Consider the following 115,343-nt stretch of genomic DNA (forward strand, 5'->3'; position numbering starts at 1 on the left):
CCGCGCCGAGGTGGCGCGACGGGTAGACGCACTGACCGACGATGCCGGCCGCCGGCAGTCGCCTTATGCGCAGCGCCGCCAGGCGCAGCAGGCCGCGTTGCGGCTGCCGCTGTATCCGACCACCACGATCGGCTCGTTCCCGCAGACCGAGCAGGTGCGGCAGGCGCGCGCGCAGCACAAGGCCGGCAAGCTCGACGATGCCGCGTACGACGCGTTCCTGGCTGCCGAGACCGAACGCTGCGTGCGCGCGCAGGAGCAACTGGGCCTGGATGTGCTGGTGCACGGCGAGTTCGAGCGCAACGACATGGTCGAGTACTTCGGCGAGCAACTCGACGGCTTCGCCTTCACCCGGCACGGCTGGGTGCAGAGCTACGGCTCGCGCTGCGTGAAGCCGCCGATCATCTACGGCGACGTGCAGCGTCCGGCGCCGATGACGCTGCGCTGGACCCAGTACGCGCAGTCGCTGACCGAGCGGCCGATGAAGGGCATGCTGACCGGGCCGGTGACGGTGCTGCAGTGGTCGTTCGTGCGCGACGACCAGGAGCGCGCGCAGACCTGCCGGCAGATCGCGCTGGCGCTGCGCGATGAGGTGCGCGACCTGGAGGCGGCCGGCATCGGCGTGATCCAGATCGACGAGCCGGCGATCCGCGAAGGCCTGCCGCTGCGCCGCGCCGACTGGCAGGCGTACCTGGACTGGGCGGTGCAGTGCTTCCGCATCGCCGCGGCCGGCGTGCGCGACGCCACGCAGATCCACACCCACATGTGCTACTCGGAGTTCAACGACATCATCGAGGCGGTGGCGGCGATGGACGCGGACGTGATCTCGATCGAGACCTCGCGCTCGCGCATGGAACTGCTCGATGCCTTCGTGCGCTTCCGCTATCCGAACGCGATCGGGCCCGGCGTGTACGACATCCATTCGCCACGCGTGCCGAGCACGCAGGAGATGGTGGAGTTGCTGGAGAAGGCGCGGGCGGTGCTGGATCCGCAGCAACTGTGGGTCAACCCGGATTGCGGGCTGAAGACCCGTGGCTGGGCGGAAACGCGTAGCGCCCTGGAAGCGATGGTCGCCGCGGCGCGGCAATTGCGCAGTCAGCAGGCGCAGGCAGCGTGACCGGCGATGCCCGGCGCCACGTGCGCCGGGCATCGTTGTGCTCCAGGCATGTCCGGCATCCCAGTTCGGTGCGCATTGCTGCATTGCGTCTTTGTCCGGCAATGTGCGCTGGCTATAACCGGAGGCGAACGCGTGGCGAGGGGGCGCTGCGTCCTCGCCGACGTGCTGCCGGCGGCGCACCGCGCCGCGAGGTCCGGCAGGTGCGTCTGCTACTCAGCACCGCCAGGGAGAGCGCGTCATGCCGAAGCTGTCGAAACTGTCCGCCGTCTGCGTCCTGTATCTCATCATCCCCACCGCCGCGCTGCACGCGGCCGAACTGATTCCCAAACAACTGGCCGGCCCGCCGGAGGAGTTCGCGCAGATGCGCGCGCCCGCCCCGGCGGAAGCGGCGATCCTGTCCAAGAGCGCGTTGCTGCCGGTGGAGTTCTCCGCCGCACGCAGCAGTGGGCCGGCGCAATGGCACACCACACTGCCGGTGGAGAACGGCAAGCTGCGCTTCGTGGTGCTGTCCGGCGAACACGATTGGCAGCCGCGCCTGAGCGCGCCGGCCACGGCCAGTGCGCGCGCCGGCACCGCCGCCGCGACGCCGATGCTCGCGCCCAGCGCCAAGGCCACCCAACTGGGCGCCGGCGGCGCCGCACTGCCAGCCCGCGAGTACCGCGTGGACACAGCCGCTAACGGTGAGTGGACCCTGACCCTGCAGGCCGACAGCAACAGCACGGCGCAGCGCGGTTATGTGCTGATGGAAGGCGATGCGCGCACGCAACTGGCGTCCTATCCCAGCGACCGCGCGCAACTGCAGCGCGGGCAGCGCATCGGCCTGACCGCCCTGCTCGGCGGCATCGATGCGCAGGGCAGCGTGTCGCTGGCGCGCAGCGCCGGCAGCGGCCGCATCGACACCGCCCAGTTGCGGGTGATCGCGCCGGACGGCTCCGTCAGCCAATGGCCGATGGCCGACGACGGCCGCCACGGCGACGGCGCCGCGGGCGACGGCGTGTATGCCGGCGACTTCCCGGCGACCGCCACCGGCACCTATATCGCGCAGGTGGTGGTGCACGGCCACGACGCCGGCGGCCAGCCCTTCGTGCGCACCAGCGAGCACGTGCTGCCGGTGCTGGACACCACCTTGCGCATCAACGCCGATGCGGTCGCCGCCAGCGCCCAGCCCGGCACCCGCCTCACCCTGCCGATCCCGGTACGCATCGGCGGCGGCCAGGCGCCGGCGCACTACCGCGTGCTCGGCGAACTGTGGGGCACCGGCCGCGACGGCAGCGCGGTGCCGGTGGCCTGGCTCGGCGGCATGATCGCGCCGCAGGATGGACGCCTGCCGCTGAGCGTGGACGAACGCTGGATCGCCCGCGCCGGCGCGCGTGCACCGTTCACCCTGCGCAACCTGCGCGTGGAGGATCCGGACAACTTCGTGCCGCTGGCCACGCGCGCGACGTTGCCACTGACCCTGCCGGCGTTGCGCCGCAGCAGCGTGGCGCGCAGCACCGGCGCGATCGACGAGAGCATGCGCATGGGCGAGCGCCCGGCGCAGTTGAGCGCCGCCACCACCGACATGCAGGCGCAGGCCACCGGCAAGCGCCTGGTGCTGGTGCACGGCTACTGCTCGGGCGGCGTGTGGCCGGTGGCGCAGTTCACCAACGCCTCCGCGTTCCTGGACGTCAACCAGAACCGCAGCAACGACCAGTTCGCGCAGCGCCTGGCGCAGTTCGGCAGCCAGTGGAACTCGTTCGGCACGGTGGCGCACAGCCAGGGCGGCATGGCCGCGCTGCATCTGTACGTGTACTACTGGAGCGGGCTGGACAACGCCAGCGGCGGGCGGGTGATGCAGTCGGTGGGAACCCCGTACCAGGGCACCAACCTGGCCGGCATCCTGGCCACGGTGGGCTCGTGGTTCGGTGTGGGCTGCGGCACCAACAACGACCTGACCTATGACGGCGCCAAGGCCTGGCTGGCCGGCATCCCCAACTCGGCGCGGGCGCTGGTGAACTACTACACCACCTCCTTCGCCAAGACCAACTGGTACACCAACGACTACTGCAATGCGGCCTCGGACCTGGTGCTGAGCGATCCGGAGGACGGCACCGTGGAACAGGTCAACGGCCAGCTGCCCGGCGGCGTCAATCGCGGCCACACCACCGGCGAATGCCACACCACCGGCATGCGCGATCCGGCGCAGTACCTGGACGCCAGCCGCAACGCGACCATGAACGCCAACGCGGCGCGTTGAGGGGCCGGGATTAGGGAGTCGGGATTGGGGATTGGTAAAGCGCTGCCCGGGCATGTCAGCCTGGTGCAGCGCCGATCTTTCCCCAGTGCCGAAGCCGCCGCTGGTGCAATTCGCTCGGCGTGCGGCTTTTTGTAGGAGCGGCTTCAGCCGCGACGGGCGTTGTAGGTCATGCCTTCGCGGCTGGAGCCGCTCCTACGGTGGTGCGGGGAATACGCTAACGCGCCGCATCCGCCACGGCCTCGCGGCTCTGCGCATCGGCGCCGCCGCCGAGCACCTTGTACAGGGTGACACGGTTGCCGGCCTCGGTCAGCCGCAGCGTGATCAGGTCCTGCTGCGCCGCGTACAGCGAGCGCTGCGCGTCCAGGGCATCCAGATAGCTGTCCACGCCGTTGCGATAGCGGGCCTCGGCCAGGTCGTCACTGCGCTGGGTGACCGCGACCAGGGCGCGCTGCGCATCCATGCGTTCGTCCAGCTGCGCGCGCGTGGCCAGCGCATCGGCCACTTCGCTGAAGGCGCTCTGGATGGCCTTCTCGTAGCTGGCGACGTTGACGTCGCGGGTGATGCGGGCCACGTCCAGTTCGGCCTTGAGCGCGCCGGCGCGGAAGATCGGCACGCTGATGCTCGGCACGAACGACCAGGTGCGATTGCCGGCGTCGAACAGGCTGGACAGCGCGCTGCTGCTGCGCCCGGTGGAGGCGGTCAGCGAGATGATCGGGAAGAACGCCGCGCGTGCCGCACCGATGTCGGCGTTGGCCGACTTCAGCGTGTGCTCGGCGTACAGCACGTCCGGGCGCTGCAACAGCACGCGCGATTCCAGTGGCGCCGGCAGCGGCGCCAGCGCCACGCCGCCCTCCAGCGCGCCGGCCTGCGGCAGGGCATCGGCCGACACCGGTGCGCCGACCACCAGGTCCAGGGCATTGCGCGAGGTGGCCAGCTGCGTGGTGTAGCTGGCCACGTCGGCACGCGCGCTTTCCACGCTGGTCTGCACCTGCGCCAGGTCCAGTCCGGAGGCGATGCCTTCGCGGTGCCGCGCCTCGGTGAGCGCCAGGGTCCGCCGCTGGCTGTCCAGGGTCTGCTGCGCCAACGCCAGGCGCTGCTGGTCGGCGGCCACGGCCAGCCAGTCGGCGGCGACCTCGGCGACCAGGCTCATGCGCGTGCTGCGCTGGGTCTGCGCGGTGGCCAGGTAGGTTTCCAGGGCTTCGTCCTTGAGGCTGCGGATGCGTCCGAACAGGTCCAGCTCCCAACTGCTGATGCCCACGTCGGCCGCATAGGTTCGCGCGACGTCGGAGCGCCCGCTGCTGCTGGTCGACGCGCTGCTGCGCGAGGCGCTTTGGCTGCCGCTCAGGCTCACCGACGGGAACAGGTCCGCGCGCTGGATGCGGTACTGCGCACGCGCCTTGTCGATGTTGAGCACCGCCACGCGCAGGTCGCGGTTGTTGTCCAGCGCCTGCGCGATCACCTGCTGCAGGCGCGGATCGAGGAACACCTGGCGCCAGTCCAGGGTCGCGACGTTGGCGCTGTCGCCAGCGGCGCCGCTGCCGCTGTCGGCGAAGGTGGCCGGCACCGGCGCGTCGGGACGCGCGTAGCTCGGCGCCAGGCTCGCGCAGCCGGCGAGCAGGCCGGCGCAGGCCAGCGCCAGCGCCGAGCGGGCCAGGGTCACGGGGGTCACGGGTTCGCCTCCTGCAGTTGCGCCGGTTCCGGTTCGGCACGCTTGCCGGGGAACAGACTGCGCACGATCACGTAGAACAGCGGCACGAAGAAGATGCCGAGCATGGTCGAGATCAGGGTGCCGCCGAGCACGCCGGTGCCCAGCGAATGGCGGCCGCCGGAGCCGGCGCCGCTGCTGACCACCATCGGCAGTACGCCGAGCATGAACGCCAGCGAGGTCATCAGGATCGGACGCAGGCGCATGCGCGCCGCGTGCAGGGTGGCGTCGATCAGCGGCTGGCCCTTCTCTTCCAGCTCCTTGGCGAACTCCACGATCAGGATGCCGTTCTTGGCTGCCAGGCCCATCGTCGCCAACAGGCCGACCTGGAAGTAGATGTCGTTGGACAACCCACGCAGCCACGTCGCCAGCAGCGCGCCGACGATGCCCACCGGCACCGCCAGCATCACCGAGATCGGGATCGACCAGCTCTCGTACAGCGCGGCCAGGCACAGGAACACGAATACCAGCGACACTGCGTACAGCATCCAGGTCTGCGTGCCGGCGGCCTGCTCCTGGTAGGACATGCCCGACCAGGCATAGCCGACGTCCTTGCCGAGCTTGCCCACCAGCGCGGCGATGCCATTCATCGCCTCGCCAGAACTGATGCCGCTGGCGGCACTGCCGGTGATTTCCATCGACTCCACGCCATTGAACCGGCTCAGCACCTGCGGCGCATACGCCCACTGGCTGCCGGAGAAGGCCGAGAACGGCACCATCTCCGCGCTGCTGTTGCGCACGTACCAGCGGCCGATGTCGGCGGGCAGCATGCGGGCGGCCGGCTCGCCCTGCACGTACACGCGCTTGACCCGGTTGTTGTTGAGGAAGTCGTTGACGTAGCTGCCGCCCATCACCGTGGCCAGCGTGGCGTTGATATCCGAAGCGCTCAGGCCCAGCGCGCCGGCCTTGGCGTCGTCGATCTGCACCCGGTAGGTCGGTGCGTCTTCCAATCCGTTGAAGCGCACCGCGCTCAGCTCCTTGTCGGCCTTGGCCAACTGCAGCAGCTGCTGGCGCGCAGTGACCAGCGCGTCATGGCCCTTGCCGGCCACGTCCTGCAGTTCCAGGGTGAAGCCGGACGTGGTGCCCAGGCCGTTGATCGCCGGCGGCGACAGCGCGAACACCTGCGCATCCGGCAGCGTGCCCATCATCGCGCCGGTGATGCGATTGGCGATCTCCTGCGCCGAGGCGCCGCGCTCGGCCCAATCCTTGAGCTTGATGAAGCCCATGCCCGAATTCTGGCTGCTGCCGGCGAAGCTGAAGCCGGTGATGGTCATCATGCCGGCCACCTCCGGCTGCTTGAGGATGAAGCCGGTGGCCTGGTCGATCGACTGCTGGGTGCGTTGCTGGGTGGCGCCGGCCGGCGTGGTGAACATCACCATCAGCATGCCCTGGTCCTCATCGGGCAGGAACGAGCTGGGCAGGCGCCAGAACAGCAGCGCCATCACCGCGAGCAGCACCAGATAGACCAGTCCGCCCAGTTTGCGGTGGCCGATCAGCTTGCCCACGCCGCGGCCGTAGCCGTCGGCGCCCCGGTCGAAACGGGTGTTGAACCAGCCGAAGAAACGCCCGAGCCAACCCTTGCGCGACACGTGCCCGCCGCGCGCGATCGGCTTGAGCAGGCTGGCGCACAGCGCCGGACTCAGGGTCAGCGCCACCAGCAACGACAACAGCATCGCCGCGGCGATGGTCACCGAGAACTGCCGATAGATCTCGCCGGTGGCGCCGCCGAAGAACGCCATCGGCAGGAACACCGCGGTCAACACCAGGGCGATACCGACCAGCGCGCCGGAAATCTGCCCCATCGAGGTGTAGGTCGCCTGCCGCGGCGACATGCCGTCCTCGCTCATCAGGCGCTCGACGTTCTCCACCACCACGATGGCGTCGTCGACCAGCAGGCCGATCGCCAGCACCATCGCGAACATGGTCAGCGTATTGATCGAATAGCCGAGCAACGCCAGCACACCGAAGGTGCCCAGCAGCACCACCGGCACCGCGATCACCGGCACCAGCGTGGCCCGCCAGTTCTGCAGGAACAGGTACATCACCAGCACCACCAGCACGATCGCCTCGAGCAGGGTCTTGACCACTTCCTCGATGGAAATGCGCACGAATGGCGTGGTGTCGTAGGCGATCTCGTATTTGAGCCCGGTGGGGAAGTAGGGCTTGAGCTGTTCGAGCTTGGCTTCCACCGCCTTGGCCGCATCCAGTGCGTTGGCGCCGGTCGCCAGTTCCAGGCCCATGCCGGAGGCGGGCTTGCCGTTGTACTTGGAACTGGACGCGTAGGACCTGGAGCCCAACTCGATCCGCGCCACGTCGCGCAGGTAGACGGTGGCGCCGCCGGGCTGCGATTTCAGCACGATCGCCTCGAACTGCGCCGGCGTCTTGAGCTTGCTGCGCGAGGTGACCGTGGCGTTGAGCTGCTGGCCCTGCACCGCCGGCAACGCCCCCAGCGCCCCGGAAGAGACGTCGGCATTCTGTGCCGAGATCGCGTTGCTGACGTCCGACGGCATCAACGCGTAGGTCCGCAGCTTTTCCGGATCCAGCCATACCCGCATCGAATACTCGGAGCCGAACACGTTGACCCCGCCGACGCCGTTGAGCCGGCTGATCGGATCCTGCAGCGTGGACACCATGTAGTCGCCGATGTCGGTGCTGTCCATGCTGCCGTCTTCGGAGGTGAAGGCCAGCACCATGAACATGCTGCTGCCCATGGACTTGGTGACGGTCACGCCATTGCTCTGCACCGCCTCCGGCAGCATCGCCTCGCCTTGCGAGACCTTGTTCTGCACCTGTACCTGGGCGGTGTCCGGGTCGGTGCCGGAGTCGAAGGTCAGGGTGATCGAGGCGGTGCCGGCGGAGCTGCTGCTGGAGGACATGTACAGCAGGTGGTCCAGGCCGGTCATCTGCTGCTCGAGGATCTGCGTCACCGAGTTCTGCACGGTTTCCGCCGAAGCGCCGGTATAGGTGGCGCTGACGTTGATCGATGGCGGCGCGATGTCCGGGTACTGCTCCAGCGGCAGCGACAGGATCGAAAGCGCGCCGGCCAGGGTGATCACGATCGCGATGACCCAGGCGAAGATGGGACGGTCGATGAAGAAGCGGGCCATGGCGGTTCCTCAGTCGGCCTTCGGCGCCGCAGCAGCGCCCTGCGTGGCCACCTTGGCGGTCGTGGCGCTGCTGCCGGCCGTCGCGGTCTCGGTCACTTCCACCGCCTTGACCTCGGCGCCGACCGATACCTTCTGCAGGCCCTGCACGACGACCCGGTCGCCAGCCTTCAGTCCGTCGCGCACCACCCACTTGTCGCCGATCGCATCGCCGGTGGTCAGCACGCGCTGGGCGACCTTGTTGTCGCGGCCGACCACCATCGCCACCGCCTCGCCCTTGCTGTTGCGGCTGATCGCCTGCTGCGGCACGAGGATGGCCTGCTCGTCCACGGCCATCGACAGCATCGCCTTGACGTACATGCCCGGCAGCAGCAGGCGATCGGGATTGGGCACCACCGCGCGCAGCTTGACCGTGCCGGTGGCGGTATCGACCGCGGCATCCACCACCTCCAGCGTGCCGCCGCGCGCATAGGTGCTGCCGTCCTCCAGTTGCAGCGTCACTTCGGCCTTGCCGTCCACCGCCTTGAGCTGGCCGGCGTCGAGCTGGCGGCGCAACTGCAGCAGTTGCGCGCTGGACTGGGTCACGTCCACGTACATCGGGTCGAGCTGGTTGATGGTGGCCAGCACCTCGCTCTGGCCGGCGCTGACCAGCGCGCCCGGCGTGTAGCTGGAGGTGCCGATGCGGCCGGAAATCGGCGCGGTGATGCGGGTGTAGTCGAGATTGATGCGCGCAGTCTGCAAGGCGGCCTTGGCCGCGACCACTGCCGCCTCGTTCGCGCGCAACGTGGCCACCGCATCGTCTCCGTCCTGCTTGCTGACCGCATCCAGCCCGACCAGGGTCTGGTAGCGCTGCGCCTTGGGCCTGGCCGACAACACCGCCGCCTCGGCCTGCGCAAGGTCGCCCTTGGCGGTGTCGTACGCGGCCTGGTACGTGGCCGGATCGATCTCGTACAGCACTTGCCCGGCGTGGACGTCCTGCCCCTCGGCGAACAGCCGCTTGCGCAGGATGCCGCCGACCTGCGGGCGCACGTCCGAGCTCATGTAGGCCACGGTACGGCCGGACAGGGTCTGATCCACAGCCAGGCGCTGCACCTTCACCGTCTGCACGCCGACCTGCGTCTGCGGCATCTGCGGCGGCGGCTTGGAGGAACACGCGGCCACGACCGTGGCGACGACGGCGAGCAGCAGCCAGCGCGAGGACGAAATGGAGAAACGACGGGCGACCGACGACATACGGCGAACTCACGGAAGATCCGAAGGTCGCCACGCTAGGACCCGAATGTGCAGCAAATTTGGAGATTGCCGGCGACAGCGTGGATTGGCTTGCTTTCCCCTGCCGCGGCGCGGCTAATACGCAGCATCAGCCGTTCCTGCGCCGCGCCGCGCCTCGCCGATGAAACTGGGCCTCACCGCCAAGCTGTTCCTCGCCATCCTCGCCGCCTGCGTGACGGTGCTGCTGATCAATGGCCTGGCCGTGCAGGCCTTCGTCAAACGCCAGTTCCTGGACTACCTCAACGAACAGGGCGTGGAGCGCATGCTGGAGGCCATGCCGCGGGTCAGGGCCGAGTATGCGCGGCACGGCAACTGGGAGTTCGTGCGCGACAACCCCGACGCCTGGTTCGGCATGATGCGCCCGGAGCCCCGCCCCAGCCTGCCGCTGCGGCCGCCGATTTCAGACCAGACCGGCGCGGTATTCCGCTTCGCCGTGCTCGACCAGGACTACAAGCCGGTGATCGGCAATCCCGATGTCGGGCGCGACGACATCCTGCGCCCCGTGGTGGTCGACGGCCGCACTGTCGGCTGGATGGCGATGCTGCCTTTCCAGAAGGCGCTGGCGGCGGCCGACGCGCGGTTCTACGCCGCGCAACAGCGCGCATGGTGGGCGATCGGTGGCGCCTCGCTGCTGGTCGCCGCGCTGCTCGGCTGGCTGTTGTCGCGCACCATGCTGCGGCGCCTGCGCGGCCTGACCCGCGCCACCCACCTGCTGGCGGCCGGCGACTACGCCACCCGCATCGACGCGGCCGCGCGCGACGAACTCGGCCAACTCGCGCGCGACTTCAACCTGCTGGCGCAGGCGCTGGAGCACAACGAACGCGCGCGGCGCGCGTTCATGGCCGACATCTCGCACGAGCTGCGCACGCCGCTGGCGGTGCTGCGCGCCGAACTGGAAGCGCTGCAGGACGGCATCCGGCCGATGACGTCGGACTCGCTGGGTTCGCTGCATCAGCAGATCGGCCAACTCGGCAAGCTGATCGAGGATCTGTACGACGTGTCGCTGACCGACGTCGGTGCGCTCGCCTATCGGCGCGCGCCGGTCGACCTGGCGGTGATCCTGGCCACCGTGCTGAACGGTATGCGCGCGCGCTTCGCCACCGCGCGGCTGCAGCTGCAGGAGCAGATCCAGGCCGGCCCGCTGCCGGTGGACGGCGACGAACGCCGTCTGCAGCAACTGCTCGGCAACCTGCTGGAGAACACGCTGCGCTACACCGACGCTGGCGGCGTCGTGCAGGTGCGCTGCGCGCGCCGCGACGCGGTGCTGGAACTGGTGGTGGAGGACAGCGCGCCGGGCGTGGAGGCGGACAAGCGCGCGCGCCTGTTCGAACGCTTCTACCGCGCCGAGGCGTCACGCAACCGCGCCAGCGGCGGCAGCGGCCTGGGCCTGGCGATCTGCCGCAACATCGCCGAGGCGCATGGCGGTGCGATCGACGCCGAGGCCTCCGCGCTTGGCGGATTGCGCGTGGTGTTGCGTTTGCCGGCGCTGGCGGCATGAGCGGCCTGGACCCGATCGGGCACGTGCTGATCGTCGAGGACGAACCGCGGCTGGCGGCGGTGATGGGCGAGTACCTGCACGCGGCCGGCTATTCGCACGACTGGATCGCCGATGGCGCGCAGGCGCTGGGCGCATTCCGCGCGCAAAAGCCGGACCTGGTGTTGCTGGACCTGATGCTACCCAATCGGGATGGGCTGGAACTCTGCCGCGACCTGCGCAGTGAAAGCACGGTGCCGGTGATCATGGTCACCGCGCGGGTGGAGGAGATCGACCGCCTGCTGGGCCTGGAGATCGGCGCCGACGACTACATCTGCAAACCGTTCAGTCCGCGCGAGGTGGTGGCGCGGGTGCAGGCGGTGCTGCGCCGCCATCGCCACGATCCCAATGGCGCGCCGGCGCCGGGCCTGCAGATCGACGAGGACGCCTGCCGCGCCAGCGTGCACGGCCGCGACCTGGACCTGACCCAGGTCGAGTTCCGCCTGCTGCGCACCCTCGCCGCCGCCCCGGGACGCGTGTACTCGCGCGAGCAGCTGATGGACCGGCTCTACGTCGACCACCGCATCGTCACCGACCGCACCGTCGACAGCCACGTCAAGAACCTGCGCCGCAAGCTCGCCGACGCCGGAGTCGCGGATTGGGTGCGGTCGGTGTATGGGGCCGGTTATCGCTTCGAGCCGTGATTGGGGATTCGGGATTGGAGATTCGCAAAAGCGGCTTGGCTGATCACCGTTGCGGTTGCAGCGCTGCCGGCTTTGGCGAATCCCGAATCCCCACTCCCGGCCTCACCGAAACACGACCGTCCGATGCCCGTTGAGCAGGATGCGATGCTCGACGTGGCGGCGCACGGCGCGGGCCAGCACCTGCGACTCGGTATCGCTGCCCAGGCGCACCAGTTCGCGCGGGGTCATGGCGTGGTCCACGCGGGCCACGTCCTGTTCGATGATCGGGCCTTCGTCCAGGTCACCGGTGACGTAGTGCGCGGTGGCACCGATGATCTTGACCCCCCGTGCGTGCGCCTGGTGGTACGGCTGCGCGCCCTTGAAGCTGGGCAGGAAGCTGTGGTGGATGTTGATCGCGCGTCCGGCCAATGCCGCGCACAGCGTCGGCGACAGGATCTGCATGTAGCGGGCCAGCACCACCAGGTCGATGCGTTCGCGTTCGACCAGCGCCAGCAGCTGCGCTTCCTGTTCGGCACGGTTGGCAGCGCTCACCGGCAGGTGATGGAACGGCACGCCGTAGGAACCGGCCAACGCGGCGAAATCGGGATGGTTGGAAGCCACCGCGGCGATGTCGACCCGCAACTGCCGGCTATGCGCGCGGAACAGCAGGTCGTTGAGGCAGTGGCCCTGCTTGCTGACCAGCACCAGCAGGCGCGCGCGCCGGCGGGCGTCGTGCAGTTGCCAGTCCATCGCGTAGTCGGCGGCCAGGGGCTCCAGTTGCAGCTTCACCGCGGCGGCGACGCCGTCGGCGGGTACATCGAAATGCACGCGCAGGAAGAAGCGGCCGCTCTCCTCGTCACCGAACTGCTGCGCATCGAGGATGTTGCAGCCGTGTTCGAACAGCAGGCCGCTGACGCGGAAGACGATGCCGGTACGGTCCGGGCAGGACAGGGTCAGGATGTAGTCGGGGCGCATTTGCAGATGATAGGGGACCCGTACCCTCACCCCAACCCCTCTCCCGAGGGGAGAGGGGCTAAAAGCAATCCAGCCGAAGCCGGCTTTTCCTTCTCCCCTCGGGAGAAGGTGCCCCGAAGGGGCGGATGAGGGTCCGGGCGAAGCCTCGTGCAGTCGAAACACACCGCGTGCGCTACGCGCTCGTACCCTCACCCCAACCCCTCTCCCGGAGGGAGAGGGGCTCAGCCATGCCTGCACTGAAATCAGGTCGCGGCTAACGCCGCGCCGAGAACATTACTCACGTGCCTGCGCTCACTCCGGGCGCAGGCGCAGCGCCAGGCGGCGGTTGACCTTCTCTAGGCGCGCCAGCGAATCTTCCACCGACATGCCCACCGCTTCGTGGGTGGTGATGTGCGCGCGCAGGTGCGCCGGATCGTCCAGGTCGCCGCGCACCAAGAACACGTTCTCGCCATCCTCCACGTCGCCGATCTCGCGGCTAAGTACCACGTGGTCGACCTGGTCGAAACCGTACTCCTTGGCCAGCGGCAGCAGCCGCGCCACCATGCGCTCGCTGATCGCGTCCGGCGCGCGGCCGCAGGCGGCGTCCAGCGCGTGCACGCCCTCGCGGATCTGCGCGTACAGGAGGTGATCAGGATGGTCCGGATGATCGGGGCCGGGCACGGCCTCGCGCACCACCGCGCGCGGTGGCTGGATCGGGGCTCTGTCGCCGGGATCGGACGAATTCGGACTCATGGCATCCTCCTGTGATGCGCCAGCAAATCGCCGCACCTTAGCGGCAAGCGTGCGCCAGGCTCAAGCGGGCACGCAGTGTGCGGCATGCCCCGCCAAGGTCCGCTGAAGATCCGTTGGCCTCGCTCAGCCCTGCCCGGCGCGGCGCGCGGCGACCTTGGCCAGCGCCGCCCAGTCCAGATCGCCGTCGCCGTGCGCGATCGCCTCGATGAAGGCATCGCGCAGCACCGCCGCCAGCGGCATCGGCACGTTTCTGGTCTCGCCGGCGTTCAGCGCCAGGCGTACGTCCTTCAAGCCCAGCGTGGCCTTGAAGCCGGCCGGGCTGTAGCGCTGCTCGGCGATCATGCCGCCGTAGGTCTGGTAGGCCGGCGCGGCGAACACGGTGCTGGTGAGCATGTCGAGGAAGTCGGCCGCTTCCACGCCGTGCCCGCGTACCAGTGCCGATGCCTCGGCCATGGTGCCGATGGCGCTGGCCAGGCACAGGTTGGCGGCGAGCTTGACCGCGCTGGCCTGTTCCGGCGCGGTGCCGAAGTACCAGGTCTTGCGCCCGATGACATCGAGCAAGGGCTGCACCCGCGCCAGCGCCGCGGCGTCGCCGGCGGCGAGCAGGTTGAGCTGGCCGGCCGCGGCCACCTCGACCCGGCCCAGCACCGGCATCGCCAGGTAGGCGACGCCGCGCTCGGCATGCAGCGCGTGCAGTTCGCGCGCCAGTGCCACCGAGATGGTGGCCATGTTGACGTGCACGCTGCCGGCGGTGAGCGCGTCCAGCGCGCCGCGTTCGAGCAGGGTCTCGCGCACCGCGGTGTCGTCGGCCAGCATCGAGAACAGCACCGGCCCACGCACCGCATCGGCCGGTTGCGCGGCCAGTTGCGCGCCGGCCTCGAGCAGGGGCTGCGCCGCCGCGGCGCTGCGGTTCCAGACCGTCAACGCATGGCCGGCGCGCAGCAGGTTGAGCGCGATCGGCTGGCCCATCGTGCCCAGGCCGAGAAATCCAATCGTCGTCATTGCATGCTCCCTAGAGGAATCGAAATGGAGGCCGCCACCAGCGCGCGCGGCGCGCCGGTCAGGCGTCGAACACGCCGCGCGCCGCATGCGGCTCGCAACGCAGGTACTGCGGCGACGGCCGCAGCCGCGCGCCCAGCGCGGCGGCCGCATGCCATGGCCATCGCGGATCGTAGAGGATGCCGCGAGCCAGCGCGATGGCGTCGGCGCGGTCCTCGGCGAGGATGGCCTCGGCCTGCTGCGGCTCGGTGATCAGGCCCACCGCGATCACCGGCATGCGCACCGCGCGGTGCAGGGCCTCGGCCAGCGGCACCTGGTAGCCGGGCGCCACCGGAATGCGCTGGCGCCGGTCCAGCCCGCCGCTGGACACGTGCAGATAGTCGCAACCCTGCGCCTGCAGCGCCTGCGCCAGCACCTCGCTCTGCGCCAGGTCCCAACCGCCGCCGACCCAGTCAGTGGCGGAAATGCGCACGCCCACCGCGATGCCGGGCGCCACGGCGTCGCGCACCGCCGCATGCACGCGCAGCAGCAGGCGCATGCGGTTCTCCAGACTGCCGCCGTAGGCATCGGTGCGCTGGTTGCTCAGCGGCGACAGGAACTGGTGCAGCAGGTAGCCGTGTGCCGCATGCAGTTCGATCAGCTCGAAGCCCAGGCGTTCGGCGCGCCGGGCCGACGCCACGAACGCGTCGACGATGGCGTCGATACCGGCCAGGTCCAGCGCCTGCGGCGGTGGGCCGTCGGCGGCGAACGCCTGCGCCGACGGCGCCACGGTCTGCCAGCCGTTCGGCTGGTCAGGGGCGATCGCGCCGCCGCCGTCCCAGGGCTTGCGCGTGGACGCCTTGCGCCCGGCATGCGCGAGCTGGATGCCCAGCGGCATCGGCGACCAGCGCCGCACCGAACGCAACACCGTGGCCAGCGCGGCCTCGGTGGCGTCGTCCCACAGGCCCAGGTCGGCGTAGCTGATGCGCCCACGCGGCTCCACCGCCGTCGCTTCCAGGATCAACAGACCGGCGCCGGACTGCGCCAGCTGGCCCAGGTGCTGCACGTGCCAGTCGCTGGCACGGCCGTCCTCGGCGGAGTACTGGCACATCGGCGCGATCACGATGCGGTTGGACAACGACAGCGGCCCCAATGCGAGGGGCGAGAACAACTGACTCACGATAGGGATCCATAAAGGCGCCGCGCGCGGCGCAGAAGACGGCCATTGCACTCCTGCCGCGCAGCGCGATCAACCACTGCCGGTGGATCAGTTCGTGCCGGGATTGGGAACGCGCGCCCGCAGCAGGAAGGCCAGCGCCTGCGCGCACGGCTGTTCCACCTTCAGGCGCAGCAGGTCGTCGCCGCGGGTGCGGCCCAGGTTGACCGCGGCAATCGGCAGCCCGGCCTTGGCCGCGGCCTGCACGAAGCGGAAGCCGGAATAGACCATCAGCGACGAGCCCACCACCAGCACCGCGTCGGCGCGCTGCAGATGCGCGAAGGCGCTGGCCACGCGCTCGCGCGGCACGTTCTCGCCGAAGAACACCACGTCCGGCTTCAGCACGCCGCCGCAGCGCGTGCAGGCCGGCACCACGAAGCTGGCGAAGTCCTCGCCCTCCAGGTCGGCATCGCCGTCGGGTGCCGGTGCGGCCTGCAGCGTCGCCCACTGCGGGTTGTGCTGCAGCAGATGCTGCTGGAACGCCTCGCGCGGCATGCGCCGCTCGCAGCCCATGCAACGCACCACGTCCAGGCGCCCATGCAGGTCGATGGTGGCGCGGCTGCCGGCGGCCTGGTGCAGGCCGTCCACGTTCTGGGTCAGCAGCACTTCCACCTGGCCGCGCGCTTCCAGTTGCGCCAGCGCGGCATGGGTGGGATTGGGTCGCGCATGGCCGAAGCGCGGCCAGCCGAGCAGGCTGCGCGCCCAGTAGCGCTGCCGCGTCGCCAGCTCGCCCATGAAGGCCTGATAGGTCACCGGCTGCGCCCGCTTCCAGTCGCCGGCGGCATCGCGGTAGTCGGGAATGCCCGAGTCGGTGCTGCAGCCGGCGCCGGTCAGCACGAACAGGCGCCGATGGCGGTCGACGAACGCTTCCAGCGCGGAAGACGCGGCCTGCGCGGACGCGGCGTGATCCTGCAGCAACTGCGACATCGTGGCGGTCCCGGACGTGGTGGAGGTGCGCGCCGATGGCGCGACGCCTTCCTATCTTGGGCGCGCACCGCGGTAACGCAAGTCCGAGCCGCCACGGCCGCTGAAGCGTTGCCCGCGCATTGAAAGCCCGTTGGAAACTGGCTACTGTCCGGGACGCGGCAGGATGCTCAGCGGTCACGGCGTCCTCGACGCCGTACGCTGCTGTGTGAGGAATGCCGTCCCTTCGCCGATTCCGCCTCGTGAGCCGCGCTTCCGATCCCAGCCCGTCCCCGCTCGCCGCCACTGCCAACGCCCTGCTGCGGGTGGCGTTGCTGGAGGACGACGATGTGCTGCGCGACCGCGTGCTGTTGCCGGGATTGCTGCGCCACGGCTTCGAGGCCACCCCGCTGCGCACCGCGCAGGCGCTGTGGGCAGCGCTGGAGGCGCAGCGTTTCGACCTGATCGTGCTCGACATCGGCCTGCCCGACAGCGACGGCTTCACCCTGACCCAGCAACTGCAGGAACGCCGCCCCGGCATGGGCATCGTCATCCTCAGCGGCCGCGGCGAGCAGCCGGATCTGGTGCGCGGGCTGGTGCAAGGCGCGGATGCGTACCTGATCAAGCCGGTGCAGATCGAGATCCTCGCCGCCACCTTGTTCAGCGTGGCCCGGCGCATGCTGCGGCCGAGCGCGCCGGCCAGCGAGGAATGGCAGCTGCAGGACGATGGCTGGTGCCTGTTCGCGCCGGACGGGCAGGCGGTGCCGTTGACCGCGTCCGAACGCAAGGTGCTGCAGAGCCTGTGGCAGGCGCGCGGGCGGCTGGTCAGCCGCGAGGCGTTGATCGGCATGCTCGGCGGCAACGCCGGGCTGGAGATCGACCCGCACCGGCTCGACGCGTTGCTGCATCGCTTGCGGCAAAAAGTGCAGGAGCGCACCGGTAGCGCGTTGCCATTGCGCGCGGTGCGCGGCGAAGGCTATCTGCTCATGCCGCAGGAACGCTGAGCCCGGCCAGCGGCAGGCGCAGCACGAAACAGCTGCCGGCGCCGGGCGCGCTGCGCACCTGCAGGCTGCCATGCGCCTGTTGCGCCATCTCGAACGCCACCGCCAGGCCGAGGCCGGTGCCCTGCCCCGCCGGCTTGGTGGTGAAAAACGGCTCGAAGATCTGCCGTTGCACGGCCTCGCTCATGCCCACGCCGGTATCGGCAATGGCGATGGCGACGGCCTCGCCATCGCGGCGCAGCTGCAGCGAAAAGTAGCCGCCGCTGGGCATCGCGTCGCGCGCGTTGGCGGCGAGGTTGAGCAATGCCAGGTCGAAACGGCTGCGGTCCAGGAACACCGGTGCCGGCTCGGCGGCCAGGTCCAGCCGCACCTGCACCGTGGGGCCGAACAGTTGCCGCAGCATCGGCTGCAAACTGCGCAGCGCTTCGCCGGCGTCGAAGCGCTCGGGCACGCTGGCCTCGCGGCGACTGAAGCTGAGCAGCTTGCGGCTGACCGCCACGCCGCGCTGCGCGGCCAGGGCCACGCCTTCCAGCGCCTCGGCCAGCAGCAGCGCATCGCGCGGCGGGTGATAGTCCAGCTCGTGCACGCAATGGCGCTGCTCGGTGTAGCCGAGGATCGCGCTGAGGATGTTGTTGAAGTCGTGCGACACGCCGCTGGCCAGTTGTTCGACCAGCTCGATCTTCTGCAGATGCAGCAGCCGCTGCTGGGCCTGCGTGCGTTCGCGCATCTCCACGCGCAGGCGCGCGGCGCTGCGGCGCGCACGCCACAGGCTCTCGCGCAGCGCGGCGACGGTGCGGTCCAGCACCAGAGTGATCATCAGGTAGCTCAGCGCCAGCGACGGCAGGTTCTGGAACGGGCTGCGGTTGCCGTGCGGGTCCTGGCCCCAGGGGCTCTCCATGCCCAGCCAGAAGATCAGCGGGATGCACAGGTACACCAGCCACAGCGCGCGGCGCCCGATCACCAGCGCGGCCAGGGTCAGCATCATCATCGGATACGGATCGAAGGCCTGCAGTTGGTAGCCGAAGGCCAGGTTGGCGGCGACCGCCGAGCACAGCACCACCGCGATGAACGCAGCGGCGGCCTGTTTGAGCAGGCCGCGACGGATCATCCAGACCCCGCCCCAGGCTGCGGCGGCGATCGCCGCATCGGTGCCGACATCCACCGCCAACTGCACCGCACTCATCTCGATGCGCGGCGCGGTCAGCAGGTGATACAGCTTGTTGAGCGGAATCTCGCTGCCCAGGAACACGAACAGCACCTGCAGTGCGGGCGCGTTGCGCCGGTCCAGCGGGTCGGTGATCGGCACCCGGCGCAGCCACAGCGAGAGGCGCCGCCACAGCCGCGCAGCCAGCGCGACCGGCGGAGAGTGCGCACCCCATCTCACCCAGACTCCCATGTCGGTGAGTCTACCGTGAGGAAGGCGTGAATCTGCGTGCATTGAAGGGGTGGCGCCCTTGCGGCCTTAATCGGGCCTGACTCGTTGTCGGGACGACGCTCCCGACCCAGCCCGGAGCCGACCATGCCTCTTCTGCTTACCGCTTTGCGCACCGGTGTGCGCCCGCTGTCGCCAACTTCGTCCATCCTGCCGCAGGCGTCTGACGGTCTGTTGACCGCCGCGTTGCTGCTCGCGCTGAGCCTGCCCGCGAGCGCCTTCGCCGCCACGGCGCCGGCTGCGACCACGCAGCCGCAGCCACACGCACAGGCGACGTACAGCGGTACTGCCGCCGCGGCCGCCAGCACCGAGACCGACAGCGCCGAGGCCGCGCCCCAGGATGCCACCACCCAGGACGTGCAGCCGGGCAGCCAGAACACCGCCCGTTATTTCCTGGCCGAAGGCTTGAACGACGGCAGCGACTACGCCAGCGCCGCTGGCCTGCGCGCGGTGGCGATGGGCGCCCGCGCCGATGCCTCCGGCGCCTTCGCCGTCGCCATCGGCCACCACACCGTCGCCTCCGAGAGTGCCGCCATCGCCATGGGCGACGGCGCGGTCGCCAGCGGCACCTCGGCGATCGCGATCGGCGGCAGTTTCTTCGGCAGCACCTATGGCGACTCGGCCGGAGCGCAGAGCACCGGCTTCGGCTCGCTGGCCCTGGGCACCGCCGCCACCGCGACCGCCGACTCCGCCAGCGCGCTGGGCTGGAACGCCAGCGCCACCAGCGGCGGCGCCACGGCGGTGGGCTCGACCTCCGCGGCCACCGGCGAGTACGCCACCGCCAGCGGTTCCTCCACCACCGCCAGCGGCGTGCAGTCCAGCGCGTTCGGCTACGCGGCCAATGCCGGCGGTACCGGCGCCATCGCCACTGGCGGCTACAGCGTCGCTTCCGGCTTCTTCGGCGTGGCGATGGGCTATTCCGCCACTGCCAGCGGCGATGGCGGCATCGCAATCGGCGACAACGCCGCGGCGGCCGGCCAGCAGAGCGTGGCGATCGGCGCCAGCAATGCCGGCGTGCCGGCGCAGTCCAACGGGCTGGGCGCGGTCACCGTCGGCGCTGGTGCCTGGGCGCTGTCCGACTACGGCACCGCGCTAGGCTTCGACAGCCATGCCGATGCCGACTACAGCATGGCGCTGGGCGCCTCGGCGGTGGCCACCAGCAGCCATGCGCTCGCCGTGGGCGCGACCTCCTTCGCCGACGGGCAGGACGCCAGCGCCTTCGGGTCCGTCGCCAGCGCCAATGCCGCCGGCGCCACCGCGCTCGGCAGCGGCGCCACCGCGCTCACCGCGGGCAGCGTCGCGCTGGGCTACAACAGTGCCGCCACCGGCATCAACAGCGTGGCCATCGGCGCCGGTTCGATGGCCGACCGCGACAACGTGGTGGCGTTCGGCAACGACGGCGCGCTGCGCCAGCTCACCTACGTCGCCGCCGGCACCGCCGACACCGATGCGGTCAACGTGCTGCAGTTGCGCAGCATCGCCAGCGCGCTCGGCGCCGGCAGCGCGGTCGGCGGCGATGGCAGCTTCAACGGCGGCAGCTATCTGATCCAGGGCCGCAGCTACGGCACGGTCGGCTCGGCGCTGTCGGCGCTGGACGGTGCGCTGTCGTCGCTGGACACCCGTGTCGGCAGCGGTGCCGGCGGCGTGGCGGTGGGCGGCGGTGCCGAGGGCGGCCCCAGCGTCGGCGCCGGCACCAACGCGGTGGCAGTGGGCGCGCAGGCCACCGCCAACGGCCAGAACGGCACGGCGATCGGTTCCAATGCGCTGGCCTATGGCCCCAACGACACCGCGCTAGGCGGCAACGCGCAGGTCAATGCCGACGGCAGCACCGCGGTCGGCGCCAACGCCAGCATCAGTGCCAGCGCCACGAATGCGGTGGCGGTGGGCGAAAGCGCCACGGTCACTGCGGCCTCCGGCACCGCCATCGGCCAGGGCGCCTCGGTCTCGGCGACCAACGCCGTGGCCATCGGCCGCGGTTCCTCCGCCACCCGTGCCAACACCGTCTCGGTGGGCAGCGCCGGCAACGAACGGCAGATCAGCAACGTCGCGGCCGGCAGCGCCGCCACCGATGCGGTCAACCTCGCGCAGATGCAGGCCGGCGACAGCGCCACCCTCAGCAGCGCCAACGCCTACACCGACAGCCGCATGGCGGGGTGGGACGACAACCTGACCAAGCTGCGCAACGACACCGACCAGCGCTTCCAGCACCTGGACCGGCGCATCGACCGGATGGGCGCGGTCAGCGCCGCCTATGCCGGCATGGCGGTCAACACCTCCGGCCTGGCCGGAGCCAATCGCGTCGGCGTCGGCGTCGGTTCGCAGGGCGGCGAAAGCGCACTGGCCGTCGGCTACCAGCGCGCGATCGGCAACCGCGCCAGCGTCTCGCTCGGCGGCGCCTTCTCCGGCAGCGAGAAGAGCGTGTCCGCCGGTGCCGGCTTCAGTTGGTGACGCGCGCAGCGCATCCCGTCACGCCTCCCACTCCGCCTCCCCGCTCTTCTGCAGAGACACCGCCATGACGTCCACCGCACCGTTCTCCCGCAACCTGCTCGCCCTGTCGCTGGGCCTGGCGCTCGCCGGCACCGCGCAGGCGCAGTCCGCCCCGCGCTTCTCGACCCTGGCCCAGGCCACGCCCGGGCAATCCACGGTCTACGATGGCCTGATCGTGACCTACCGCGACGGCAGCAGCGCACGCCGCGATGCCAACGCTGCAGCCAGCACGCTCAACCAGGCCGCGCGCAGCAGCGCCGGCACCTGGGCCAGCACCTATCGGCAGAGCGTGCCAGCGCTGAGCCGGGTGCGGCGGCTGGCCACCGGCGCCGACCTGGTGCGGCCCAACCGCGCGCTGAGTCCTTCGCAGCTGGAGACGCTGATGACCAGCCTGCGCGCCGACCCCGCGGTGGCGCACGTCGAGCCGAACCTGATCCTCAAGCCGGTGCGCAGCACCGCGCAGGCCACGGCCAGTGCCGTCGCCGCGCCCAACGACCCGGGTTACGAGGTGCAATGGCACCTGCGCACGCCCGACGGCCACCTGGAAACGCTGGCGCCGGAGACCACCGGCTACGCCAACCGCGGCGGCATCGACCTGCTGCCGGCCTGGCAGTACGGCACCGGCCAGGGCGTGGTGGTGGCGGTGATCGACACCGGCATCACCGCGCATCCGGATCTGGACACGTCGCTGGCCAACGCCGGCTACGACTTCATCAGCGATGCGCTGATGTCCGGCCGCGCCAGCAACGGCCGCGCGGCCGGCGGCTGGGATACCGGCGACTGGACCACCGACGACAAATACCTGGTCGCCAACGGCGGCTGCGCGCAGCCGAACGAACAGAGCGACAGCTCCTGGCACGGCACCCACGTCGCCGGCACCATCGCCATGCGCACCAACAACGGCATCGGCATGGCCGGGATCGCGCCGGACGCGAAGATCCTGCCGATCCGCGCGCTCGGTCACTGCGGCGGCACCACCGCCGACATCGCCGATGCCATCGTGTGGGCGTCCGGCGGCCATGTCGACGGCGTGCCCGACAACACCAACCCGGCCGAAGTGATCAACATGAGCCTGGGCGGCGGCGGCAGCTGCGCGCAGGATTCGGTGACCGCCAACGCCATCTCCAGCGCCATCGCGCGCGGCAGCGTGGTGGTGGTGGCCGCTGGCAACGACAACGCCGACGCCGCGGCCTATTCGCCGGCCAGTTGCCCGGGCGTCATCAACATCGCGGCCACCGGCATCACCGGCGGCCGCGCGTACTACTCCAACTACGGCAACACCATCACCCTGTCGGCGCCCGGCGGCGGCGTCTACGCCAACGATGCGTCCAGCGGCTCGGGATCGGTACGTACCGGTCTGGTCTGGTCCACCCTCAACAAAGGCACCCATGGTCCGGACCAGCCTACCTACGCCGGCTATGCCGGCACCTCGATGGCCTCGCCGCACGTGGCCGGCGTGGTCGCGCTGGCGATCAGCGCTGCGATCAGCGCCGGCCGGCCGGTGCCGACGAGCGCGCAGATGCGCGACATCCTGACCCAGACCTCCAACGTGTTCCCGGTCAAGCCGACGCTGCGCATCGGTGCCGGCATCCTCAATGCCGGCAAGGCGGTGGCGCGCGCGGCCGGCGCCAGCGGCGGCGGCGAGGAAGCCACCGCCACTCCGATCGCACGCGGCACGCAGAGCAAGCTGTCCGCCGCGGCCGGCCAGGGCACACTGTACCGCCTGGACGTGCCCACCAACGCGCGCAACCTGCAGATCCGCACCCTCGGCGGCAGCGGCCAATTGCGGCTGTACGTGCGCGCGGTGCGCGCGCCCAGCGCCGACGGCAGCGACGCCGACTACAGCTCGGTGCGCAACGGCACCACGCAGAATGTGCAGATGGCGGTGCCGGCCACCGGCAGCTACTTCTTCCGCCTGGTCGGCGGCAGCGGCGGCTACGCCAACGTGACCCTGTCGGTGAGCTACTCGGAGTGAGCGCACGACGCGGGCGCTGCCACGGCGGCGCCCGCGGTCACGACGGGTTGGCGACCTCGATCAGGTTGCCGTCCGGGTCGCGGAAATACAGCGACAGGATCGGGCCGGTGGCGCCGGTGCGTTGCACCGGCCCGTCCTCGATCGGCACGGCGGCGGCCTGCAGTTCCTCGGCCACCTGCGCCAGTGGCGTGGTGGTGAGGAAGCACAGGTCGCCGGAACCGAGCGTGGGCACGCGCGCCTTCGGCTCGAATTCGCGGCCGGCGGCATGCAGGTTGATCTTCTGCCGGCCGAACGCCAGCGCGGTGCGGCCTTCGCCGAAGCGCTGCACCTGCATGCCGAGAACGCGCGTGTAGAACGCGCAGCTGGCCTCGATGTCGGCGACGGTGAGAACCAGATGGTCGAGGTGGTCGATCTGCATTGCGGATCCTCGTTGGCTGATGGCGGCGCGGCTCACTCGCCGCGCGGCGGATGCGGCCCGAAGCGGCCGTAAGGGCGGCTGTCGTCGGCGCCGCGGTGCAGCACCTGCGCGGCGACCAGGCCGATGCCCAGCAGGACCAGACAACAGGCGACCAGCGCATTCCAGCCGCCGTGCTGCCAGGCCGCACCGCTGAGCGAGCCGATCACGCTGGCGCCGGCGTAGTAGGCCAGCAGGTACAGCGAGGCGGCATGGCTCTTGTGCTGGCCGCCCAGGCGTCCGACCCAGGCGCTGGCCGCCGAATGCGCGACGAAAAAGCCGATGGTCAGCAGCACGATGCCGGCGATGATCGGCACCAGCGCATGCGCCAGGGTCAGCGCCACGCCCAGCGCCGCGGTGGTGATGCCGGCCAGCACCACCGGGCCGCGGCCGAAGCGGTCCGACGCCGCACCGGCGACCGACGAGGACACGATGCCGAACACGTAGGCGCTGAAGATCAGGCCGAGCTGGCTCTGGCTCAGCCCGAACTCCGGCCCGCCCAGGCGGAAGCCGGCGTAGTTGTAGACGCTGACGAACACGCCCATCGCCAGGAATGGAATCGCAAACAGCCACGGCAGATGGCGATCGCGCAGGTGCCCGCCCCAGGCGCGCAGGTGGAAGCGCAGGTTCACGCCCTGGCGGCGAACGAAGTGCCGCGACGGCGGCAGCAGCAGGACGAAACCGATCGCGACCAGCAGATCCACCACGCTCAGCGTACCCAGCGCGATGCGCCAGTCGAAATGGTCGGTGAGCATGCTCATGCCGATACGGCCGACCATGCCGCCGAAGGCATTGCCGGCCACGTACAGCCCGGTCGCCGCGCCGAGCCGGTTCGCCGGCAGTTCCTCGGCCAGGTACACCATTGCCACCGCCGGCACGCCGCCCAGGGCGATGCCGGACAGCGCGCGCACCACCACCAGGGAACCCCAGTGCGGCAGGCACGACGCCAACAGGTTGAGCAGCGCCGCCAACGCGATCGACACGAACATCAGGCCGCGCCGGCCCAGCGTTTCCGACACCGCGCCGGCGCAGAAGATCGCGATCGCCAGGCCGCCGGTGGCCAGCGACAGCGGCAGCGAACTGGTCGCGGCGCTGAGCCCGAACTCGTGCGCGAACTCGGGCAGCAACGGCTGCACGCTGTACAGCAGCGAAAAGGTGGCGAAGCCGGCAAGGAACAGGGCCAGGCGGATGCGCAGCAGCGGCGCATCGTCCACCGCCTGCACGGGCGGGCATTGGCTGGAAGCGTTCACGACGGACATCGTAGGAGTGGATGGAGGTGCAGTATTCGCCTGCGCCGACCCCACGTCCAATATATGATGCACCCACTCTCCATACGTGATGGATATGACGTGGAACTGCGCCATCTGCGCTATTTCCTGGCCGTGGCCGAGGTCGGCCATTTCACCCGCGCCGCGGCGCAACTGGGCATCCAGCAACCGCCACTGAGCCAGCAGATCCGCGCGCTCGAAGAGGAACTGGGCACGCCGCTGTTCGTGCGCACGCCGCGCGGCGCCGAGCTCACCGAAGCGGGGCACGCCTTCCGCACCGAGGCACGGCGCGTGCTGGCCGACCTGGAACGCGCCAGCGAGGCGGCCCGGCGCGCCGCGCGCGGCGAAAGCGGCGTGCTGCGGCTCGGCTTCACCGCGTCGGCCGCATTCAATCCGGTCGTGCCCACGCTGGTGCGCGGCTTTCGCCGCGGCTGGCCGGCGGTGGCGTTGTCGTTGGAGGAAACCAATACCGCCGGCCTGCTCGCCGCGCTGCTGCAGGGCCGTCTGGATGCGGCCTTCATCCGCTACAGCGTGGTCACGCCGCCGGAACTGCAGTTGCTGAAGTTCCCCAACGAGCCGATGAAGATCGCGGTGCCGGCCGGGCACCGGCTGGCCAAGCGCAAGCGCGCGCCGCTGTCGGCGTTGGCTGGCGAACCCTTCATTCTGTTCCCGCGCAGCTTCGGCACCAGCCTGTACGACGAAATCCTCGACGCCTGCCGCCAGGCCGGCTTCGACCTGCGCATCGACCAGGAGGCGCCGCAGATGTCCTCCATCGTCAACCTGGTCGCCGCCGAACTGGGCGTGTCGGTGGTACCGGCCTCCACCACCCAGGTGCAGTTGCCCGGCGTGCGCTACCTGGACATCGAAGGCCGCGTGCCGATGGCGCGGCTGGCACTGGCCGCGCTACCGGCCACCGTGCAGACGATGCCGATCGTGCGCCACCTGTGGCAGTTGGCGCAGGGGCATGCGGCGGGCAGGCGTGGATAGGGGAGTGCTTCGCTCCCCTAGAGGGAATGTAGAAGTGACTTTAGCCGCGAGCTCTCCCCGTAGACGAGAGCAAAGGCTTTCGCCCTTTCGGGCGAGTTACTTTTCTTTGCTCGCGCAAAGAAAAGGTAACCAAAAGAAAGCGCGCCCTGCCTCGCGCCCTCCGCGCTCCGGGTCCGCGGATGCACCGGGGATTCGCGGAAGGGGCATCCTGCCCCTGCCGCGAACGGCGTACATCCATGTACGCCGCCCTTCGGGTTTTTCCCCGGTCCATCCGCCGCTGCGGAAGGGAACCCGGTAAGTCAAAAGCCAAAGCAACATCAACATCAACAGCAAAAGCAAAAGCAAAAGCAGAAGCAGAAGCTATTGCGGATACAGCGCATGCATACGTCATTGCACTGGTGATGCGCCTGCCTAGGCGCACGCCGGCACAGCCGCCTATACGCCACGCACAACCGCGCCTGCAGCTTCTTCCGGAACCAGGGTGATTGCGTGTCCACCACGATCAACAGCCGACATGGGCCGCCACGTGCAGCGCATTCGCTGGCGGACACTGCAATGACGCAGGTGTGCGCAGCAGTCGCAGTCGCCTCGGCCTTTGCTGTTGATGTTGCTTCGGCTTTTGACTCACCGGGTTCCCTTCCGCAGCGGCGGCCAGCCCGGGGGAAAACCCCGAAGGGGCGGCGCACAGGGACGTGCGCCGTTCGCGGCAGGGGCAGGATGCCCCTTCCGCGAATCCCCGGGATGGACGCGGACCCGGAGCGCGTTAGCGCGGAGGGCGCGAGGCAGGGTGTGCTTTCTTTTGGTTACTTTTCTTTGCACAAGCAAAGAAAAGTAACTCGCCCGAAAGGGCGAAAGCCTTTGCCTTTGCCTTTGCTGCTTGAGATTTGCGCTTCGGACAAGCACAACCGCAAGAGTCGGCTTAGCAGCGACAGGCTCTATCGGTGAAGCCCGTCGCGGCTGAAGCCGGTCCTACGAGAGCATGAGCGCGCTCAGCCCAAGTGCGTGCGCACCACTTCGTCGATCTTGGCCGGCGGCACGAAGCCGGGCACGCGCGCCACTTCCTCGCCCTGGCGGAACAGCATCAGGGTCGGGGTCTGGCGCAGGCCCTGGGCGCGGAAGAAGTCCTCGCCCACGTCTTCCATCTTCACCTTGAGCAAGGTCACGCCCTGCGCACTCTCACCCTCGGCGAAGCGCTCCAGCGACTTGTCGAGCATGCGGCAGCCGGGGCAGTTGTCCTTGTTGAAATCGGCCAGCACGCGCGGGTGGGCGGCGAGCGCATCGGCGAACTGTTCGGCGCTGGAGACGGTGATGGTGGTAAGCATGCAACGGAACCTTGTGTGATGTCGGAGGAAGCCCGGCGTGCGATGAGGACGCCGGCGATGCCAGGAAAACGGATGGACGACGACGGCGTCAGCCACTGCCGCGCAGCGGCAACGCCATCGCAGCGAACCCGGCCGCGGCCGCGGAGGTGGGCTCGACAGCGGCCACCGGCACGTCGCCAGCCGACGACGCCCGCGCCGCGCGCAACGCCAGCACCTGCGCGCACCAGGCGTCGATCGCCGTGTTGTCACGGTCGCCATGCGGCATCTGTTCGATCTCAAGCAACGGATAGGCGCTGTCGAAGAACCGCGCAATGCGCTTGACCGCACCGCAGTAATACTCCAGCCCCCACTGCGTCTCGCCAGTGCCGAACGCCGCGACCTCGATCGCCTTGCCGGTCGCCTCGACCAGCTCGGCGATGTAGCGCTTCATCTCCGCCGGCGTGCGCCCGGCGTTGTCGCTCCAGCTGCCGAGCAGGTGCAGGTCGAAGTCCGCCGCGCGCGCGGCATCGCCGAGCGCGCCCTGCAGCGTCTGCAGGTCGGTATGGATCCAGGTCACCGCGTGCCCAGCCGCCTCGCACTGCGCATGCACGCGGCGGGCGACGTCGCGGGTGTTGCCGCTGAGCGAAGCGTAGGCGAGCAGGATACGCATGGAGCCGGGATTGGGGAGTCGGGATTGGGGATTCGAAAGAGCGGGTCGACGTGGTTTCCACCCGTCGCGCAGAACAAATTCCTGCGCACGGGATCAGGGACTGGGAAAAGCGGGTTCCACGTTGCTGCTACGAATCCCGAATGCCAAATCCCAAATCCCGGCCCCTCAAAGATCGTCGAAACCGTTGTCCGAGTTGGTCTTCTTGTAGCTGGCGTTGCGCATCTCGAAGAAGTCGGTCTTGGTCTCGGTGAAGTTGTCGGCGTAGGCCTTGATCCACGGCATCACGTTGTCGCTGGCGCCGCTGTACAGCTTCTCGATGCCGAGCATGCCGGACATCTTGTTGGCGCGGTACTTCACGTATTGGATCATTTCGTCCACGTCGATACCCTCGATGCCGTCGAGCACTTCCGAGGACCACTCGGTCTCCAGGCGGATCGCGTGTTCGAAGGCCTGGTGCACGTAGTCGGTCAGCTCGTTGGTCTGCAGCTCGGCGTTCTCGCCGATGATGGCGCGGATCAGCTCGCTGATGAACTTGGTGTGGGCCAGTTCGTCGCGGTTGATGAAGCTGATGATCTTGCCGGTGCCGGTCATGCGGTTCTGCCGCACCAGGTTGTAGAAATACGCGAAGCCGGAATAGAAGTTGATGCCTTCCAGGATCGAGGACTGGATCAGCGAGCGCAGCAGGGTCTCGGCGGTCTTCTCGCGCATGAAGTCGTCGTAGGCCTGCATGATCGGCTGGTTGCGCGCGATGATGGTCGGGTGCGTCCGCGCGATCTCGAACACGCGGTTCTGGTCGGCCAGGCCGGCGATCGACGCCAGCACGTACGAGTAGCTCTCGTTGTGGATCACTTCCTGCTGGCCGATGATCGCGGCATTGGCGTGCGCGGCCGGGTCGGTGATGTATTCGGCGACGTTGTAGATGAAGCGCGTCTGCGGCGAATCCAGCGTGGCCAGCAGGCCGATGATCGAGTCGTAGGCGTTCTTCTCGCGCGCCGACAACTCCCCGTACTGCTTGGCATCGCCCTTCATGTCCACTTCGTCGGGGATCCAGAAGTTGGTCGACAGTTCCTTGTACGCCCGGTAGAAGGACGGGTACGGGATGTCGTTCCAGTTGAGGATGCCGCTGGTGGTGCCGTTGATGATGCCGGTGGAGCGGTTGGGGTGCAGCGGTTCGAGGATCTTGATGCGGTCGAGCGCGATGGCCATGGATTTGCTTCGTCAAGTCGGGTGAACGGCGCCGGCGGGAGGCGCGGGAATGCGAAACGCACGGCGGCCATGGGCCGCCGCGCGCCGGTGGCGTCAGACGCCGGCGATCAGCTCGAGCACCACTCGCACTCGCTGATGTCGATGTCGTTGGAACGCACGTAGTAGGTGGTCTTCAGGCCTTCCTTCCACGCGGTCATGTGCAGGTCCAGCAGGGTGCTGGCGCGGATGCCGCTGGGCACGTAGAAGTTGAAGCTGATCGACTGGTCGACGTGGCGCTGGCGGCGCGCGTTTTGGCGCACGCTGGCGAACTGGTCGACCTTGTAGGCGCCCTTCTCGTAGTACGGATAGGTGTCCACGGTCAGCCCCGGCGCCACCACCGGACGGCGGAAGTCCTTCTTCTCTTCGTAGTAGAACGCGCTGTAGATCGGGTCGATCGACGCGGTGGAGCCGGCGATCTGCGCGGTGCTCATGTTCGGCGCCACCGCCACCATCCAGGCGTTGCGCACGCCATGCACGCTCACCTGCGCGGCCAGTTCCTGCCACTCGGCGCTGTCGTAGCCGCGCTTGCTGAAGTACTCGCCGTTCTGCCAGTCGCTGCCCTTGAACACCTTGTACGCGCCCTTCTCCTTGGCCAGCGCCAGGCTCGCCTGGATGGTCAGGTAGTTGATGCGCTCGTACAGCTCGTCGCTGTAGTCTTCGGCCGCACGCGAGTTCCAGTCGATGCCCTTCTGCGCCAGCAGGTGGTGCCAGCCGAAGGTGCCCAGGCCGATCGCGCGGTACTTCTGGTTGGTGATGGTGGCCTGCGGCACCGGCAGCTCGTTGAGGTCGATGACGTTGTCGAGCATGCGCACCTGCACGCGGATCAGCCGCTCCAGGATATCCGGCGACAGCAGGTCCGGCTGCGCGGTGACCGCGCGGCCCAGGTTCACCGAGGACAGGTTGCACACGACGAAGTCGCCGGCCTGCTTGGTGGTGACGATCTGGTCGCCGCTGATCATCTCCTGGATGACCCGCGTCGGGCTCATGTTCTGCAGGATCTCGGTGCACAGGTTGCTGGAATAGACCATGCCCTGGTGCTTGTTCGGGTTCATGCGATTGACTTCGTCGCGATAGAACATGAACGGGTTGCCGGTCTCCAGCTGGCTGACCATGATCCGCTTGAACATGTCGATGGCCTTGACCACCTTGCGGCCGATGCGCTCGTCGGCCACCACTTCCTCGTAACGCGCGCGGAAGCTGCCTTCACCGCGCTTCTCGTCGAAGAAGTCCTGCAGGTACCAGCCCTTGACCTCCTTCACCTCGTGCGGGTCGAACAGGTACCACTCGCCGCGGCGCTCGACCGCTTCCATGAAGATGTCCGGCACGCACACCGCGGTGAACACGTCGTGCGCGCGCAGGCGCTGGTCGCCGTTGTTCAGGCGCAGGTCCAGGAACGCCTCGATGTCGCGGTGCCAGATGTCCAGGTACACGGCGATGGCGCCCTTGCGCTGGCCGAGCTGGTCCACCGACACGGCGGTGTTGTTGAGCTGCTTGATCCACGGCACCACGCCGCCGCTGGAGTTCTTGACCCCGCGGATCGCCGAGCCGGAGGAACGCACGTAGCCCAGGTAGGCGCCGACGCCGCCGCCGTGCTTGGACACGCGCGCCACGTCGGTGTTGGAGTCGTAGATGCCCTGCAGGCTGTCGTCGACGGTGTCGATGAAGCAGCTCGACAGCTGCCCGCCGATCTTGCCGGCGTTGGCCAGGGTCGGGGTGGCCACGGTCATGTACAGGTTGGACAGCGCCCAGTAGGCCTCGCCGACCAGCTGCATGCGGCGCTCGCGCGGCTTCTCGTCCTGCATCAGGTACAGGGCGATGGTCAGCCAGCGCTCCTGCGGCAGTTCGTAGACCTTGCGCGAGTTGTCGGTGGCCAGGTAACGCGTGGCCAGCAGGTACAGGCCGTTGTACGCGAACAGCTTGTCGCGCTCCGGATCGATCATGCGGCCGGCTTCGGCCAGTTCGTCCTTGGAGTAGTTCTTGAGGATGTCGATGGAGTACACGCCGCGGTCGGCCAGGCTTTCCTGCAGACCGACATAGGAGCCGTACTTCTCGCCGGCATCGTAGAAACGGTTCTTGCTGGCGCGCTTGTACAGGCGGTCCAGGTACAGGCGCGCGGCGAAGTACTCCCACTCCGGCGTGGCGATGTCCACGCGCGACTCGGCCTCGCGGATCAGGTAGTCGACCATGTCGTCGGCCGACAGGCTTTCCCTCTTCTCGATGAAGGCGAAGGCCTTGCGCTCGTAGTCGCTCACGTCCAGCTGCGGGAACTCGGCGTGGATCCGGTCCAGGGTGCGCTGCAGGCGCGAGCGGTCGAAGGCCATGCGGCGGTTGCCGCCGTCCTTGACGATCCAGGTCACGGCGCGCTGGTCGTTGCTCGGCTCGCTGCTGGCCGGCTCCGGCTGGGCGGTGGCGGCAGTGGCGGCGGCGGTCGTGGGGTCGACGGCGGCGTCGACGGACGCGGTGGCCGGCAGGCTGTGGGTCTGGCTCATGAAGGTCTCCAAGCGTGGTGCACGCGGCCGCCCGACCCTCGCAGGCAGCGGTCCGACCGGGTCCGAAGGGGGCAGGCGGTGTCGCGAAGACTGCAAACGGCGCAGGCACCGGGCCTGCGGGCGGTCATCGCTGCACCGACCATCTCCCCCCGGAGATCGCGCGGTCGGCGCCGCGCGGTGTGCTTCGCGCGGCTGTCGGCAGGTCTTCGGGCTGATGGGCAACGGCCGTGGCCGGTTCCTAGCCCGTCGCTTCCCAAGGCGGGCGCCTCAGTGCGGATGACGGGTTCGTTCCCAATTACCGCTGCGGGGCAGCGCCGGAATTGGCGTTGGCACGCCGCACCGGCTTCCCTTTTGATCCCGCGGCTTGGGGCCGCCGGAACCGACCACCCCAAGATAGTGTGGTCGGTCGACGACGTCAACGCTAAATATGGGTCAAATTACGAAAACCTAAGCCTGGCAACGGTTTGCCGTCGGCAGCCGGTTTCGGCCCCGCCGCGGAGAACGTTCGCGACCATAACGGGGCCGTGAAGCCGGGCCCCGGAGAGGGGCAAGATGCCATCGAAACGGCCCGCCGGCCGCCCGGCGCGCGCCCTCCCCGGCCATCCGCGCCGCCGGTCGGCTCAGTCGCCTTTCTTGTGCTTGTGCGGCTTGAGGGATTTCGTGTTTCCCGGAATGTCCTTGTTGTCCCGCTGACGCCGATCCGGCTTGCCGGTGCTCTTTGCGATGCGCTTGGGGCCAGGTTTGATGCCCATCATCACACTCCACGGGTGGTCGACCGAAGCAATCGAAGCCACATCTTCAACGTGCAGCGGCCTCAGGCCACCATGCACTGCTGCAACAGCAACGGCAGCGCCACCGCCGCGCTGTCGCGCCAGTGCAGATCGGCGCGCGCCGACAGCGCGCTGGGTTCGGGGTTGATCTCGACCACGCAGGCGCCGCGCTCCTTGGCCTGCAGCGGCAGGCTGGCGGCCGGATAGACCAGGCCGGAACTGCCGATCACCAGCACCAGGTCGGCGGCGTCCGCCGCGGTCTGCGCGCGCGTCCACTCCGCCGCCGGCAGCGCTTCGCCGAACCACACCACGCCCGGGCGCACCGTGCCGCCGCAGGCCGCGCACACCGGCGGCGCCAGGCGCTGGCTCGGCGTGTGCACGTCCACCGGCGGCAGCAGCCCACGCCAGGGCTGGCCGCAGTCGCTGCAGCGCAGCGCCGACAGGCGGCCGTGCACGTGCGCGGCGACCTCGCTACCGGCGCGCTGGTGCAGGTCGTCCACATTCTGGGTCACCAGCGTGGTGTGGCGGACCTCGGCCAGGCGCGCCAGCGCAAGATGCCCGGCATGCGGCTGCGCCAGCGCCACGATCGCCATGCGCCAGCGGTACCAGCCCCAGACCAGGGCCGGGTCCGCGCGCCAGGCGTCCTCGGTGGCCAGTTGCTCGGGATCGAAGCGCGACCACAGGCTGTCGTCCTGGCCGCGAAAGGTCGGCACCCCGCTCTCGGCGGACATGCCGGCACCGGTCAGCACCAGCACACGACGCGCGCCCTGCAGGAAGGCGGCGACGGTCTCGGCGTTGTAGGCGGAACTGAGCATGGCGCGCCCGATTTGATGAAGCTCACACTATTGCATCGCCGCGGGACGGCCTCAATGTGCGCGGCAACACGCGCGGCACCCGCAACGCGAACGGGCGGCCACTGGCCGCCCGTCGCTTACCGCCATGGACCGGCGCACGCGCCGGCCAAGACATCCCGCTGGCTCAGCCGAGCACAACCAGCTTGACGTCGATGTTGCCGCGGGTGGCGTTGGAGTACGGGCACACCTGGTGCGCCTTCTCCACCAGCGATTCCAGCGTCGCACGCTCCACGCCCGGCGCCGCGATGCGCAGTTCCACCGCGATACCGAAGCCGCCCGGGATCTGGCCGATGCCGACATGGCCCTCGATGTTCGTCTCGGCCGGCAGCGTCACCTTCTCCTGCCCGGCGACGAACTTCAGCGCGCCGATGAAGCAGGCCGAGTAGCCGGCCGCGAACAGCTGCTCCGGGTTGGTGCCGTCGCCGCCGGCGCCGCCCAGCTCGCGCGGGGTCGACAGCTTGACGTCCAACGCCTTGTCGGGGGTGGCGGCGCGGCCGTCGCGGCCCCCGGTGGCGGTGGCAGTGGCGGTGTAGACGATGGTGGTCGGTGAAGCCATGGTGGTTCTCCTTGGAGGGTGGCGCCGCGGCGCCATGGGTGTAGAGGGGATGGGGTGATCGGAGCCGGAATCGCTCAGGGCGCGGCCAGCAACTTGCCGCGGACCTCTTCCAGGTCGTGCTTGAGCCGGGTCAGTTGCTGCAGGTCGCAGGCGACCGCGCACAGCACGCCTTCCGGCACTGCCTGCGCACGCGCACGCAGGGCCTGGCCCTCGGCGGTCAGCGCGATCAGCACGCGGCGCTCGTCCTCGGCGGCGCGGCGGCGGGTCAGCAGGCCGACCGCCTCCAGGCGCTTGAGCAGCGGGGTCAGCGTGGCCGAATCCAGGAACAGCTTCTCGCCGATGTCCGAGACACTGCAGCCGTCCTGTTCCCACAGCACCAGCATCACCAGGTACTGCGGATAGGTCAGGCCGAGCTCGCCCAGCGGCCCGCGGTAGAGCTTGTGCATCGCCAGGTTGGCCGAATACAGCGCGAAGCACAGCTGGGTGTCCAGCTTCAGCAGCGCGGTGGCGTCGGGGGGAGAGGTACGGTCCACGGGAGGAGATATTACATAGTGTGCGATTCAATCGCAAGCGATATTTTTGCCGGTGCTAACTTCCGGCTGAAGCGCTCGGCGTCCTGCCCCTGTGCCGCCGCTGGCGCAGGATTACGCTGCCGCGCAGCCCGAGGAGTCTCCGCATGCGCGCATCGTTCCTGCTGCTGGCCGCGCTTGGCGGTGCGCCCGCCGCCGTCGTGCCGAACACCCTGCCCGCCGGCCCGGTGCTGGTCGGCGCCGGCGCCGACGCGCTGGCGCGTGAAACCCATCGCCAATGCCCAACGGTGCCGACCGACCGGCTCACCCCGGCCGACCTTCTCGATGCCGAGGACACGTTTCGCGACGGGCTGTCGGTGGCGCAGCGCCAGGCCATGGACCGGCAGTTGCCGCAGGACGGCGCGTTCGGCCCGGCCCGCTGCGCACGCAGCGAAGGCGGCGCCAGTTGCCCGGCGGCCGCCTATCTGCAAGAGATTGCGGGCGCGGGCCTGATGCCGCGCTTCGTCGCCGGGCTGTGCGCGCCCGGCGCAGTGCGCTGAGCGCGCGCCGGCGCTCCTGCGTTCAGACCCGGTGCGCGGCCGACAGGTACTCGGCGCTCTGCATCTCGATCAGCCGCGAGGCGGTGCGCTCGAAGGCGCCGGCCAGGCGCTCGCCGGTGTACAGCAGCGGCGGCGGATCCTGCGCGGTGCAGACCAGGTTGACGTGGCGGTCGTACAGCTCGTCGATCAGGTTGACGAAGCGCCGCGCCGCATCCTCGTTCATGCGGTCGAAGTGCGGGATGCCGCCGAGCAGCACGGTGGTGAACTCGTGCGCGATCTCGATGTAGTCGCTGGGACCGCGCGGGCCTTCGCACAAGGCGACGAAATCGAACCAGACGATGCTCTTGCCGCGCGCGCGCACCGGGATCTTGCGCCCTTCGATCTCGATGTTGCCGCGGCGCGCCTCGGCCTTGCCGGTCAGCGCGCTCCAGCGTTGCTCCAGCCAGGCGTCGCTGTCCTCGACCAGCGGCGCGCGGTACACCGGCGAGCGGGTCAGCGCGCGCATGCGGTAGTCCTCGGCGCCCTCGGCGTACAGCTCCACGCAGTAGGTCTGCAGCAGCGCGATCGCCGGCAGGAAGCTGTCGCGCTGCAGGCCGTTGAGGTACAGGTTCTGCGGCGCGGTATTGGAGGTGGTGACCAGGGTCACACCCTCGGCGAACAGGCGCTCGAGCAGGCGCGACAGCAGCATCGCATCGCCGATGTCGGTGACGAAGAACTCGTCCAGCACCAGCACGCGCAGCCGGCTGCGCCACTCCTGTGCGATCTTGGCCAGCGGATCGCTCTGCCCGGCATGCGCGCGCAGGCGCTCGTGCACGCCGCGCATGAAGCGGTGGAAATGGGTGCGGTACTTCCGCGTGATCGGCAGGCCGTCGTAGAACAGATCGACCAGGAAGGTCTTGCCGCGGCCGACCCCGCCCCAGAAGTACAGGCCGCGCACCGGCTCGGGCTTCTTCCAGAACGCCGACAGGCGGTCCAGCCAGCCGTCCTGGTCGCCATCCACGATCGCGACGTGGATGCGGTCCAGTTCGGCCAGCGCCGCATGCTGGGCCGGATCGTCGCGCCAGTCGCCGCGCGCCACGCCCTCGGCGTAGCGCTGCGACGGCAATGCCGCCGCGCTCACGCCTGTGCCGCCGGCAGCCAGCCCTTGACCGCGTGCTGCAGCGCGCCGCGCAGGTCGATCAGCTTGCGATGGAAGAAGTGGCTGGTGTCGGGCATGCGCACCAGCTCCGGCTGCGCTTCCAGGGTCTCCAGCCAGTCGTACACGGCCTGCGGATCGACGATCTCGTCGGCCTCGCCCTGGATCACCAGCCACTGCGGCGGCGGCACCATCTCGGAAAAATCCCAGCGCCCGGCCGGCGGCGCGATCGAGATCAGCACCTGCGGCTGCAGCGCGGCGCTGGCGCGCAGCGAGACATAGGCGCCGAAGCTGAAACCGGCCAGCCACAGCGCGTCGTGCGGGCGCTGCGCGCGCACCCAGGCGGCCACCGCGGCCAGGTCCTGCTGCTCGCCCTCGCCGTGGTCGAAGCTGCCGGCGGAAGCGCCGACGCTGCGGAAGTTGAAGCGCACCACGTGCACGCCCAGTTCGCGCAGCGCGCGCGCGACCATCGTCACCACCTTGTTGTGCATGCTGCCGCCCTCGGTGGACAGCGGATGGCAGACGATGGCGGTGACCGGCAGCGCGGCGACGTCGGTGTCGGGCAGATCGACCGCGGCCTCGATCGGGCCGGCGGGGCCTTGCAGCGTCACTGGGCCGGAGGCGGTGGGGAAAGCGGGAGAGGTCATGCGGTCATAATACCGGGGCTGGGTCGTGGCCACATGCGGATGCGGTGCACGCAGCGTTCTTTTTCCCTTCCCGATCCGGATCCCGCGTGGCGTTCGTCCTGTTGAGTGTTGTGTGCAGCGTGCTGGTCTCGGCACTGCTGAAGCTGGCGTCGCAACGGCGCATCGACCTGGCCCAGGCGGTGACCTGGAACTACCTGGCGGCGCTGCTGCTGTGCGCGGCCCTGCTGCAGCCGCCGCTGGCCGCGCTGGACGGCGCGCATACGCCGTGGGCGTCGCTGCTGGCCCTGGGCGTGCTGCTGCCGGGCATCTTCCTGGTGCTGGGCCGCGCGGTGGCCAGCGCCGGCATCGTGCGCACCGACGCGGCGCAGCGGCTGTCGCTGCTGCTGTCGCTGGCCGCGGCCTTCCTTTGGTTCGGCGAACACGCCAACGGCGCCAAGCTGGCCGGCCTGGCGCTGGGCCTGCTGGCCATCGCCGGCATCGTGCAGCGGCCGGATACGACGCCGCGCAGCGCCGCAGGCACCGCGCCGTGGCTGCTGCTGGTATGGGTCGGCTTCGCCGCGATCGACGTGCTGCTCAAGCGCATCGCCCAGGCCGGCACGCCGTTCGCCGCCTCGCTGCTGGTCGCCTTCGCGCTGGCCTTCGTGCTGCTGCTGGGCGTGCAGCTGTGGCGCCACCTGCGCGGCACCGCCCCGCTGGCCTGGCGCAACCTCGGCGCCGGCCTGCTGCTGGGCGCGCTCAACTTCGGCAACATCCTGTTCTACGTGCGCGCGCACCAGGCCCTGCCGGACAGCCCCGCCAGCGTGTTCGCGGCGATGAACCTGGGCGTGATCGGCCTGGGCACCCTGCTCGGCGTCGCCGTGTTCGGCGAGCGCACCAATCGCTGGAACCGCCTCGGCCTGCTGCTGGCGGTGCCGGCGATCGTGCTGATCGCGGTGGGTGCGGGTAGCTAGTTCTCAGCGCGCGCCTGCAACTCCCGCTGCCGATTCTCGAATCGCAAGCGCATCAGTGTCATCACGCTGGAAATGGATCGCCACGAATCTGGCCTGATCGTGCCGGCAGGCAATCAACCCTCAGCACCCGCACCCCGCTCTTACGATTCCCCAATCCCGATTCCCGATTCCCGGCCCCTCAACGCCTCCACGCCGGAAACGGATCCTCCAACCCCTGCCACGCCACCGGCCCCTGCCGCAGTTCGGCGTCGTCGAGCAGGCAGGCATCGAGTTCGGCGCGCACCCGCGCCTCGTCCAGGCCGACGCCGATCACTGCCAGTTCCTGGCGGCGGTCGCCCCATAGCGGATGCCACATCGCCCGCAGCGCCGCGTACTCGCGCGCATCGCCGACCTCCTCGGCCTGCGGCGGCGGCGCGTTCCAGCACGCGGTCTGCTGGCGCTGCCAGCCCAGCTCGGTATACGGCAGCGGCGACGGCGGCAGCACCAGCGGCGTCTCCAGCAGGCCGCGGTCCACGCGCTCGCGCGCCGCGTACCAGAACCCGGCGGCCTGGGTCTGGGTGGCGGCGCCGACGATGGACAGTTCGCCGACCCAGTCCATGCGGCTGGCCAGCCAGAAGAAGCCCTTGCTGCGGATCACGTCGCGCAGGCCGCGCTGCGCCAGCCGTGCGAAGCGCAGCGGATGGAACGGCCGGCGCGCGCGATAGACGAAGCTTTCGATGCCGAACTGCTCGGTCTCCGGTGCGTGCTCGCCGCGCAGCGCCTGCATCCAGCCCGGCGCCAGCTGCGCGCGCACGAAGTCGAAGCTGCCGGTGTCCAACACCAGCTCCAGCGGTACGTCCCCGCGGCTGGCCTCGACGATGCGCGCATCGCGGTTGAGCGCACGCAGCACCGCGCGGGTGCGGTCGAGGGTGGCCGCATCGGCCAGGTCGGCCTTGCTGATCACGACCACGTCGGCGAACTCGATCTGTTCCACCAGCAGGTTGACCAGCCCGCGGTCGTCGTCGGCCCCGGCCTGCAGCCCGCGGTCGGCCAGCCGCTCTGCCGAACCGAAGTCGCGCAGGAAGCTGACCCCGTCGACCACGGTGAGCATGGTGTCCAGGCGCGCGACATCGGCCAGACCGCGGCCGTCGGCATCGCGCACGGCGAAGGTGGCCGCCACCGGCATCGGCTCGGAGATGCCGGTGGATTCGATCAACAGGTAGTCGTAGCGCCCGCTCTCGGCCAGGCGCTGCACCTCCTGGCGCAGGTCGTCGCGCAACGTACAGCAGATGCAGCCGTTGCTGAACTCGACCAGGGTTTCCTCGGTGCGGCTGAGCGCGGCGCCGCCGTCGCGGATCAGCGCCGCGTCGATGTTGACCTCGCTCATGTCGTTGACGATCACCGCCACGCGGCGGCCGTCGCGGTTGTGCAGCACGCGGTTGAGCAGGGTGGTCTTGCCGGCGCCCAGGAAGCCGGACAGCACGGTGACGGGAAGGCGGCGATCGGAAACGGTGGAGATGGACATGGCGGGCATCGGCGCGAAGGCGTGGCGGGCTGGAAATGTTACTATATAACACTTAATGCACTGGAGTGGACGTCGATGAAATCCCTGCCGCAATCCTTCTTCGATGCCTCGGCGATGGTGTTGTCCGGGCTGTGCTTGCTGCACTGCCTGGCGTTGCCGTTGCTGGCCGCGGCGCTGCCGCTGTTCGGGGTCTGGGCCGAGGCCGAATGGGTGCACGTGCTGTTCGTGGCGATCGCCGCGCCGTTGGCGGGGCTGGCGCTGTGGCGCGGGCATCGGCGCGACGCGCTGCCCTGGCCGCTGTGGACGCTGGCGGCGCTGGGGCTGCTCGGTCTGCTGGCCGGCGCCTTCGGCATTCCCGACGAGGCCAGCGAGACCGCGATGACGGTGAGCGGCAGCCTGGCGCTAGCCAGTGCGCACCTTTGGAATTGGCGCCGACACCTGCGGCGTTGCCGGCATTGAGCGCAGACGCGAGCGCGGGACATGCGGCATAGCGTGCGGCCGCCGAGCGGCAATCAGGGCCGAGGCGCAGTTTGCTGTCGCTGTCGCCTTGGCAGTTGCCGTCGCCTCTGCTGTTGCTGACGCTTTGGCAGTTGCCGCTGTTTCTGCCGTTGCTGTTGCCGTTGCCGTTGCTCTGGCTTTTGACTTACCGGGTTCCCTTCCGCAGCGGCGGATGGACCGGGGAAAAACCCGAAGGGCGGCGTACATGGATGTACGCCGTTCGCGGCAGGGGCAGGATGCCCCTTCCGCGAATCCCCGGTGCATCCGCGGACCCGGAGCGCGTAGCGCGGAGGGCGCGAGGCAGGGCGCGCTTTCTTTTGGTTACCTTTTCTTTGCGCGAGCAAAGAAAAGTAACTCGCCCGCAAGGGCGAAAGCCGTTGCTGTTGCTCGAAGTTTGTGTGTCAGGCGAGAAGGTCTGTAGGAGCGGCTTTAGCCGCGACAGGCAGAATGGACTCGCGCTGTCGCGGCTAAAGCCGCTCCTACAATTCAGCGGCCGCCGCCGTAGCAGCAAGTGCAAGAGCAAAGCTTTCGCCTTGCGGCGAGTTACTTTTCTTTGCTTGTGCAAAGAAAAGTAACCAAAAGAAAACACACCCTGCCTCGCGCCCTCCGCGCTGGCGCGCTCCGGGTCCGCGTCCAGCACGGGGATCCGCGGAAGGGGCATCCTGCCCCTGCCGCGGACGGCGCACGTCCATGTGCGCCGCCCCTTCGGGGTTTTTCCCCGCGTTGGCCGCCGCTTCGGAAGGGAACCCGGTAAGTCAAAAACAAGAGCCAAAGCTAAGCAACAACAACAGCAACTGCCAAGGCGAAAGCAACTGCCAAGGCGAAAGCAACTGCCAAGGCGAAAGCAACTGCCAAGGCGAAAGCAACTGCCAAGGCGAAAGCAACAGACGATGCTGTCGCTCTATCGCGCAAAGCACCGCATCTACCGACTTCGATTGGCACAACGGCAAAACGCGCAGCCAACGCCGTGAAAGACACCAGCACTCCTTCAGAATCGCTGGTGACACGCAAGGCAGGACGCGCAGCGGCAGTCCTCCCGAAACGCAACGCAGCGCAACTCCGCATGACGGCAGTCGTACGCTTTGCAAACAACAGGAGCCCAGATAGGGACGTCCCGCAAGTCGAGGATGGGGAAAAGGAGGCCGACGATCGGCTTTTTCCGATTCCCCATTCCCGTTTCCCCATTCCCAGCCTACAGATCAAACCCCAGCAACAACGGATCGTGGTCCGAACTGCGCCACGGGCCGGGCAGATCGCGCTCGCGATAACCATCGCTGTCGGGCAGGTCCGCGTTGACGTGCCATTCGGCGGCGCCGCGCAACCGCGCCGCCAGCGCCGGGCTCAGCAAGGCGTGGTCGAGGCGGCCGCTGAGGCCGCGGTAGACGAAGCTGTAGGGATGCGCGACATGCGCCTCCTGCAGCGCGTCGCGCCAGCCGGCGTCGCGCAGCAGGCGCAGGGGGTCTTCCATCGCGTAGGCGTTGAAATCGCCGAGCAGCACGCTGGACGTGCTGCCGGTACCAGTGGGGTCGCTGCGCAGCCAGGCGTCCAGGCGCCGCGCCGACTCGGTGCGGGTCGCGTTCCAGCAGCCCTGGCCGTCGCCGCGGTCGGCATCCGCACCGCTGGCTTCGCCGCAACCCTTGGACTTGAAGTGGTTGGCCACCACCACGAACGGCGCACCGCTGCCGTGGCGGAAAGCCTGCGCCAGCGGCACCCGGCTGTGCTCGGCGAACGGGCCGCCTTCCAGCATCGCCGGCTTGCCGACCGGGCTCACCCGCGAGACGCGGTAGATCAGGCCGACCCGGATCGGGTTGTTGCCGGGGCCGTGCCCGGCATCGACGAAGCGCCAGTCGCCGCCGCCGGCGTTGAGCGCGTCGACCAGGCTGGCAATCGCCGAGGTCGGGCCGTAGCCGTCGTTCTCCAGTTCCATCAGCGCGGCGACGTCGGCCTGCAGCGGACGGATCGTCGCCACCAGCTTGCGCAGCTGCGCCTGGAACTCGGCCGCCGTGCGTGCACCACGCAGGGTCGGGAAGCCGCCGCCGCGGCCATCGCCGTTGAAGAAGTTCTCCAGGTTGAACGCGGCGATGCGCAAGGTACCGTCGACCTGCGGCGGCGCCGGTTCCGGCGGCGGCGTCAGCTGCAGCGCAGCGGTCGGGTACAGCCGCGCGACGCCGTCGATCACCCCGCCGACGATGCCCTCCACGTCCTGCACTGCGCTGCCTGCGCGTGGTGGTGCGGCGGCGCTACCCAGATAGTCCGGGAGTTTTGCCGTTGCCGTTGCCGTTGCCGTTGCCGTTGCCGATGTTGATGTTGATGTCGGAGTCGGAGCCGGCGCATCGAGCGTGCCCAGCCGCAGCCCGCGCCGCGCATTGTCGGCGACCACTGCCGCCTGCTCGGCGCTGCCGGGCGCGGCCACTTCGCTGGGCTGCCACAGGCGCCCGCCGAAGGCCACGCCGAGTTCGCCGGTCTTGCCCAGCGCATCGTTGTCGACCACGGTCAGCGGCGCGGCGATGCGCACGCGCATGCCGGCCAATGCCGACCAGTCGGCCGGCGCCGCGTCGAGCACTTGCAGCGGCAAGGGCTGCGCCCGCGCCAGTACGGTGTGTCCCTGCTCCAGCACGCTGCGCCCGACGAATGCGGTGCCGGCCTTGGCCGAGGCAGCGGCCTGCGGTGCCAGTTCGCCCCACACCCGCACGCGGTCGCCCGGGGCCAGGCTGCGCTCGGCATCACCGCGCACCAGCAGCGCGTCGGCGGTCAGCGGATCGTCGTCGCCGGCATCCTGCACCAGGTAGCCGCTGCCGCCGGCCTCCACCCGTGCGGTGACCACGCCCTCGAACACCACGCCCTGCGCCTGCGGGCCCGGGCGCAACTGCCCGATCGGCAGCAATGGCGGCGGCGTCAGCGCCTGCGCGGCGGGGGCTGCGACCAGCAGCAACAACGACAACAACGATGGCGGCGGCATGCGCATGTGATCACTCTCCTTGTTTGCGCCGGCACGCGACGGGCGCGGAAACGAATGCGCCGCCCGAAGGCGGCGCAGTGGCGTGCGGGAGGCGCAAGGTTACTTCAGGTTGGCCAGCATCCAGTCCACGGTGGCGTGGATCTGCTCCTCGGTCAGCCCGGGATTGCCGCCCTTCGGCGGCATGATGCCCCCATCGGGGCCGGTATAGCCCTCGATGGCATGCTTGTAGAGCGTCTCCTTGCCCTGCGCGATGCGCTTGTCCCAGTGCGCATGATCCAACGTCGGCGCCTTGCCCACGCCCGTGGTGTGGCAGGCGGTACACAGGTTGTTGAAGATGGTCTTGCCGTCGGTGGTGCCGCCGTAGGCCGCCTGCGCCGAGGCCTTGGCCAGCGCCGCCGCCTGGGCGGCGGCCTGCGCCGCGGCGCCGGTGCTGCCGGCATAGACCGCGCCGACCGGCGCGATGCGTTCCTCGGTGCGCTTTTGCGCGATCGGCGACACCTCCGGCGGGATGGCCCGCTGCAGGTAATGCGCGAACACGATCAGGCCGATAGTGATCAGCACCAGCAGGCCGATCACCATCGAGAAGCGCTTGAGAAATTCGAGGTCGTAATTCCGCACATCACACCCCTTTGGCACGTGGTAATCCGGACCACCGCTACGCGACCGAGTATAGCCAGCGTTTGCGCCGCGCGGCACGCCGCAATGGCACGGAATCGCAGGCGATGCGTGCTGCATCGCAGCAGTTCGGCGCAGGCGGCATGACGTCGGCTCAGGCGCTGCCCACCGCGCGCAGGCAGAACCCGCACACAGCCTCGACCAGGCGATCGCTGTCGCGCGGGCCGTCGCGGCTGGGCGCGGTCGGGCCGACCAGGGCCTCGGTATAGGCGCCGACCAGGCATGCGGCCGCCGCATCCAGGTCCTGCGCGGGGAACTCGCCCGCGGCCACGCCGTCGGCCAGGATGCCCTTGAACACGTCGCCGAGCAGGCGCCGGCAGCGGATGCGCTCGGCGTCCACCTCCGGCTCCACCGGCTCGGCGATGAAGGCGTAGGCCAGGCCGGGGCCGGCCAGGGCGCGGCGCACGAACGAGGCGATGGCGTCGCGCAGGCGCTGCGCCGCCGGCGCCGGCGTGGCGGCGATGGCGCGCAGGATGGTCAGCTCGTGCTCCACCGCCGCGGTCAGCACCTCCACGAACAGTTCGGCCTTGGACGGGAAATGCCGGTAGATCAGCCCGGTCGAGACCCCGGCCTCGGCCGCCACCGCGGTCACCGGGGCGCCGCGGAAGCCGTCGGCGGCGATCAGCCGGCGCGCCGCCAGCAGGATCCGCTGGCGGTTGCCGGCGAGGCGTTCTTCCATCAGGGCGGAGCGTTTGTAGGCCATGGCGTGATTCTAAGTTCAATTAATGAATTTCTGTTCACTTCTTTGCCGTTCCCGGCTACGCTGGGCGCTCTTGCCCGGCGCGGGTCCGATTCTAGGCGCCGCCGGCCACCCGCCATTCCCGGAGTTGCCGCCATGCTGATGCCGTCGTTGAATTTCGAGTTGGGCGAGGAGGTCGACCTGCTGCGCGACAGCGTCGCCGCCTTCGCCGCGCGCGAGATCGCGCCGCTGGCCGAGCAGGCCGACCGCGACAACGCCTTCCCTGCGCCGCTGTGGCGCAAGCTCGGCGAGCAGGGCCTGCTCGGCCTCACCGTCGAGGAGGAATACGGCGGCAGTGCGATGGGCTACCTGGCGCACGTGGTGGCGATGGAGGAGATCTCGCGGGCCTGCGGCGCGATCGGCCTGTCCTACGGCGCGCATTCGAACCTGTGCGTGAACCAGTTGCGCAAGAATGCCAGCCCGGCGCAGAAGGCGCGCTACCTGCCCAAGCTGTGCAGCGGCGAGCACGTCGGCGCGCTGGCGATGAGCGAGCCGGGCGCCGGCTCGGACGTGGTGTCGATGAAGCTGCGCGCCGAGGCCCGCGGCGACCGCTACGTGCTCAACGGCAACAAGATGTGGATCACCAACGGCCCCGACGCCGACGTACTGGTGGTCTACGCCAAGACCGACCCGAGCGGCGGCGCGCGCGGCATCACCGCATTCATCGTCGAGAAGGGCATGTCCGGCTTCAGCACCGCGCAGAAGCTGGACAAGCTCGGCATGCGCGGCTCCAACACCTGCGAGCTGGTGTTCCAGGACTGCGAGGTGCCGGCGGAGAACGTACTCGGCGAAGTGGGCGGCGGCGTGCGCGTGCTGATGTCCGGCCTGGACTACGAGCGCGTGGTGCTGTCCGGCGGTCCGCTGGGGCTGATGGCGGCGGCGCTGGATGTGGTGCTGCCCTACGTGCACGAGCGCCGCCAGTTCGGCGAGCCGATCGGCAGCTTCCAGCTGATGCAGGGCAAGCTGGCCGACATGTACGTGGGCCTCAACGCCTGCCGCGCCTATGTGTACGCGGTGGCGCGCGCCTGCGACGCCGGCCGCACCACCCGCCAGGACGCCGCCGGCGCGATCCTCTACGCCGCCGAGAAGGCGACCTGGCTGACCGGCCAGGCGATCCAGGTGCTGGGCGGCAACGGCTACATCAACGACTATCCGACCGGGCGCCTGTGGCGCGATGCCAAGCTCTACGAGATCGGCGCGGGCACCTCGGAGATCCGCCGCATGCTGATCGGCCGCGAGCTGTTCGAGCGGACCAAGTGATGCGCTGCGAAAGAGGTATGGGCCGAAAGGCCGTTCCGACGTCACCGCGGCGGGGCTGAAGCCCCTCCCACATTCGCCGCCCAACCTTCCCTCCTCCCTCCACGGCCCAGCCATGAGCGCGATCCAGACCCAGTTGCAACCCGGCAGCGACGCCTTCGCCGCCAATGCCGCCGCGCTGCGCGCGGTGGTCGACGACCTGCACGCCACCCAGGCGCGCATCGCCCTGGGCGGCAGCGAAGCCGCCCGCGCCAAGCACCAGGCGCGCGGCAAGCTGCTGGTGCGCGAGCGCATCGATGCCCTGCTCGACCCGGGTAGCGCGTTCCTGGAGATCGCGCCGCTGGCGGCGCTGGGCCTGTACGACGACGAGGTGCCGTGCGCCGGCGTGGTCGCCGGCATCGGCCGCGTCTCCGGCGTGGAATGCGTGATCGTCGCCAACGACGCCACGGTCAAAGGCGGCACCTACTACCCGATCACGGTGAAAAAGCACCTGCGCGCGCAGGAGATCGCCCAGCAGAACCGCCTGCCGTGCATCTACCTGGTCGATTCCGGCGGCGCGTTCCTGCCGCTGCAGGACGAGGTGTTTCCCGACCGCGACCACTTCGGCCGGATCTTCTACAACCAGGCCAACCTCTCGGCACAAGGCATCGCCCAGATCGCCTGCGTGATGGGGTCGTGCACCGCCGGCGGCGCCTACGTGCCGGCGATGAGCGACGAGACGGTGATCGTGCGCGGGCAGGGCACCATCTTCCTCGGCGGCCCGCCGCTGGTGAAGGCCGCCACCGGCGAGGACGTCAGCGCCGAGGACCTGGGTGGCGCCGACGTGCACACCCGCATCTCCGGCGTCGCCGACCACTTCGCCGACAACGACCTGCAGGCGCTGGCGCGGGTGCGCGCGATCGTCGCCCAGCTCAACTGGCGCAAGCCGGCCCCGGCGCTGGCGCTGCGCACGCCGGAGCCGCCGCTGTATCCGGCCGAGGAACTGTATGGGGTGATCCCGGCCGACCCGCGCAAGCCGTTCGACGTGCGCGAGGTGATCGCGCGGGTGGTGGACGGCTCGCGCTTGGACGAGTTCAAGGCACGCTACGGCACGACGTTGGTCACCGGCTTCGCGCACGTGCACGGCTATCCGGTCGGCATCGTCGCCAACAACGGCATCCTGTTCTCCGAGTCGGCGCTCAAGGGCGCGCACTTCATCGAGCTGTGCGCGCAGCGCGGCATCCCGCTGGTGTTCCTGCAGAACATCACCGGCTTCATGGTCGGCCGCAAGTACGAGCACGGCGGCATCGCCAAGGACGGCGCCAAGCTGGTGATGGCGGTGGCCTGCGCCAAGGTGCCCAAGTTCACGGTGGTGATCGGCGGCTCGTTCGGTGCCGGCAATTACGGCATGTGCGGGCGCGCGTATTCGCCGAATTTCCTGTGGATGTGGCCGAACGCGCGCATCGGAGTGATGGGCGGCGAGCAGGCGGCGAGCGTGCTGGCGACGGTACGCCGCGACGGCATCGCGGCCAAGGGCGGGCAGTGGTCGGACGAGGAAGAGGCGGCGTTCAAGGCGCCGATCCGCGATCAGTTCGAGCGCCAGGGTCATCCGTACTACGCCAGTGCGCGGCTATGGGACGACGGGGTGATCGATCCGGCGCAGACGCGGCGGGTGTTGGGGCTGGGGCTGTCGGCGGCGTTGAACGCGCCGGCGGAGCCGAGCCGATTCGGGGTGTTCCGGATGTGAGTGGGCGCATGCGCTCGGGGTGGCAGGCGCGTGCGCGCCGGGAGCGGCGGTGGCCATGCAGGTGGTCGCTGACGATTCCGGCAGCAGCGTGTCCGGCAATGGACTCCACGATCGGCTCTGCGGCGGTCGACGCGATTGCCTCCGCTTTTGCTCCTGCTTTTGCTCCTGCTTTTGCTCCTGCTTTTGCTCCTGCTTTTGCTCTTGCTCCTGCTTTTGCTCTTGCTCCTGCGTTTGCTCTTGCTCCTGCGTTTGCTCTTGCTCCTGCGTTTGCTCTTGCTTTGCCTTTGACTTACCGGGCCCCCTCGGCGCGGCAGTCGCGGCGGGCGAATACCCGAAGGGCGACGCGCAGGATGCGCGTCGTTTTTCGCCGGCACATGGATGTGCCGGCGAAAAATGCCCGTCGTGGCTGCGAACCCGGAGCGCGTAGCGCGGAGGGCGCGCTGCGGGGTGTGCTTTCTTTTGGTTACTTTTCTTTGCACAAGCAAAGAAAAGTAACTCGCCGCAAGGCGAAAGCTTTGCTCTTGCACTTGCTGCTACGGCGGCGGCCGCTGAATTGTAGGAGCGGCTTTAGCCGCGACAGCGCGAGTCCATTCTGCCTGTCGCGGCTAAAGCCGCTCCTACAGACCTTCTCGCCTGACACACAAACTTCGAGCAACAGCAAAGGCTTTCGCCCTTGCGGGCGAGTTACTTTTCTTTGCTCGCGCAAAGAAAAGGTAACCAAAAGAAAGCGCGCCCTGCCTCGCGCCCTCCGCGCTGCGCGCTCCGGGTCCGCGTCCAGCCCGGGGATCCGCGGAAGGGGCTTGTCTGCTTCGCAGCCAAGTCCGGGGCAGTCGCCTCACGGCGCCAGCCCGCCCGCCGGGGCGAAGCAGTGCTTCGCCTTTTTCCGGCGAGCCCTGCCCCTGCCGCGGACGGCGCACGTCCCTGTGCGCCGCCCCTTCGGGGTTTTTCCCCGCGCTGGCCGCCGCTTCGGAAGGGAACCCGGTAAATCAAAAGCTGGGGCAGCAGCCAAAGCACAGCAACAGCAACAGCAAAGGCAAGTGCAACGGCGGCCGCAACCGCTATCGCTACGGCTGCTCCGGTTGAGCACCTCCAACGCAACTCTTGCGCGCGTCTGCGCACCGCAAGCGCAACACCTCTAACCCTTTTCCAGGCACCCGACCATGGCCACCCCCGACCTGCCGACCTTCGACAAGATCCTCATCGCCAATCGCGGCGAGATCGCCTGCCGGGTGATCGCCACCTGCCGCAAGCTCGGCATCGCCACCGTGGCCGTGTACTCCGATGCCGACCACGATGCCCGCCACGTGCGCCTGGCCGACGAGGCCGTGCACATCGGCGCCGCGCCAGCACGCGAGAGCTACCTGCGCGGCGAGCGCATCCTCGAGGCCGCGCAGCGCAGTGGCGCGCAGGCCATCCATCCCGGCTACGGCTTCCTGTCCGAGAACGCCGAGTTCGCCGAGGCCTGCGCCGCGCGCGGGCTGGTGTTCATCGGGCCGCCGCCGGCGGCGATCCGCGCCATGGGCGACAAGAGCGCGGCCAAGGCGCTGATGCAGGCGGCCGGGGTGCCGCTGACGCCCGGTTATCACGGCGAGCAGCAGGATCCGGAGTTCCTGCGCGAACAGGCCGCGGCCATCGGCTACCCGGTGCTGATCAAGGCCAGCGCCGGCGGCGGCGGCAAGGGTATGCGCCGGGTCGATCGCGACGAAGACTTCGCCGCCGCGCTCGCCGCCTGCCAGCGCGAGGCGCAGGCCGCGTTCGGCAATGCGCACGTGCTGGTGGAGAAGTACGTGCTGCGGCCGCGGCACATCGAGATCCAGGTGTTCGGCGACAGCCACGGCGAGCTGGTGTATCTGTTCGAGCGCGACTGCTCGGTGCAGCGCCGCCACCAGAAGGTGCTGGAGGAAGCGCCTGCGCCAGGCATGGACGAAACGCGGCGTGCGGCGATGGGCCAGGCCGCGGTGGAGGCCGCGCGCGCGGTCGGCTATGTCGGTGCCGGCACGGTGGAGTTCATCGTCGCGCCCGATGGTGCGTTCTACTTCATGGAAATGAACACCCGCCTGCAGGTGGAGCATCCCGTCACCGAGTGCATCACCGGCACCGATCTGGTCGAGTGGCAGTTGCGCGTGGCCGCCGGCCAGCCGCTGCCGCAGCGCCAGCACGAACTGGCGATCCGCGGCCATGCGCTGGAAGCGCGGCTGTACGCCGAAGACCCGGCGCGCGGCTTCCTGCCCTCGATCGGCACGCTGCAGCACCTGCGCCTGCCCGCCGCCGATGCGCATACCCGCGTCGATGCCGGCGTCGAGCAGGGCGACACGATCGGCCCGCACTACGATCCGATGATCGCCAAGCTGATCGTCTGGGATGCGACCCGCGAGCGCGCGCTGCGGCGCATGCAGGCGGCGCTGGCCGCGTGCCAGGTGGTGGGCGTATCGACCAATGCCGCGTTCCTGCAGCGCCTGGTCGGCACCACGGCATTCGCGCAGGCGGATCTGGACACCGCGCTGATCGAGCGCGAGCACACTGCCCTGTTCGATATCCCCACCCCGACCACCGACGCGCTGTGGAGCCTGGCCGCACTGGCCTGGCAACTGCACGAGCCAGCGCCGGCCGCGCAGGCTGCCGATCCGCAGTCGCCGTGGGACCTGCGCGACGGCTGGCGGCTGGGTGCGCTGGCGCCGCGTGCGCTGACCTTGCAGCATGGCGAGACGCAACGCACGCTGCACCTGACCGCGCACGCGGGCGGCTGGCGGATCCACGACGCGCAGGCGCAGGACGCGCTCGAGGCGAGCGGCCAGTTGCGCGACGGCCGCCTGTCCGCGTTTCTCGGCACGCAGCGGGTGCAGGCCGAGGCGGTGTTCGCCGGCACGCAGCTACACCTGTTCGTCGACGGCCACGGCTACCTGTTCGAACGCCACGACCCGGTCGCCGAGGCCGACCAGCCGGCGGTGGAGAGTGGTGGCCTGACCGCGCCGATGCCGGGGCGCATCGTCGCCCTGCTGGTCGCGCCCGGCACCCAGGTGCGCCGCGGTACGCCGCTGCTGGTGCTGGAGGCGATGAAGATGGAGCACACCCTGCAGGCGCCGGCCGACGGCACGGTGCAGGGCTTCCGCGTGCGCGAGGGCGAGCTGGTCGGCGACGGCGTGGCGCTGCTGGATTTCGACGCGGCCTAAGCGGCACGCGCCAGGCCGCGGTCGCCAAGGCCGCGGCAAGGCGTCACACTCGGCGCTGGTCCCTCGCCGTGCCTGCGCCATGAAACTCACTGCCCACGTTCTCGACGGCCACACCCTGGACGTGCGCCCGGCGCCGCGCGAGCGGCCGTGGATGGACCAGACCGCCGAGCGCTACGCCTACCGCTGCCTGCCGCTGGACATCGCCAACGCGCACGGCTGGGAATTGCTGTGCCAGACCGCGTTCGAGGCCGAGTGGAACGGCGGCAACGCGCTCGACGACCTGCGCGTGCAGCCGCCGCCGGGCACGCACGCGCCGGCAGTCAGCCACTTCGGCTACGGCGTGCTCACCTTCCATGTGCCGTGCCTGTTCCGCACCGAGGCAGGCGTGGATCTGTACGTCACTGCGCCGGTGAACCGGCCCAAGGACGGCATCGCCGGGCTTACCGGGCTGATCGAGACCGATTGGAGCCCGTACACCTTCACCATGAACTGGCAGTTCACCCGCCCCGGCCGGGTGCGGTTCGAGGCCGGCGAGCCGTTCTGCCACTTTTTCCCGGTGCAGCGCCGCGTCCTGGCCGAGACCGAGCCGAGCTGGCAGCCGCTGTCGCAAACGCCGGAACTGGAACGCGAGCACCAGGAATGGATGCGCAGCCGCGGGCAGTTCCTGCACGAGCTGGAACAGCCCGACTCCAACGCCAGCCGCGAAGGCTGGCAGCGCAGCTACTTCCGCGGACCGGCGCCGGGGCAGTGCCCGGCCGGCGTGGAGCACCGGGTGAAACTGCGGCTGGCACCGTTCACCCGCGGCGACGACGTGGCGTGAGGGCGGCTCAGCGCGGGTGGCGCTGGCGCACGCGCGTGGACAGGCGGAACACGCCGTAGGCCAACAGCATGCCCAGGCCCCCGGCAACGGCATGCGCCCAGTCGAACACGCGCGGGCCGAGGCCGCCGGCCTGGTCGCCCCACAGATTGAACAGCACCAGGACGATGGCGGTGAGCCCCAATCCGGCCAGGAACGCGGCGCGATTGGCGCCGAGCGCATAGAACAGGAACGGCAGGCCCAGCCCGACCAGGAAATGCACCGGGAAGAAGTACACCGAACCGTAAGGCCGCAGCAGCGACCAGACGATGGCAGCGAAGACCGCGACGAACACGAACAGGCCCAGCGAAAGCGCGCGGGTCTTGGCGGGGGGAAGGCGTGGCTCGGTCATGCGTCACCTGCGGGCAATCGTCGACCGTAGCCGAGGGCGGATCACGGCCCGGTCAAGACTGCGCGCAGCGCTCGGCTGCAGGCGCTCAATGCGCGGTGCGGCACCACTGCCGCTCGCACGGCACGCCATCGCGGTTGCCGTCCATCTCCACGCCCGGGCAATGCTGCAGGAAGTACATCGCTTCGGCGCAGGACGTCATCTGCGCGCAATGCGTGCGACCGTCGCACTGGAACGCGGGCGCTGTCGCCGGCGAGGCGTGCGCAGTGGCGGCTGGCGCAGCGGGTGATGGTGGCGCTGTGGTGGCTGCCTGCGGGGCCGCCACGAAGCGCAGCGCCGCGTAGGCGGCGAGCGCGAGCACCGCCAGCAGCATCAGCACGCCGAGCCAGCGGCCGCGACGCGTGCGCGGTGCGGCCACCGCGCGCGCCTGCACCGCCGGCGCACGGCCGGGCCGCATCACCCGCAACGCCCGCGGCCGCCCCTGCGCGTCGTGCTCCAGGTCGAAGGAGATCAGCTCGCCCACCCGCGGGGGCACGCCGTCGTCGGGAAACGCCGCGCGTTGCACCTCGGCTTCGGTCTCGCGATGCGCCAAGCGCACCCGGCCGCAGCCGCGCTCCTCGTCCCACTGAATCAAGGTCCCGTGCGTACGCATGGCGTCACCGCAAGAAAGTGCATCGCCGCGGTGGACGCCGCCGTGCCCGGTGCGTCCACCGTCCCCACCGCGCCTGCCCGCTCCCGCCAGCGCAGCCCCGCGCGCAGCATGCCACGGCCGGAGTATCCGCGCTGGCCTGCCGCGACCGCTGCATGCAGGCCCGGCTGCGTTGGCATGACCCGCCGTCCGCTTGCTGCCGCAGCGTCGGCGGGCGCAACTGTCTACCACCGGCTGCGCGGCGCTCGCTAGAGTCCGAAGCGTCGAGCAACGCCGACGCCCGCACACCGCGCGGCGCTGGCGATCGACGCGCAACCCGGCATCGCGGCCGCCGCATGGCGCCGCCCCCGCAGCATTCGTCCCCCGATGCTGCCTGCCGGGCCCGCGCGTTTCCCCCACGCTCGACGCAACACGATCCTTCAGCGCAGTTGCCTTCCACACGGGGTCAGGAGAGCGACATGGACATGTCTTCGGTCCGCTAGGCCGTTTCCACCGCATCGCCGCTTCCACGGCTTCGCCGCCGCGTCCGCGCGGCGGAAGTGGACGCTGCACCTCCCAATGCATCTCTCGCTTCGTCTGCGCGCGCAGCCGGATGCATGCGCGTGCCTGTGGCACGGCGGGAGTCCCTCATCGCGGCCGCGCAGCAGCGCGGGCGTGCGGCCGGTCCGGGGCCAGGGGATGTCCGGACACAGGACGCGGCATTGCCGCACGCACCGACGCACACGACCGGAGGTCCATCATGCACCTGCCCCATCCGCGCATTCTCGCCATCGCCACCGCGCTGACTCTCGCAAGCGGCGCCGCCTCCGCAGGGCGGTTTCCGGATTTCGGCTACGCGCCGCCATCCACCTATACAGGGCCGGTGTTCCAGCTCAGCCAGGACTATCCGCAGCAGCCGCCCAGCGGCCCGTTGCCAAGCTTCTTCCAGAAACTGCCCCGACCGCTGACCAACAACTTCGAAACCTGGCGCGGCTATGCCGACGCGGTAAAGACCTACTGCCTGGAAGGCAACGTCGAAAGCGACTGGTACGTGCAGAACAACAAGCTACGGCGCTGGTACCACGCCCCCTGGCAGCACTACGGCCCGCACGGCCGCGAAGGCGTGCACGGGCTGACCCAGGAAGCGCCGATCCAGGCCAAGCAACTGGCGCCGACCCAGCTCACCTCCGGCCAGACCTTCGCGGTCGGCATCTACAACGATGTCGGCGGCTATACCTTCGGCCAGGTGTGGAAGGATCGGCAGAATCCGGATCCCAGCTTCACCACCAAGCCCAACACCTTCCGCGACGGCACCGTGGTGTGCAAGGCGCTGTTCGCCGACGTGGACCTGAGCCAGGTGCCGTTCCTGCAGAACCCGGTGCTGTGGAACGCCTGGGTGCCGAACAGCTACGGTTCCACCGACCGCACGTTCAAGAAGGTGGCGCTGATCCAGATGGACTTCGCCGTGCGCGACAGCCGCATTCCCGGTACCGGCTGGATCTTCGGCACCTTCCAGTACAACGGCGCGGTCAGCGGCAAGCCGGGCTGGCAGAACCTGGTGCCGGTGGGCGTGATGTGGGGCAACGATCCGCAGAACAGCAGCGACGACTACACCAACAAGCAGCCGACCCGAACCCGGATCAATCCGCGCATCCTGCAATCGGCGATCAACGCCAAGCCGGAACTGCCGCCGACCCACCTGGGCTGGAACGGCCGCCTCAACGGCCCGGTGGACAATCCGGTCAGTTCCTGCATGAGCTGCCACATGACCGCCGAGTCGCCGCAGCTCTCGCCGATGAACCCGACCTTCCAGACCGACCAGAAAAAGATCCCGCCGGTCGGCTCCAAGGAATGGATGCGCTGGTTCCAGAACATTCCGGCCGGGCAGCCGTTCGACGCGGCGGCAAAGAGCACCGACTACAGCCTGCAGCTGGCCGGCGGCATCGCCAACTTCTACGAATGGAAATGCACCCAGGACGGCGTGTTCGTCCGCGGCGGCAACCTGTGCGAGCAGAGCAAGACGCCGCTGAAGCTGATGCAGTCCACCACGCCGCCGCCGACGGTGTACCCGGTCGAGCGCGGGCCGAGCAACCAGGACCAGGAATAAGCACGGCAATGCCCTGCCTGCCGCGCACCGCCCACGGCGCCGGCAGGCAAGGCCTTCACCGAACGCGACAAAACTGGTGCCGATGGACGGGCGTCAGGCGCTCTGCTGCCTGCGCCACCAGGTCACCGCATCGATCAGGCCATAGGCCAGGAACGCCGCCAGCACCACCTGCACATTGAGGATCGGCAGCGAGCGCAGGGAGTCGTAGGTACTGTTGTGCACCAGGACTTCCACGGCCCGGCCCGTAGGCGAACCACGCCGGTCCAGCACTGGGACCGCGTCGCCACTGGACCGATCCTGCGTCTCGTACACGATCACCGCGTCCCGCTGGAGAAAGTGGTTGATGCCCTTGTACAGGAACATCGACGACGAATACGCATGGAAATTCACCATCACCAGCAACACGAAGGTGATGTAGACGATGGCGCGTCGCAGATGGTTCATGCTGGACTCCCTGGGCACCAACGCGGCGCCTGCGATCGGTGATCGCAGCAGCATGCAATAGCAGCACCAACAGAGCAACGCGGTGCGCTCACGGCGATGGCGTGCCGAGGGGCTGAGCGCACGCGGCGGAGTGCACACTGCGAGCGACCTCGTCCTGGCGCGTCACGCTCGCTCACTCGATCTGCTGCCCGACCCACCAGGTCGTGCCGCCGGCGTCGCGGAAACCGCCACGCCGGTCGGGGTCGTTCTTCTGCATCGGCGCCTGCACCGCCGTGGCACCGGCGGCCAGCGCACGCTGGTAGGTCGCGTCCACGTCGCGCACGTAGACGTGCACATGTGCCGGCACCGGCGGCCAACCGTCCACCGCATCGCAGAACATCACCACGGTGTCGTCGATGCGCACCTCGCCGTGAGCGAAGCGACCACCCTCGCCGGGAATCTGCCGTAACGGTTCGGCGTCGAACACCGCGACCAGGAAATCGATGGTCCGCTGCGCACCGTCGACGATGAGATACGGCGAGACCGAGGTGTAGCGTTCTGGCTTGAACGACATCGAAGGCTCCTGAGATTGGCTATCGGACGGGGACCAATGCTTTCGGCGATGAAGCGTTTCATGCGATGGGCGGTGATATCAGGATGAAGCTGGAAAGGCGCGTGCAGACCCACTCACAACGCGCACGAACTCACCCGTGCCGCCAGGGTAAAGGGCACCGCGCCGAGGTCATCCAGGCCTTCGACGTCGAACGCGTACATGCCCTTGACCACGAGCGTCAGTTGCCCGTCGCGCGCGAGGTTGAAGGTCAGCGTCTCGACGTCGACGGGGTGGTGCGCGCCCGCCAGGTAGAGCGAGCCGTCGATATAGCCATCTTGCGGGTTGCGGGGGAAGTCGAAGCGCTTGCCGGCCAGGTCGCCGAGCCTGAGCGAGGGCAGCGCGATGCCGTCCAGGCGGATCGACGTGTCCACGATTTCGCCGGCATGCAGGAACGGGTGCAGCAGGATCTCCAGCGAGGCGGCATCCGGCAGCCCGGACAGGATCGCGTGGCGCGGCTTCAGGACGCTGGGCGAGAACGTCGACATCGCGGCCGCCCTTCAGTGTTGCGTCACCGGCAACACCACGTCCATCAGCGTGGCGTCGTCCGGATCCGGCGTGGCCTTGAAACCGAGTTGCTGGCACATCGCCAGCATGGTGCGGTTCTCGCGCAGCACCTGGCCTTCGACCATCTTCAGGCCGAGCCAGCCGGCGTACTCGATCATGATCCGCATCAGCTGCCAGCCGATGCCGTGGCCCTTGAGGTCGGAGCGGATCAGGATGCCGTACTCGCCGCGGTCGTAATCGGCGTCGGCATGCAGGCGCACCGCGCCGAGCATGTCGCCGCTGCGCGGTTCGATCGCCACCAGCGCGATCGAGCGCGCATAGTCGAGCTGGGTCAGGCGCGCGATGAATTCGTGGCTGAAATGCTTGACCGCCTGGAAGAAGCGCAGGCGCAGGTCCTCGTCGGTGACGCGGGCGAAGAAGCTGCGGAACAGCGCGTCGTCCTCCGGCCGCACCGGGCGCACGAGCGCGGCGCTGCCGTCGTTGAGCACGATGCGCCGCTCCCACTCCTTGGGGTACGGGAAGATCGCGAAGCGCGGATGGCCGCGGCCCTTGTGCAGGCGCCGCGACGGCGCCACCGCCACCCGCGCGTCGACCGCGATCACGCCATCGCGGTCGGCCAGCAGCGGGTTGATGTCCAGTTCGCGGATCTCCGGCAGATCGGCGGCCAGTTGCGCCAGTTTCACCAGCACCATCGCCACCGCGCGTTCGTCGGCGGCGGGTACGTCGCGGTAGGCCTTGAGGATGCGGCTGACGCGGGTGCGGCCGATCAGTTCGTGGGCCAGGCGCAGGTCCAGCGGCGGCAGCGCCAGCGCCTTGTCGTCGATCACCTCCACCGCGGTGCCGCCGCGGCCGAACACGATCACCGGGCCGAAGGTGGGATCGTCGGCGATGCCGGCGATCAGCTCGCGCGCCTTCGGCCGCAGCAGCGAGGGCTGCACCAGCACGCCGTCGATGCACGCCTCCGGACGCGCGGCACGCGCGCGGGCGAGGATGCCCTCGGCCGCATCGCGCACCGCCTCCACGCTCACCAGGTTCAGGCGCACGCCGTCCACGTCGGACTTGTGCGGAATATCAGCCGAATGGATCTTCACCGCCACCGCCGATCCCTGCGCCAGCATCGGTGCGGCCACCTGCGCCGCGGCCTCGGCATCGGCGGCGTGTGCCACCGCCGCGGTGGGAATGCCGTAGGCGGCCAGCAGCCGCGTGGTCGCCAGCGGGTCCAGCCAGGTCTGCCCGGCGGCCAGCGCGGCGTCGACGATGCCGCGCGCGGCGACGGCGTCGAAGGCGAAATCGTCGGGCAGGCTCGGCGGCGTTTCCATCAGCGCCGCCTGCGCCTCGCGGTAGCGGACCAGGTGCATGAAGCCGCGCACCGCGTCGGCCTCGGTGGCGTAGGTGGGGATGCGCGCGGCATTGAGCGTGGCGGTGGCGCTCTCGTCGTTGCCCAGCCATACCGCGAACACCGGCTTGTCGCGATGATGGCGCGGGCGCTGGCCGAGAATGCGGGTCAGCGCCTGCGCCGCGTCGGCGGAGGAGGTGAACGCGGTCGGCACGTTGACCACCAGCACCGCGTCGTTCTCCGGATCGTCCAGCAGCGCGCCGGCGGCGGCGGCGTAGCGCTCGCCGTCGGCGTCCACCACGATGTCCACCGGGTTGCTGTGCGACCACTCCTGCGGCAGTGCCTGCTCCAGCCGCTGCTGGGTGGGCGCCGACAGCGCCGCCAGGGTGCCGCCGAGATCGGACAGCGTATCCACCGCCAGGCGGCCGACGCCGCCGCCGTTGCTGAGGATGGCCAGGCGTCGCCCCGGGAAGGTGCTGAGCCGGCCCAGCGTCTCCGCTGCGGCGAACAGTTCGTCCAGCGCGCGCACCCGCAGCAGGCCGGCGCGGGCGAACGCGGCGCCGTATACCGCATCGGAACTGGCCAGTGCCTGCACGTGGGTGTCGGCGTTGGGATCGATGCGCAACTGCCGGCCCGACTTCACCACGACGACGGGTTTGGCGCGCGCGGCGGCACGCGCGGCGGACATGAACTTGCGCGCGTCGCGGATGTGTTCGACGTAGAGCAGGATCGCGCGGGTGCGGTAGTCGGTGGCGAAGTAGTCGAGCAGGTCGGCGAAGTCCACGTCCAGCGCGTCGCCCAGCGAGACCACCGCGGAGAAGCCGACCGCGCGCGCCACGCCCCATTCCACCAGCGCCGCGGCGATGGCGCTGGATTCGGAGATCAGCGCCAGGTCGCCTGGCTGCGGGCAGTGCGCGGCGATGCTGGCGTTGAGCCGCGCATGCGGCGCGATCACGCCCAGGCAGTGCGGGCCGAGGATACGCAGGCCCTTGGCGCGCGCGGCGCTCTCCACCCGCGCCGCGGCCGATCCCGGTCCGCTGCCGAGCCCGGCGGTGAGGATGATCGCCGCGGCCACGCCGCGCCGGGCGGCGATCGACACGATGCGCGGCACCATCCGCGCCGGCGCGGTGATCACCACCAGGTCCGGCACCCACGGCAGGTCGGTGAGCCGGCGCACCGTGGGCACGCCGTCGATCTCGCGGTAGCGCGGACTGACCCAGCCGATCTGCCCGGGAAACCCGGCCGCGCGCAGGCTGCGCACCACCGCGCGCCCGGCGGAGCGCTCGCGCGGGCTGCCGCCGACGATGGCGACCGAGGCGGGGCGGAACACGGACTGCAGGTGATAGGTGCTCATGGCGGCGGCAGAGGCGAGCGAATGCGCTAACGGTACACGGCTGGCCGCGGCGCGGGGATGATCCGGGTCTTGCGGCGCACCGTACCGCGCGTTCGGCGACAGTGCGCACTGTCGCGATTCCGGCGTTCGCGCGTCGGAGCTGAAGCCCCTCCCACAAGGACTCCGGTCGGCCGCCCGGTGCTCATGGCTCGCGTGTGCTGCTGGATCAGGAGCGGCACCGCCGGCAGCAGACCTCCTTGGGGGGAGCGTTTCAGGACACCTCGAATCACCGTTTCTGCGGCGCATCGCGCTGTCTCGTAGCGGCTTCAGCCGCGACGAGGCTCTACCGGTAAGACACGGTCGCGGCTGAAGCCGCTCCTACGCGTGTGCGTTTGTGCTTGCTCGAGGCGCCCTTCAGTCGCGACGCGACCGAGCCTAAGGCGAGGCGACCGCGCAAGCGCAGCGCCCTGATCGGGCGGCGATCCCCTCCCCCACAGGAAGGCCCGCAGCACCGTCACTCACCCGGCCTCGACCTCCAAGGATCCGCAGAGCCCATCGGGCACCCCGCACGCAGCCCGGGTCAGCAGACGGTCGCATTGGCGGCCGCATAATGCGGCGATGGAGACGACTCGTGCATAGCGGCGGCCTGGAACTGGCGCTGGTGCTGCTGCTGGCCGCGGTGATCGCGGTGCCGGTGTTCAAGCGCCTGGGCCTGGGCGCGGTGCTGGCCTACCTGGCCGCAGGCGTGGTGCTGGGGCCGGACGGGCTGGGCTTCGTGCAGGACACCGAGCGCATCCTCAACGCGGCCGAAATCGGCGTGGTGATGCTGCTGTTCCTGATCGGCCTGGAGCTGTCGCCAGCGCGATTGAAGCTGATGCGGCATGCGGTGTTCGGCGCCGGCAGCGCCCAGGTCGCGCTGACCGCGCTGCCGCTGGGCGCGCTGGCGCTGTGCATGGGTCTGAACTGGAAGAGCGCGCTGGTGATCGGCCTGGCGCTGGCGCTGTCGTCCACGGCGGTGGGCCTGCAGCTGCTGGCCGAGCGCAAGGCGCTCAACAGCGACTACGGCCGGCTCGGCTTCGCCATCCTGCTGTTCCAGGACCTGATCGCGATCCCGCTGCTGGCGGCGGTGCCGCTGCTCGGCGGCGCCAAGAACGACACCCTGACCTGGTCGGAAGTGGGCCAGGCGCTGGGCGCGCTGGCGGTGGTGGTGCTGTGCGGGCGCTTCGTGCTGCGCCACCTGTTCCGCACGGTGGCGCGCACGCGCATGCCCGAGGTGTTCACCGCCAGCGCGCTGCTGGTGGTGCTGGGCAATGCCTGGTTCCTGCAGAAGGCCGGGCTCAGCCCCAGCCTGGGGGCGTTCCTGGCCGGCGTGCTGCTGGCCGATTCGGAGTTCCGCCACGAACTGGAGGCGCAGATCGAGCCGTTCCAGGGCCTGCTGCTGGGCGTGTTCTTCATCGCCGTGGGCATGGGCATCGACCTGGACCGCATCGTCGCCGAGCCGTGGCTGATCGCGGGTGCCGTGGCCACGCTGCTGCTGGTCAAGTTCGCGCTGCTGGCCGGCATCGCCCGCGTGCTGCGCCTGCCCTGGCGCAGTGCGCTGCTGCTGGGCAGCCTGCTGTGGCTGGGCGGCGAGTTCGCCTTCGTGGTGTTCACCGAGGCGCAGCGGGTGCGCCTGCTCGACGACGCCACCCACGACCGCCTGGTCGCGGTGGTCGGCGTGTCGATGGCGCTGACGCCGCTGCTGCTGATCGGCATGCAGCGCCTTCTCGGCGCCAGCGAGGCCGGCAAGGGCAAGCGTCCGCAGCTGCCGGCGGAACAGTACGACACCGTGGATGCGCAGCGCGCGCAGGTGCTGATCGCCGGTATGGGCCGCTTCGGCCAGATCGTGGCGCGCCTGCTGACTGCGCAGCGCATCCCGTTCGTGGCGCTGGAACACAATCCGGACACGGTGGAGGACCTGCGCCGCTTCGGCAACAAGATCTACTACGGCGACCCCAGCCGCGCGGACCTGCTGCGCGCGGCCGGCAGCGACGGCATCCGCATCTTCGTGGTGGCGATGGACGACCCGGAGACCAACATCAAGACCACGCGGCTGATCCGCCGGCTCTACCCCACCGCCAAGGTGCTGGCGCGCGCACGCAACCGCCAGCACGCCTGGCGGCTGATGGACCTGGGCGCCGAACCGTTCCGCGAGGTGTTCGCCTCCAGTCTGGAACTGAGCGAGCAGGTGCTGCTCGGTCTCGGCCTGGACCCGGCGACCGCGCGCGACCGCATCGCCCGCTTCCGCGAGCACGACACGCAACTGCTGCGCGCCCAGCACCTGGTCTACGACGACGATGCCGCGTTGGTGCAGACCGCACGCGCGGCGCGCGCCGATCTGACCAAGCTGTTCGAGGCCGACGTCAACGATCCCACGGCCGGGCCGGCGGATGCGACCGGCGCGGGGCAGCCGCGCGGTTGAGGTTGGCGGTTTGGGCGTGACCAGGGCTGCAGGGTCTGCAGTGTTGCTGGCGTGCGATGCGGTGTGCGGTCGCGTCGCGGCCGATCACCGCGCACACGCCACCGCCGTGCGCGACCGGGTCGCGATGGGGAGACTGACCAATCGCCGAGCTGCACCCGGATTGCGACATGATGCGGGCGTCATCCGGCATGGTCGCGTCGGGGCTGAAGCCCCTCCCACAATGACAGTCGAACGCGTCCGCCGCGGTGACGCCTTTGCTGGCGACAACAGGGACGCTAGGACCAGGCAGGGTATGCCGGTTCGCCAAGGCCAATGCTCGGTAAGCGCGCTGTGTCCGCACGCCACCAATCCTTCCCTTGTGGGAGGGGCTTCAGCCCCGACTGCAGGCTCCAGCCGCCGTCGCTGTGCCGCTCCTGCTGAGATGAAGGCATCCCCGAGCACTGGCGCTCACGCCAGCGCCCGGGGCACCGCCTCAACGCTTGCGCGCCGGACGCTGCGCGGTGCTGCTGGCCGCGCGCTTGACGGCTTTTTTCGCAACTTTCTTCGCGGCCTTCTTGGCCACCTTCTTCGCCGGCGCCGAGGCGGCCTCGCTCCTGCTTGCCTTGCGCGGCGCGGCAGAGGCTGAGGCATTGGCCGGCTTGGCCGCGCTGCGCTTCGGCGCCGGCGTCACCGGCCGGGTTTCGGTGGTGGCGCCGGCCTCCGGCGGGCGACGCGGCGGTGGGCGACGCCCGGCAGTCAGGGTGCGCCAGGTGTGACCGCCGTTGAGCGCCAGCAGCGCATCGGCCGCAGCCGGGCCGGCGCTGCCGGCCGGGTACTGCGGGGTTTCGTCGGCCGAGGTCTGCCACGCGTCGAGGATGGGCTGCACGATGGTCCAGGCCGCCTCGACCATGGTCGCGTCCTGGAACAAGCCGGCCTCGCCGTGCATGCAGTCCTGCAGCAGGCGCTCGTAGCCCACCGTGTATTCCTTGGGGAACCAGTCGCGGTAGCGGAAATCCATGCGCACCGGCGCCAGGCTGACCCGCGCGCCCGGACGCTTGACGTCGAACTGCAGCGAGATGCCCTCGTCGGGCTGGATGTGCAGCACCAGCCAGTCGGGGCCATAGCCGCCGATCTCGGCGCTGCGCAGCGGCGCCAGTGGTGCCGGCTTGAAGCGGATCGCGATCTCGGTGGTGCGCTCGCGCAGGCGCTTGCCGGTGCGCAGGTAGAACGGCACGCCAGCCCAGCGCCAGGTATCGACCTGCAGCTTCATCGCCACGTAGGTCTCGGTATTGGAATCCGGCGGCACCGTGTCCTCCTCGCGGTAGCCGGGCACGGCGTTGCGGCCGATCGCGCCGGCGGCGTACTGGCCACGCACCACGTCGGCAGGACTCAGTGGCCGTACCGCCTCGATCACCTCGGCCCGCCTACGCAGCATCGCGGCGGGGGTGAACGCGGCCGGCGGTTCCATCGCGATCATCGCCAACAGTTGGAACAGGTGGTTGGGCACCATGTCGCGCAGGCAGCCGGTGGGATCGTAGAAACCGCCGCGGCCTTCCACGCCGATGGTCTCGGCCGCGGTGATCTGCACGTGGTCGATGCGGTCGCGGTTCCACACCGGCTCGAACAGGCCGTTGGCGAAGCGGAACGCGAGGATGTTCTGCACCGTTTCCTTGCCAAGGAAGTGATCGATGCGGAACACCTGGTCCTCGTCGAGTACGCGGCCGACGATGGCGTTGAGCTCGCGCGCGCTCTGCAGGTCGTGGCCGAACGGCTTCTCCACGATCACCCGGCGCCAGCCGCCGGTGGCGCTCTGCTTGACCAGCCCGGCCGCGCCCAGTTGCTCGATCACCGGGGCGAAGAAGCGCGCCGCGGTGGCCAGGTAGAACAGCACGTTGCCGCCGGTGCGGTACTGCGTACCGATCTTGTCCAGCAATGCGCCCAGCGAGCGGTAGGTGCCGGCATCGTTGAAGTCGCCGCGCAGGTAGTGCAGGCGCGAACGCAGCCAGCCCCATACCTCCTCGTCCAGGCCGTCGGCCTTGAACTCGGCGTCGCGGTCGGCCATCAGGCCGCGCATCGCATCGCCGAGCATGCGCCGCCACGCCACTTCGCTGACCGCACCGTGGTCCACGCCGATCACCGCGAACTCCTCGGGCAGCGCGCCGCTGTGGCGCAGGTTGTACAGCGCCGGCAGCACCAGGCGGCGGGTCAGATCGCCGCGGGCGCCGAACACCACGATCAGGCAGGGAGGAGTGGTCTGGGAAGCATCGCTCATGGATGGGTGTCCTGTTCGCCGATCAAGCCATGCAGGCGCAGCGCCGCGTGGACCAGCGCCACGTGCGAATAGCCCTGCGGGAAATTGCCGAGCATGCGGCCGCTGCGCGGGTCGTACTCCTCGGCCAGCAGGCCGACGTCGTTGCACAGGCCGAGCAAGCGTTCGAACAGCGTCTGCGCCTGCTCGCGGCGGCCGAGCAGCGCATAGTTCTCCACCAGCCAGAAACTGCAGGCGATGAAGGTGCCCTCGCCGGCCGGCAGGCCGTCGCCGCTGTCGTCATCGGCGCGGTAGCGTTCGACCAGGCCGTCGATGCTCAGGCGTTCGGCGATGGCGTCGGCGGTGGCGGCCACGCGCGGATCGTCCGGCGGCAGGAAGCCGACCAGCGGGATCAGCAGGGTGGCCGCGTCCAGGCGCTCGCTGCCGTAGCTCTGCACGAAATAGCCGTCGCGGTGCACGCCCTGCGCCAGCACCTGCGCATGGATCTCGTCGGCCAGCGCGCGCCAGTGCGCGCGTTGCGCGGCATCGGCGTCGGTGACGCCATCGCGCGCGCCGCAGTCGAAGGCCAGCCACGCCATCACCTTGGAATGCACGAAGTGCTGGCGCTTGTCGCGGATTTCCCAGATGCCTTCGTCCGGATCTCGCCAGCGCTCTTCCAGCACCTCCAGCAGTTGCCGCGCCAGCGAGCGGCCATGCACCGCCGAGGCCATGCCCTCGTGGTGACCGCGGTGGAACGCGGCGATCACCTCGCCGTAGACGTCGAGCTGGAACTGGCCGACCGCGGCATTGCCCACACGCACCGGCGAGGCGCCTTCATAACCGGGCAGCCAATCCACCTCCCATTCGGACATGCGCCGCTCGCCGCCGATGCCGTACAGCGCCTGCAACTGGTCCGGCGACCCGGCCACGGTGCGCTGCAGCCAGCCATGGAAGGCGGCGGCTTCGTCGAAGTAGCCGGCCGCGCGCAAGGCGGTCAGGGTGAACACCGCATCGCGCAGCCAGCAGAAACGGTAGTCCCAGTTGCGCTCGCCGCCCAGGCGTTCGGGCAGCGAGGTGGTGGGCGCGGCGACGATCGCGCCGGTGGGCAGGTAGCTCAGGCCCTTCAGCACCACCAGCGAGCGCCGCACTGCCTCGGTCCACGGGCCGGCATCCAGGCAGCGGTGCGACCAGCCATGCCAGAACGCCTCGGTCTGCGCCAGCGCCTGTTCCGGTTCCAGCAACGGCGGCAGTTCCAGGTGCGAGGCGCCGTGGCTGAGCACGAACCAGGTGCTCTCGCCGGCCTCCAGCACGAACTCGGACTCGGTGGCGAAGCCGTGGCCTTGCATGGTCTGTGGGCTGCGCAACGCGATCTGGTCCGGCCCGGCCACCGCCTGCAGGCCGCCGTCGATCTGCGAGACCCAGGGGATGGTGCGGCCGTAGTTGAAGCGCAGCTGCAGCTGCATGCGCAGCGGCACCTTGCCATGCAGGCCGCGCACGATCCGCACCACGTGGTTGTGCGTCACCTCGTCGTGGCTGGCGACCATGAAGTCGAGCAGCGCCACCGCACCGGTGTCGGTCTCGAACCGCGTCTCCAGCACCAGGCTGCCGTCGCGGTAGGCGCGGGTGCTGGTGAAGGCGCCCTGTGGCGCGATCGCCCAACGGCCGTGGTCGGGTTCGCCGAGCAGGGCGGCGAACAGGGCATCGGAATCGAAGCGCGGCAGACACAGCCAGTCGATCGAGCCGCAACGGTCCACCAGGGCCGCGCTGCGGCAATTGCCGAGCATGGCGTAGTCTTCGATTCGCGAGGCCATCGTGGGCGCCGGGACGGGGGAGCGGCGAGTCTGCCAGCGCCGGTGTTTGCGTTACGTAATCGCCGCGCGGTGCCGTTCAGGCGCGCGCAAGCAGCCGGCTGCCGCTACACTGGGCCTGCGCATGACTTCCGATCCCGCTGCCGCCGCCTTGCGCACTCTGGTCCTGGAGGATGATCCGATACTGCGCGATCGCATCCTGGTGCCGGGCCTGCGCCGCTTCGGCTTCGCCGCCGATGGCTGCGGCACCGGCGCGGAACTGCAGCAGCGGGTGCAGCGCGACGGCGCCGAGATCGTGGTGCTGGATGTCGGCCTGCCCGACACCGATGGCTTCACCCTGGCCGGCGCGCTGCGCCAGCAGTACCCGGACATCGGCATCGTCATGCTGACCAGCCTCGGCCAGACCGAGGACCGCATCCGCGGCCTGACCGGCGGCGCCGATGCCTACCTGTCCAAACCGGTGGAAATCGACCTGCTGGCCGCGACCCTGCACAGCCTGGCGCGGCGCGTGAGCGGGCGCCCGCCCACGGCGCCGGCGCGCGGGCGCTGGCAGGTGAGCGAAGACGGCTGGTGCCTGCTGTCGCCGGCCGGCGCCGCCGCCGCATTGACCGGCAGCGAACGCCGGTTGTGCCTGCGCCTGCTCGAGCAACCTGGGCTATTGGTGGCGCGCGAGGCATTGATCGCCGCCCTGACGGACCGCGTCTACGACTTCGACGCGCACCGCCTGGATTCGATGGTGCACCGCCTGCGCAGCAAGGTGCAGCGCCGCTGCGGCGAGCCGCTGCCGCTGGCGGCGGTGCACGGCAAGGGCTACATCTTCGATCCCGCCGGTTAGCGCGCGCCCTCGCTGGCGCGCGCCACGCTGCACGGACAGTCGAGCCAGGTGCTACGCCGACGCCGCATCGGCGTGCGGCAGCACGATGCGGAAACGCGTGCCCACGCCCACCGTGCTGTCGACCTGGATGTGGCCGCCAGCGCGCACCACCAGGTCGCGCACCACCGCCAGGCCCAGTCCGGTGCCGCTGTCGGCAGGCTTGGTGCTGTAGAACGGCTCGAACACCTGCGCGGCTACCTCCGCCGGCATGCCGTGGCCGTCGTCGGCGACCTCGATGACGGTGGTGTCGTCCTCGCTGGACACAGCGATGTCGAAATGACCACGGTCGGCGATCGCATCGCGGCTGTTGGACGCCAGGTTCAACAGCATCAAATCGAACTGGCTGCGCTCGAAGCGGATCGGCGCCGGCGTCGCCGGTAGCGCACAGCGCAGCACGATCCGCGCTTCCAGCAACTGCCGCAGCATCGGCTGCAGGGCCTCCACCGCCACCGCCGCGTCGAAGCGTTCGACATGCTCGGCATCGCGGCGGCTGAAGCGCAGCAGCCGGCGCACGATGGTCATGCCGCGCTCGGCCGATGTCTCCACCGCTGCCAGGCTGTCCTCCAGTTGCGCGATGCGCTGCGCGTCGCTGGCGAGGTCGTCGTCGTGGCGCGCGGCGGCGAAGCCGGACATCACCGCCAGGATGTTGTTGAAATCGTGGGCCAGGCCGCTGGCCATGCGCTCGGTGATCTCGCGCTTCTGCGCGTGGATCAGCTGGGTCTGCGCGCGTTCGCGCTCCTGCATTTCCTGCTGCAGACGCTGGCCGCGCGCGTTGGACTCGCGCAGGCTTTCGCGCAGCGCCTCGGTGGTGCGGTCCAGCAGCAGTGCCACCAGCAGGTAGCTGAACAGCACTGGCGGCACGTTGTAGAACGCGCGTGCCGGCTCGTCGGCGAAGTCCACCAGGACATCGCGCCAGACGCCGACGCCGAGCATCAGCAGCAAGGCGACGAACGTCACCCACAGCGCGCGGCGCCCGAGCACCAGACCGGCCAGGATCAGGACCAGCATCTGCGCCAACTGGTCCGGCAACTGGTTCTGGAAGCCGTGGATCGCGGCGTTGACCAGCAGCGAGCCGAGCATCGCCCCCAGCGCCAGCCGCACCCCGCCACGCAACGCGCCGTGGCGCACGCGCACGAAGCCGATGGCCGCGCACACGCCGATCAACAGACTCATGCCCAGCGACACCACCATGCCCGGCGGCAGCGGCTGCCCGCGCAACTGCGGCCAGGCCAGGACCACCGCGACCGCGATCGTGGCGGGAATGGTCACCGCCAGGAACAACAGCAGCAGTTGGATCACCCGCGCATTACGCCGATCCACCTCGTCCAGCAGCGGCGCGCGGCCCAACCAGTTCCAGAACGCCTTCATGCCGCGGTGCCCAGCCCGTTCAGTGAGAATCCTGTGATGATCATGCGAGAACTTGCGGGTGACAAGCCGGTGACGGCGGGCCTAAGTTCACATGACGGAGCGCGCCCGGGGACGACGGCGCGACATCCAGACCACTCCTGACCGATACGGAGGCGCACACGCGCCGCCGACGTCGCCTTCTGCCCTGCCGTTTCCCAGCCCGAGATCGCCATGAACGATTGTACTTCCCCCCTTGGCACCGCCGCCCGTCATCCGATTCCCCGCGCCTACAGCACCCTGGCCCTGGCCTGCGCGCTGTGCCTGACCTCGACGGCCATGGCGCAGACGCCCACCGCCGCGGCGACCGCGGCGGCCGGCACCGCCCAGCCCGCCACCACCACCGGCACCGACGCCACGGCCACCGACGCCAACGCGACCCCGACCGCGGACACCTACGACCCCAGCGTCTACTTCAAGGCCACCGGCAGCGCCAACAGCAATGCCGGCGCCGACGCCGAAGGCGACGAAGCGCTGGCCGCCGGCGAATCCGCTTCGGCGGTCGGCACCGGCGCCATGGCGCTGGGCGGCGGTGCGGTCGGCTATGCCGACCACGCGCTGGCGGTTGGCCACAACAGCCTGGCCACCGAGATCTCCACCACCGCCGTCGGCGGCATGCTCGACGTGGACTACTCGTACCTGTCCGGCGGCGTGAAGATCCTGCAGCAGACCTCCGCCACCGGCATGGCCGCCACCGCGCTGGGCGCGGGCGCCCAGGCCAGCGGCAAGTTCAACGTGGCCGCCGGCGCCGGCGCGATCGCCAGCGACCGCTCCAGCGTCGCCGTCGGCGGCATCGTCGACGTGGGCGAAGACAGCTTGAGCAGTGAAGGCATGCAGTTGCAGGCCACCCAGGCCACCGGTCCGCTGTCCACCGCGCTGGGCGGCGGCGCGCTGGCCACCGCCTACAACGCGACCGCAGTCGGCGCACTGGCCGAGGCCAGCGCGAACCGCACCCTCGCCGTGGGCTCCACCGCGCTGGCCAACCAGTACGCCGCCGTGGCAGTGGGCGCGCAGAGCCAGGCCACGGCCGAGTGGGCGACCGCGTTCGGCAACGCCGCCCGCGCCTGGGGCACCCACAGCGTGGCCCTCGGCCCCAGCGCGTTCGCGCAGAACGACGACGCCACCGCGGTCGGGCCGGCCGCGTTGGCCCTCGGCACCGGCTCCACCGCGCTCGGCAACGGCTCCTGGGCCGGTGGCACCCGCAGCCTGGCCCTCGGCGCGGCGACGGTGTGGAACGGCAACTTCTTCCTCGATACGCCGGTGCTGTTCTACGACAGCATCGCCATGGGCACCAACGCCGACGTGTTCGGCGACCGCTCGATCGCGATCGGCGCCGGTGCGCGCGTGGGCAACTCGCAGTTCGTCGACGGTAAGCTGACTATCACCAACAACAGCGTGGCGCTGGGCGCCGGGTCGATCACCGAACGCGACAACACCGTGTCCATCGGCGCGGCGGGCAGCGAGCGCCAGCTCACCAATCTGGCCGCCGGCACCATGGACACCGATGCGGTCAACCTGGCGCAACTGCGCAACGTCGCCGCCGCGTTCGGCGCCGGCAGCGTGGTCGACGCCAACGGCAACCTGATCGGCGGCAACTACCTGGTGCAGGGCAATCACTACACCGACCTGGGTTCGGCGATGGGCGCGCTCGACACCGCCCTGACCGGCTTCGGCAACCGCCTCAACACCATCGGCGGGTCGGGCGGCATCAGCATCGGCGACGGCGGCGGGGCGGCCAGCGCCCCCAGCACCGGTGCCGGCACCAACGCCGTGGCCGTGGGCTCCGGGGCCACCGCCAACGGCAACAACGGCCTGGCGATGGGCGCGCAGGCCCTGGCCTACGGCCCCAACGACACCGCCATCGGCGGCAATGCCCAGGTCAATGCCGACGGCAGCACCGCGGTCGGCGCCAACGCCCGCGTCGCCGCGGTGGCGACCAATGCGGTGGCGGTCGGCGAGAGTGCCAGTGCCTCGGCCGCCTCGGCCACCGCGCTCGGCCAGGGCGCCTCGGCCAGTGCCGCCAACTCCGTGGCACTGGGCCAGGGCTCGGTCGCCGACCGCGCCAACACGGTGTCGGTGGGCAGCGCCGGCAACGAGCGCCAGGTCGCCAACGTCGCCGCCGGCAGCGCCGACACCGACGCGGTCAACGTGGCGCAGATGCGCGCCGGCAACAACGCCACCCTGAGCAGCGCCAACGCCTACACCAACACCCGCATCACCGCGCTGGACGACAGCTTCAACCAGTTGCGCACCGACACCGAGCATCGCCTGGACGGCATGGACCGGCGCATGGACAAGCTCGGCGCGATGAGCGCGGCGATGCTCAACATGGCGGTCAACGCCGCCGGCACGCAGAGCCCGCGCGGGCGCGTGTCGGTCGGTGCCGGCTTCCAGGGCGGGCAGCAGGCGCTGTCGGTCGGCTACGCCCGCAAGATCGGCGAGCGCGCCTCGTTCAGCCTGGGCGGCGCCTTCAGCAGCGGCGAGTCCTCGGCCGGCATCGGCGTGGGTATCGATCTGTGACGTACCGCGGCGCCGCGTGCGCCGCGGTTTTCTCCTTCTCTCCTCTCTCTTCCAGGATCCGCAGATGATGTCTTCCAACACCCTCGCCGCTGCCCTCGCCGCCATCCTGTTCGCCGGTGGCGCGCAGGCGGCCACTCCCACCATCCCCCTGGGCGGCGTGCAGGGCCCGGTGCCGCAATCGGCCAGCGCCAACGACCTGGGCCAGCGCTTCATCGTCAAGACCCGCGATGGTGGCACCCAGGCACGCAGCATGCTCGCCACCACCCTGAGCAGCGCGGTGGCGCGCAGCGGCATGCAGCGCGCCCAGATCGGCAGCAATGGCCTGACCCTGCGCAGCGCGGTCAGCGCCAAGGTGCTGCGTGACATGGCGGTACCGGGCTGGCACGTGGTGCAGACCTCGCGCCACCTCAGCGACAGCGAGCGCGCCGCCTTCATCAACGAACTCAAGGCCGACCCGTCGGTGGAATCGGTGCAGGTCGACCGCCTGTACCAGCGCCTGGACGAGGCCAGCGTGCGCGGACCGGCCGTCGCCGCGGCCGCCGCCTCCACCACCCCCAACGATCCGGCCTACGCCAAGCTGCAGTGGAACTTCAACAACGCGGTCGGCGGGGTCAACGCCGAGCAGGGCTGGACCCGCTCCACCGGCAAGGGCGTGGTGGTGGCGGTGGTCGACACCGGCGTGGTCAAGAACAACCCCGACCTGGCCGCCAACGTGCTGCCGGGCTACGACATGATCACCGACCATCGTGTCTCGCGCCGCGCCACCGATGGCCGCGCGCCCGGCGGCGACGACCTGGGCGACTGGGTGGAGGCCGACTACTGCGTCCCGCTGGGCGCCAGCGGCAATGCACCGGAAAACAGCTCCTGGCACGGCAGCCACGTCTCCGGCACCATCGCCCAGGTCACCAACAACAACCTGGCCACCGCCGGCCTGGCCTACGACGCCAAGATCCTGCCGGTGCGCGTGCTCGGTTCCTGCGGCGGCTTCGGCAGCGACATCGCCGACGGCATGCTGTGGGCCGCCGGCCTGCCGGTGGACGGCCTGCCGACCAACCCGAACCCGGCCGAAGTGATCAACATGAGCCTGGGCAGCAGCGGCCCGGACAGCTGCCCGCAGCTCTACCAGGACGCGATCGACAAGATCAACGCCAAGGGCACCATCATCGTGGTCGCCGCAGGCAACTCCAATGCCGATGCCGGCACCTACACCATGTCCTCGTGCAGCGGCGTCATCAGCGTCGGCGCCTCGCGCATCAACGGCGGCCGCGCCAGCTACTCCAACTACGGCACCCGCGTGGACCTCGCCGCGCCGGGCGGCGGCGGCGACGTCGACGGCAACCCCGGCGGCTACATCTTCCAGGTGATCAACGGCGGCACGCAGAGCCCGACCAGCGACTGGCAGATCGGCGGCATGGCCGGCACCTCGATGGCCTCCCCGCACGTGGCCGCGGCGGTGGCGCTGGTGCAGAGCATCGCCAAGACCCCGTTCACCTGGACCGGCATGCGCGAGCTGCTGCGCGCCAGTGCGCGGCCGTTCCCGGTCGCCATCGCCACCAATACCCCCATCGGCACCGGCATCCTGGACGTGGACATGCTGCTGCAGATGGTCACCAACCCGCCGTGCGATCCGTCGGACAGCAGCTGCGTGCCGCCGACCAAGACGATGACCAACAAGGTCGAGATGCGCGGCCTCAGCAGCCAGGGCGGCGACGCGCTGTACAGCTTCCAGGCCGCGGCCGGGAGCACGGTCAGCTTCATGACCTTCGGCGGCACCGGCAACGTGGCGATGTACGTGTCGGCCGGCAAGGTGCCGACCAGCAGCAGCGCCGACGCCCGCTCCACCCGCCCCGGCACCACCACCCAGACGGTCCGCCTCACCCCGTCCAGCGCCACGACCTACTACGTGCGTCTGAGCGGCAGCTACAGCGGCCTGACCGTGGTCGGCCGGCAGTAAGGCCCGATCGCGCGGCGGCGCCGTTCGCCGCCGCGCACCGTGCGCGGGAGGACATCCTCCCGCAGCGGTTCCGAAAGCAGCGACGTGCCCACCATGACGCAATTCGCCCGCCCTCCGGCGGGCATTTTTTTTGCTTGGTGGCGCACGCCGATGCCGCGCGATGCCGCAAGCCCCTCTCCCACCGGGAGAGGGGTTGGGGTGAGGGTGCGGCACAAGGCGCGGTGCAAGGGCGACACGAGGCGGCGCCCTACCCTCATCCGGCCCTCCGGGCCACCTTCTCCCGGTGGGAGAAGGAAGAGCGCTAGCGGCTTTCGCGCAGGAAGCGGGCCATCGACGACACCCCCGGTAGCGCCGGCTGGAACTGCCCGGCGACGTCGACGAAACCGCGCATCACCGCGATCTCGCGCGGGGTGCGATTCAAGGTATCGCGCAGTTCCGGATCGGCACCGGCGCGCAGCAGGCGCTGCACCAGCAGCGGCAGGCCGTGCAACGCGGCCAGGTGCAGCGGGCCGAAGCCGCGCGGATCCTGCACCTCCAGGCTGACCTCCTCGTCGAGCAGGCGCTCGACGCCGGCCAGCACCACCGGCTCCTCGCAGGCCGTGCCCGGCTCGGCGCGCGCGCCCAGCAGCAACAGCAGCGGCGTCACCCCGCCGGCGGAGCCGCGGTCGGCCTCGGCACCGGCCAGCAGCAAGGTGTCCAGCAGGGCCAGCAGGCGCGTCTTGTCGCGCGCGGTGAAGCCGTACAGCGCGGCGCAGTGCAGCGGCGCCAGTTGCTGGGCGTCGCCGGCATGCACGTCGGCGCCGGCGGCCAGCAGCCGCGCGGCGATGTCCGGCAAGCCCAGCGCGCAGGCCAGCATCAGCACGGTGACGCCGCCCGGCAGGCGGTGTTCGATCTGCGCGCCGGCCTGCAGCAGGGCGGCGACGATCTCGGTCTGGCGCATGCTCACCGCCGCCGACAGCGGCGTGGCGCCGCTGGCCGCAGCGTGCTGCAGATCGGCGCCGCGCGACAGCAGCAGCTTCACGGCCGCGGCATGGCCACCGCCGGCGGCACGCAGCAGCGCGGTGCAGCCCTGCGCGTCCACCGCATCCACCGGCAAACCCAGATCGATCAGCCGGCGGATCGCCTCGGCGTCGCCGACCATCGCCGCGGCCGGCACGTCGGCCTCGCGCAGCGGGCGCCGCGGCAGCGGCCAGGTGCGCCAGTCCAGCCAGTCGGCCAGGTCGCGGCGGCCACTGGCCAGGGCCACGCCGAGCGGGGTCTGGCCGTCGGCGGCGCGCGCATCCGGCGAGGCGCCCTGCTGGATCAGCAGTTTCAGCGAGGCCTCGCGGCCCAGCGCGGCGGCCAGGTGCAGCGCGGTCATGCCGTGGCTGTCGCGCGCCTCGCGGTCGGCGCCGCGTTCGAGCAACTGCAACTGCAGCCGCAGCCAGCCCAGCCGCACCGCCAGCGACAGCGGCGGGTCGCCGGCCGGCGACGGCGCGAACGGATCGGCGCCGCGCTCGAGCAGTTCCAGCGCGAACTGTTCCAGCGCGCGCGAGGCGTGATCGTGCTGGGCGCAGGCGGCGAGCAGCCGGGTCAGGCCGCCGCGGCCGGCCGGCGACACGCCGTGGCGCAGCATCGCCTGCAGGCTGGGCACCGCCTCCACGCCGCGCGAGAGCAGCGCGAACATCGGGGTGTCGCCGCAGGCATCGAGCACCTCCGGCTCGGCGCCGTGCGCCAGCAGCCAGTCCACCGCCTGCGCGTTCAACGCCAGCGGCGCATCGTGCAGCAGCGCGCCCAGTTCCTCGGCCGCACACAGCCGCGCCAGCGCGGCGAGGCCGTCGCGCGGCTGGCCCAGTTGCAGGCCCTCGCGCAGCAGTTCCAGCGGTGGCCGGTCGGGCAGGCCGGCCGGGCCGGTCTCGCCCTGGCCGTCGCTGACCGCGGCCGGCAGCGGGTAGTCCGGGTCCAGCGCGGAGACGATCGCCCAGCGCCCGGCCTCGGCGGCCAGGTCGACCGCGCGGCGGCCGCTCTGGTCCGGCTGCGCCGGCGCCACGCCCAGGTCGAGCAGGCGCCGGATCAGGCCGGTGGCGACGTGGTCGGCAGTGCAGGCCAGCAGGATCGCGTTGCGGCCGTCGCCATCGACCGCAGTGAGGTCGGGCTTGTGCGGCAACAGCCGTTCCAGCACCGCCACACGACCGTGGCGGGCGGCTTCCAGCCACGGCGTGCGGCCCAGCGCGTCGCGCGCTTCCAGGTTGGCGCCGGCACCAAGCAGGGCCTGCACGATCTCCACGTGGCCGGCCTGCGCGGCCTCGTGCAGCGCGCTGCGGCGCTGGCGGTCGCGCGCGTCCACCCGCGCCTTGTGCTTGAGCAGCAACTGCACGCCGGCCGGATCGTCTTCCTCGGTGCCGGCCGCGGCCAGCAGCACCGGGCTGGCCTCGGCCGGTTCGGGCTTGGCGCCGCGCTCGAGCAGGAACTTGGCCATGCGCCAGTTGCCGACCTGGCAGGCCACCGCCAGCGGGGTCAGGCCGTCGCGGTTGGCCGCGTCCAGTTCGGCGGCGGCGTCGCGCAGCAGCGCGGCCACGCCCGGATCGGAACTGCGCGCGGCGTGATGCAGGGGGGTGTTGCCGTCGCCGTCGCTGGCGCGCGGGTCGGCGCCGTTGGCGAGCAGGGTCATCACCGCCTCCGGGCGGCCATGCCAGCTGTCGCGGGTGGCGGCCAGCAGCGGCGTCATGCCCAGGTGCGGGCGATTGACGTCGACGCCGCGCACGATCAGTTCGCGCAGCAGGCGCAGGTCCGGCAGCACCGCGGCCAGCACCGGCAGGCTGCGCTGGTCGCGCCACTCGGCGGCGGGCAGCGCATGCGGATCGGCACCGGCCTGCAGCAACTGCAGCGCGCGATCGACGCGGCCACCGCGGGCGGCGTCGTACAGCGCCGCATGCAGTTCGTCCTGCGCCGGCGGCGGCTCGTCCGCGCGCGGCGCGGCGGTGGCGCTGAGTTCGGCGAACAGGTCGGCGGAGGACACCGGCGGGGTCAGCGCCTGCGGCGGCGCCACCCGTTGCAGGCCGGCGTGCAGCAGCGGCGACAGCAGCGCATAGGCCAGCGCCAGCGGCCAGCGCGCGGCCTCGGCAAGCAGTCCCGGCCAGGCCAGCACCACGCCGAGCCCGGCCAGCACCAGCACCAGCGCGGCCACCGCCAGCCCGCGCCAGGCCTGCACGTCCTGCTGCGCCAGCGCGTGCCAGCGCGCGCCCAGCGGGCCGCCCTCGCTGTCGCTGCCGTGCCACAGCGGCCAGGTCCGCCACAGGCCGAGCAACGCGGCACTGGCGGCCACGCTCAGCGCCAGCGCCGCGGCCAGGCTGCCGCTGTCGTGCAGCGCCGCCAGCGGCCAGGCCACCAGCACCGCGACCAGCGCCATGCCGCCGGCCCACAGCACCAGCAGCGGCGCCGCCGCGCCGATCAGCTCGCGCGCCGCGCGCGGACGCGGCCGGCTGCCGCGGTGCCAGGACAGCGCCAGCGCGAACGCCGGCTGCGCCAGCCATGCGCCCAGCGCGGCGGCCAGCGGGCCGAATCCGGCGGCCAGCGCCAGCACCGCGCCGAGCGCGGCGGCGAGCATCGGCGCACGCGCGCGGGGAAAGGAGTCAGTCATCGTGTCGATCGGTGGTGCCGGGCAGTCGCGGCGGCAATTGCAGATGGAAGCCGCAGCCGGCGAGGTTGGCGCGCACCGCGGCCGGATCGGCGCGGGCCAGCGTGCGCTCGGCGGTCAACGCCACCTCGAGCACGAACGCCAGCGGCTGCAGCGACGCCAGCAGGTCCGGCGGCAGACGGCCGAAGTCGTCGCGGGCGGCGAGATACAGATAGGTGTCCGGCTTGCGATGGCTTTTGTAGACGTAGGCTTGCATGCCCGTGGCGTGCGCCTGGCGTGGAAAGGCAAGCGATTGTGGAGGAAATGCGCCAGCGGCGAAAGCGCACGCCGGCCCTGCGCTGAACGGATCCGGGCCGGAGCGCTATTCACGTTCGCAGTGCGGGCGTTTCACGGCATGACCGAATGCGTCGATATACTCCGATGATTGACCTTGTATGGAATACCGCGTGACCGAAGCGTCCCCGTCGCCCCGCATGGCTCCCGTGGCCATCCGTGCCTACACCGCGACCAACGCGCTCGGCAGTGGACTGCAGGCCCAGGCCGCGGCGCTGCGCGAGGGCCGCAGCGGGCTGCGCCGCAACGACTTCGGTCCGCAACCGCTGGAATGCTGGATCGGCCGGGTGGACGGGCTGGAAACCGCCGCGCTGCCGGACGCCCTGGCCGCCTGGGAATGCCGCAACAACCGCCTGGCCTGGCTGGCCCTGCAGCAGGACGGCATGGCCGCCGCCGTGGCCGCCGCGGCGCAGCGGCATGGCGCCGAACGGGTGGCGGTGGTGATGGGCACCTCCACCTCCAGCATCGGCGCCAGCGAGGAGGCCTATACCCGGCTCGAACACGACGCGGACGGCCCGCGCCTGCCTGCCGACCTGGACCGGCCGATCGTGCACACCCCGCATTCGCTCGGCGATTTCGTGCGCGCCGCCACCGGCCTGCGCGGGCCGTGCATCACCGTCGCCACCGCCTGCTCGTCCAGCGCCAAGGTATTCGCCCAGGCGGCACGGCTGATCGCCGCCGGCGTGGTCGACGCGGCGCTGGTCGGTGGTGTGGACACGCTGTGCGGCAGCGTGCTGTTCGGCTTCAACTCGTTGCAGGTGGTGTCGCCGGAACCGTGCCGGCCATTCGACGTGCGCCGGGTCGGGCTGTCGCTGGGCGAGGCCGGCGGCTACGCACTGCTGGAACGCGCCGATGCCGCCGATGCGCCGCCGGCGCAGGCGCTGCTGTGCGGCTACGGCGAATCCAGCGATGCCCACCACATGTCCGCGCCGCATCCGCAGGGGCTGGGCGCCGGCCTGGCGATGCGCGGTGCGCTGCAGCGCGCCGGGGTGGACCCGGCCGAAGTCGGCTATCTCAACCTGCACGGCACCGCGACCCCGGCCAACGACAGCGTCGAGGCCGCCGCGGTGGCGGCGCTGTTCCCGCCGACCCTGCACGCCAGTTCGACCAAGGCCTGGACCGGGCACACGCTCGGCGCCGCCGGCATCGTCGAGTCGGTGTTCGCCTTGCTGGCGCTGCGCGACGGCCTGCTGCCCGGCACCCTCAACAGCGAACTGCCCGATCCCGCCTGCGGCCCGCAGATCCGCTTCGCCACCGCCCATGCACAGGTCCGCTACGCGATGAACAACTCCTTCGGCTTCGGCGGCAACAACTGCTCGCTGCTGTTCGGCCGCGCATGAGCACGCCCATGCTGCGCGCGACGATCGAAGGCATCGGTTTCTGGGCACCCGGGCTGCCCGGGTGGGCGCTGGCGCAGGCGTTCGCGCGCGGCGACGGCGTGCTGCTGGAGACGCCGGCACGGCCGTCGCCGCAGTTGCTGGCGCCCAACGAGCGCCGCCGTGCGCCGGACACGGTGGCGGTGTCGCTGGACGCGGCGCTGGCCGCCTGCCAGGACGCCGGCCGCGACCCGGCCACGCTGCCGTCGGTGTTCACCTCCACCCACGGCGACCTGGCGATCACCGACTACATGTGCACCACCCTGGCCAGCGAGCCGCTGGCGATCTCGCCGACCAAGTTCCACAACTCGGTGCACAACGCCGCCGCCGGCTACTGGACCATCGGCGCCGGCGCCACCGCCGCGGCGACCGCGATCAGCGCGCACAGCGGCAGCTTCGCGCAGGGCCTGCTGGAAGCGCTGTCGCAGCTGGCCGCGGGCGAGGACGCGGTGCTGCTGGTCGGCTACGACAGCCGCTCGGTGGGCGCGCTGGGCCGCATCGCGCGCAGCGAGGGCCTGCTCGGCGGCGCGCTGGTGCTGAGCGCCGGCACGCGCGACGACAAGCCGCAGCTGCAGGTGCAACTGCACGACGGCACCGCGCCGATCGGCGACGGCCCGCTGGCACGGCATGCCGCGGGCAATGCGATGGCACCGATGCTGCCGCTGTTCGACGCGCTGGCGCTGGGTGGCAGCGGCTGCGTGCTCGATGCCGGCGGCGGCCGCTGCCTGCAGGTGGAGCTGCGCGCATGAGCCGCACGCCACTGACCGCCGCCGACGCCGCGATCCTGATTCCGGCCCTCAACGAACGGCTGCGCATCCGCGAGGTGGTCAGCGACGCGCTGGCGCACTGCCCGCGGGTGATCGTGGTCGACGACGGCTCCGACGACGGCACCAGCGACTGCATCGCCGACCTGCCGGTGACCCTGCTGCGCCACCCGCAGCGCCGCGGCAAGGGCGCGGCGCTGCGCAGCGGTTTCGCCGAGGCGCAGCGCCAGGGCGCGCGCGCGGTGATGACCATGGACGGCGACGGCCAGCACAGCGCCGCAGACTTCCCGCGGCTGCTGGCCGCGGCCAACCGCCACCCCGGTTGCGTGATCGTCGGTGCGCGCCTGCGCAAGCGCGCCAGCCAGCCGCCGATCCGCCGCATCGGCAACGACTTCGGCGACTGGGGCATCGCCTGGGGCTGCGGCTTCCGCCTGGTCGACAGCCAGAGCGGCCAGCGCCTGTACCCGCAGTCGGTCTACACCCTGCCCGACGTGCCCGGCGAAGGCTTCGTGTTCGAGGCGCAGCTGCTGATCTCGGCCGCGCGCCAGGCCGGCGCGCGGGTGGTGGCGGTGCCGATCGAGACCCGCTACGCCAGCCAGACTCCCGGCACGTTCCGCAAGAGCCACTTCCGGCTGGTGCGCGATCTGTGGAAGATCACCTCGCACGTGATCGTGCAGGTGTGGACCTACGGGCACGTGGTGCGCGAGTACCGGCGCACCCGCGCCAACCCGGTGCTGATCGACGACGTCGACGGCACCCTCGACACGGCACCCCTGGCCGTCGGCAAGGAAAAGACGACATGAATGCAACGCAGGCGGATGTGGCGATTCTGGGCGGCGGACTGGCCGGACTGACCCTGGCGCTGCAGTTGCGCCAGCGCGACCCGCAGCTGCGCATCCGCGTGCTGGAACGGCGCGCGCATCCCGTGCGCGAGGCCGCCTTCAAGGTCGGCGAATCCTCGGTGGAGATCGGCGCGCACTATTTCGCCGAGGTGCTGGGCCTGCGCGAGCACCTGGATGCCGAACAGATCCGCAAGTTCGGCTTCCGCTTCTTCTTCTCCGACGGGCGCGCCGACATCGACCAGTGCACCGAGCTGGGGGTGAGCCAGTTGCTGCCTACCCCGTCGTGGCAGATCGACCGCGGCCGCTTCGAGAACTTTCTCGGCGAACGCGCGCGTGCCCTGGGGGTGGAGTTCCTCGACGGCAGCACGGTGCGCGGCGTCGACCTGGCCGAGGACGACGGCGAGCACTGCGTGCGCTACGGCCGCGATGGCGCCGAAACCCGCCTGCAGGCGCGCTGGGTGATCGACGCCAGCGGCCGCGCCGGCCTGCTCAAGCGCAAGCTCGGCCTGGCGCAGGACAACCCGCACCAGGCCAATGCGGTGTGGTGGCGGGTGGACGGGCTGGTCGATCCCAACGGCTGGTCGCAGGACAGCGCCTGGCTGCAGCGCTGCACGCCACCGGACCGCTGGCGCTCGACCAACCACATGTGCGGCCCCGGCTACTGGTTCTGGCTGATCCCGCTGTCCTCCGGCGCGCATTCGCTGGGCATCGTCTGCGATGCCGCCATGCATCCGCTGGAGACGATGAACACCCACGCCAAGGCGATGGACTGGCTGCGCACGCACCAGCCGCAGGTGGCCAGCACGCTGGAGCGCAGCGAGCACACGGTGCAGGACTTCCTATTCCTGCGCGACTTCTCCTACGGCTGCAAGCAGGTGTTCTCGGCGCAGCGCTGGGCGCTGACCGGCGAAGCCGGCGTGTTCCTGGACCCGTTCTATTCGCCGGGCAGCGACTTCATCGCCATCAGCAATACCTATATCTGCGAGCTGATCGGGCGCGAGCGTGCCGGGCGCGACATCGCGCCCTACGCCGAGCTGTACCAACAGCTGTACTTCTCGTTCTACGAGAACACCCTGACCCTCTACCAGGACCAGTACCCCTTGTTCGGCGACGCCCAGGTGATGCCGGTCAAGGTGATCTGGGACTACACCTACTACTGGTCGCTGCTGGCGCCGCTGTACTGCACCGACCGCATCGCCGACCTGGCGGTGCTGGGCCGGCTGCGCCCGGCGCTGCAGCACGCCAGCGCGCTCAACCTTGGCGTGCAGGCGCTGCTGCGCGACTGGGGCGCGGCCAACCGCGCGCAGGCCGCGGCGGTGGCCGACGGGCGCCTGCTGGACCAATACCTGATCGGCTGGTTCCACGAACTCAACCGCGCCCTGAGCGACCGGCTGGACGACGCCGCCTTCGTCGCCCGCCTGCATGGCAATGTCGCGCGCATGGCGGAGCTGGCCGGGGAGATCCTGGCCCGCGCCCGCCAGCAGCATCCGGCGCTGGCCGACCACGGCCTGCTGGACGCCTGCCGCGAGGCGCAGACGCCGCTGCCTGTGCTGTCGCCGGACTGGTACGCGGACGCCGCCTGATCCACGCGCAGGGCCGTGCGGCCCTGCAACAACGCGCGCTCCGCACAGCGCCGCGCGCCGCCAGCGGGCGCCACAATTACGCGGCCTGCGTCACATGGGGCGAATATCGCCCGTACATTCGCGTTTTCGCACGCACCGCGGTTGACGCCCCGCGCCGCCGGCGCGACACAGGCCCGCCGCGCCCGCGCCTTTCAGGAGAGAACCGCATGCGCTCCACGCTGCTCGCCTTGGCCCTTCCCCTGGCCGCTCTGGCCACCGCTTCCACCGCACACGCGCAGACGACCGAGCGTGCTCCGGCGTCGCCGGCACCGCTGCAGCAGTCGTGCGACGCGCTGGCGAGCCGGCTCGCCTATCCCGGCACCCGCTTCACCGCGGTGCGCAGCGCGGCCGCCGGCGCCCTGCAGGTGGCCGGCCAGCCGATCGGCGCGCACTGCCAGATCACCGGCCTGATGCACGAACGCGTCGGCAGCGACGGCCAGTCCTATGCGATCGGCTTCGAGATGCGCCTGCCGGCGGCATGGAACGGGCGTTTCTTCTACCAGGCCAACGGCGGCATGGACGGCAACGTGGTCCCCGCGCTCGGCGACATCGGCGGCGGCGGCCAGCGCGACAACCCGCTGCGCATGGGCTTTGCGGTCATCAGTTCCGACGCCGGGCACAGCAATGCGCAGAACCCGCTGTTCGGCCGCGATCCGCAGGCGCGGCTGGACTACGGCTACCAGGCGGTGCAGGCGCTGACCCCGATGGCCAAGCGCGTGGTGCAGATCGCCTACGGCAAGGCGCCGGACTACAGCTACTTCGGCGGCTGCTCCAACGGCGGCCGCCACGGCATGGTCGCCGCCGCGCGCGATGCGCAGGACTACGACGGCATCCTGGTCGGCGACCCCGGTTTCCACCTGCCCAAGGCGGCGATCGCGGACCTGGCCGCGGCCCAACAATTGGCGGCGCTGGCCGGCGGCAGCGACACGCGCAGCGGCCTAAACGCGGCCGAGCGCAGCCTGGTGGCCGAGCGCATCGTCGCCACCTGCGATGCGCTGGACGGCGTGCGCGACGGCATGGTGCAGGACGTGCTCGCCTGCCAGCGCCGCTTCGACCTGAACCGCGACGTCGCCACCTGCGGCAGCGCCGGGCGCACCGGCCAATGCCTGACTCCGGCGCAGAAGCGCGCGCTGGTCGCCATCCACGCCGGCGTGCGCAACAGCGCCGGAACGCCGCTGTACGCACCCTTCCCCTACGACCCGGGCATCGCCAGCGGCGACTGGGCCGGCTGGCGGCAGGACGCCTCGCTGACCCTGGTGCCCGGATCGGTGGCCTTCGGCTTCGTCACCCCGCCGGAGGACCCGGCGATGCTGCAAGACCTGAAGCGGTACGCGCTGCAGTTCGACATGGACCGCGACGCGCCGAAGATCTTCGCCACATCCGGCGCCTTTCGCGAATCCGCCTGGTCGTACATGACCCCGCCGAACGAGACCCGGCTGACCACGCTGAAGGCGCGCGGCGGCAAGCTGCTGATCTACCACGGCACCGGCGACGGCATCTTCTCCTTCGCCGACACCGCGGCCTGGTACGACCGCCTGCGCACGGCCGATGCCGACGCCGCCAGCTACGCGCGCCTGTTCGCGGTGCCGGCGATGGCCCATTGCGCCGGCGGACCGGCCACCGACCAGTTCGATGCGCTGACCCCGCTGGTGGCCTGGGTCGAGCAGGGCCAGGCGCCGACTGCGATCGTCGCCAACGCACGCGGCAGCGGCAGCGCCGCGCCCAACAACGAGGTGCCGGCCAGTTGGAGCAGCCAGCGCAGCCGGCCGCTGTGTCCGTATCCGCAGGTGGCGCGCTACGTCGGCGGCGACGTGGAGGCGGCGTCCAGCTTCGTCTGCCGCTGAGCGCCGACCGCCGTTGCGCCGCCGGCGTGGCGGCGCGACATCCGCCTCGTCTTTGGCGCGGTCAGCCCATGCCGCCGTTGATGCCGATGACCTGGCCGTTGACGTAGGCGGCCGCGTCCGAGCACAGGAAGGCGACCAGCGCGGCCACTTCCTCCGGCTTGCCGGTGCGCCCGGCGGGGACCATCTGCTTGATCGTCTCCGGCGGGAACGCGCTCTCGGCCATCGCGCCCTGGATCACGCCCGGCGCGACCACGTTGACGCTGATCCCGCGGCTGGCCATTTCCCGCGCCAGCGACATGCTGGCGCCGTGCAGCGCGGCCTTGGCCGCGGCGTAGTTGGTCTGCCCGCGGTTGCCCAGCACCGCCGCCACCGAAGACACGCTGACGATGCGGCCCCAACGCGTGCGCGCCATCGGCAGCAGCAGCGGCTGGGTGACGTGGAAGAAGCCGTGCAACGACACGTCGATGACGGTGTGCCACTGCGCCGCGGTCATGCCCGCCATCGGCGCGTCGTCGTGGATGCCGGCGTTGTTGACCAGCACCTGGATCGGCCCGGCCTCCAGCAACGTCGCCAGCGCCTGCGCGCTGGCCTGCGCGTCGGCCACGTCGAACGCCACCGCCTCGGCGCTGCCGCCGGCGGCGACGATCGCCTCCACCACCTCCGCGGCCCGCGCGACGTTGGCATTGGCGTGCACGATCACGTGCAGGCCCTGCGCGGCCAGGGCGTGGCAGATCGCGCCACCGAGATCGCCGCTGCCGCCGGTGACCAGGGCACGACGCGAAGAAGAGGAAGCTGTCATCGGCAAGGCTCCGCTGGCGACCGGCGGCGGCCGCAGACAAGGGGCCGCCATCGTAGAGCAAACCCGGACGCGTTGCGCCATGCGGACTCGCTGCCGCAGCCGACAGCGGCGCTGCGCGCATCGATCGCGATATCGCACCGGTACAGCCAGCGCCTGCGGCCGCCCCGCGGCCGTTCGACTCAGTCGCGGGTGCTGGTTTCCCAGGTGCCGTGCACGACCTCGCCCTTGCGTTCCAGCCGCGCGATCACCGCATCCAGTTCGTCCGGGTGCGCCGCACTGCTGACCAGCGAGGCCACCAGCTCGGTCTGCTCGTCGCCGCGCTCGATCAGGTCCACCGCGCTCACCGGGTAGTGGGCCGCCTCCAGTTCCTCGACCAGGCGCTCGCGCAGTTCGGGCACGGCGGACGTCGCCACGGTGAGCCGCACCGCATAGTGCATCTCGGTGGCTTGGGCGGTGATTGGGATGCGGTTGATCGCGTTGACCAGCGGCCGCAACAAGGTGTTGCCGCCGATCACCATGACCGTGAGCAGCGCGGCCTCGGCCAGCATGTCCGCGCCGGCGCAGCAGCCGACCGCGCCCGAACACCAGAGCGTGGCGGCGGTGTTGAGCCCGCGCACGTTCATGCCTTCCTTCATGATCACCCCGGCGCCGAGGAAGCCGATGCCGGAGACCACGTAGGAGATCACCCGCACTGCCTCGGCGCTGCCGGCGATGCTCATGCCCAGATCGACGAAGGCCGCCGCGCCCAGCGCCACCAGCACGTTGGTGCGCAGGCCGGCGGTGCGCTGGCGGTACTGGCGTTCGGCGCCGATCAGGGTGCCGAGCAGGAACGCCGCCACCAGGCTGACCACCGTGTCCAAGAACGCGGCGGCATGGAAGGTTTCGATGGACCGCATCAACAAGCTCCGTTGTTCCCATCCCGTCGCGATCGACGTGGCGCTACCTTGCCACACCCGCGCTGCGGCGCCCTGACGCCGGCGGCAGGCGCCGGCTCAGCCGGCCGCGCCCAGCACCACCGTGGCGCGGCCCTCGGCCAGCAGTTGCCCGGCATGGGTGATGCGGAAGGCGTACTGCTGGCTGTCGTCGGCCTGCAGCAGCACCTCGGCCTCGCCTTCGATCGGCCCGGCCAGGTCCTGCAGTTCGCTGACGTGCAACTGCACCCCGCGCAGCGCCACCAGCATGCCCGGCCGCACCGGCGTGCCGGCGGCACGCCCGAGCAGGCCGCCGTGTACCGCCATCGCCTGCGCGCCGTACTCGCACAGGTGCAACGCGCGCAGCCGCCCGCCGCTGCGCAGCGGATGCGTGGCCTGGCGATGCGCGCCGCTGCGCAGCCGCACGCGCTGCGCGTCCCAGGCCACCACCTCTTCCCACAGGCACATCAGCCCCTGGTGCGGGACCAGGGCGGCGATGGCGTCGCGTCCGTGCAATGGCTCAGTGTGCATGGCGGGTCTCCTCGGCTTCGCTGGCGGTCTCGCGCGAAATCAGCAGCGCCAGCACGAAATTGAACAGCACGCCCAGCGCCACGGTGCTGCCGATCGCGCGCAGCACCGGGATGCTCGAGGCGGCCAGCAGCGCAAACACCAGCAGAGTCATCAGGCTGCACACGATCAGCGCATGCAGGGTGCGCAACTGGTCGGCGCGATCGTCGCCGGCGTGGTCGAAGAACAGCGCGTAGTCCAGGCCCAGCCCGGCGGCCAGGATCAGCGCGATCAGGTGGAACAGGTTCAGTTCGACCCCGCAGCCGCGCAGGATCGCCAGAATCAGTAGCGTGGTCAGCGCCATCGGCAGCAGCACGCGCACGATCCGCCGCGGCGTGCGCAAGGCGATCGCCACGGTCAGCGCCAGCAGCACCGCGGCCACGCCCAGCGCGGCCAGCACGCGACCGCGGTAGGCAGCGACCAGCGATTCGGAGGCATCCTTCAGGTCCAGCAGTTGCGCACCGCTGCCCTGCACCGCGCGCGCCAGCTGCGCCGGATCGCGCAGCCCGGTCAGCGACACCAGTGCGGTGGTGCGATCCGGTCGCTCCAGCAGCAGGCCATCGACGGGGGTCGCCAGCGGCGTGCCATGCAGCGCGCGCGCGGTCAGCAGCGGCGCCGTGCGCGCGACCTGCAGGTCGGCCAGGAACGGCGCGAAGGCGTCGGCGCGGAACGGCGTGGCGGCCACCGCGGCGGCCATGATCGCCTGCGCCTGCGCCGGATCGGGCAAGGCGGCCTGGCGCCGACGCTGGGTGGCGGCGCTGGGCAGGTAGCGCGCGGCCATGTCGTAGCCGGCCAGCTCGCCCTGCGCCACCAACGCGTCCAGGCGCGGGCGCAGGCGTTCGGAGGCGACCAGCGCCGCGTCGGCGGACGCGGCCGGCAGGGCCAGGACATAGCGCACGTCGGGCGCGCCCAGTTCCTGGCGCAGGTGCGCGTCGCGGGCCAGGCCGTCGGCCGGCACCGGGGTCAGCTTGGACAGGTCGTTCTGCCAGAACGGCCCCGGCGCGAACACGATGATCGCGCCCGCCAGCAGGGCCAGCGGCAGCAGCGACCAGCGCGGCCGCGGCAGCCGCGCGATGCCGCGCCACAGCCGCTCCAGCATCGGCGAGTCGGCATGGTCGCGCGGCGAGGGATCGATCAGCGCCGGCAGCAGCAGGCGCGTGGTCAGCGCCGCCACCAGCAGGCCGGCGATGGTGAACACCGCCAGCTGGCGCAGGCCGTCCACGCCAGAAAACAGGAAGGTGACGTAGGCGATGCAGGTGGAGACCACGCCGGTGGCCAGGGTCGGCCACAGATGGCGCGCGTTCTCGCGCGGATCCAGGCCCGGGCGCTGGTGGCTGAACAGGTGGATCGGATAGTCCTGGACCACGCCGATCAGGGTGAAGCCGAACGCCACGGTGATGCCGTGCACGCCATCGAACAGCAGCGCCACCGCACCGAGCCCGGCCAAGCCGGCGCTGGCCAGCGGCAGCACGCCCAGCACCGGGATCTTCCAGCTGCGGTAGGCGACCAGCAGCAGCACGATCAGCCCCACCGTATCCAGGGTGCCGATCCACTGCGCCTCGTTCTGGGTGCGCCCGCCGATCTCCACCGAGAACGCGCCCGGACCGGTCAGGGTGAGCTTGCTCGCACTACCCACGGAGACCTTGGCGAAGGCGGCATGGATCGCGTCCACCGCACGCTGCTGACCGGTGGGATCGAAGCCGGCGGCGCGGGTCTGCGCCACCAGCAGCGCGTCCTTGCCGGCGCGGTCGAACCAGACGCCCTCGCGCTGCTGCGGGCCGCCGGCCGGCTGCAGGCTCTCGGCCAGGTGCAGCACCTCCAGGGTCGGGTCGCGCGGCAGCAGCGGCTCCACCATCGCCGCCGCCGGCGAGCCCAGGTCCTGCAGCCGCGCCTGCAGCGCATCGCGCAGGGTCGGCGCATCCAGCGGCCTGGCGTCGAAGCTGTCGCTGAGCAGGTAGCGGTACGGCAGCAGGCGCGCGGGAATCGCGTCCAGGCCGGCATCGGCGCCATTGGCGACCAGTTCGAACACGTCGTGCTGCGCGGCCAGTTCGGCGTGCAGCGCCTGCGATTGCTGCGCCAGCGTGGCCGGATCGGCCCCGGACAGCGACATCAGCAGCAGCCGCGAGCCAGGGCCTTCGCCGAGTTCGTCGAGCAGGAGTTTTTGCGCGGGGGTGCGGGCTTCCGGCATGAACTTGCGCAAGTCCCCCGACACCTGCAGCGCATTGCCCAGCCAGATCCCGGCCACGGTCAACAGCGCCAGCCACAGCAGCGCCAGCGAGATGCGCATCTTCGAACTGAGGGCACGCTTCATTGCCGCGTTCCCATGCATGCCCGCCCTGCGCGATCAGCGGCGGCACGCGCAGCCGTCAGCCCGGCAGCGCGCTGCCGGCGCCCATCACCTGATGCGTGGTTCACGCCGCGTCGCCGTGGCACAGCGCGGTCAGTGCAGCCCCGTCGACGAGTGTACCGGCGGCCTGCGCGGCCCCGGCCAGCAGGGTGCGCTGGACGTCGCCCTTGGCCGGGGTGGTCTCGATGCAGCGCAGTTCAGCGCCACGGCCGTACAGGCGCAGGCTGCGCACGTGCGCGGCCACCGCCGGGTCCTTGGGCTGCAACTCCAGTTGCCAGCGCTCGCGGGTGCCGGTGCTGCTGATGGTGTACTGCTGCTGCAGCAGCGCGCGGTCGCCGGACAGCAGCGCGCCGAAGCCGCTCTGCAGGCCGGCCAGTTCCGGCACGCGCGCCAGCGAGAAGCGCCGCGGCGGCTTGCCGTCGCGCTCCAGCGTGGCTTCGCCGCCGCGCAGGGTGGTGGTCTCGTGGTACGGCGCGTTGACCTCGCGCACCAGGGTCTGCGCATCCGGGCGACGGTACTCGCCCTGCACCCGCAGCGGGGTCTTCAGCAGCGCCGAGCCGCGCAGTTCGACGAAGGCGGTGCTGACCGGCGCCGGCCGCGCCAGCTTCTGCAGGATCCAGTCGGCGTCCAGCGCCTCAGGCGATGCGGCGCACAGCGGTGCGGCGCTGCACAGCAGTATCAGCATCCACGGCAAGGTGCGGCGCATCGGCATGGCGGTTGTTCCAGAAGTCGTAGAAGTTGAACCAGTTGTAGGGCGCGGAGCGGGTGTAATGCTCCAGCCTGGCGGCGTAATCGCGGATGAGCGCGGCCAGCACCGGCGCGCGCTGCCGGCGCGGCAGGTCCAGGCCTTCGCTGAAGGTCTCGAACACCAGCTCGTAGCGGTTGCCGCCGCGGTACAGGCCGAACGCCAGCACCACCGGCACCTTGAGCGCGGCGGCGATCAGCCACGGCGAGGTCGGGAACAGCGCGCCCTGGCCGATGAAGGCGGCCGGCAACGCCGGATCCTCCGGGCGCGGCCGGTCCACCAGCAGCGCGACCAGCGCGCCCTCGTCTGCGGCCTGCTTGATCGCCATGACGATCGAGGTGCTGTCCATGCCGGCGTCGATGATGTTGGCGGCCAGCTGCGGGTTCAGCGCGCCCAGCAGGTCGGTCATCGCCGGATTGTGCGCCTTGTCCAGCACCACCTTGACCTGCACGTCCGGACGCTCGGTGGCCAGCACCCGCAGCGCGTCGAAGCTGCCCAGGTGCGAACCGAAGATCAGCACGCCGCGGCCGCGGTCCATCTGCGTGTGCAACTGGTCCAGGCCGCGGATGTCCACCCGGAACCGGTGCATCTGCCCGCACAGCATGAACACCCGGTCGAGGATGGTCGAGGCGAAGGTGTGGATGTGCCGCGCCACCTCCAGCAAGGTGGCCGGGCGGTCGAACACGCGGCTGAGGTAGTGCCGCGAATCGCGCCGCTCCGGGCCGCGCACCAGCAGGAAGTACAGGGTGATCGGATACAGCAGCAGGCGCCCGACGGCGCGGCCGCCGTAGCGGGCGATGCTGCGGATCAGCCACAGGGCGAAGCGGCCGCCGCCTTCCGGGCGCTGCTTCCAGCCGGCGCTCACGGCGCCGCCTCGGCGTTGAGTTCGCCACTCACCAGCAGGTCATCGCCGCGCAGCACGCGGAAGCGCCAGCGCGGCGCGGCGCCGTCCAGTTCCACACGCGCCGGCTGGCCGGGAAACAGCGGCTGCACGAACTTCACCTGCGGCAGGCGCAGCGGCGCGCGCGCGCCGTGCGCCGCCTCGACGGCCTGCAGCACGTGGTCCAGCACCACGACGCCGGGCACCACCGGACGGCCTGGGAAGTGGCCGGGCAGGCTGGGATGATCATGCGGTACGACGAATTGCATACGGGCGACTCATATCCTGGGTTCGAGCATCGCACGGACGGCCTGGTGCGCGCGCTGGGTCAATTCCTGGCGGTTCAGCGGGCCGTCCTCGCCGTTCACCCGGATCGGCGTGCCGATCCGCACCCGGATGACGCCGGGCCGGACCCGGAACAGGCTGGTTGGCGGCAGCACCTTGCCCGCCCCGTCCAGCGCCACCGGCACCACATCCACCCCCGCGTCGATCGCGGCCTGCAGCAGCCCGGCCTTGAAGTCGGCCAGTGCGCCGCTGCGGCTGCGGGTGCCTTCCGGGAACAGGCACAGGTCCTGGCCGCGGCGCAGCAGCGCCGCCGCCTCGCGCCGCATCATCGCCCCGGCGCGGCGGCTGTCGCGGTCCAGGAACAGCATGCCGGTCGCACGCGCATACCAGTTCACGAACGGCACCTTCAGCATCTCGTCCTTGAGCAGGAAGCGCAGCGGCACCGGCAGCGCCATGAACAGCGCGCAGATGTCGATGATCGACTGGTGGTTGCTGACGAACAGGTGGTTGCGCGACCAGTCCACCCGCTCCTGGCCCTCCACCTGCAGCCGCGCCCCGGCGCCGAACAGCAGCACCGGCGCCCAGAAGCGCGCGCCCATGCGCAACGGCAGGCGCGGCCCGGTCAGCCATAGTAGGACCAGCGCGACGACGATGCCCAGCGCGGTGAACGCCAGGGTGAATACCAGCTGCAGGGCGTTCCACACGGCCCAGGCCATGCGCGAGGGCATCCCTGCCTGCGGCAACTTGGTGTTTTCCTTGATGATCTGCACGACCTAGCGTCCCCTGCACTTCGCGCGTCAGCGCAATAGATCGCGCCAAAAAACCGGCCCCAGCCGCGCCAGCTGGTGCAGGAAGTCGGGCAGATTACGGTAGGGACGCTGCGGAAACCAGCGCCCGCGCATCAGGTACTCGCCGACGAAGAAGCCGCCGATGACTCCGTAGCCCAGCAGGTTGGCGAACAGCGAGGCGCGCGCGTCGCTGATCGGCAGCGGCGCGGCCAGGCCCAACTGCGCCAGCACCCCGCTGGGCTGGGCGCACAGCGCCAGCAGCAGGTTGAGCAGGGTCAGCCCCACCAGCAGCAGGGTCCAGGCCAGGGTCAGGCGGCGGGTGTAGCGCAACTGCTCCGGGGTGATCGGCATGCCGGCCTGGCGGTAAAGGGCCTCGACGATGCGGGTGATCAACGGCGTGCGCCCGCGCTGCAGGCTGCGACCGAAGAACCAGGCCACCCAGGCGGTGAACAGCACCGGCGGCGCGGCCAGCAGCAGCAGGGCGTGCGGCGAGCGCCACAGCGGCACCAGCGCCGCCGTCGCGGCGATGGCCAGCGCCCAGGCCCAGGGCCGCCAGCGCGCCATCGGCTCCACCAGCACCATCAGCACCAGCGCCGCCCCGGCCAGCACCGCCAGATCCGGGCGGTGCGCGGCGTTGGCCCAGTGCGCCAGCGGCGAGTAGGCCAGCGCCAGCAGCACGCCCAGGGCCAGCGCCCAGGGCGCGGCGTCGGCCGGCTCAGCTGGTCTTGTTGGCTTCGACATGCGCTGACAGCGCGCGCAGCGAGGCGAAGATGCGGCGGTTCTCGTCGTTGTCCGAGCGCAGTTGGAAGCCGTAGCGCTTGCTGATCGCCAGCGCCAGTTCCAGAGCGTCGATCGAGTCCAGCCCCAGGCCGGTATTGAACAGCGGCGCCTCCGGATCGATGTCGCCGGGCTGGACGTCTTCCAGGTTCAGGCTCTCGACCAGCAGCTCGGCCAGTTCACGTTCGGCGGCGGTTTGCGAAGACATCCAGGGGCTTCCAGGCGAAAGGACGGGTGCGACAAGATGGTGCATCGGGCGCTGCGGCGCAACCATCGGCCCGCGAACAGCACGCTATCATGCCGTTTCGCCCCGCCGTTGCGCCCGCAGGTTCCCTCAGGATGACGTCCCCCGCTGTTGCTTCCCTTCTCCCCACCGCAAGCGCCGCCGCGGCAGACACGCCCGACGTGCTTGTGATCGGCGGGGGGCCGGCCGGCTGCGCGGCGGCGATCGTCCTGGCGCAACGCGGCTGGCGGGTGACGGTGCTGGAAAAGGACCACCACCCGCGCTTCCACATCGGCGAATCGCTGCTGCCGATGAACATGCCGATCCTGCAGCGGCTGGGCGTGCTCGAGCAGGTGCGGGCGATCGGCGTGCTCAAGCTCGGCGCCGACTTCCCCAACGATGCCGGCGGCTACAACACCTTCCGTTTCGCCCACGCGCTGGGCGCGCAGTCCGACTTCGCGCTGCAGGTGCCGCGCGCCGACTTCGACCGCGTGCTGTTCGCGCATGCGCGCGCAGTCGGCGCCGACGTGCACGAGGGCGTCCGGGTCGAGGCAGTGCAGTTGGACGGCGAGACGCCGACGGTGCAGGCGCGCAGCGCCGATGGCGTGCGCCACTACCGGCCGCGCTACCTGATCGACGCCAGCGGCCGCGACACTTTCCTCGGCAACAAGCTCAAGCTCAAGCGGTCCAACCCGCGGCACCAGTCGGCGGCGCTGTTCAGCCATTTCCGCGGCGTGGCGCGGCGCCCGGGCGAGGACGCCGGCAACATCAGCATCTACCGCCACGCGCACGGCTGGATGTGGCTGATCCCGCTGCCCGACGATGTGATGAGCGTCGGCGCGGTGTGCGACCCGGAGTACATGAAGACCCGCAAGGGCTGCGACAGCGAGGCGTTCCTGCTGCGCACCCTGGCGCTGAATCCGGACGTAGTCGAGCGCATGGCCGGCGCGCAGCGCGTGGCGCCGGTGCACGCCACCGGCAACTACGCCTACGAATGCACGCGCATGAGCGGGCCGCGCTGGCTGATGCTCGGCGACGCCTACGCCTTCGTCGACCCGATGTTCTCCTCCGGCGTGTACCTGGCCATGCACAGCGCCGAGCGCGGCGCGGCCATGGTCGACGCGGTGCTGCGCGAGCCGGCCAGCGAGGCGCGGCTGCAGCGGCGCCTGGAACGGCACCTGCGCGGCGGCCTGGACGAGTTCAAGTGGTTCATCTACCGCTTCACCTCGCCGACCATGCGCGAGCTGTTCGCGCAGCCGCGCAACGTGCTGCAGGTGGAACAGGCGGTGGTGGCGATGCTCGCCGGCGACGTCTTCGACAACCGCGCGGTGCTGCGCCGCCTGCGCGTGTTCCGCGCCATCTATGCGCTGTCCGCGGTGGCGATGCTGCCGCGGGCATGGCGCGCCTGGCGCCACCGCCGCCGCCAGGCCCGCGAATCGTTCCACGGCGACACCTTGCACGGAGACACCACCCCATGAGCCGCCCGCACCTGCAGTTTCCGCACCACACGCAGGGCCATCCGCAGTTGCAGGTGGACTACATCGCCGAGACCGACCCGAGCCCGTTGCTGGGCGAGGACCGGGTGCTGGCGGTGTTCGGCTTCGGCGAGACCGCGCCCTACCACGACGACCCGCGCTACCTGCGCGTGCCGTTGCAGCCGCACGGTCCGCGCATGCTCGAGGTATGGCGTACCGACGCCCCGGTGCACAGCGGCCGCGACGGCGACATCGCCTGGGCCAGCGACGGCCGCCTGCAGTTCGGCGTCATCGAGATCGACGAACGCCAGGTCGACCTGGACATCGAGGAAGCCGCCGCGCTCGCCTACGCGCAGATCACCGCCTTCGTGTCCGGCAGCGCCACCCCGCGCCTGCTGCGCATCTGGAACTACCTCGACGCGATCACCCTGGGCAGCGGCGACCGCGAACGCTACCGGCGCTTCTGCGTCGGCCGCGCGCGCGGACTGGGCGATTTCGACGCCACCCAGCTGCCCGCGGCGACCGCGGTCGGCCGCTGCGACGACGCGCGGGTGATGCAGATCTACTGGCTGGCCGCCGCGCAGGCCGGCACCCCGCTGGAGAACCCGCGCCAGGTCAGCGCCTACCGCTACCCGCGCCAGTACGGCCCGCAGCCGCCCAGTTTCGCCCGCGCGATGCTGCCGCCGGCCGGCAGCGACATGCCGCTGCTGCTGTCGGGCACCGCCAGCGTGGTCGGCCACGCCTCCATGCACCAGGGCCAGTTGCTGGCGCAGCTGGAAGAGACCTTCGCCAACTTCGACGCCCTGCTGGCAGCCGCCCGCAGCCACGCCCCGGACCTGCCGCCGCAGTTCGGCGACGGCACCCGCCTGAAGGTCTACGTGCGCGAAGCCGCCGACCTGCCGCTGGTCGCCAATGCCCTCGACGCCCGCTTCGGCGACCGCGTGCCGCGCCTGCTGCTGCACGCGGTGATCTGCCGCGACGAACTGGCGGTGGAGATCGACGGGGTGCACGGCTGAGGCAGCGCGTCGCTGCGTGCGCGAGCTCGCCATCGCCGCGCCGGCGCTGCGGTTGGCTCGATCAGGCGTCGAACGCTGCGAGGTGTTAGGCCATCACTGCGGCCGCGGTTCGCCGCTTGCAAAGACGCGCACCGATTTCCAAGTCGCGTCGCCGGATGATCGGTGGCGCCCGTTCCAGACCTTTTGCACCGGCATGCCATGTCCGACAGTCGCCGCAAGATCGTGATCGTGTCCGGTGCGCCTGGCGCAGGGAAAACCACCTTGGCGGTCCCGCTCGCCAAACGGCTCGGATTTCCGCTGTTCTGCAAGGATGTCATCAAGGAAACCCTGACCGACGCCCTCGGCGACAGCGGCGGCGATCTCGCCGCATCGCGCCGGATCGGCGGCGCGGCGATGGAACTGCTCTGGTCGCTGGCGCGCCATGCGCCGCAGGCGGTGCTGGAAGCCAATTTCCGGCCGCGCAGCGCGTACGAACGCGACAAACTGGTCAGCCTGGACGCCGTCATCGTCGAAGTGCACTGCGACTGCGGCCCCGACGAAACCGCCCGACGTTTTCGGGAGCGCGCCGCGGCCAGCACGCATCACGCAGCGCATCCGTTGAAAGCACTGCCGCCGGACATGCTCGCCGAGTACGCCGGACCGGTCGGACTAGGAGCCGTGGTCGCGGTGGATACGCGCATGCCGGTGGACGTGGAGCGCCTCGTCGCCGAGGTGTCGAGACGCTTGTCCGAGTGAAGCGAGCCGTCGCTTCGAACGCGAGCGACGCCGGGCACACACAGGCTCCATCATGCGCAGCCCGTCCTAACGGGTCGACAATCCGATCGGCCTGGTGACCGATGCAACCTGCCTGCGCCTCAGGCGTCGCGCTCTCCAGCCAACAGCGCCAGCATCCGATCGCGCGGCAGCTTGCCGGTCTCGTTGCGCGGCAGGGCGTCGAGCAGGCGCAGCCGGCGCGGCAGGAACACCGGGTCCAGTTCGCGGCGCAGCGCGGCCAGGATCTTGGCTTCGTCCAGGGTCGGCGCGACCACCACCGCGGCGATGCGGCCGACCGCCTGGCCGGGTTCCGGCTCCAGCTGCAGCATCGCGCCGTCGACCACGCCCGGCAGGGCCAGCAGGCGCCGGGTGAGGTCGGCCAGCGAGGCACGCTTGCCGGCGATCTCCAGCAGGTCGGCCTGACGGCCGCGCACCTGGAACCGGCCGTCGGCGTCCACTTCCATCAGGTCGGCCAGCAGCACCGGCTGCGGCAGATGCGGCGCGTGCACCAGGGTGCCGTCTGGCTGCGGCGCCACGCGCACGCCGGGCAACGGCGTCCACGGCACTTCGCAGGCGGTGCGGCGGCTGGCGAACACGCAGGTCTCGGTGGAGCCGAACATCTCGCGCACCTGCCCGCCGAAGCGCGCCTCGGCGGCGGCGGCCAGCTCCTGCGCCAGCGGCGCGGTGGCCGAGACGATGCCGGCCAGCGGCGGCAGGGCGACGCCGGATTCGACCAGCGCGCGCAGATGCACCGGCGTGGTCACCAGCAGCCGCGGCGCCGGCAACTGCGCCAGCGCGCGTGCCACGTCCTCGGGAAAGAACGGGCGCCCGGCGTGCACCGCCAGCGGCGTCACCAGCGGCAGCAGGATCGACAGCTCCATGCCGTACATGTGCTGCGGCGGCACCGTCGCCAGCACCTGCGGCACCGCCGTGTCCGGCCACAGCCCGACCAGCGCCAGCAGGTCCTGGCGGGTGCTGGTGAGGAAGCTGCCCCAGGTCTTGGGATTGGGCTTGGGCGCGCCGGTGCTGCCGGAGGTGAAGCCGATCGCGACCAGCGCATCGTCGGCCAGCTGCGGCATCGGCCCGTCCAGCGACGGCAGCGTGTCCGGCAACTGCCAGTAGCGCGGCGGCGGCTCGGCCAGCGCCAGGTCGCCCAGGCAATAGCAGTCGGCATGGGTGCGCTGCACCTCGGCCACCACCGCCGGCGCGCGCGAGGACGGCAGCAGCGAGGTCTGCCCGTGCAGCGCCACCGCGCAGAACGCAACCATGAAACGGTAGCGGTCCTCGCACAGGTTCAGCGCATGCCGGCCGGCCGGCAGCACTGCGGCCAGGCCGCGCACGTGGCCAAGAAAGGTGGCCAGATCGATGTGCTCGCCGTTGGCGAAGGCCAGCGGACGGTGCGCGTCGCCGACGGCAAGCGGATGCAACAGGGGCGCGGCGGGAATCTCGGAGGAAACGGCGGACATGCGGGGCGGCGGCTCGGGCGGGCGATGACCCGCACGGCGCGGGAAGCCGGTAGCTTGGCCGCCACCGCCGCCGCTGGCAAGCCGGCCGGCCGCCGCAGCGGCGGCCGTCAGTGGTGGTAGCCGGTGTCGGCGGTGATCTTGCCGCGGAACACCCGGTACGACCACGCGGTGTAGCCCAGGATCACCGGCAGCAGCACCGCCAGCCCGACCAGCACGAAACCCTGCGAGGACGGCGGCGAGGCCGCTTCCCAGATGGTCAGCCCGGGCGGCACGATGTTCGGCCAGATACCCAATACCAGGCCGAAGAAGCCGAGCACGAAGAAGCACAGAGTCAGCACGAACGGGCGCGCATCGCGGCCCTGCGCCATCGCCGCGCGCCACAGCGCCACCGCGTTGACCAGCACCAGCAGCGGCACCGGCGACAGCCACCAGAAATTCCCGTCGTGGAACCAGCGCGCCATGATCCGCGAGTCTAGGAACGGCAGCCAGGCGCTGACCAGGCCCATGAACACCACCACCACCAGCACCAGCGGCCGGGTCAGGGTACGGGCGATGTGCTGCATCGCGCCTTCGGTCTTGAGGATCAGCCAGCTGCCGCCGAGCAGCGCATAGCCGAACACCACCGCCGCGCCGGTGAGCATCGAGAACGGGCTGAACCAGGCAAGTACCCCGCCCAGGTACTTGCCGTCCTGCAACGGCATGCCTTCCACCAGCGCGCCCAGGATCACCCCTTGCCAGAACGCCGCGCACAGCGAGCCCAGCGCGAACGCCCAGCCCCACAAGTACTTGGAACTGCGCGCCTTGAAGCGGAACTCGAAGGCCACGCCGCGGAACACCAACGCGACCAGCATCATCAGCACCGGCAGGTACAGCGCCGACAGCACGATCGCATAGGCCTTCGGGAACGCCGCCAGCAGGCCGGCGCCACCCAGCACCAGCCAGGTCTCGTTGCCGTCCCAGATCGGCGCGGCGGTGTTCATCATCAGGTCGAGCTGGTCCTCGTCCTCGGCGAACGGCGCCAGGATGCCCAGGCCGAGCACGAAGCCGTCCAGCAGCACGTACATCAGCACGCCGAAACCGATCACGCCGAACCAGATCACCGGCAATACGGTCGCCATGTCCATCAGCGGGTCTCCTCGATGTCGTCGTCGGCCGCCGACAGCGGCCGCGCCGGGGTCTTGTCGCCCTCCTGCATGCGCGGCGCCGGCTCGTGCGGCAGCGGCCCGTGGCGCAGCATGCGCAGGATGTACCAACTGCCGAACCCGAACACCAGCGCGTAGGCGAGCACGTACACGCTCAGCGAGATCCACACCATCGCCGGGCTGACCGGGCTGACCGCGTCGCGGGTATGCAACAGGCCGTAGATCACGTACGGCTGGCGCCCGATCTCGGTGACGAACCAGCCGGCGACCAGCGCCACGAACCCGGCCGGCAACATCGCATTCCACGCCAGGTGCAGCGCGCGCCGCCGCAGCAGGGTGCCGCGCCACCAGAAGAACAGCGATACCAGCGCCAGCAGCAGCATCGCCATGCCCAGCCCGACCATCACCCGGAACGCGTAGAACACCGGCTTCACCGGCGGCCGCTCGTCGGCCGGCACGGAGGTCAGCGGTGCGATCTCGCCATTCAAGGTATGGGTGAGGATCAGGCTGCCCAGGCGCGGAATGGCGACTTCGTAGTCGTTGCGCTCCGCCGCCTCGTTGGGCACCGCGAACACCACCAGCGGCACGCCCTGCCCCGGCGCCTCGCCGTGCCAGTGCCCTTCCATCGCCGCCACCTTGATCGGCTGGTGCTCGAGCGTGTTCAGGCCATGCGCATCGCCGGCGGCGATCTGCAGCGGCAGCGCGATCGAGGCAAACGCCACCGCCAGCTTGAGCATGCGCCCGGCCGCGTCCAGATGCTCGCCGCGGCGCAGGTACCAGCCGCTGACGCCGCCGATCACGAAGCAGGTGGTGATGAACGCGGCCAGCACCATGTGCGTGAGCCGGTACGGGAACGACGGGTTGAAGATCACCTCGCGCCAGTTGGCCGGCTGGAACACGCCCTCGACCACGGCGTAACCGGCCGGGGTCTGCAGCCAGCTGTTGGCCGACAGGATCCAGAAGGTAGAGATCAGCGTGCCGATCGCGACCAGGCAGGTGGCCAGGAAGTGCAGCTTCTCCGGCACCTTGTGCCAGCCGAACAGCATCACCCCCAGGAACGAGGCTTCCAGGAAGAACGCGGTCAGCACCTCGTAGCTGAGCAGCGGGCCGAGGATGTTGCCGGCACGTTCGCTGAGCACCGCCCAGTTGGTGCCGAACTGGAAGCTCATCACGATGCCGCTGACCACGCCCATGCCGAAGGACACGGCGAAGATCTTCAGCCAGAAGAAGTACAGATCGCGCCACACCGTGTCGCGGGTGCGCAGCCAGCGCCATTCCAGGAACGCCAGCCAGCTCGACAGGCCGATGGTGAAGGCCGGGAACAGCACGTGGAAACTGATGACGAATCCGAACTGGATGCGCGACAGCAGCAGGGCGTCCATGAGTAGCGCCTGAGGCAGCGGAAACGATGCCTATTGTTGGTGCGGCGCGGCGAAATGGGATGTGACGGTTTGTCGCAGCGGCGTCTTGTTGCAGCCGCTGCGGTGCGGGATTGCGCATGCACCCAGGCACGTCCAGCACAACGACACTCACGCGATCGGGCGGACGCCAACGGCGCCGATCCAGCGTAGCGGCGCACGTGGCAGAAACGTGCGTGCAACGCGCTGCGAATTGCGGACCGCGTCTGCATCACACCGATGCAGTTGCGGCAGGACTGCCAGCGCAAGCCGGCAGTGCCGACAGCATAATCGGCGACCTCGAGCAGGCGCCGCTCCCTGAATTGGCGCTGCCATGGCCGGATTGCGATACACGGCAGCGACGCGCCCGGATCGCCCTGCCGCAACCCGCCCATGACCGATGGCGCAATCGCCGCCGCCCTGGTGGCTGCTACGCTTGCGGTTTGCCGTTCGCCCGGAATTCCAGATGCGTCGTCTCGCCCTGAGCGCTGTTGCGTTGCTGTCCCTGTCCTGCCTGCCGCCGCTGGCCGCGGCCCAGGATGCCCCCGCCCCGCTGACCATCGAGCAGGCCATGGCCGATCCGGACTGGATCGGGCCGCCGGTCGAGGACGCCTGGTGGGCCTGGGACGGGCACCAGGTGCAGTACCAGCTCAAGCGCACCGGCAGCCCGGTGCGCGACACCTACCGCCAGGGCGTCGACGGCGGCGCCGCGCAGCGGGTCGAGGACGCGCAGCGCAGCACCCTGGACGCGGCCAATCCGGTCTACGACGCACGCCGCCAGCGCATGCTGTTCGTGCGCAACGGCGACGTGTTCCTGCGCGACCTGCGCAGCGGCGCGCTGACCCAGCTGACCCGCAGCAACCAGGCCGCGGCGCGGCCGCAGTTCACCACCGATGGCGGTGCGCTGTGGCGGGTCGGCAACGACTGGTACCGCTGGAGCCCCGGCGGCGGCGTGCAGCAGGCCGCGGTGCTCAAGGCCGAGCGCGATCCCAACGCTGCACCCAAGCCCGACGTGCTGCGCGACCAGCAGCTGCGCACCCTGGAGACCCTGGCCCGCGATCGCGCGCAGCGCGAACTGCTGCGCCAGCAGGAGCAGGCCTGGCGCCGCGCCGACAGCAGCCGCGCGCCGGCGCCGGTGTACCTGGGCGACGACGTGGTGGTCGACGACAGCGCGCTGTCGCCGGACGGCCGCCACCTGCTGGTGGTCACCCACGCCAAAGGCGCCGAGGAGGGCCGCGACAGCAAGATGCCGCGCTACGTGACCGAATCCGGCTACGCCGAGTTCCAGGAAGCGCGCACCCTGGTCGGGCGTAATTCGCCGGTGGCGCAGACCCTGTGGCTGGTCGATGCGGTGGCCGGCAGCGCGCGTAAGCTCGACCTGTCGGTGCTGCCCGGCATCGGCACCGATCCGCTGGCGGCGCTGCGCAAGGCGGCCAAGCAGGAGCCGCTGCAGGGCCCGCGCGCGGTGCGCGTGGAAACCGACGGCGACGGCAGCGGCGCCTCCATGCACTGGAGCGAGGACGGCCGCAACGTCGCCGTGCTGCTGCGCGCGGTGGACAACAAGGACCGCTGGATCGCCAGCGTCGACCTGGACAAGGCGGTGCTGCAGCCGCGCCACCGCCTCACCGATCCGGCCTGGATCAACTGGAACTTCAACGATTTCGGCTGGATGCCGGACAACCAGACGCTGTGGCTGCTGTCCGAGCAGTCCGGCTATTCACACCTGTACACCCAGCGCGGCAACGAGAAGCCGCGCCAGCGCACCTCCGGCAAGTGGGAAGTGTCCGCGCCGGTGGTCAGCGCCGACGGCCAGGGCTTCCTGTTTCTGTGCAACCGCAAGTGGCCGGGCGACTACGAGGTGTGCAAGCTCGACCTGCGCAACGACAGCGTCGCCGAGCTGACGTCGCTGGACGGCGTGGAAGACTTCGCGCTGTCGCCGGACGGCCAGCAGTTGCTGGTGCACTACTCCGGCCCCTACCTGCCGCCGCAACTGGCGGTGCTGCCGGCCGCCGGCGGCAACGCGCGCGTGCTCACCGACACCCGCAGCGCGGCGTTCAAGGCACGCCAGTGGGTGCAGCCGCAGTTCGTGCAGATGCCGTCCAAGCACGGCGCCGGCACCGTCTGGGGCAAGTACTATGGTCCGGCGCAACCGGAGCCGGGCAAGCGCTATCCGGTGGTGATGTTCGTGCACGGCGCCGGCTACCTGCAGAACGTGTCGGCGCGCTACACCCCGTACTTCCGCGAGCAGATGTTCCACAACCTGCTGGTGCAGAAGGGCTACATCGTGCTGGACCTGGACTACCGCGCCAGCGCCGGCTACGGCCGCGACTGGCGCACCGCGATCTACCGCGACATGGGCCATCCGGAGCTGGAGGACTACCTGGACGGCCTGGACTGGCTGGTCGACAGCAAGCAGGGCGACCGCGGCCGCGCCGGCATCTACGGCGGCTCCTACGGCGGCTTCATGACCTACATGGCGCTGTTCCGCAGCCCCGGCACGTTCAAGGCCGGCGCCGCGCTGCGCCCGGTGGCCGACTGGAGCCAGTACAACCACGAGTACACCTCCAACATCCTCAACACCCCGGACCTGGACCCGGAGGCCTACCGCACCTCCTCGGCCATCGAGTACGCCAACGGGCTGCGCGACCACCTGCTGATCGCCCACGGCATGGTCGACGACAACGTGTTCTTCAAGGACTCGGTGGACATGACCCAGAAGCTGATCGAGCTGCACAAGGACAACTGGGAGATCGCGCCCTACCCGCTGGAGAAGCACGGTTTCACCCGCGCCGATTCCTGGCTGGACGAGTACAAGCGCATCCTCAAGCTGTTCGAGCGCGAGCTGCGCTGAGCCGGCCGCGCGCCGAGGCGCGTGCCATCGACGTGCGGCAGGCGCCCGGGAGCCACCGCGCGGCGCCCGCAGGACCCCGCCAACCACCGGCGTCCGCCACGCATCGCGCCGTTCCGTAGGAGCGGCTTCAGCCGCGACGAGGCGTTACCGCGAATGCCCAGTCGCGGCTGAAGCCGCTCCTACGCGAGCGCCCACAGCTGCCGGGGCCCGGTGATGCCCGTGCCATGGCGGCGTTGGCCGCCGCTGCGTCCGGCCCGAGCAAACCGGCACGATCTTGCTGTCGGCGCCGCTCCTGGCGACACCGCATCCGCCTTGCCCTGACCGTATCGCGACAAAGACCGCGCGCTCAGCACATGCGCGCGGCCGCCCCCCTCGCGCACCACCCGGCTTGCGCCCTGGTCCGTCGTCCCTATCCTTGCCGGACGGCCGCCGGCGCGATGGCACCAGCGCCGCCCCTCCCCGAAGGACCGCCGATGCCGCCCCCGCCGCTGCCCCTGACCGCCGCCCGCAACCAGACCATCGATGCGATGGCCAAGCTCTCGCTGCTGCTGGGGGTGCTGTCGCTGTTGTATTCGCTGGGCCAGGCGCTGCTGCTGATGGCGTTGCCGGACGGAGCGATCGAGGGCGTGCTGCGCGAGGCCGGCCTGCCGTTGCCGCCGCTGCTGCAATGGTGCGTGGCCCATGCGCTGGCGCTGTCCTGGCTGTCGGCCCTGCTGTCGGCGGGCCTGTGCGCGGCATCGTGGGCGCTGCTGCAGCGGCGCGACTGGGCGCGGCGGGCCTTCATCGTGTTCCTGGTGGTCACCGCCGCAGCCAACTTCGCGGTGCTGCCACTGCTGTGGCAACTGCTCGACCTGCTGCAGGCCTGGGCGCCGCAGCGCGCCTTCGACCCGCAACAGCTCCAGCACGACCTGGCCCTGAGCCGTATCACCCTCGTGGTCAGCGGCGCGCTGACCGCCCTGGTCTTCGCCGGCCTGCACGGCTGGCTGGTCTACCAGTTGTGCCGCCCCGCACTCCGCGCCGAGTTCCACCGCTGACGCACGCCGACCGGCCTGCGCGGTCCGCGCAGCCCGGCGCTGACGCCTGACACAGGCAGCTTCTAGAATGGCGGCATGCATACCTTCGACCGTGTCCGCGACTATCTCACTGACCTGCAAGACCGCATCTGCGCGGCGGTCGAGGCCGCCGACGGCCAGGCCCGTTTCGCCGAAGACCTGTGGCAGCGCGCGGAGGGCGGCGGCGGCCGCACCCGCATCCTGCGCGATGGCGCGCTGTTCGAGCAGGCCGGCATCGGCTTCTCCGACGTCGCCGGCACCCGCCTGCCGCCCTCGGCCAGCGCCAACCGCCCGGAACTGGCCGGCGCCTCCTGGCGCGCGGTCGGGGTGTCGCTGGTGTTCCACCCGCTCAGCCCGTACATCCCCACCACCCACGCCAACGTGCGCTACTTCGAAGCGCAGCGCGACGGCGCCACCGTGGCCTGGTGGTTCGGCGGCGGCTTCGACCTGACCCCGTACTACCCGTTCGACGAGGACGCCCGCCACTGGCACCAGACCGCGCACGACCTGTGTGCGCCCTTCGGCGAAGACCGCTATCCGGCGCACAAGCGCTGGTGCGACGAGTACTTCTTCCTCAAGCACCGCAACGAGACCCGCGGCGTCGGCGGCCTGTTCTTCGACGACCTGCATGCCGATTTCGAGCGCGACTTCGCCTACCAGCGCGCGGTCGGCGACGGCTTCCTCGACGCCTACCTGCCGATCGTCGAACGCCGCCGCGGCCTGCCCTGGGGCGAGCGCGAGCGCGAGTTCCAGCTGTACCGGCGCGGCCGCTACGTCGAATTCAACCTGGTCTACGACCGCGGGACCCTGTTCGGCCTGCAGAGCGGCGGCCGCAGCGAGAGCATCCTGATGAGCCTGCCGCCGCGGGTGCGCTGGGAATACGGCTTCCAGCCCGAACCGGGCAGCGCGGAGGCGCGCCTGGCCGAGTACCTGGTGCCGCGCGACTGGCTGGCATGAGCACGCCAGCGCGCACTGCCGTTTTGGGCCGCGAGGACAAACGCGCCATCGCCGAACAACTGCAGGCCTACCTGCGCACCGAGCTGCAGCAGCAGGTCGGCGCGTTCGAGGCCGAATTCCTGCTCGACTTCGTCGCCGAGCGCATCGGCGCGCATTACTACAACCGCGGCCTGCACGATGCCCGCGCGCTGCTGGCCACGCAGCTGGATACCCTGGACGACGCGCTCTACCAGCTTGAACAGGCGACCGGGCCGCGCCGCTAGGCCGCCACCTTCTGGGGCGGCATCCCCCGATGGGGCATTGCCGACAGCCCCTCGCGATCACCAGGTCTGCGTCGTCTGCCGGGATCTGCGATCAACTGCCCTTGTTGCTGAGAATGGTGATGTGGCCATTGGTCTCCAGCAACGCCAGGCGCAGGTCGTCGATGCCCTGGCACCCCTGCTGGCGCATCGCCGCCTCGAAATCGGCATGGCTGACCAGTTCGCGGCGCAGCACCTGGCGGAACACGTGGCCGTCGCGGGCCAGCACCACCGGTTCGCCCTCGATCAAGCGCTCCACGCGGGCGCTGCGCGAGGTGACCAGGCCGACCGTGAAGTTCAGCGCGATCAGCGTCGCCGCCAGCAACAGACCGCCGCCGAGCGAGGTGTCCTCGCCGAGCAGGGCGTTCTGCACCGCATTGCCTAGCAGCACGATCAACAGCATGTCGAACGGCGTCAGCTGGCCCATGGCGCGCTTGCCCGACACCCGCACCATCACCAGCACCGCCACGTACACCACCACCGCGCGGAAGACGAATTCCCACCATGGCATCGACAGATGGAAAAGATCGGGCATCGCACGGCTCGCAGGGATGGTGGAGCGGCGACCTTACGCTGTGACGTGCAGACGGCGATAGGGCCAGGTCCGGCGCGCGGGCATAAAAAAGCCCCGCGGACCAGGGGGAGGTCGGCGGGGCCAGGGAACGGAGACTTGGGGAGGAGTCGCCGTTCCTGGATCTGCTCCAGGGGATGGGAGGAGATCCGCGACAGGTATTGCGCCTGTCGAGGGATATAAGAACATTTCCCACCTTGCTCGTTCGTGAAGATTTAAGTTAAAAATTTGTCAGATTAAGGACGGATTCATTCCCAAAACTTCGCCCGAAATACACCGCGTCAAAATTCCGTTCAAACGCTGCAGTGCCGGGTGTTTCAGGGTGTGACGCCAGTTGGCATTTCAGGGCTTTCAGCGCGCGATCGGGTCAAAAAAACAACGCGAATGGGAAAGCGAAAATCACTGGCGGGATAATCCGTCCGAAAACCGGATTCCATTCGCAGCGGGCGACGCGCGCGCTGTCTACGCAAGACACCGCAACACCAGGCCGGGCCCTGGAGCCATCTCCAGGACCCGGGTGGTCAATGCGCCTCGTCCCAGTTGTCGCCCACGCCGCTGTCCACCACCAGCGGGACCTTCAGCTCCGCCGCGGCGGACATCCGCCCCGTCACTTCCGGCAGCAAGGTGTCGACGAAGTCGGCATCGGCTTCGAACACCAGTTCGTCGTGCACCTGCAGGATCATCAACGCGCGGTCGCGGTGGTCCTGCAGCCAGGCGTCCACGCCGACCATGGCGCGCTTGATGATGTCGGCGGCGGTACCCTGCATCGGCGCGTTGATCGCGGCGCGCTCGGCACCGGCGCGCAGGCCTTGCTGGCGGGCGTTGATGTCGTTCAGGTACAGGCGGCGGCCGAACAGGGTCTCCACGTAGCCCTGAGTGCGGGCCTGCTCGCGCATGCGCTCCATGAAGTCGCGCACACCCGGGTAGCGGCTGAAGTACAGCGCCACGTAGTCCTGCGCCTCGCCGCGGCCGATGCCCAGGTTGCGGGCCAGGCCGAACGCGCTCATGCCGTACATCAGGCCGAAGTTGATCGCCTTGGCGGCGCGGCGCTCGTTGCCGGTGACCTCTTCGAGCTTGCGCCCGAACACCTCGGCGGCGGTGGCGCGATGCACGTCCACGCCGCTGCCGAAGGCGCGCAGCAGGCCCGGATCCTCGGACAGGTGGGCCATGATCCGCAGCTCGATCTGCGAATAGTCGCAGGCGATCAGCTTGCGCCCGGGCGGGGCGACGAAGGCGCGGCGGATGCGGCGGCCGTCGTCGGTGCGGATCGGGATGTTCTGCAGGTTGGGATCGGAGGAGGACAGCCGGCCGGTGGCGGCGCCCGCCTGGTGGTAGCTGGTGTGCACGCGGCCGGTGTCGGGATTGAGCATCTCCGGCAGCTTGTCGGTGTAGGTGCTGCGCAGCTTGGCCAGGCCGCGGTACTCCAGGATCACCCGCGGCAGCTCGTGCTGGTCGGCGATCGCCTCCAGCGCCTCCTCGTTGGTGCTGGGCTGGCCCTTGGGGGTCTTCAACACCGCCGGCAGCTTCAGTTCGTCGAACAGCACCGCCTGCAGCTGCTTGGGCGAATCCATGTTGAAGCTGCGCCCGGCCAGCGCGGTGGCCTTCTGCTGCGCGGCCAGCATGCGCTGGCTCAGGTCCTGGCTCTGCTTGCGCAGCTCGGCGATGTCCACGCACACGCCGTTGGCCTCGACCCGCGCCAGCACCGGCACCAGCGGCATCTCGATGTCGCGGTAGACCTGCGCCAGCGCCGGCTCGGCGTCCAGCTGCGCCGACAGGGTGCGGTGCAGGCGCAGGGTGATGTCGGCGTCCTCGGCGGCGTAGCGGGTGGCATCGTCGATGGCCACCTGCGAGAAGGCGATCTGCTTGGCCCCCTTGCCGGCCACGTCCTCGTACTTGACCGTGTCGTAGCCCAGGTAGCGCCTGGCCAGCGAGTCCATGTCGTGGCGGCTGGCGGTGGAGTTGAGCACGAAGCTCTCCAGCATGGTGTCGTCGGCATAGCCGCGCACCTCCACGCCGTGGCGGCGCAGCACGTGCAGGTCGTACTTGCCGTGCTGGCCGACCTTGGCCTTGGCCGGGTCTTCCAGCAGCGGCTTGAGCAGCGCCAGCGCCAGCGCGCGGTCCAGTTGCACCGGCGCACCGGGATAGTCGTGGCCCAGCGGCAGGTAGTCGGCGCGGCCCGGCTCGGTGGCGAAGCTGAGGCCGACCAGGTTGGCGCGCATCGCGTCCAGCGCGTCGGTCTCGGTGTCGAAGGCGAAGCCGTCGGCGGCGCGCAGGCGCACCAGCAGTTCCTCGAACTGCTCGGGAGTGGTCACCGCGGTGTAGTCGCCCTTGGCGGCCAATGCCGGGTCCAGCGCCGTATCGGCGGCAGGCGCCGCGGCCCGGGCATAGCCGGCGGCGGTGCCGCGCAGGCTGGGCGTGGCCTCGCTGGCGGCTTCCGGCGCGGCCACGCCGCCGTCCAGGTCGCGCAACGCCTGGGTGAAGCCGTAACGCTGGTACAGGCCGCGCAACTGCTCGGGCTCCTGTTCGCGCAGGCCCAGGGTGCGCGGCCCGCCGGCCAGCGCCACGTCGGTCTTGATGGTGACCAGTTCGCGGTTCAGCGGCAGGCGCTCCAGCGCCGCGCGCAGGTTCTCGCCGATCTTGCCCTTGATGCTGTCGGCGTGGGCGATCACCCCGTCCAGCGAGCCGTATTCGGCCAGCCACTTGGCGGCGGTCTTGGGGCCGCACTTCTCCACCCCGGGCACGTTGTCGATGGCATCGCCCATCAGCGCCAGCAGGTCGACGATCTGGTGCGGCCAGACCCCGAACTTCTCCATCACCGCCGCGTCCGAATCCATGCGGCTGCCGCTCATGGTGTTGACCAGCTGCACGCCCGGGCGCACCAGCTGGGCGAAATCCTTGTCGCCGGTGGAGATGGTGACGTCCAGGCCGTCGCCGGCGCCCTGCAGGGCCAACGTGCCGATCACATCGTCGGCCTCGACCCCGTCCTGGCGCAGGATGGTGATGCCCAGCGCATGCACGATCTGGCACATCGGCTCGACCTGCGCGCGCAGTTCGTCGGGCATCGGCGGCCGGTTGGCCTTGTACAGCGGGTACAGATTGTCGCGGAAGGTCTTGCCCGGCGCATCGACCACGAAGGCCACGTACTCGGGGCGCTCCTTGAGGGTGGCGCGCAACATGTTGACCACGCCGAACAGCGCGCCGGTGGGCTCGCCGGCGGCATTGGTCAGCGGCGGAAGCGCGTGGAACGCGCGATACAGGTAACTGGACCCGTCGATCAGGACTAATCGGCTCATCGGCCAATTCTACGCTGGGTGGGTTCACGCCCCCGAAATGAGTACCGCCCCCGGGGCAGCGGTGCACGGCGGTTAGCCCCTCTCCCACCGGGAGAGGGGTTGGGGTGAGGGTCGGCGCGAAGCGACGCGCTGACTTGGTCCACGCGGCTGCGCCCGTACCCTCATCCGCCCCTGCGGGGCACCTTCTCCCGACGGGAGAAGGGAGAGCCAAAGCCCCTCTCCCCCCGGGAGAGGGGTTGGGGTGAGGGTCCGGCGCGCAGCGACGCGTTGACTTGGTCCACGCGGCTGCGCCCGTACCCTCATCCGCCCCTGCGGGGCACCTTCTCCCGACGGGAGAAGGGAGAGCCAAAGCCCCTCTCCCGCCAGGAGAGGGGTTGGGGTGAGGGTCGGCGCGAAGCGACTCGCTGACTTGGTCCACGAGGCTGCGCCCGTATCCTCATCCGCCCCTGCGGGGCACCTTCTCCCGAGGGGAGAAGGACAAGCCAAAGCCCCTCTCCCACCGGGAGAGGGGTTGGGGTGAGGGTCCGGCGCAAAGCGACTCGCTGACTTGACCCACAAGCCTGCCATCCGCCCTTGCCATTCGCACACCGCATGCGACTACTCGGCGCATACTCTGCGTCATGCCCTACCCGTGGAGAATACCGTCATGAAAGCCCTGATCCTGGTCCCGTTGTTGCTGCTGGCGGGCTGCGCCTCCACTGGCCTTGGCCCGGACGGTGCGCCGGTGGACGTGCGCGGCGCGGAGACGACCCAACGCAAGATGGAGAACGGCGACACCGTCGACGAGTACCGGGTGGGCGGCCAGTTGCGCATGGTCAAGGTGACGCCGGCGCGCGGCCCGGCCTATTACCTGTACGACCGCAACGGCGACGGCCATATGGAAGTGGACGGCAGCAAGGACAACGTATCGCCGGTGTACTGGAAGCTCTACAGCTGGTGACACATGCCAAGCGCGCTGCGGAACGGCAGCGCGCGGCGGTATGCGTGCGTATCCGACGAACGGTCGGATGCCAGCCGCACGTCGCAAGCCCGCCGACCTGCCCAAACCCGGCGCGGCCAGGCATATGCGCTGGCCGCAACCCAACAGCCGCCTCCTAGACGTCGGCGAAGGCCGGAATCGCCGGGAACCCAGCCGGCGCGGTCGCGGTGCCGGCGGTCTTGGTGCCCTTGTGGTACCAGAGGTAGTACGGATAGATGCTGGCCGGCGGGCTCAGGCCCAGGCCCTGGTCGGCCGAGTAGGAACCGTTGTTGGCTGTCACCTTGACCAGCACCGGCAGCGCCTGCTTCTTGAAGGTGGCATCGCAGACGGCGCAGGGAAACGCATCCTGCACGATCAGGTACGGGCCCGCGGCCGCCTTCTTGCCGAGCGCGTTGTAGACGCCGATCTCCGAATGCTGCTGCTTGCCCTGGCCGGTGATCTGGCCTTCGGCGCCGAGTTTCCACTTGCCGCCGTTGACGTAATAGCCTTCGGTGTTGATGGTCATGCACGTTCTCCTCAGTCGTGTGTGATGAGCGCCGGCGGCGCCGCGCCGATCCATGCGCCGTCGTCCGCCGCGTTCGTGGGCGCATGACAACCGCCACGCTTCCCTTCGAACGCGTGCGGATCCAGGCCTATGAATGGTCGCGGCGGAACCGGCGGGAACAGCGTCGCCCCGCGCGGCACAGCGGACCATCGGCGCAAGCCTGATCCTGCGGGGAGGGCGCGATGACACGCGCTCGCAGGGAAACGCGGCCGAGAGAAGTCGCGCTACGGCGCGAACGGGTCGCGGTCGCGCCATGGCTGCGACGCACGCAATCGACGCCCCTGGGCAGCAGCATGATGGGCGCCGGAAGCAACGCGATCGGTGCTCGGCGACGACAGGAGGCCGGACGCGGCGGAAGCCATGCGTGGGCAATTGCATCGCGGCGGCTTGCGCCGCGCCGCGAGGCGTCATTCGCGGTAGCGGTCGCCGGCCTGGTCAACCACCACCTGATCGCTGTGCACGGTGCGCGACGGCGCCGCAGCGCGCCGTGCCGGCAACCACCGAACGCGGGCCTCGAACTTTCAGCGCCCGCGCCGCCCCCGGCGTGGGCTGGTCAACGCCTCAGCGGATCACCAGCACCGGCACCTGGCTGTTGGCGAGCACTTCCGCGGTCTGGCTGCCGAGCAGGACCCGGCTCATGCCGCGGCGGCCGTGCGAGGTCATCACGATCAGGTCGCTGTTGCAGGCCACGGCCATGTCGATGATGCCCTCGGCGGCGTAGCGGTCGAGCACGTGGCGGCCGTGCGCGGTCACTCCGGTGGCCGCGGCGGCGGCCAGCGCCGGCGCCAGGATCTTCTGCGCGCCGGCTTCGCGGTCCTGGCGGTATTCGGGGCTGGCCTCGTAGCCCACGCTCCAGCCCATGGCGTCGTACATGCCCATCGCCCACGGCTCGGACACGGTGACGATATCCACCTGCGCGCCGAGCGTGGCGGCGAGCGCCAGTCCCTGCTGCAAGCCCTTGGCGGACAACTCGGAACCATCGATGGCGATCAGGATGCGCTGGTACATGGGGTGCTCCGGTGACGCCGCGCGCGGCGGCTGGGAGAGCATTGCACACCCGATGCGCAGCGCCTTCCTTGACCCGGATCAAATTCAGTCGCTGTGCGGCTTCAGCAGGCGTGCCGGATTGCCGGCCACGCGCGCGCCGGCGGGCACGTCGCGGGTGACCACGCTGCCGGCGCCGATCACCGCGTCGTCGCCGATGGTCACCCCCGGCAGCACGATCGCGCCGCCGCCGATCCAGACGTTGCGCCCGATCGTCAGCGGCCGCCCCAGTTCCAGCCCCTCGGCGCGCTGCGCGGCATCGCGCGGGTGATCGGCGGCATAGAGTTGCACCGCCGGCCCGATCTGGGTGCCGGCACCGATGTGCACCGGCGCCACGTCCAGGATCACGCAGTTGAAGTTGAGGAACACGTCCTCGCCGAGATGGATGTTGTAGCCGTAGTCGCAATGGAACGGTGGCCGGACCACCGCGCCGTGTCCGACCGAACCCAGTCCCTCGACCAGCAGCGCGTGCCGACGCGCCGGCGGCTGGGCCAGCGCCGCGTTGTAGCGCAGCATCCAGGCACTGGCCGCGTCCTGCTCGGCCTGCAGCTGCGCGTCGTTAGGCCGATAGGCCTCGCCGGCCAGCATCTTCTCTTTCTCGCTTCGCATCCTGCCCTCCCAGGCATCGGTCGAGCCGGCATGATCGCATCGCGCTGCGTAACGGCGCGTAGCCTGGTCACGACGCGGGCGGCGCGGCGACGTCGTGACTTGCAGGCCACGCGGCATTCACCGTCCAGCAACACACACGCAGCCGATCATCGAACGACCGTGCCGCCCATGCCTGGCCGCGCGGGCTCTCTCCCAGACAAGGCGGTGCGCGATGTCCGAGCATGTGGAAGCAGGTCAGACGGTCTTCGTCGCCGACGGCGAGGTCGGTGTCGGCGCGGTGCGCGAAGTGCGCGACGGCGGTGCGACGTTCGTCATCAACATCGAGAATGGCGGCGATTTCGTGGTGCCGTCGAGCGCGGTGCGCGACGTGCATTTCGGCAAGGTGATCCTGGCGGTCGAACATCTGCCGGCGCCGCTGCGCGAGGCGCTGCGGCATCCGCACGCTGCAGAACTGCCGACCTCGACCTATGCCGCCAGCGATCCGAGCGACGGGGCGCTGAAGGACTAGTCGCGCGACGACACGGACACGGCGGCGTACAGACGATCGACCGCGCCGCCTGGCATCGAACGCATGCCCTTGCCGGGGCATGCCTGTGTCCTCGAGCAAAACGCCGGTTCCATTGAGGGTGTGATCGCTGAGGGCGTGATCGCAAGTTCAATCACCGCGCGGCGCGGCTGCAGCCGTTCCCACAAGACCACGGTCGGCATGGAGGACGCCTTCCCGGTCTGCGCGATCCGGGCGACCGATCGCCCGCAGGCACCGCTGTGGCCGCCGCGGACCAAGAACAACTCAGCCGCTGGCGATGCAACAGGTCGCCGAGGTCATTTTGCACCCCGCGCCCCGACCGCCATCAGCCCACCCGGTGCCCGCATGAACGGCATCGCCTGGCGCTTGCGCGGCCAGGCAGACCCGGTACGCCGGCGATGCCGGCAAGTGCTAACGTTCCGCGCTTCCGTACCTCATGTTGCCTCGGAGCCGCGCATGTCCGCCACCGCTTTCCCCGCCTCCCGTCGCGCCCATCGGGCGCTGGTCCTCGGCATCGGCCTGGCGCTCGCCGGCGCCGCGCAGGCGCAGGTGGTGCGCGCGCCCGACGTGCCGGCGCCGGAGGACACGCCCTACCCCGGCACCCTGACCTTGCAGGTGGACGCCGGCGACGTGCGCCAGGGCATCTACCGCGTGCACGAGACCATCCCGGTCAGCGCCGGGCGGCTGACCCTGCAGTACCCGCAGTGGATCCCCGGCGATCATTCGCCGAGTGGGCCGGTGGCGATGCTGGCCGGCCTCACCCTCACCGCCAACGGCAAGCCCCTGCCGTGGCGCCGCGACACCTTCGACGTGTACAGCTTCCACGTCGACGTGCCGCAGGGCGTGAGCGCGATCGACGCCAGCTTCCAGTATCTGTCGCCGCGCGACGACGGTTTCGAGATGACCGACAAGATGCTGCAGCTGGAGTGGAACAAGGTGGCGCTGTACCCGGCCGGCCACGACACCCGCGGCATCACCGTGACGCCCAGCGTGACCCTGCCGGCCGGCTGGGAGTTCGGCACGGCGCTGGAGACCGCCAGCCGCGACGGCGCCACCACCACCTTCAAGCCGGTGGACTTCACCACGCTGGTCGACTCGCCGATCTACGCCGGGCACTACTTCAAGCGCGTGGACCTGACCCCGGCCGGCGGTGCGCCGGTGCATCTGGACGTGGTCGCCGACGCGCCGCGGTTCCTGGACATCAGCGCCGAGCAGCTGCAGGTGCACCGCAACCTGCCGGTGCAGGCGATCAAGCTGTTCGGCTCGCACCACTACGCGCATTACGACTTCCTGTTCTCGCTGTCCGACGTGCTCGGCGGCAACGGCCTGGAGCACCACCAGTCCAGCGAGAACGGGCTGGGCGCCGATTACTTCAGCGCCTGGGACGAGAACGCACCCGACCGCGACCTGCTGGCGCACGAGTACACGCACTCGTGGAACGGCAAGTTCCGGCGCCCGGCCGACCTGTGGACGCCCACCTTCAACGTGCCGATGGGCGACTCGCTGCTGTGGGTGTACGAGGGCCAGACCCAATACTGGGGCTATGTGCTGACCGCGCGCGCCGGGATGTGGACGCCGCAGCAGTTCCGCGACGCGCTGGCGATGACCGCGGCCAACTACGACCGCAACCGCGCCGGCTTCCGCTGGCGCTCGCTGGAGGACACCACCAACGATCCCACCGCCGCGCACCGCGCGCCGCTGCCCTACCGCAGCTGGCAGATGAGCGAGGACTACTACAGCGGCGGGCAGATGGTGTGGCTGGCGGTGGATGCCAAGCTGCGTGCGATGAGCGGCGGGCGCAAGTCGCTGGACGACGTGGCCAAGGCGTTCTTCGGCGTCGACGACGGCAGCTTCGCGGTCAAGACCTATACCTTCGACGACGTCGTCGCCGCGCTCGACGGCGTGGTCCACTACGACTGGGCCGACTACATCAACCGGCGCGTGTACCAGGTGGATCCGCCGCTGCTGGAAGGCCTGCAGGCCAGCGGCTGGAAGCTGGTGTACACCGACCAGCCCAGCGCATTCGAGAAGCAGTACGACGGCCGCCACCAGTCGGCGCGGCACCGCTACAACTTCGCCTGGTCGATCGGCCTGGTGATGAACGACGACGCCAGCATCAACGACGTGCTGTGGGACGGCCCGGCGTTCAAGGCCGGGGTCAGCAGTGGCGCCACGGTGCTCGCGGTCAACGGCCAGGACTACTCCCGCGACACGCTCAAGCAGGCCATCGCCGACGCCAAGGGCGGCAGCGCGCCGATCGTGCTGACGCTCAAGTACCAGGGCGGCGTGCGCGACGTGCCGGTGAACTATCACGACGGCCTGCAGTATCCGCACCTGGTGCGGGTCGAGGGCACGCCGGACTACCTGAGCAAGATCATCGCCGCACGGCGCTGAGCACGCGCTCGCCGCCGCTGCTGGCAATACAGCGGCGGCAGGTGCGCGAGGTGACACCGTCACACGCCGCACGCGGACGCTGGCGACAATGGCAGGCGTAATTTCCGTCCTGCCCCGGCATGCCTGCGATCGAGTTGCTGACCATCAATGCGCACATGGGCTTCAGCGTGCTGAAGCGGCGCTTCATGCTGCCGGAGTTGCGCGCGGCGATCCGTGCCCTGCCCGCGGACCTGGTGTTCCTGCAGGAGGTGCTGGGCGAGCATCAGGTGCATGCTGGCCGCCACGCCGACTGGCCGGCGCAGAGCCAGTACGAATTCCTCGCCGATACGCTGTGGCCGCAGTTCGCCTACGGCCGCAATGCGGTGTATCCGCACGGGCACCACGGCAACGCGCTGCTGTCGCGCTTCCCGATCGCCTCCTTCGTCAACCGCGATGTCTCCATCGCCGGCCACGAGCACCGCGGGCTGCTGCATGCAGTGCTGGAAATCCCCGGGCATGCCGTGGCGCTGCATGCGATCTGCGTGCACCTGGGCCTGCGCGAGGCGCACCGGCGGCGGCAGATCGGCCTGCTCGGCGCGCTGATCGCCGAACTGCCAGCACAGGCGCCGCTGATCGTCGCCGGCGACTTCAACGACTGGCGCCAGCGCGGGCATCCGCTGCTGCAGCGGCATGGCCTGACCGAGGCCTTCGCGCACCTGCACGGACGCGTGGCGCGCAGCTTCCCGGCGCGTTGGCCGCTGCTGCCGCTGGACCGCATCTACCTGCGCAATGTGCGCATCGAGGCCGCGCGGGTGCTGACCGGCCGCCCGTGGTCGCACCTGTCCGACCACGCCCCACTGCATGCCAGGATCGTGCTGTGAACCGCGCGGCGAACCGCGACACGTGCTGGCGCCAGGGCCACCGCCTGCAGTTGCTGGAGAACGGCGATGCGTATTTCCCGCGCGCCTTCGCCGCGATCGACGCGGCCCGGCGCGAGGTGTTGCTGGAGACCTTCATCTGGTTCGAGGACAAGGTCGGCCTGGCGCTGAAGGACCACCTGGTCGCCGCCGCACGCCGCGGCGTGCGCGTGCACCTGCTGGTGGACGCGTTCGGCTCGCCGGATCTCTCGCCCGGGTTCGTGCGCGAACTGACCGAAGCCGGCGCCGAGCTGCGCCTGTTCGACCATCAGCCGACCCTGCTCGGCGTGCGCCTGAATGTGTTCCGGCGCATGCACCGCAAGCTGCTGGTGGTGGACGGGCGGATCGGCATGATCGGCGGCATCAACTGGTCGGCCGATCACCTGGCCGATTTCGGACCGGAGGCCAAGCAGGACTACGCGGTGGAGGTGCACGGCCCGGTGGTGGCGGACATGGTCGCGTTCGTGCGCCGGACCCAGGACACGCACGGCACCGGCGCGGGCTGGGTGCCGCAGGCGCAGGTCGATGTGCCGCCCGCTGGCGAGGCCGAAGTGTGCTTCCTGCCGCGCGACAATGCCGGCCGCTCGCGCAGCATCGAGCGCGCCTACCGGCAGGCGTTCCGCGGCGCCCGGCAGGAGATCGTGGTCGCCAATGCGTACTTCTTCCCCGGCTACGGCTTCCTGCGCGACCTGTGCGCCGCCGCGCGCCGCGGGGTGGCGGTGAAGCTGATCTTCCAGGGACAACCGGACACGCCGCTGGCGCTGTTCGCCGCACGCGCGCTGTACCGGCATCTGGTCGACGCCGGCGTGCAGATCTTCGAATACTGCGAGCGCCCGTTCCACGGCAAGGTCGCGGTGATCGACGGCCACTGGAGCACGGTGGGATCGAGCAACCTGGATCCGCTGAGCCTGGCGCTGAACCTGGAAGCCAACCTGGTGATCCGCGACGCCACCTTTGCGCGCGACCTGCATGGGCGCCTGCAGCGGCTGATGCAGCGGCATTGCCGGCAAGTCGTGCCGGCACAGGTACCGCGCGGGCGCTTCTGGCAACCGCTGCTGCGGCCGCTGCTGTTCCACGTGCTGCGCAACGTGCCGCAGTGGGCCAGCCGCTTGCCGGCACGCACGCCGCGCACCGCGGTGCTGCGACGCAATCGGCACGCACCATGAGCCGTGCGCGTCCGCGCTGGCGCATGCTGCGCCGCTTCGCCTATCTGGCCTTCCTGGTGCTGGTGACGGTATTGCTGGTCCGCGCGGCGCGCACCGTGGACTGGGCGCAAGTCGGCACCACCCTGGCCGGCTACGGTACCGGCACCCTGGCCGCCGCGGCCGGACTGAGCCTGGCCAGCTACCTGCTGTACGGCGGCTACGACCTGGCCGCGCGTCGCTACGCGGCGCATGCGGTGGCGACGCCGCGGGTCATGGCGATCGCAGACATCGCCTACGCCTTCAGCCTGAACATCGGTGCGCTGATCGGCGGCACCGCGATCCGCTACCGCCTGTACGGCCGCGCCGGGTTGGGCCTGGCGACGATCAGTCGCGTCATCGGCTTCGCCATCGCCACCAACTGGATGGGCTATCTGCTGCTGACTGGTGTGCTGCTAGTCAGTGGCCGCCTGCGCATGCCAGCGCAGTGGTCACTGAGTGGTGCGGCGCTGCCGTGGATCGGCGCGGCGATGCTGGCCGCGGTGCTGGCGTATCTGATCGGCTGCCAGCGTGCGCATGGCCACACCCTGCAGGTGCGCGGCCATGTCCTG

The 115,343-nt window shown here is 70.4% G+C and carries 94 protein-coding genes and 1 riboswitch (2 of these 95 cut by a window edge); of the genes, 38 read left to right on the forward strand and 56 right to left on the reverse strand.

All coding sequences use genetic code 11. The features are described from left to right. Together metE and QN245_RS20385 are read left to right on the forward strand one after the other, a co-directional pair. Positions 1 to 1,114 carry the 3' end of a 5-methyltetrahydropteroyltriglutamate--homocysteine S-methyltransferase gene (gene metE, locus QN245_RS20380; protein ID WP_160968461.1) on the forward strand. 1,178 nt of this gene lie to the left of the window's left edge, so 1,114 of the gene's 2,292 nt are visible here — the last part of the coding sequence; its start codon lies beyond the left edge, outside the window; the stop codon is at positions 1,112 to 1,114. A 238-nt stretch (positions 1,115 to 1,352) separates the two neighbouring features. Continuing rightward, positions 1,353 to 3,350, forward strand: coding sequence for a choice-of-anchor X domain-containing protein (locus QN245_RS20385; RefSeq protein ID WP_317844083.1), 1,998 nt, complete (start codon positions 1,353 to 1,355; stop codon positions 3,348 to 3,350). A gap of 214 nt (positions 3,351 to 3,564) precedes the next feature. Here the strand turns inward: QN245_RS20385 and QN245_RS20390 are convergent, their stop codons facing one another. From QN245_RS20390 to QN245_RS20400, 3 genes are read right to left on the reverse strand one after another with little or no spacing between them, the layout of a single operon-like run. Further along, positions 3,565 to 5,010: an efflux transporter outer membrane subunit gene (locus tag QN245_RS20390; protein ID WP_317845406.1), complete on the reverse strand. Its 1,446-nt coding sequence runs from the start codon at positions 5,008 to 5,010 to the stop codon at positions 3,565 to 3,567. 5 nt (positions 5,011 to 5,015) lie between these two features. Then, on the reverse strand, positions 5,016 to 8,162 hold the full coding sequence (locus QN245_RS20395) for an efflux RND transporter permease subunit (RefSeq protein WP_317844084.1): 3,147 nt from the start codon (positions 8,160 to 8,162) through the stop codon (positions 5,016 to 5,018). Positions 8,163 to 8,171: 9 nt separating this feature from the next. Continuing rightward, positions 8,172 to 9,392: an efflux RND transporter periplasmic adaptor subunit gene (locus QN245_RS20400; RefSeq protein WP_317844085.1), complete on the reverse strand. Its 1,221-nt coding sequence runs from the start codon at positions 9,390 to 9,392 to the stop codon at positions 8,172 to 8,174. 160 nt (positions 9,393 to 9,552) lie between these two features. On the opposite strand from QN245_RS20400, the gene baeS reads away from it, so the two are divergent. Beyond that, the gene (gene baeS / locus QN245_RS20405) at positions 9,553 to 10,929 is read left to right on the forward strand and encodes a sensor histidine kinase efflux regulator BaeS (RefSeq protein ID WP_184449722.1); all 1,377 of its coding nucleotides are present in this window, start codon (positions 9,553 to 9,555) and stop codon (positions 10,927 to 10,929) included. Beyond that, on the forward strand, positions 10,926 to 11,609 hold the full coding sequence (locus QN245_RS20410; RefSeq protein ID WP_184449724.1) for a response regulator: 684 nt from the start codon (positions 10,926 to 10,928) through the stop codon (positions 11,607 to 11,609). Before baeS ends, QN245_RS20410 begins: the two co-directional genes overlap by 4 nt. A gap of 102 nt (positions 11,610 to 11,711) precedes the next feature. On the opposite strand, the gene purU is transcribed toward QN245_RS20410, so the two are convergent. From purU to QN245_RS20435, 5 genes are all read right to left on the reverse strand, one after another. After that, positions 11,712 to 12,563, reverse strand: a complete 852-nt coding sequence (purU, locus tag QN245_RS20415; RefSeq protein ID WP_184449726.1) for a formyltetrahydrofolate deformylase — start codon at positions 12,561 to 12,563, stop codon at positions 11,712 to 11,714. Positions 12,564 to 12,854: 291 nt separating this feature from the next. Beyond that, positions 12,855 to 13,295 (reverse strand): XVIPCD domain-containing protein, encoded by a 441-nt coding sequence (locus tag QN245_RS20420; protein WP_043093636.1) that lies wholly within the window; start codon positions 13,293 to 13,295, stop codon positions 12,855 to 12,857. A gap of 123 nt (positions 13,296 to 13,418) precedes the next feature. Continuing rightward, on the reverse strand, positions 13,419 to 14,297 hold the full coding sequence (locus QN245_RS20425) for an NAD(P)-dependent oxidoreductase (RefSeq protein ID WP_486684765.1): 879 nt from the start codon (positions 14,295 to 14,297) through the stop codon (positions 13,419 to 13,421). 58 nt (positions 14,298 to 14,355) lie between these two features. Further along, positions 14,356 to 15,453: an NADH:flavin oxidoreductase/NADH oxidase gene (locus QN245_RS20430; protein ID WP_317844086.1), complete on the reverse strand. Its 1,098-nt coding sequence runs from the start codon at positions 15,451 to 15,453 to the stop codon at positions 14,356 to 14,358. 87 nt (positions 15,454 to 15,540) lie between these two features. Continuing rightward, a complete protein-coding gene (locus QN245_RS20435) occupies positions 15,541 to 16,416 on the reverse strand; it encodes an NAD-dependent protein deacetylase (protein WP_317844087.1) in 876 nt (291 codons plus the stop codon). A 239-nt stretch (positions 16,417 to 16,655) separates the two neighbouring features. Between QN245_RS20435 and QN245_RS20440 the strand changes: the two genes are divergently transcribed. Next, positions 16,656 to 17,396, forward strand: coding sequence for a response regulator transcription factor (locus tag QN245_RS20440; protein WP_184449736.1), 741 nt, complete (start codon positions 16,656 to 16,658; stop codon positions 17,394 to 17,396). Here the strand turns inward: QN245_RS20440 and QN245_RS20445 are convergent. Next, positions 17,377 to 18,777 carry a sensor histidine kinase gene (locus tag QN245_RS20445; RefSeq protein WP_317844088.1) on the reverse strand — a complete coding sequence of 467 codons (1,401 nt, stop codon included), beginning with the start codon at positions 18,775 to 18,777 and terminating at the stop codon, positions 17,377 to 17,379. The two genes, QN245_RS20440 and QN245_RS20445, sit on opposite strands and share 20 nt — an antisense overlap. 135 nt (positions 18,778 to 18,912) lie before the next feature. On the opposite strand from QN245_RS20445, the gene QN245_RS20450 reads away from it, so the two are divergent. After that, positions 18,913 to 21,273 carry a YadA family autotransporter adhesin gene (locus QN245_RS20450; RefSeq protein ID WP_317844089.1) on the forward strand — a complete coding sequence of 787 codons (2,361 nt, stop codon included), beginning with the start codon at positions 18,913 to 18,915 and terminating at the stop codon, positions 21,271 to 21,273. Between the two features lie 64 nt (positions 21,274 to 21,337). After that, the gene (locus tag QN245_RS20455) at positions 21,338 to 23,287 is read left to right on the forward strand and encodes a S8 family serine peptidase (RefSeq protein WP_160968435.1); all 1,950 of its coding nucleotides are present in this window, start codon (positions 21,338 to 21,340) and stop codon (positions 23,285 to 23,287) included. A gap of 37 nt (positions 23,288 to 23,324) precedes the next feature. Here the strand turns inward: QN245_RS20455 and QN245_RS20460 are convergent, their stop codons facing one another. Beyond that, positions 23,325 to 23,705: a VOC family protein gene (locus tag QN245_RS20460; protein ID WP_317844090.1), complete on the reverse strand. Its 381-nt coding sequence runs from the start codon at positions 23,703 to 23,705 to the stop codon at positions 23,325 to 23,327. 32 nt (positions 23,706 to 23,737) lie between these two features. Continuing rightward, positions 23,738 to 25,000, reverse strand: coding sequence for an MFS transporter (locus QN245_RS20465; protein WP_202394853.1), 1,263 nt, complete (start codon positions 24,998 to 25,000; stop codon positions 23,738 to 23,740). Positions 25,001 to 25,090: 90 nt separating this feature from the next. On the opposite strand from QN245_RS20465, the gene QN245_RS20470 reads away from it, so the two are divergent. After that, complete coding sequence (locus QN245_RS20470; RefSeq protein ID WP_160968429.1) at positions 25,091 to 25,996, forward strand: LysR family transcriptional regulator; 906 nt, start codon at positions 25,091 to 25,093, stop codon at positions 25,994 to 25,996. A gap of 989 nt (positions 25,997 to 26,985) precedes the next feature. Here QN245_RS20470 and QN245_RS20475 read toward each other — a convergent pair. From QN245_RS20475 to QN245_RS20510, 8 genes are all read right to left on the reverse strand, one after another. Next, positions 26,986 to 27,318 carry a thioredoxin family protein gene (locus QN245_RS20475; protein ID WP_160968427.1) on the reverse strand — a complete coding sequence of 111 codons (333 nt, stop codon included), beginning with the start codon at positions 27,316 to 27,318 and terminating at the stop codon, positions 26,986 to 26,988. 88 nt (positions 27,319 to 27,406) lie between these two features. Next, a complete protein-coding gene (locus QN245_RS20480; protein WP_317844091.1) occupies positions 27,407 to 27,967 on the reverse strand; it encodes a flavodoxin in 561 nt (186 codons plus the stop codon). Positions 27,968 to 28,132: 165 nt separating this feature from the next. After that, a complete protein-coding gene (locus tag QN245_RS20485; protein WP_010340146.1) occupies positions 28,133 to 29,173 on the reverse strand; it encodes a ribonucleotide-diphosphate reductase subunit beta in 1,041 nt (346 codons plus the stop codon). Positions 29,174 to 29,280: 107 nt separating this feature from the next. Beyond that, positions 29,281 to 31,701, reverse strand: coding sequence for a ribonucleoside-diphosphate reductase subunit alpha (locus tag QN245_RS20490; RefSeq protein ID WP_160968423.1), 2,421 nt, complete (start codon positions 31,699 to 31,701; stop codon positions 29,281 to 29,283). Between the two features lie 180 nt (positions 31,702 to 31,881). Next, a riboswitch (cobalamin riboswitch) is annotated at positions 31,882 to 32,100 on the reverse strand. Positions 32,101 to 32,321: 221 nt separating this feature from the next. Then, a complete protein-coding gene (locus QN245_RS20495) occupies positions 32,322 to 32,453 on the reverse strand; it encodes a hypothetical protein (RefSeq protein ID WP_317844092.1) in 132 nt (43 codons plus the stop codon). A gap of 62 nt (positions 32,454 to 32,515) precedes the next feature. Continuing rightward, positions 32,516 to 33,286 carry an SIR2 family NAD-dependent protein deacylase gene (locus QN245_RS20500; protein WP_317844093.1) on the reverse strand — a complete coding sequence of 257 codons (771 nt, stop codon included), beginning with the start codon at positions 33,284 to 33,286 and terminating at the stop codon, positions 32,516 to 32,518. A 163-nt stretch (positions 33,287 to 33,449) separates the two neighbouring features. Further along, the gene (locus QN245_RS20505; RefSeq protein WP_160968419.1) at positions 33,450 to 33,881 is read right to left on the reverse strand and encodes an organic hydroperoxide resistance protein; all 432 of its coding nucleotides are present in this window, start codon (positions 33,879 to 33,881) and stop codon (positions 33,450 to 33,452) included. Between the two features lie 74 nt (positions 33,882 to 33,955). Continuing rightward, the gene (locus tag QN245_RS20510; RefSeq protein WP_317844094.1) at positions 33,956 to 34,414 is read right to left on the reverse strand and encodes a MarR family winged helix-turn-helix transcriptional regulator; all 459 of its coding nucleotides are present in this window, start codon (positions 34,412 to 34,414) and stop codon (positions 33,956 to 33,958) included. A 143-nt stretch (positions 34,415 to 34,557) separates the two neighbouring features. Between QN245_RS20510 and QN245_RS20515 the strand changes: the two genes are divergently transcribed. After that, positions 34,558 to 34,950, forward strand: coding sequence for a hypothetical protein (locus QN245_RS20515; RefSeq protein ID WP_317844095.1), 393 nt, complete (start codon positions 34,558 to 34,560; stop codon positions 34,948 to 34,950). A 22-nt stretch (positions 34,951 to 34,972) separates the two neighbouring features. Here the strand turns inward: QN245_RS20515 and zapE are convergent, their stop codons facing one another. Both zapE and QN245_RS20525 read right to left on the reverse strand, forming a co-directional pair. Then, complete coding sequence (zapE, locus tag QN245_RS20520; protein ID WP_317844096.1) at positions 34,973 to 36,070, reverse strand: cell division protein ZapE; 1,098 nt, start codon at positions 36,068 to 36,070, stop codon at positions 34,973 to 34,975. After that, complete coding sequence (locus QN245_RS20525; protein ID WP_317844097.1) at positions 36,067 to 36,732, reverse strand: alpha/beta hydrolase; 666 nt, start codon at positions 36,730 to 36,732, stop codon at positions 36,067 to 36,069. Before QN245_RS20525 ends, zapE begins: the two co-directional genes overlap by 4 nt. 86 nt (positions 36,733 to 36,818) lie before the next feature. Between QN245_RS20525 and QN245_RS20530 the strand changes: the two genes are divergently transcribed. Continuing rightward, positions 36,819 to 37,682: an EamA family transporter gene (locus QN245_RS20530; RefSeq protein WP_317844098.1), complete on the forward strand. Its 864-nt coding sequence runs from the start codon at positions 36,819 to 36,821 to the stop codon at positions 37,680 to 37,682. A 178-nt stretch (positions 37,683 to 37,860) separates the two neighbouring features. On the opposite strand, the gene QN245_RS20535 is transcribed toward QN245_RS20530, so the two are convergent. Next, entirely contained in the window at positions 37,861 to 39,186 is a 1,326-nt protein-coding gene (locus QN245_RS20535) for a GTP-binding protein (RefSeq protein WP_317844099.1), read from the reverse strand. Positions 39,187 to 39,261: 75 nt separating this feature from the next. Between QN245_RS20535 and QN245_RS20540 the strand changes: the two genes are divergently transcribed. Next, the gene (locus QN245_RS20540) at positions 39,262 to 39,645 is read left to right on the forward strand and encodes a MerC domain-containing protein (RefSeq protein ID WP_317844100.1); all 384 of its coding nucleotides are present in this window, start codon (positions 39,262 to 39,264) and stop codon (positions 39,643 to 39,645) included. A gap of 813 nt (positions 39,646 to 40,458) precedes the next feature. Here QN245_RS20540 and QN245_RS20545 read toward each other — a convergent pair. The 4 genes from QN245_RS20545 to QN245_RS20560 all read right to left on the reverse strand — a co-directional run bounded on the left by QN245_RS20545 (position 40,459) and on the right by QN245_RS20560 (position 44,021). After that, the gene (locus QN245_RS20545; protein WP_317844101.1) at positions 40,459 to 40,662 is read right to left on the reverse strand and encodes a hypothetical protein; all 204 of its coding nucleotides are present in this window, start codon (positions 40,660 to 40,662) and stop codon (positions 40,459 to 40,461) included. A gap of 214 nt (positions 40,663 to 40,876) precedes the next feature. Beyond that, on the reverse strand, positions 40,877 to 42,649 hold the full coding sequence (locus QN245_RS20550) for an ExeM/NucH family extracellular endonuclease (protein ID WP_317844102.1): 1,773 nt from the start codon (positions 42,647 to 42,649) through the stop codon (positions 40,877 to 40,879). Positions 42,650 to 42,742: 93 nt separating this feature from the next. Beyond that, on the reverse strand, positions 42,743 to 43,261 hold the full coding sequence (locus tag QN245_RS20555; protein ID WP_160968408.1) for a c-type cytochrome: 519 nt from the start codon (positions 43,259 to 43,261) through the stop codon (positions 42,743 to 42,745). A 151-nt stretch (positions 43,262 to 43,412) separates the two neighbouring features. After that, positions 43,413 to 44,021 carry a TetR/AcrR family transcriptional regulator gene (locus QN245_RS20560; protein WP_317844103.1) on the reverse strand — a complete coding sequence of 203 codons (609 nt, stop codon included), beginning with the start codon at positions 44,019 to 44,021 and terminating at the stop codon, positions 43,413 to 43,415. Between the two features lie 132 nt (positions 44,022 to 44,153). Here QN245_RS20560 and QN245_RS20565 point away from each other — a divergent pair, with 132 nt between their 5' ends. From QN245_RS20565 to QN245_RS20580, 4 genes are all read left to right on the forward strand, one after another. Further along, the gene (locus QN245_RS20565) at positions 44,154 to 45,317 is read left to right on the forward strand and encodes an isovaleryl-CoA dehydrogenase (RefSeq protein WP_317844104.1); all 1,164 of its coding nucleotides are present in this window, start codon (positions 44,154 to 44,156) and stop codon (positions 45,315 to 45,317) included. A gap of 112 nt (positions 45,318 to 45,429) precedes the next feature. Then, positions 45,430 to 47,040 (forward strand): carboxyl transferase domain-containing protein, encoded by a 1,611-nt coding sequence (locus QN245_RS20570; RefSeq protein ID WP_184449779.1) that lies wholly within the window; start codon positions 45,430 to 45,432, stop codon positions 47,038 to 47,040. A gap of 1,160 nt (positions 47,041 to 48,200) precedes the next feature. Beyond that, positions 48,201 to 50,210 (forward strand): acetyl/propionyl/methylcrotonyl-CoA carboxylase subunit alpha, encoded by a 2,010-nt coding sequence (locus QN245_RS20575; RefSeq protein ID WP_184448999.1) that lies wholly within the window; start codon positions 48,201 to 48,203, stop codon positions 50,208 to 50,210. Positions 50,211 to 50,289: 79 nt separating this feature from the next. Next, positions 50,290 to 51,030, forward strand: a complete 741-nt coding sequence (locus tag QN245_RS20580) for a DUF6065 family protein (protein WP_184448997.1) — start codon at positions 50,290 to 50,292, stop codon at positions 51,028 to 51,030. 7 nt (positions 51,031 to 51,037) lie between these two features. On the opposite strand, the gene QN245_RS20585 is transcribed toward QN245_RS20580, so the two are convergent. Continuing rightward, a complete protein-coding gene (locus QN245_RS20585) occupies positions 51,038 to 51,418 on the reverse strand; it encodes a hypothetical protein (RefSeq protein WP_160968402.1) in 381 nt (126 codons plus the stop codon). An 85-nt stretch (positions 51,419 to 51,503) separates the two neighbouring features. Beyond that, positions 51,504 to 52,067, reverse strand: a complete 564-nt coding sequence (locus tag QN245_RS20590) for an excalibur calcium-binding domain-containing protein (protein WP_184448995.1) — start codon at positions 52,065 to 52,067, stop codon at positions 51,504 to 51,506. Positions 52,068 to 52,803: 736 nt separating this feature from the next. Between QN245_RS20590 and QN245_RS20595 the strand changes: the two genes are divergently transcribed. Next, a complete protein-coding gene (locus tag QN245_RS20595) occupies positions 52,804 to 54,150 on the forward strand; it encodes a hypothetical protein (protein ID WP_317844105.1) in 1,347 nt (448 codons plus the stop codon). A 93-nt stretch (positions 54,151 to 54,243) separates the two neighbouring features. Here the strand turns inward: QN245_RS20595 and QN245_RS20600 are convergent, their stop codons facing one another. The 4 genes from QN245_RS20600 to QN245_RS20615 form a co-directional block, all read right to left on the reverse strand. After that, positions 54,244 to 54,594, reverse strand: a complete 351-nt coding sequence (locus QN245_RS20600) for a hypothetical protein (protein ID WP_317844106.1) — start codon at positions 54,592 to 54,594, stop codon at positions 54,244 to 54,246. A 172-nt stretch (positions 54,595 to 54,766) separates the two neighbouring features. Further along, positions 54,767 to 55,147 (reverse strand): VOC family protein, encoded by a 381-nt coding sequence (locus QN245_RS20605; protein WP_317844107.1) that lies wholly within the window; start codon positions 55,145 to 55,147, stop codon positions 54,767 to 54,769. Positions 55,148 to 55,260: 113 nt separating this feature from the next. Next, complete coding sequence (locus QN245_RS20610) at positions 55,261 to 55,671, reverse strand: hypothetical protein (RefSeq protein WP_317844108.1); 411 nt, start codon at positions 55,669 to 55,671, stop codon at positions 55,261 to 55,263. A gap of 12 nt (positions 55,672 to 55,683) precedes the next feature. Further along, the gene (locus QN245_RS20615) at positions 55,684 to 58,380 is read right to left on the reverse strand and encodes a bifunctional acetate--CoA ligase family protein/GNAT family N-acetyltransferase (RefSeq protein WP_317844109.1); all 2,697 of its coding nucleotides are present in this window, start codon (positions 58,378 to 58,380) and stop codon (positions 55,684 to 55,686) included. 610 nt (positions 58,381 to 58,990) lie between these two features. Here QN245_RS20615 and QN245_RS20620 point away from each other — a divergent pair. After that, a complete protein-coding gene (locus QN245_RS20620; protein WP_160968395.1) occupies positions 58,991 to 60,820 on the forward strand; it encodes a monovalent cation:proton antiporter-2 (CPA2) family protein in 1,830 nt (609 codons plus the stop codon). A gap of 472 nt (positions 60,821 to 61,292) precedes the next feature. Here the strand turns inward: QN245_RS20620 and zwf are convergent, their stop codons facing one another. Beyond that, complete coding sequence (gene zwf / locus QN245_RS20625) at positions 61,293 to 63,071, reverse strand: glucose-6-phosphate dehydrogenase (RefSeq protein ID WP_317844110.1); 1,779 nt, start codon at positions 63,069 to 63,071, stop codon at positions 61,293 to 61,295. Continuing rightward, positions 63,068 to 64,858 (reverse strand): glycoside hydrolase family 15 protein, encoded by a 1,791-nt coding sequence (locus QN245_RS20630; RefSeq protein WP_317844111.1) that lies wholly within the window; start codon positions 64,856 to 64,858, stop codon positions 63,068 to 63,070. The genes zwf and QN245_RS20630 overlap by 4 nt, the downstream gene beginning before the upstream one ends. Before the next feature lie 121 nt (positions 64,859 to 64,979). On the opposite strand from QN245_RS20630, the gene QN245_RS20635 reads away from it, so the two are divergent. Beyond that, a complete protein-coding gene (locus QN245_RS20635) occupies positions 64,980 to 65,690 on the forward strand; it encodes a response regulator transcription factor (protein ID WP_160968389.1) in 711 nt (236 codons plus the stop codon). A 51-nt stretch (positions 65,691 to 65,741) separates the two neighbouring features. Here QN245_RS20635 and QN245_RS20640 read toward each other — a convergent pair whose 3' ends face one another. Then, on the reverse strand, positions 65,742 to 67,097 hold the full coding sequence (locus QN245_RS20640) for a sensor histidine kinase (protein WP_160968387.1): 1,356 nt from the start codon (positions 67,095 to 67,097) through the stop codon (positions 65,742 to 65,744). 210 nt (positions 67,098 to 67,307) lie between these two features. On the opposite strand from QN245_RS20640, the gene QN245_RS20645 reads away from it, so the two are divergent. Together QN245_RS20645 and QN245_RS20650 are read left to right on the forward strand one after the other, a co-directional pair. Next, a complete protein-coding gene (locus tag QN245_RS20645) occupies positions 67,308 to 69,653 on the forward strand; it encodes a YadA family autotransporter adhesin (protein ID WP_317844112.1) in 2,346 nt (781 codons plus the stop codon). 64 nt (positions 69,654 to 69,717) lie between these two features. Next, on the forward strand, positions 69,718 to 71,607 hold the full coding sequence (locus QN245_RS20650) for a S8 family peptidase (protein WP_317844113.1): 1,890 nt from the start codon (positions 69,718 to 69,720) through the stop codon (positions 71,605 to 71,607). Positions 71,608 to 71,908: 301 nt separating this feature from the next. Here QN245_RS20650 and QN245_RS20655 read toward each other — a convergent pair whose 3' ends face one another. After that, complete coding sequence (locus QN245_RS20655) at positions 71,909 to 75,226, reverse strand: ankyrin repeat domain-containing protein (protein WP_317844114.1); 3,318 nt, start codon at positions 75,224 to 75,226, stop codon at positions 71,909 to 71,911. Next, positions 75,219 to 75,479, reverse strand: a complete 261-nt coding sequence (locus QN245_RS20660; RefSeq protein ID WP_317844115.1) for a YcgL domain-containing protein — start codon at positions 75,477 to 75,479, stop codon at positions 75,219 to 75,221. The genes QN245_RS20655 and QN245_RS20660 overlap by 8 nt, the downstream gene beginning before the upstream one ends. A 217-nt stretch (positions 75,480 to 75,696) precedes the next feature. Between QN245_RS20660 and QN245_RS20665 the strand changes: the two genes are divergently transcribed. The 5 genes from QN245_RS20665 to QN245_RS20685 all read left to right on the forward strand — a co-directional run bounded on the left by QN245_RS20665 (position 75,697) and on the right by QN245_RS20685 (position 82,004). After that, on the forward strand, positions 75,697 to 76,896 hold the full coding sequence (locus QN245_RS20665) for a beta-ketoacyl-[acyl-carrier-protein] synthase family protein (protein WP_184645101.1): 1,200 nt from the start codon (positions 75,697 to 75,699) through the stop codon (positions 76,894 to 76,896). Positions 76,897 to 76,904: 8 nt separating this feature from the next. Then, positions 76,905 to 77,681 (forward strand): beta-ketoacyl synthase chain length factor, encoded by a 777-nt coding sequence (locus QN245_RS20670; protein WP_317845408.1) that lies wholly within the window; start codon positions 76,905 to 76,907, stop codon positions 77,679 to 77,681. Beyond that, entirely contained in the window at positions 77,678 to 78,499 is an 822-nt protein-coding gene (locus QN245_RS20675; RefSeq protein ID WP_184645103.1) for a glycosyltransferase family 2 protein, read from the forward strand. Before QN245_RS20670 ends, QN245_RS20675 begins: the two co-directional genes overlap by 4 nt. Beyond that, positions 78,496 to 80,121 (forward strand): NAD(P)/FAD-dependent oxidoreductase, encoded by a 1,626-nt coding sequence (locus QN245_RS20680; RefSeq protein WP_425612887.1) that lies wholly within the window; start codon positions 78,496 to 78,498, stop codon positions 80,119 to 80,121. Before QN245_RS20675 ends, QN245_RS20680 begins: the two co-directional genes overlap by 4 nt. A gap of 206 nt (positions 80,122 to 80,327) precedes the next feature. Further along, complete coding sequence (locus QN245_RS20685; RefSeq protein ID WP_317844116.1) at positions 80,328 to 82,004, forward strand: tannase/feruloyl esterase family alpha/beta hydrolase; 1,677 nt, start codon at positions 80,328 to 80,330, stop codon at positions 82,002 to 82,004. A 61-nt stretch (positions 82,005 to 82,065) separates the two neighbouring features. Here the strand turns inward: QN245_RS20685 and fabG are convergent, their stop codons facing one another. From fabG to xanC, 10 genes are all read right to left on the reverse strand, one after another. Continuing rightward, positions 82,066 to 82,803 carry a 3-oxoacyl-ACP reductase FabG gene (fabG, locus tag QN245_RS20690; RefSeq protein ID WP_317844117.1) on the reverse strand — a complete coding sequence of 246 codons (738 nt, stop codon included), beginning with the start codon at positions 82,801 to 82,803 and terminating at the stop codon, positions 82,066 to 82,068. A 179-nt stretch (positions 82,804 to 82,982) separates the two neighbouring features. Then, positions 82,983 to 83,699: an MgtC/SapB family protein gene (locus QN245_RS20695; protein ID WP_184645109.1), complete on the reverse strand. Its 717-nt coding sequence runs from the start codon at positions 83,697 to 83,699 to the stop codon at positions 82,983 to 82,985. Positions 83,700 to 83,795: 96 nt separating this feature from the next. Then, on the reverse strand, positions 83,796 to 84,230 hold the full coding sequence (locus QN245_RS20700; RefSeq protein WP_317845409.1) for a hotdog family protein: 435 nt from the start codon (positions 84,228 to 84,230) through the stop codon (positions 83,796 to 83,798). 4 nt (positions 84,231 to 84,234) lie between these two features. Beyond that, positions 84,235 to 86,592 carry an MMPL family transporter gene (locus QN245_RS20705; RefSeq protein WP_317844118.1) on the reverse strand — a complete coding sequence of 786 codons (2,358 nt, stop codon included), beginning with the start codon at positions 86,590 to 86,592 and terminating at the stop codon, positions 84,235 to 84,237. 100 nt (positions 86,593 to 86,692) lie between these two features. Beyond that, positions 86,693 to 87,340 (reverse strand): LolA-related protein, encoded by a 648-nt coding sequence (locus tag QN245_RS20710; protein ID WP_317844119.1) that lies wholly within the window; start codon positions 87,338 to 87,340, stop codon positions 86,693 to 86,695. Continuing rightward, positions 87,264 to 88,238, reverse strand: a complete 975-nt coding sequence (locus QN245_RS20715) for a lysophospholipid acyltransferase family protein (protein WP_160970505.1) — start codon at positions 88,236 to 88,238, stop codon at positions 87,264 to 87,266. The genes QN245_RS20710 and QN245_RS20715 overlap by 77 nt, the downstream gene beginning before the upstream one ends. After that, the gene (locus tag QN245_RS20720; protein ID WP_317844120.1) at positions 88,235 to 88,522 is read right to left on the reverse strand and encodes an ApeI family dehydratase; all 288 of its coding nucleotides are present in this window, start codon (positions 88,520 to 88,522) and stop codon (positions 88,235 to 88,237) included. The genes QN245_RS20715 and QN245_RS20720 overlap by 4 nt, the downstream gene beginning before the upstream one ends. Before the next feature lie 9 nt (positions 88,523 to 88,531). Continuing rightward, positions 88,532 to 89,281 carry a lysophospholipid acyltransferase family protein gene (locus QN245_RS20725; protein WP_317845410.1) on the reverse strand — a complete coding sequence of 250 codons (750 nt, stop codon included), beginning with the start codon at positions 89,279 to 89,281 and terminating at the stop codon, positions 88,532 to 88,534. A 54-nt stretch (positions 89,282 to 89,335) separates the two neighbouring features. Beyond that, positions 89,336 to 90,067, reverse strand: coding sequence for a COG4648 family protein (locus QN245_RS20730; RefSeq protein ID WP_160970503.1), 732 nt, complete (start codon positions 90,065 to 90,067; stop codon positions 89,336 to 89,338). Continuing rightward, positions 90,042 to 90,311: a xanthomonadin biosynthesis acyl carrier protein XanC gene (gene xanC, locus QN245_RS20735; protein WP_003470209.1), complete on the reverse strand. Its 270-nt coding sequence runs from the start codon at positions 90,309 to 90,311 to the stop codon at positions 90,042 to 90,044. Before xanC ends, QN245_RS20730 begins: the two co-directional genes overlap by 26 nt. Positions 90,312 to 90,442: 131 nt before the next feature. Between xanC and QN245_RS20740 the strand changes: the two genes are divergently transcribed. The 3 genes from QN245_RS20740 (at position 90,443) to QN245_RS20750 (ending at position 93,552) form a co-directional block, all read left to right on the forward strand. Continuing rightward, entirely contained in the window at positions 90,443 to 91,804 is a 1,362-nt protein-coding gene (locus QN245_RS20740) for an NAD(P)/FAD-dependent oxidoreductase (RefSeq protein WP_317844121.1), read from the forward strand. Next, positions 91,801 to 92,817, forward strand: a complete 1,017-nt coding sequence (locus tag QN245_RS20745) for a chorismate transformation FkbO/Hyg5 family protein (protein WP_184448954.1) — start codon at positions 91,801 to 91,803, stop codon at positions 92,815 to 92,817. The genes QN245_RS20740 and QN245_RS20745 overlap by 4 nt, the downstream gene beginning before the upstream one ends. Positions 92,818 to 93,015: 198 nt before the next feature. Then, a complete protein-coding gene (locus tag QN245_RS20750) occupies positions 93,016 to 93,552 on the forward strand; it encodes a P-loop nucleotide/nucleoside kinase family protein (RefSeq protein WP_317844122.1) in 537 nt (178 codons plus the stop codon). Positions 93,553 to 93,671: 119 nt separating this feature from the next. Here QN245_RS20750 and QN245_RS20755 read toward each other — a convergent pair whose 3' ends face one another. The 3 genes from QN245_RS20755 to QN245_RS20765 form a co-directional block, all read right to left on the reverse strand. Beyond that, positions 93,672 to 95,036, reverse strand: a complete 1,365-nt coding sequence (locus QN245_RS20755; protein ID WP_317844123.1) for an AMP-binding protein — start codon at positions 95,034 to 95,036, stop codon at positions 93,672 to 93,674. Positions 95,037 to 95,143: 107 nt separating this feature from the next. Then, complete coding sequence (gene cydB / locus QN245_RS20760; RefSeq protein ID WP_317844124.1) at positions 95,144 to 96,160, reverse strand: cytochrome d ubiquinol oxidase subunit II; 1,017 nt, start codon at positions 96,158 to 96,160, stop codon at positions 95,144 to 95,146. Next, positions 96,160 to 97,560, reverse strand: a complete 1,401-nt coding sequence (locus QN245_RS20765; RefSeq protein WP_317844125.1) for a cytochrome ubiquinol oxidase subunit I — start codon at positions 97,558 to 97,560, stop codon at positions 96,160 to 96,162. The genes cydB and QN245_RS20765 overlap by 1 nt, the downstream gene beginning before the upstream one ends. A gap of 481 nt (positions 97,561 to 98,041) precedes the next feature. On the opposite strand from QN245_RS20765, the gene QN245_RS20770 reads away from it, so the two are divergent. The 4 genes from QN245_RS20770 (at position 98,042) to QN245_RS20785 (ending at position 102,698) form a co-directional block, all read left to right on the forward strand. Beyond that, a complete protein-coding gene (locus QN245_RS20770) occupies positions 98,042 to 100,426 on the forward strand; it encodes a S9 family peptidase (protein WP_317844126.1) in 2,385 nt (794 codons plus the stop codon). 473 nt (positions 100,427 to 100,899) lie between these two features. Beyond that, positions 100,900 to 101,460 carry a hypothetical protein gene (locus tag QN245_RS20775; RefSeq protein ID WP_317844127.1) on the forward strand — a complete coding sequence of 187 codons (561 nt, stop codon included), beginning with the start codon at positions 100,900 to 100,902 and terminating at the stop codon, positions 101,458 to 101,460. A gap of 75 nt (positions 101,461 to 101,535) precedes the next feature. Further along, positions 101,536 to 102,435 carry an oxygen-dependent coproporphyrinogen oxidase gene (gene hemF / locus QN245_RS20780; protein WP_160969479.1) on the forward strand — a complete coding sequence of 300 codons (900 nt, stop codon included), beginning with the start codon at positions 101,536 to 101,538 and terminating at the stop codon, positions 102,433 to 102,435. Continuing rightward, positions 102,432 to 102,698, forward strand: coding sequence for a DUF2164 domain-containing protein (locus QN245_RS20785; RefSeq protein WP_317844128.1), 267 nt, complete (start codon positions 102,432 to 102,434; stop codon positions 102,696 to 102,698). The genes hemF and QN245_RS20785 overlap by 4 nt, the downstream gene beginning before the upstream one ends. Positions 102,699 to 102,789: 91 nt before the next feature. On the opposite strand, the gene QN245_RS20790 is transcribed toward QN245_RS20785, so the two are convergent. Then, positions 102,790 to 103,269, reverse strand: a complete 480-nt coding sequence (locus tag QN245_RS20790) for a DUF421 domain-containing protein (RefSeq protein WP_317844129.1) — start codon at positions 103,267 to 103,269, stop codon at positions 102,790 to 102,792. 557 nt (positions 103,270 to 103,826) lie between these two features. Further along, entirely contained in the window at positions 103,827 to 106,598 is a 2,772-nt protein-coding gene (polA, locus tag QN245_RS20795) for a DNA polymerase I (RefSeq protein ID WP_317844130.1), read from the reverse strand. 646 nt (positions 106,599 to 107,244) lie between these two features. Here polA and QN245_RS20800 point away from each other — a divergent pair. Further along, positions 107,245 to 107,538, forward strand: coding sequence for a DUF2782 domain-containing protein (locus tag QN245_RS20800; protein ID WP_160946949.1), 294 nt, complete (start codon positions 107,245 to 107,247; stop codon positions 107,536 to 107,538). A 154-nt stretch (positions 107,539 to 107,692) separates the two neighbouring features. Here QN245_RS20800 and QN245_RS20805 read toward each other — a convergent pair whose 3' ends face one another. The 3 genes from QN245_RS20805 to QN245_RS20815 form a co-directional block, all read right to left on the reverse strand. Next, positions 107,693 to 108,082: a hypothetical protein gene (locus QN245_RS20805; protein ID WP_160969485.1), complete on the reverse strand. Its 390-nt coding sequence runs from the start codon at positions 108,080 to 108,082 to the stop codon at positions 107,693 to 107,695. A 600-nt stretch (positions 108,083 to 108,682) separates the two neighbouring features. Then, entirely contained in the window at positions 108,683 to 109,129 is a 447-nt protein-coding gene (locus QN245_RS20810) for a universal stress protein (protein ID WP_317844131.1), read from the reverse strand. A gap of 84 nt (positions 109,130 to 109,213) precedes the next feature. Beyond that, the gene (locus QN245_RS20815) at positions 109,214 to 109,774 is read right to left on the reverse strand and encodes a sugar O-acetyltransferase (protein ID WP_160969489.1); all 561 of its coding nucleotides are present in this window, start codon (positions 109,772 to 109,774) and stop codon (positions 109,214 to 109,216) included. A gap of 211 nt (positions 109,775 to 109,985) precedes the next feature. On the opposite strand from QN245_RS20815, the gene QN245_RS20820 reads away from it, so the two are divergent. Then, a complete protein-coding gene (locus QN245_RS20820; protein WP_317844132.1) occupies positions 109,986 to 110,282 on the forward strand; it encodes a hypothetical protein in 297 nt (98 codons plus the stop codon). Here the strand turns inward: QN245_RS20820 and QN245_RS20825 are convergent. Continuing rightward, positions 110,279 to 110,482 (reverse strand): hypothetical protein, encoded by a 204-nt coding sequence (locus QN245_RS20825; RefSeq protein ID WP_317844133.1) that lies wholly within the window; start codon positions 110,480 to 110,482, stop codon positions 110,279 to 110,281. The genes QN245_RS20820 and QN245_RS20825 overlap by 4 nt on opposite strands. 274 nt (positions 110,483 to 110,756) lie before the next feature. Here QN245_RS20825 and QN245_RS20830 point away from each other — a divergent pair, with 274 nt between their 5' ends. The 4 genes from QN245_RS20830 to QN245_RS20845 all read left to right on the forward strand — a co-directional run. Further along, the gene (locus tag QN245_RS20830) at positions 110,757 to 112,694 is read left to right on the forward strand and encodes a M61 family metallopeptidase (protein ID WP_160969491.1); all 1,938 of its coding nucleotides are present in this window, start codon (positions 110,757 to 110,759) and stop codon (positions 112,692 to 112,694) included. Between the two features lie 119 nt (positions 112,695 to 112,813). Further along, on the forward strand, positions 112,814 to 113,554 hold the full coding sequence (locus QN245_RS20835; protein ID WP_317844134.1) for an endonuclease/exonuclease/phosphatase family protein: 741 nt from the start codon (positions 112,814 to 112,816) through the stop codon (positions 113,552 to 113,554). Then, positions 113,551 to 114,756: a cardiolipin synthase ClsB gene (gene clsB, locus QN245_RS20840; RefSeq protein ID WP_160969495.1), complete on the forward strand. Its 1,206-nt coding sequence runs from the start codon at positions 113,551 to 113,553 to the stop codon at positions 114,754 to 114,756. The genes QN245_RS20835 and clsB overlap by 4 nt, the downstream gene beginning before the upstream one ends. Further along, positions 114,753 to 115,343: the 5' portion of a UPF0104 family protein gene (locus QN245_RS20845; RefSeq protein ID WP_202394914.1), read on the forward strand. 372 nt of this gene lie beyond the right edge of the window; the window shows 591 of its 963 coding nt (coding positions 1–591); its start codon is at positions 114,753 to 114,755; its stop codon lies off the right edge, out of view. Before clsB ends, QN245_RS20845 begins: the two co-directional genes overlap by 4 nt.

Origin of the sequence: Xanthomonas rydalmerensis (assembly GCF_033170385.1) — a bacterium.
GTDB classification, from domain to species: Bacteria; Pseudomonadota; Gammaproteobacteria; order Xanthomonadales; family Xanthomonadaceae; genus Xanthomonas_A; species Xanthomonas_A rydalmerensis.

Bases quoted from the DNA above. Each gene is read 5' to 3' on its own strand.
- baeS (WP_184449722.1), top strand. From the start codon at position 9,553: ATGAAACTGGGCCTCACCGCCAAGCTGTTCCTCGCCATCCTCGCCGCC.
- QN245_RS20480 (WP_317844091.1), bottom strand. From the start codon at position 27,967: ATGCGTATCCTGCTCGCCTACGCTTCGCTCAGCGGCAACACCCGCGAC.
- QN245_RS20790 (WP_317844129.1), bottom strand. From the start codon at position 103,269: ATGCCCGATCTTTTCCATCTGTCGATGCCATGGTGGGAATTCGTCTTC.
- QN245_RS20505 (WP_160968419.1), bottom strand. From the start codon at position 33,881: ATGGCTTCACCGACCACCATCGTCTACACCGCCACTGCCACCGCCACC.
- QN245_RS20745 (WP_184448954.1), top strand. From the start codon at position 91,801: ATGAGCCGCCCGCACCTGCAGTTTCCGCACCACACGCAGGGCCATCCG.
- QN245_RS20475 (WP_160968427.1), bottom strand. From the start codon at position 27,318: ATGCTTACCACCATCACCGTCTCCAGCGCCGAACAGTTCGCCGATGCG.
- QN245_RS20575 (WP_184448999.1), top strand. From the start codon at position 48,201: ATGGCCACCCCCGACCTGCCGACCTTCGACAAGATCCTCATCGCCAAT.
- QN245_RS20605 (WP_317844107.1), bottom strand. From the start codon at position 55,147: ATGTCGTTCAAGCCAGAACGCTACACCTCGGTCTCGCCGTATCTCATC.
- QN245_RS20460 (WP_317844090.1), bottom strand. From the start codon at position 23,705: ATGCAGATCGACCACCTCGACCATCTGGTTCTCACCGTCGCCGACATC.
- hemF (WP_160969479.1), top strand. From the start codon at position 101,536: ATGCATACCTTCGACCGTGTCCGCGACTATCTCACTGACCTGCAAGAC.
- QN245_RS20400 (WP_317844085.1), bottom strand. From the start codon at position 9,392: ATGTCGTCGGTCGCCCGTCGTTTCTCCATTTCGTCCTCGCGCTGGCTG.
- QN245_RS20550 (WP_317844102.1), bottom strand. From the start codon at position 42,649: ATGCGCATGCCGCCGCCATCGTTGTTGTCGTTGTTGCTGCTGGTCGCA.
- QN245_RS20425 (WP_486684765.1), bottom strand. From the start codon at position 14,297: ATGACGACGATTGGATTTCTCGGCCTGGGCACGATGGGCCAGCCGATC.
- QN245_RS20570 (WP_184449779.1), top strand. From the start codon at position 45,430: ATGAGCGCGATCCAGACCCAGTTGCAACCCGGCAGCGACGCCTTCGCC.
- QN245_RS20720 (WP_317844120.1), bottom strand. From the start codon at position 88,522: ATGCAATTCGTCGTACCGCATGATCATCCCAGCCTGCCCGGCCACTTC.
- QN245_RS20710 (WP_317844119.1), bottom strand. From the start codon at position 87,340: ATGCCGATGCGCCGCACCTTGCCGTGGATGCTGATACTGCTGTGCAGC.
- QN245_RS20775 (WP_317844127.1), top strand. From the start codon at position 100,900: ATGCCGCCCCCGCCGCTGCCCCTGACCGCCGCCCGCAACCAGACCATC.
- QN245_RS20665 (WP_184645101.1), top strand. From the start codon at position 75,697: ATGGCTCCCGTGGCCATCCGTGCCTACACCGCGACCAACGCGCTCGGC.
- QN245_RS20450 (WP_317844089.1), top strand. From the start codon at position 18,913: ATGCCTCTTCTGCTTACCGCTTTGCGCACCGGTGTGCGCCCGCTGTCG.
- QN245_RS20585 (WP_160968402.1), bottom strand. From the start codon at position 51,418: ATGACCGAGCCACGCCTTCCCCCCGCCAAGACCCGCGCGCTTTCGCTG.
- QN245_RS20535 (WP_317844099.1), bottom strand. From the start codon at position 39,186: ATGTCCATCTCCACCGTTTCCGATCGCCGCCTTCCCGTCACCGTGCTG.
- QN245_RS20770 (WP_317844126.1), top strand. From the start codon at position 98,042: ATGCGTCGTCTCGCCCTGAGCGCTGTTGCGTTGCTGTCCCTGTCCTGC.
- QN245_RS20560 (WP_317844103.1), bottom strand. From the start codon at position 44,021: ATGGCCTACAAACGCTCCGCCCTGATGGAAGAACGCCTCGCCGGCAAC.
- QN245_RS20645 (WP_317844112.1), top strand. From the start codon at position 67,308: ATGAACGATTGTACTTCCCCCCTTGGCACCGCCGCCCGTCATCCGATT.
- QN245_RS20410 (WP_184449724.1), top strand. From the start codon at position 10,926: ATGAGCGGCCTGGACCCGATCGGGCACGTGCTGATCGTCGAGGACGAA.
- QN245_RS20495 (WP_317844092.1), bottom strand. From the start codon at position 32,453: ATGGGCATCAAACCTGGCCCCAAGCGCATCGCAAAGAGCACCGGCAAG.
- QN245_RS20680 (WP_425612887.1), top strand. From the start codon at position 78,496: ATGAATGCAACGCAGGCGGATGTGGCGATTCTGGGCGGCGGACTGGCC.
- QN245_RS20595 (WP_317844105.1), top strand. From the start codon at position 52,804: ATGCACCTGCCCCATCCGCGCATTCTCGCCATCGCCACCGCGCTGACT.
- QN245_RS20385 (WP_317844083.1), top strand. From the start codon at position 1,353: ATGCCGAAGCTGTCGAAACTGTCCGCCGTCTGCGTCCTGTATCTCATC.
- QN245_RS20565 (WP_317844104.1), top strand. From the start codon at position 44,154: ATGCTGATGCCGTCGTTGAATTTCGAGTTGGGCGAGGAGGTCGACCTG.
- QN245_RS20615 (WP_317844109.1), bottom strand. From the start codon at position 58,380: ATGAGCACCTATCACCTGCAGTCCGTGTTCCGCCCCGCCTCGGTCGCC.
- QN245_RS20435 (WP_317844087.1), bottom strand. From the start codon at position 16,416: ATGTCGCAGTTGCTGCAGGATCACGCCGCGTCCGCGCAGGCCGCGTCT.
- purU (WP_184449726.1), bottom strand. From the start codon at position 12,563: ATGCGCCCCGACTACATCCTGACCCTGTCCTGCCCGGACCGTACCGGC.
- QN245_RS20830 (WP_160969491.1), top strand. From the start codon at position 110,757: ATGTCCGCCACCGCTTTCCCCGCCTCCCGTCGCGCCCATCGGGCGCTG.
- QN245_RS20695 (WP_184645109.1), bottom strand. From the start codon at position 83,699: ATGCGGTCCATCGAAACCTTCCATGCCGCCGCGTTCTTGGACACGGTG.
- QN245_RS20805 (WP_160969485.1), bottom strand. From the start codon at position 108,082: ATGACCATCAACACCGAAGGCTATTACGTCAACGGCGGCAAGTGGAAA.
- QN245_RS20525 (WP_317844097.1), bottom strand. From the start codon at position 36,732: ATGACCTCTCCCGCTTTCCCCACCGCCTCCGGCCCAGTGACGCTGCAA.
- polA (WP_317844130.1), bottom strand. From the start codon at position 106,598: ATGAGCCGATTAGTCCTGATCGACGGGTCCAGTTACCTGTATCGCGCG.
- QN245_RS20785 (WP_317844128.1), top strand. From the start codon at position 102,432: ATGAGCACGCCAGCGCGCACTGCCGTTTTGGGCCGCGAGGACAAACGC.
- QN245_RS20740 (WP_317844121.1), top strand. From the start codon at position 90,443: ATGACGTCCCCCGCTGTTGCTTCCCTTCTCCCCACCGCAAGCGCCGCC.
- QN245_RS20610 (WP_317844108.1), bottom strand. From the start codon at position 55,671: ATGTCGACGTTCTCGCCCAGCGTCCTGAAGCCGCGCCACGCGATCCTG.
- QN245_RS20490 (WP_160968423.1), bottom strand. From the start codon at position 31,701: ATGAGCCAGACCCACAGCCTGCCGGCCACCGCGTCCGTCGACGCCGCC.
- QN245_RS20810 (WP_317844131.1), bottom strand. From the start codon at position 109,129: ATGTACCAGCGCATCCTGATCGCCATCGATGGTTCCGAGTTGTCCGCC.
- QN245_RS20755 (WP_317844123.1), bottom strand. From the start codon at position 95,036: ATGTCCGCCGTTTCCTCCGAGATTCCCGCCGCGCCCCTGTTGCATCCG.
- QN245_RS20705 (WP_317844118.1), bottom strand. From the start codon at position 86,592: ATGAAGCGTGCCCTCAGTTCGAAGATGCGCATCTCGCTGGCGCTGCTG.
- QN245_RS20825 (WP_317844133.1), bottom strand. From the start codon at position 110,482: ATGCCGACCGTGGTCTTGTGGGAACGGCTGCAGCCGCGCCGCGCGGTG.
- QN245_RS20675 (WP_184645103.1), top strand. From the start codon at position 77,678: ATGAGCCGCACGCCACTGACCGCCGCCGACGCCGCGATCCTGATTCCG.
- cydB (WP_317844124.1), bottom strand. From the start codon at position 96,160: ATGGACATGGCGACCGTATTGCCGGTGATCTGGTTCGGCGTGATCGGT.
- QN245_RS20465 (WP_202394853.1), bottom strand. From the start codon at position 25,000: ATGTCCGTCGTGAACGCTTCCAGCCAATGCCCGCCCGTGCAGGCGGTG.
- QN245_RS20670 (WP_317845408.1), top strand. From the start codon at position 76,905: ATGCTGCGCGCGACGATCGAAGGCATCGGTTTCTGGGCACCCGGGCTG.
- QN245_RS20485 (WP_010340146.1), bottom strand. From the start codon at position 29,173: ATGGCCATCGCGCTCGACCGCATCAAGATCCTCGAACCGCTGCACCCC.
- QN245_RS20685 (WP_317844116.1), top strand. From the start codon at position 80,328: ATGCGCTCCACGCTGCTCGCCTTGGCCCTTCCCCTGGCCGCTCTGGCC.
- QN245_RS20590 (WP_184448995.1), bottom strand. From the start codon at position 52,067: ATGCGTACGCACGGGACCTTGATTCAGTGGGACGAGGAGCGCGGCTGC.
- QN245_RS20540 (WP_317844100.1), top strand. From the start codon at position 39,262: ATGAAATCCCTGCCGCAATCCTTCTTCGATGCCTCGGCGATGGTGTTG.
- QN245_RS20515 (WP_317844095.1), top strand. From the start codon at position 34,558: ATGCGCGCATCGTTCCTGCTGCTGGCCGCGCTTGGCGGTGCGCCCGCC.
- QN245_RS20635 (WP_160968389.1), top strand. From the start codon at position 64,980: ATGACTTCCGATCCCGCTGCCGCCGCCTTGCGCACTCTGGTCCTGGAG.
- QN245_RS20600 (WP_317844106.1), bottom strand. From the start codon at position 54,594: ATGAACCATCTGCGACGCGCCATCGTCTACATCACCTTCGTGTTGCTG.
- QN245_RS20395 (WP_317844084.1), bottom strand. From the start codon at position 8,162: ATGGCCCGCTTCTTCATCGACCGTCCCATCTTCGCCTGGGTCATCGCG.
- QN245_RS20660 (WP_317844115.1), bottom strand. From the start codon at position 75,479: ATGCAAGCCTACGTCTACAAAAGCCATCGCAAGCCGGACACCTATCTG.
- QN245_RS20420 (WP_043093636.1), bottom strand. From the start codon at position 13,295: ATGAGTCCGAATTCGTCCGATCCCGGCGACAGAGCCCCGATCCAGCCA.
- QN245_RS20750 (WP_317844122.1), top strand. From the start codon at position 93,016: ATGTCCGACAGTCGCCGCAAGATCGTGATCGTGTCCGGTGCGCCTGGC.
- QN245_RS20650 (WP_317844113.1), top strand. From the start codon at position 69,718: ATGATGTCTTCCAACACCCTCGCCGCTGCCCTCGCCGCCATCCTGTTC.
- QN245_RS20500 (WP_317844093.1), bottom strand. From the start codon at position 33,286: ATGCTCAGTTCCGCCTACAACGCCGAGACCGTCGCCGCCTTCCTGCAG.
- QN245_RS20630 (WP_317844111.1), bottom strand. From the start codon at position 64,858: ATGGCCTCGCGAATCGAAGACTACGCCATGCTCGGCAATTGCCGCAGC.
- QN245_RS20640 (WP_160968387.1), bottom strand. From the start codon at position 67,097: ATGAAGGCGTTCTGGAACTGGTTGGGCCGCGCGCCGCTGCTGGACGAG.
- QN245_RS20815 (WP_160969489.1), bottom strand. From the start codon at position 109,774: ATGCGAAGCGAGAAAGAGAAGATGCTGGCCGGCGAGGCCTATCGGCCT.
- QN245_RS20580 (WP_184448997.1), top strand. From the start codon at position 50,290: ATGAAACTCACTGCCCACGTTCTCGACGGCCACACCCTGGACGTGCGC.
- QN245_RS20730 (WP_160970503.1), bottom strand. From the start codon at position 90,067: ATGTCGAAGCCAACAAGACCAGCTGAGCCGGCCGACGCCGCGCCCTGG.
- zwf (WP_317844110.1), bottom strand. From the start codon at position 63,071: ATGAGCGATGCTTCCCAGACCACTCCTCCCTGCCTGATCGTGGTGTTC.
- QN245_RS20455 (WP_160968435.1), top strand. From the start codon at position 21,338: ATGACGTCCACCGCACCGTTCTCCCGCAACCTGCTCGCCCTGTCGCTG.
- QN245_RS20820 (WP_317844132.1), top strand. From the start codon at position 109,986: ATGTCCGAGCATGTGGAAGCAGGTCAGACGGTCTTCGTCGCCGACGGC.
- QN245_RS20800 (WP_160946949.1), top strand. From the start codon at position 107,245: ATGAAAGCCCTGATCCTGGTCCCGTTGTTGCTGCTGGCGGGCTGCGCC.
- QN245_RS20765 (WP_317844125.1), bottom strand. From the start codon at position 97,560: ATGGACGCCCTGCTGCTGTCGCGCATCCAGTTCGGATTCGTCATCAGT.
- xanC (WP_003470209.1), bottom strand. From the start codon at position 90,311: ATGTCTTCGCAAACCGCCGCCGAACGTGAACTGGCCGAGCTGCTGGTC.
- QN245_RS20835 (WP_317844134.1), top strand. From the start codon at position 112,814: ATGCCTGCGATCGAGTTGCTGACCATCAATGCGCACATGGGCTTCAGC.
- fabG (WP_317844117.1), bottom strand. From the start codon at position 82,803: ATGACAGCTTCCTCTTCTTCGCGTCGTGCCCTGGTCACCGGCGGCAGC.
- QN245_RS20655 (WP_317844114.1), bottom strand. From the start codon at position 75,226: ATGACTGACTCCTTTCCCCGCGCGCGTGCGCCGATGCTCGCCGCCGCG.